The sequence below is a fragment of the Streptomyces sp. CNQ329 genome, from assembly GCF_000482585.1.
In genome coordinates this window covers 1-115,343 of the sequence record NZ_AXVU01000017.1, presented here as the reverse complement: position 1 = coordinate 115,343, position 115,343 = coordinate 1, and the positions used below count along the sequence as shown (strand labels likewise).

Below are 115,343 nucleotides of genomic sequence, written 5' to 3'. Positions count from 1 at the left end.
ATTTGTCAGGGGCACTACACCTATGCGCCGATCGGCCCCGGCGGCGGGCGCGGCGGGCGGGATCGTACGCCGCTATCACCGGATGAGATCTGCCCCCGGCCACCTCTTGCCCCGCAGACTCCTCACCGACCGACCGACCAATCGTTCGTGAGGAGAAACCCCCCATGAAGCTCTCCGGAAGACTGGTCTCCACCGCCCTGGGCCTCGGCCTGGCGCTGACCGGCCTGGCCGCCTCCCCGGCGCCGGCGGCCGACCACCACGACCGGCAGACGACGCAGGCCACCGCGGCGTACGTCGGGCACGACAAGGGACAGAAGGCCGAGTACCGGGCCTTCTTCGAGATGATCCGGGACAAGGCGCGCGAGAAGCAGGCCGCGGAACCCGGCTACCAGGCCATCACCCTCACGTACAACGACGCCAGCGCGCCCAGCTACCAGGGAGACATAGCCCAGAGCACCCAGATCTGGAACAACGCCACCAGCAACATCACGCTCGCGGAGACCTCCGGCTCCGGCGACTTCAGCTACCGCCAGGGCAGTGACCCGCGCGGCAGCCACGCCGTGACGGACGGCCGCGGCCACGGCTACGTCTTCCTGGACCTCCAGCAGACGCAGCAGTACTACTCGCTGCGCGTCGTCGCCCACGAGACCGGCCACATCCTCGGTCTGCCGGACAACTACAGCGGCCCGTGCAGCGAACTGATGTCCGGCGGCGGCCCCGGGACGTCCTGCATGAACGCCTACCCGAACGCGGACGAGGCCGCCCGCGTGGACCGCAACTTCGGCTGAGCCGGCGGTCCCGGCCGGGGGCCACGCCCTGAGCCGGACGCCGGCCGAGCCCGGTTCCGGCCCCACACGGGACCGGCGGGCCGCCCCGACGGGACGCGCGCCCCGGCGGCCCGACCGCGCCCGCCCCGCAGATGCGCGGGGCGGGCGTGGCGCGCGCCGGGGGCCCTTACGGCCAGTAGGCGTCGAAGTTCCGGGAGAACTCCCGGTCGTTGTACCGGTCCCAGTTGATCGACCAGGTCATCAGCCCGCGCATGCCGGGCCAGGTGCCGTGCGTCCGGTACGCGCCGCAGTCCGTGCCCTTCGTCAGGCAGTCCAGCGTCTTGTTCACCTCGCCGGTGGAGACGTACCCGTTGCCCGCCTGGGCGCTGGCCGGCATCCCGATGGCCACCTGGTCGGGGCGGAGCGCGGGGAAGAACCGCTCGGCGTCGCCCGCGACCGGGAAGCCGGTGAGCAGCATGTCCGTCATCGCGATGTGGAAGTCGGCGCCGCCCATGGTGTGGTACTGGTCGTCCAGGCCCATGATCGGCCCGGAGTTGTAGTCCTGGACGTGCAGCAGCGTCAGCGAGTCGCGCAGCGCGTGGATCACCGGCAGGTACGCGCCGCAGCGCGGGTCCTGCCCGCCCCACTGGCCGGTGCCGTAGAACTGGTAGCCCATCTGCACGAAGAACGTCTCCGGCGCCATCGTCAGCACGAAGCCCTCGCCGTACCCGGCCTTGAGCGTCTTCAGCGCCGAGATCAGGTTGACGATCACCGGCGTGGTCGGGTTCCGGAAGTCGGTGTCGTCGCTGTCGAGCGAGAGCGAGTGGCCCTCGAAGTCGATGTCGACGCCGTCGAGTCCGTACTCGTCGATGATGCCGCTCACCGACCGGACGAACGCGTCCCGCGCCGCCGCGGTGGTCAACTGGACCTGTCCGTTCTGCCCGCCGATGGACAGGAGCACCTTCTTGCCGGCGGCCTGCTTGGCCGCGATGGCCGCCTTGAAGTCCGCCACCGGCTCCACGTTCGGGCACTCGGTCTGCGGACAGAGCGCGAAGCGGATGTCGCCGGACGTGGGGGAGGTGGGCTCGCCGAAGGCGAGGTTGATGACGTCCCAGCTCTCCGGGACGTCCGCGAGCCGGGTGTAGCCGGAGCCGTTGGCGAAGCTGGTGTGCAGATAGCCGACCAGGGCGTGCTCCGGGAGGGCGCCGGGGGCGGCGCCGCCGGCGCGGACGGGGCCGGGCCCGGCGGCGCTTGCGGGTGCGGTGGCGCCGGCGGCGGTGCCGGAGAGCGCGCCGGCCAGCAGGGCGAGCGCGGCGATCAGGGCCGCAAGGGACGCGGCGGGTCGGGAGCGGGGCCTGGGCACGCGCGGAAATCGGTCCACAACTGCCTCCGTGGCTAGGGGTGTTGGGGCCTGGCGGGGGGTACGCGAGGACAGGTTGGTCCAGACCAATAATGATGTCAAGGGGACGCGTGCACGTCGGGGTGCGTACGCCGTCCGCGTACGCACCCCGCGCCCTGTTCCGTCGTGCTCCGGGCTTCTGTCAGAGGCCGGAGATCCGCCCGTTGCGGAAGAGGTCGACGAAGATCTGGTGATCCGCCCGCGCCCGCGCCCCGTAGGCGTGCGCGAAGTCCACCAGCATCTCGGTGAACCCCTCGGCGTCGGCCGAGATCGCGCCGTCGATCGCCTGCTCGGTCGAGAACGGCACCAGCGAGTGCCCGCTCTCCGCCACGTCCGCCGCCGCGTGCATGGTGGCGGTGGCCCGCCCCAGGTCGCCCACGACCGCCCTGGCCTGCTCCGGGTCGTCGATGTCGGACCAGTCCAGGTCCACCGCGTACGGCGACACCTCCGCGACGAGCTGCCCCGCCCCGTCCAGCTCGGTCCAGCCCAGCCACGGGTCGGAGGCGGCCTGCAGCGCGCGCTGCGAGATGACCGTGCGGTGCCCCTCGTGGCGGAAGTAGCCGCGGATCGCCGGGTCGGTGATGTGCCGCGCGACCGCCGGAGTCTGGCCGCGCTTCATGTAGATGACGATGTCGTTCTCCAGGGCGTCGCTGTGCCCTTCGAGGAGGATGTTGTACGAGGGCAGCCCCGCGCTGCCGATGCCGATGCCCCGGCGGCCGACGACGTCCTTCACGCGGTACGCGTCCGGCCGCCGCTCCCGGCCGCCGGAGGGCAGCGTCTGAAGATAGCCCTCGAAGGCGTCCAGCACCCGGGTGCGCGTGGCGGCGTCCAGCTCGATGGCGCCGCCGCCGGAGGTGAACCGGCGCTCGAAGTCCCGTACCTCCGTCATCGACTCCAGCAACCCGAAGCGGGTGTGCGTGCGGGCGGCGCGCAGCGCGCCGAGGAGCGGTCCGGTGGCGGTGTCGAGGGTGAAGGGCGGCACCTCGTCGTCCTTGGCGCCGGCGGCCAGCGCGCGGATGCGCTCGCGGTAGGCGTCCGCGTACGCCCGGACGAGGCCGCTGATCTGCCCGTCGCTGAGCGCCTTGGTGTAGCCGATGAGCGCCAGCGAGCCCGCCAGCCGCTTGACGTCCCAGGTGAACGGGCCGACGAACGCCTCGTCGAAATCGTTGACGTTGAAGACCAGCCGGCCGTTGGCGTCCATGTACGTGCCGAAGTTCTCGGCGTGCAGATCGCCGTGGATCCAGACCCGGCCGGTCTGCTCGGTCAGGAACGGGTCGTCGCGCTCGCCGGCTTCGAGGTCGTGGTAATAGAGGCAGGCGGTGCCGCGGTAGAAGGCGAACGCCGAGGCGGCCATCTTGCGGAACTTCAGCCGGAAGGCGGCGGGATCGGCGGCGAGCAGCTCGCCGAATGCGGAGTCGAAGACGGCGAGTATCTCCTCGCCGCGCTGGGCGTCCCTGGTGTCCGTGACCATGGCGCTCACGATACCGGCGCGCCGCCACGGGACCCGGGGCGCCCGGGACACACGCCCGTGCCCCGCCGCGCGGGCGGGGCACGGGACGTACGCCGGCGGACACGCGCCGGTGACGCGTGTCCGCCGGCTACTGCGCCGGTGCGGAACGCCGCCGCGGGGTAACGGCCCGCGAGCGGCCCGGCTCAGCGGCGCGGGCGCGGGCCGACCGCCAGCGGGATGCCCGTACGCCGCGACTGGGCCACCGACGCCGGGGAGTCCTCGCTGCGCGCCGCGTCCTTGGGGATCTCCGGTTCGGCGGGCTCCGCCGGCCGGTCCGCCGGCGGGGTGTAGCCCTCCAGCGTCGCGCTGCCCCAGACGTACGGGTCGGCCTGGGCGCTGCCGAACGGCGACCACGCCAGCCGGGTCTGGCCCGTCTTGTCGTCGGTGTCCGAGTCGTACACCAGGACGTTGAGCGCGAACTTCTCCGGGTCCGCCGCGGCCGGCAGGTCGGCCAGCGCGATCTTCGCCTCGATCGTGTAGCCCTGGTACGGGTCCGAGACCACCGAGACCACCCGCATGCCGGGCGCCGTGGTGGCCGCCGGACCCTGCCGGTTGTCGCCGTCGCGCTCGGCCGCCGCCCCGCCGCCGTTCGCCGTGTACGGGAAGATGCCCGTCTTGAACGTGGTCGAGGTGTCGTCCGCGGTGCCGCGCGGGTCGAGGGTGATCTCGACGGCGTCCGTACGCCAGTGGCGCTTGGCGTCGCTCTCCTGAAGCGCCGTTCCCCTGCGGTCGTCGGTGACCTTGACGAACACGTACAGGTCGTCACCGTGCCGCGAGAGCTTCGCCGTGGCGGAGACGTCCTCCGCGCCGGCCTCTTCACCCTCCCAGTGCACCAGCGGCAGTTCGGGGCCCGGGTACTCGCCGGGGCGCTCCACGCCGTCGAGCACCGGGGCGGTGGCGACCTCGGGGATCGTCGTGGCGGGCGCCTCGGGGTAGGCCGGCTGCGCGTCGTTGGCCAGCCACGGCAGGCCGACGCTCCGCGTCCAGTCGCGGAACTCCGCGTACAGCGGGCGCAGCCCGTCCTGCTCGCGCACCTTCGACTTCACGGCCCTGCCGTCCGCCGCCAGGACCGTGAACCAGTCCGAGCCGAGCTGCTCGGGGTCGGTCGGCACCTGCGGCGGCCTCGCGGCCCAGCCCTGCGTGACGTACCTGCGGGCGGCGTCCCGCTCCACCTGCGCCCAGCTCGTGCCGTGCTCCTCGCTGCGCACGCCGGAGAAGACGCCGAAGACGGGCAGTCCGCTGGCGCGGTCCGTCCGGCGCTGCTTCGGCGCGTCCGGACCGAGCAGGCTGCCGAAGCCGTAGTTCTGCGCGAGCAGCAGCCGCGGCCGGTGCGGGCGGTAGCCCTCCTTGGTGATCTGCGAGCGGAACGCGCGCGGGTCGCCCGCGAGGAAGAACGCCTCGATCGCCAGCCGCGCGGACAGTTGGTGGCCGCCGTGCTGGTTGAAGGGGCGCGGATCCATCGTCACGACCGTGTCGGGCGTGGTGGCGCGGATCAGCCGGACGATGCGCTCCAGGGTGTCGTCCCGGTCCCAGATCGCGGCCGTCAGCGGGCCGGAGAGTGTGTACCAGAAGTCCGGCTTGTCCAGGTAATAGATGTTGTCGATGCCGGCGAGGCCGACCGCCTCGCGCTCCTCGTCCTCCCGCATCAGCCCGAGCGGCGGACCCTCCTCCGGGCCGACCGCGTTGCCGCCGCCCTCGCCGCGGGTGACGGTGAGCACGCCGGTGCTCAGTCCGTACTGCTCCCGCCACTGCCCGAACGTCGAGAGGGTGCCTGCCTCGTCGTCCGGGTGCGCGCCGACGAAGAGCACGTCGTTGTGGGCGCGGTCCCGCCGCCCGTGCGGCGCCCGGCGCGGGCGCGGCACGCTCCACTCGTCCGCCCACGCGGACGGTGCGGTCGCGCCCAGCGCCGTACCGACGATGCCGGACACCAGCGCGGCCGAGACCAGCCGTCGGCTCGGCCCCGTCCCGTCCGCGTCCCGCGCCTGTATGGGCTTCGTTCTGTCCCCCTGCGGTGCTTTCGTCACCGATGTCCTCCCCTGGACGTACGCGGTGAGCCCGCTTGATGAGGCTCACGACCGACCCTTTCTAAGCCAGACGGAAGGCCGGGGCAAGGGGTTTGTCAGGACATCTTGTCAACTGGACGTCGGGCCCTGCCTGCGGACTCGGCCGGGGGTGTGCCCAACTGTCGCCGGGGGAAGGGGAGTCCGAGACAGCCCGCACCTCGTGTGGCAGAGTTCGGATCATCCGACGGCGTAATCCGGAGTGCATGTGACCACCGAGAACGGCGAGACGGCCTGGCTGAGCACCGTGGCCGGGACCTCCTGGACCCCGCCCGAGATCGACTACACGAAGCCGCAGGTGGCCCGGATGTACGACTACTACCTGGGCGGCAAGGACCACTACATGCCGGACCGCGAGACCGCCGAGCGCGTCGTCGGGGTCTGGCCCGGCGTGGGCAAGTTCGCCCGCGCCAACCGGCACTTCATGCACCTGGCCGTCGAGCGGCTGGCCGCCGCCGGCGTCGACCAGTTCCTGGACATCGGCACCGGCATACCCACCTCGCCGAACGTGCACGAGATCGCCCAGGCCGTACGCCCCGCGGCGCGCATCCTCTACACCGACCACGACCCCGTGGTGCTCGCACACGCCCGCGCGCTGATGAACTCCACCGCCGAGGGCCGCATCGACTACATCGAGGGCGACCTGCGCCGCCCCGCAACCATCCTCGGCCACCCCTGCATGGCCGGCCCGGATCCGGCGCTGAACCTCGCCCGCCCGGTGGCCGTCAACCTCGTGGCGATCATGCACTTCATCACCCCGGAGGACGACCCGCGGCGCATCGTCGGCGCCCTCATGGACCCGCTGCCCGCCGGCAGCCACCTCGTCCTCAGCCACATCACGGCCGAGTTCGCCCCCGCGGAGGTCGAGGCCGCCGCCGGGCTCTACCACAAGCAGGGCCTGCCCGCGCAGGCCCGCGACCGGCGCGAGCTGGCCGAACTGGTCGACGCCCTCGGCCTGGAACTGCTGCCGCCGGGCATCCTGCCCGTCAACCGCTGGCCCGCGGACGGCTCCGGCGAGACGTCCGCGCCCCTCTACACCGACGCGGAGGCATCGTGCCTGGGTCTCATCGCAAGGAAGCCGTGACGCCGTGAACGCCGAGGACGCACCGCGCCTTGCCGGCGCCGTCGACGCCTCCGTCCCGCACTCGGCGCGGGTCTGGAACTACTGGGTCGGCGGCAAGGACAACTACGAGGTCGACCGCGCCGCCGGCGACGAGGTGCTGGCGGTCTACCCGCAGCAGGCGGAGAAGGCCCGTGCCTGCCGCGCGTTCCTCATCCGCACGGTCCGCTGGCTCGCGGCGGAGGCCGGCATCCGCCAGTTCCTCGACATCGGCACCGGCCTGCCCACGGAGAACAACACCCACGAGGTGGCGCAGCGCGTGGCCCCCGAGGCGCGCATCGTCTACGTCGACAACGACCCCATGGTCCTCACCCACGCCCGTGCCCTGCTGACCAGCACCCCCGAGGGCGTCACCACGTACCTCGACGCCGACGTCCACGACCCCGGCGCGATCCTCACCAGGGCTGCCGGCACCCTCGACCTCGACCGCCCGGTGGCGCTGATGCTGCTGGGCATCCTCGGCCACGTCGAGGACCACACCACGGCCCGCGCCCTGGTGGCCCGCCTCCTCGCGGGACTGCCGCCGGGCAGCTTCCTGGTGCACTACGACGGCACCGACACGAGTCCGGAGTACGTCGAGGCCCTCCGCCGCTACGCCGCCGCCGGCGGCGTCCCGTACCACCTGCGCTCCCCCGAACAGATCAAGACCTACTACGAGGGCCTGGACCTGATCGAGCCCGGCGTCGTCCCCATCCCCGCCTGGCGACCGGACCCGACCCCCTTCGCCGGCCCGCGGGACGTGGACCAGTGGGGCGGCATCGGCCGCAAGCCGTAGCCCGGGGCGGCGGGCCGCCACCGGATCGCCTCCCGGCAGCCGCGCCCGCCGCCCCCGGGCGGACGGCGGCGGGCGCTCCGGGGGCCCGCCGCGTTCCTGCCCGGGCTACAGCCGGCCGCCCGTGAGACGGGACAGCGCGCCGCGCCGGCGCGGACGGGAACGCCGGCCGGCGGCGTAGGCGGCGGTGCCGGCGACCGCGGCGCCCGCACCGGCCGCGACGTACGTCGACTTGCGGGCCCTGAGCAGTCCTCCGGCGGTGCCGGCCGTCGAAGCGGCACGGTGGTAGACGCTTCCCAGCCTGTCCGCGACCGCCCTGGTGGTGGTCGCCTCGTCGGTGGCGTCGCTCTCGGCGTCGCTCTCGGTGGCCTTCGCGGTGGCCTCGGGTGTCTGTGTGGTCTTCTTCGTGGCAGAACCTGTCTTCGTCGTACTCATGTTCACGCGGGTAACCGCTGACGCCCGGTGAAAACCAGCCCCGCGCACCCCGGGTCGGGTGAGACGTTGACGTGGTCATTACACGGAGTCATGATGGGAGCGCTCCCAGCTCCGTGTGTACACGCCCCCACGCCCGATACCCCACCAGGAGACCTCCGGTGAGCCACCCCCCACTTCGCCGCACGCCCGCACTGGCGCTCCTCGTTCTGACCGCCCTTCTGGCGGCCCTTCTCTCGGCGAATACGGGCCACGAGGCCGCGGCGGACGAGCCCGGCACCCGTGCCCAGCCCGTCGTCTACGAGGCCGAGGACGGCCAGCTGAACGGCACCGTCGTCGAGTCCTCCGCGTCCGGCTACTCCGGTACCGGCTACGTCACCGGCTTCGACGCGGCCGAGGACTCCGTCACCCTCACCGTCCCCGACGGCCCGGCCGGGCTCCACGACCTCACGATCCACTACCGCGCCCCGTACGGGCAGAAGGTCGCGTCGCTCCGGCTCAACGGCGAGGGCGCGGGCGACGTCACCCTCGCCGCCACCGACACCTTCAGCACCGTGGCCGCGGGCAGGGTGATGCTGGGGGAGGGCCCCGACACGATCACGATCGTGAACAACTGGGGCTGGTACGAGATCGACGCCGTCAGCCTCAGCCCGAGCGAGCCCCGCCCGCCGCACCAGGTCTCCGGCGTCCCCGTCGACCTGCAGGCCACCCCCGCGGCCCGGGCGCTGCTGAGCTACCTCACCGCGGGCTACGGCGAGCACATCCTCAGCGGCCAGCAGGACACGGCCTCCCTCCGCTGGCTGGAGGAGAACGTCGGCCGCGCTCCGGCCGTGGCCGGGCACGACATGATGGACTACTCGCCCAGCCGGGTCGAGCGCGGCACCACCTCCACCGAGGTCGAAAACGCCCTCGCCTGGGACGAACGCGGCGGCATCACCACGTTCGTCTGGCACTGGAACGCCCCCGCCGGCCTCATCGACGAACCCGGCAAGGAGTGGTGGCGCGGGTTCTACACGGACGCGACGACCTTCGACGTGGCCGCCGCGCTCGCCGACCCCGCGTCCGAGGAGTACGCACTGCTGCTGCGTGACATCGACGCCATCGCGGTGGAGCTGAAGCGGCTGCAGGACGCGGGCGTCCCGGTGCTCTGGCGCCCGCTGCACGAGGCCGAGGGCGGCTGGTTCTGGTGGGGCGCCAAGGGCCCCGAGCCGGCCAAGGAGCTGTGGCGGCTGATGTACGAGCGCATGACCGGCCACCACGGGCTGCACAACCTCATCTGGGTGTGGAACTCCGTCGACCCGGCCTGGTACCCCGGCGACGACGTCGTCGACGTCATCAGCGCCGACACCTACCCCCCGATCGGCGACCACGGCCCCGCCAGCGGCACGTACGACAAGCTCGTCGACCTCGTCGGCGACAGGAAGCTCGTCGCGATGACCGAGACGGGCTCCATTCCCGACCCGGACCTGCTGCGGGCCTACGAGGCGGACTGGAGCTGGTTCACCACCTGGAGCGGCGAGTTCATCGACGACGGCGAGCACAACCCGCTGCCCTTCCTCGAAGAGGTGTACGGGCACGAGTACGTCATCACGCTCGACGAACTGGGCGACTGGCGCTCCCACCCCGGCCCGGAACGGCCGGACCGGGGCAGGTGAGCGGTGACGCCACCGCCGAAGCGGAGAGCGCCGGTGGGAACGCCGGCGCTCCCCGTTTGTCAGTACGGACCGTAGACGTTGTCGATCGACCCGTACCGGTCGGCTGCGTAATTGCAGGCGGCGGTGATGTTGGCGACCGGGTCGAAGCTGTCGGTCGAGGTACCGGGCACGTGGTAAGCCTCGAAGGTGGGAGCGATGACCTGGAGCAGACCCTTGGAAGGCGTGCCCGCCGCGGCATTGGAGTCCCAGTTGTTGATGGCCTGCGGGTCGCCCCCGGACTCGCGGATGATGTTGCGGTGAATACCCTCGTACGTACCGGGGATGCCGTGCTCGGCCATGATGGCCAGCGACTCCCTGATCCAGCCGTCGAGGTTGTCCGGGTAGCTTTCGAGGGACGCCGTGGCCGCCTTGTCTGCCGAGCCGGATTTCGCCGGCTCGGCCTTGCCGCCTATCACGAGTTCAAGGCCCGGGAGGATGAAGTCCGGGTTGCCGCCCACGGCTTCGCGATTGTCTTCGTACAACTTCTGCCAGCCGCCGCGCACGCCTTGCTCGTCGGCAATCTTCGACAGGGAATCTCCGGCGACCACGGCATAGGTGGTCGCCTCCGCCTTGGCGGTACCGGTCGCAGGAGCCTCGGCGCGTACACCGGCCTGGTGAGCGGAGGCCGGGGCGGACCCGGCCGCGGAGGCCGCGGACGCGCCGATCAGCGGGAGGGCGATCGCGACGCCGCTGACACCGGCGAAAGCGACACCACGGCCGGTCAGGCGCAGCTTGGGACGGCGATGCTTACCTCTTGCAGACATGGGTGTTTCTCCTCCTGCGCCTGCGAGGTGAGCTGTCGGGTTCGGGCAGGAGATGCCCGGCCGCACGACGGTGCGACTTCACCCCAAGCCGTTCCGGAATCCGGACCGGCGACTTACCTATGGGTCCCCCGCTCCTGCCGTATGTGGTTAGGGAACGGTTTCCGGATGGCGGCAGGATTCGGCGTCCATCCGACTGGCGCAGACTTAAGCATGTCTTTTCGATTCGGACAAGCCGCGGAACTCGTCCGGTCCATACGAGACCGCCTCCGTGGCCGGAGGAGTGCCGCCGCCGAAGCGGAGAGCACCACAACTCGCGTTCCAGATAAGGAAACTGTGAATTCCGCTGCCGGCGCCCGCGGCGGGGCGTGATTCGCGTCACCGGATGCGGGAGGGTCCGACCGGCAAGGAGGGCATGAAGGGGCGATAAGTGCGAATCAATCAAATAGGGCACAATGTGGCACAGGGGGCATCCGGTAGGTTCGCGACCCGAAGCGGGGCGGCCCGCCGACTCCGCCGCCGAAGCCCGGACGGGCCGGCGGGCTCTTCGGCCAGGAGGGCTGGCGAAGGCGTAACACCGCGGCCCGGGACGGAGGTTGTCAGCACTCCACCACGTTGACCGCGAGGCCGCCGCGGGCCGTCTCCTTGCAGTGCCTCTGCGTCTACACGGCGCTGATGTCGCCGGATCCCACCGGCAAAGGCCGCCGATGCCGGCCGAGGCGCTGGAAGCGCTCCTGAACGCCTTGAAGATCGCCGTCGAAGGACGCCTGGCGGCCGCCAGGCGCTGACCACCCACAACCGCAGATCAGCCGCCTGCTGGACACACCTCGCAGAGGGGAACGGCCAACGGCCCCGGTCGTCGGGCACACAGATCACCGTCGAGTCCACTGTGCTCAGGCCGCGGGAGGAAGGTCGTGCAGGTACTCTCCGCCCGACAGCAGTTCTGTCGGTGCGGCCAGGCCGGTCAGTATGGCGAACGCCGAGCGGAGCAGCACCCGGCCGATGACCGGGTCGATGGCCCCGGCCAGGTGAGCGACACTGGTGCGGAAACTCACCTCGTACGTCACCTCGCTGCCGTGAGGCGACGAGGAGCCCCGGGGGGCGTCGGGAACGACCTTCCAGGCGCCGTTCAGGGCGATGAAGTCTCCTGTGGTCTGCTGGAAGGTGAGACCGCCGGTCTCCATCTTTTCCTGTTGGACCCAGTGGACGGTGGCAGTACGGAAGGCCAGTTGCCAGGAGGTATGTCCTTCGCCGCAGGGCGTGACGGAGAGGACGTCCGGGGCATGGGTGGGGAAATCCTCGTGGTCGCCGAGGCGTTGCAGTAGCGTGACCGGGGCACAACTGGTGCGTGCACGCAGGATGCGGACTGTCATGGGGCCTCTGTTCTCTCTGCTGGTTCTGCGGTTGTTCCGGGAAGGTCCGCACGGGTGGGTGCACGGATCATCCGGCTGGGCGTACGACACTCACACCCTGCAGATGGGTCGTGCGCAGCATGAGGTAATTGGCCTCGCCGAACGAGCCGCCGGTCAGGCCGGTGCCGCCATGTGTGGGCAGCAGCGGCAGGAAACTGCTGTGTGATTCGTTCACTTTGAGCATGCCGCCGTTGGTCACCTCCTGAACGAACCGGTCGATGACCGCCGAGTTGCGCGCCCACAGAGAGTTGCGCAGGCCGTAGGCGTTGCCGTTGAGGAAGGACACCATCCGGTCGAGCAGTTCGTCGTCCGTGCCGTGTTCTGGCACGATTACCGGCAGCAGCGGAAAGAAGGTCTCGTTTCTTACGGCGTCGAGCGAGCGGGCATCCTGGAGTCCGTCGACGCGCAGCACCGTCGGTTCCAGGAACAGACCCGTGTCGGAGGGCGAGCCGTCCACTTCGAGTCTGCGGCCGCCTTCGACGAGGGTCGCGCCCTTGGCGAGGGCGTCGGTGATGGCGGCGAAGAAGCCTTCGGACATGAGGACCGGGGTGAGGACGACGTCGGGGTCGTCGGGGAAGCCTGGCCGGATCTCGCGGGCGGCGGCCGACAGGCGCTCGATCAGCCGATCCGCTATCGCAGGGTGGGCGATCACGTGGTTGGGGAGATTGCAGATCTGCCCGGACTGCGAGAAGCACTCGGTGAGACTGCGCACCGCATCGGCCAGGTCGGCATCCCGCCAGACCACGCTTGCGTCGTTGCCCGCAAGTTCCAGAATGGGCTTCTTGCCGGCGGCGATGGCCTCCCGCTCGAAGGCCAGGCCCTTGGCACTGCCGCCGATGTAGACGACGTCGTTGACCCGGGGGTGGGCCAGCCAGGGCTCAAGCATGGGCGGTCCGCACAGGACGTTGAGGGTGCCCGGCGGGGCGCCGATCTCCTCCAGCGCGGGCGCCACCACTTCGCGCATCGCGAATGTCACACCGAGGGGAACACTGCGCGGCGCCCGGACCACCAGGGTGTTCCCGGCCAGGAGGGCGGTCGCTCCGAACAGCGCATTCGGAGCGGCCGCGTTCTGCGGTGGATTGACGCAGACCACGCCGTCCGGCACCCGGCGCACGATCCTCTCCCGGTTGCCGTCCCGGCGGCTGTGGTGCAACTGGGCCGCGCACCACTGGAGTGTCTCCTCACTCCAGCCTGCGAGCGGATAGCTGTCGATCATCGCCCGTGCCGAGGAGATCGGCTGGCCCTCGGCGACCAGAATCTCGACGAGCACGTCCCGGTGTTCCCGGAGCAGTTCGATCATGCGGTGCGCCAGTTGCCACCGGTCCTGCATGGTGGAGCGAGCCCAGACGGGGGCTGCGTCCGCCGCTGCCCCGATCGCCTCCGTCAGCATCGTCTCGTCGGCCACCGCGCATCCGCCGATGACACGGCCGCCCGCCGTGCGCGGATCGACTCGGCCCGTGTCCAGGTCATGCTTGAGCTTCAGGCCGGCGAAGGTGTCCTCCAGGATGGTCCGGGCGGTCACCGTGTGCAGATACGCCCCGGAGAGCCCTTCGACATCCTTCCCGTTGATGTAGGCCGCGTACCTCAGCGGCCGCTGACCCGTGCGGCCTGCCGCATGGTGTTCCACGTGTGTCCTCCTGGTGTTCCACTCTCACTGGGTGCACTGCTCTCCCCGGGCCACCGGAAGCGAAAGCCACTCCCGGACGGCCCCGGCCAGCACTGTCCGCGCCTGGCGGAACTCCGGCGCCGGTAGCCGTTCGTGCGGCGTGTGGTCGTGCTTCGAGTCGCCGGGGCCGTAGGCGACCATCGGCACCCCGCGCCAGGTCGTCGCCAGGGTGTTCATGTCACTGCTGCCCTTCTTCATCAGGTAGCGGGGGCTCGACCCCGCTGTCCGGAAGGCTCGCTGGAACGCCCTCACCAGGGGAGCGGACCGTGCTGTGGACACCCCCGGGGTGGCCCGCAGCACGTCGAGGCGCACCGGTTCGGCCGTCGCCTTCTCCAGCGCGGCCAGCAGCTCGCCCTCGTCGAGACGCGGCGGGACCCGGACGTCCACCACGGCCTCGCCGGTCTGGAGATCGCCCTCGTTCAGGGCACGGATGCCGAGGACGGCGGTGAGTGCCTCGGGGTCGAGTCGCTCGACCGCCGCGCGGGTCGCCCGCAGTACCTCGACCATGCGGTCGCCAGCGGTACGGACACCTTGTCCCGCCGTGTGCTCGGTGTGCTCCGAGACGCTGAAGCGCACCTTGACCAGACCGTAGTAGCCGATGGTCAGCGCCGCGGCACCGCTCGGCTCTCCGACGATCACCGCATCGGCCGGGTAGTGGTCGCGGACGTGGAAGGCGCCCGCCCCGGTGGTCTCTTCCTGGACCGCCCCGACCACCTGCACCCGGGCATGGTCCGGAACATCCAGGTCCGCGAGGGTCTGGAGATAGGCCACCAGGCTCGCCTTGGCGTCGACGCTGCCCCGCCCCGAGAGCACATCGCCGTCCCAGCCCACCCGCCACCGGTGCGGAACGGTGTCGATATGGCCGAGCATCAGCAGACGGCGAGGGCCCGAGCCCCGCGTGGCCACGAAATTGCCCGCGGAGTCGATCCGAGCCGGGATTCCGCGCTCCGCGCACCACCCGGTGAGGAACTCGGCGAGTGCTGACTCGTCGTTGGAGACCGAGGAGATCTCGACCGCCCTGGCCAGCAGGCTGAGATCCGGTGCGGGCGCCGGGGCCCGCCAGAACCAGGTGCCCTGGGCCGTCGACAGGGTGTGCGGGCCGGTGATCGCCACATCGCAGGTGCCGTCGAGGGCGGTTTCCGCTGCCCTGACCTTCTGCCGCATCCGCCCGCCGGCGTAACCCCCGCCTTCGCCACGGGCGGCGTGGCGCAGCGTGCTCACCGGCGCGCTCGGATCGGTGAGCAGACCCGCCGTGCCGGTGACCAGGCGCAGATGATCCGCGTCGAGAGCCTTGGCGGTTTCAGCGGCGAGGACATCGGCGTCCACGTTCAGCGGGGTGCCCAGGGCCGCATCGGCTACCGGAGGTGCGATGCACACCACGTCAAAGGCTCTGAGCAGGCTTTCGAGACGGTCCGCGGCCACGTCGCGGATCGTGCCCGCACGGTGGTCGCGGATCAGACGCGTCCTGCCTCCGTCCGTCACCCGCAGCGGGCCGCCCACATCGGCGCGTACCAGAGGGCCCTTGTGCGCCACCGTCGCGAAGACCGACAGACCCCGCGTGCCGAGTTGTTCCTCGACGCGCGGCAGAGTGATCTGCTCGTAGGCGGCCACGAGGTACGGCAGCTCGTCGGGCGGGCAGTATCTGACCTCGTTCCCGCCCCGCAGTGTGACCGAGCGGACCTCGCGGCCGATGCGCCGGTAGTACTCGGTGATCCCCGCCGCCCCGCCGACGACGACGAGCAGTCGTGCGCTGCGTCGGTGCAGGTCGAGCAGTTCGTCGAAGACGGCGTTGTGCGCCAATGTCGCACTTCCCAGCTTCACCACGTACAACGCGGCGTCGCCGGCGCTGGCAACCTCTCCCAGGGCAGGCATGGGACGTTCCCTTCATTCGGTGGGCGATCACTGGTAGTTCAGTGCGCCGCTGAGCGTCCCGGGGCGTGGCGTCGTGCTGCCACAGTGCCGCTGAGGAGCGATCCGAGTACGGCCAGCGCGGACAGGAGAAATGTCGCCGTGTAGCTCACCTCGGCCAGGGCCCCGCCCAGCAGGCCCACGACGCCGACGCTGACGTCGAAGCAGGACGTGAGCGCACCGAGGGCGGCTCCGCGTTCCGCCTCCGGGGTGGTGTCGATGGTGATGAGCGCGAGAGCCGGGTAGAGCAGCGTGAAGCCGGCTCCCGCGATCAGCGCCCCCGCCGCCGCAATCCACAGCGAGGAGGCGAAGGCGATGAGCAGCATGCCGGCCGCCTCGACCGATGCGGAGAAGACGATCACCGATAGCGGTCCCAGGCGGTCCGGAGCGCGTCCGGCGACCAGCCGCATCGCGACGTACGCGATGCTGAACAGACTGATCAGCATCGATCCGTTCCCGATGCCACGGGACGTGAGCGTCAGCGCCCCGAAGCTCGCCACGGCGGCGTACCCGAACGCGCCGCAGCCCAGTGAGATCCCGGGGAGTACCGACGACGGCGGCAGCAGCCGGGTGGAGACGGCGGTACCGAGCCGTGGTGTATCGGCCAGCGGCACCAGCAGCACCACCGCGACGGCGGGCAGGAGGGCGACGGTGATCCAGACTGTGCCGTACGAGCCGACGCGGAAGAGAACCTCGCCGAGCACCGGCCCCACCGTGAGGCCGGTCCACATGGCCAGACCGTAGTAGCCCACGATCTGACCGCGCCGTTCCGGCGGCGTCAGGTGCACCGTCCACACCGAGCCGGCGGTGAACAGCAGCGCCTCTCCCACCCCCATGACCAGGCGGGCCGCCAGCAGCCCCGGCAGGCCGAAGGGCAACGCGTACATGCCCCCGGTCACCACGACGAGCCCGGCGCCGGACATCATCACCTGCCGGCTGCCCCGCCGCTGCGCGAGCCGGCCCGCATACGGCCGCACCAGCAGTGCCACCACACCCGAGGAGGTGAACGCGGCCCCGACCCCGAGGGGCGACCCGCCCAGTTGCTCGGTGACCAGCCTCGGGATCACCGGGATGACCATGCCGAACGAGGTGAAGGTACACAGCAGCGCGGCCGCCACTCCCGCGAACGTACGAATCCACCCCTGAGCCCCGGCCGCCGCCGCGGGGCCGGCGTGCCCGCCAGCCGAGGTCACCTCCCCCTCCGTCAGCCGACGCCACGTGTCTTGCCTCCGTCCGCGACCAGCACGGCACCGGTCACGTACGCGGCCTGCTCGCTGGCGAGGAAGGCCACAAGTGCGCCCAGATCCTCGGCCCGGCCGATTCTGCCCAGCGGCAGCTTCCGGGCCACCTCGGCGAGCCGGGCCTCGACCTCCGCGCCGAACTGCTTGTCGAGGATGGGCGTCCGGTGGAACCCGGGGGCCAGCACGTTCACGGTGACACCGTTGGCGCCGAGGGCGTGGACCAAGCCCTTCACGAAGCCCAGCACCCCGAGCCGGGAGACGGAGGACAGGCCGCTGGCGGTGCTGGGCTCACGGATCGATTCGGAGGTGATCATGATGATGCGGCCCCAGCCCGCCTGGAGGAGATGGGGCTTGGCGGCGAGGGAGAGCGAGACGTGCGGCAGCAGGTTGTCGTTGATCGCCCTGCGGTACTCGCCGACCGAGAAGTCCTCCACCGGGCCGAACGGCACCCCGCCGGAGTTGGTCACCAGGACGTGAAGCCCGCCCAGCTCCACGGCGGTGCGCAGCACCCAGCCCGTGGCGGCGTCCTCGTCGCTGAGATCCACCACGGTGCTGAGCACCCGGCCGGCTCCGCGGTCCGCCAGCTCCGCGTGCGCGCGGGCCAGTTTCTCCGGGTCCCTGCCGCAGATGGAGACGTGCGCCCCCTCCGCGGCCAGTGCCCCGGCGACCGCGAGACCGAGTCCGCTGCTCGACGCCGCGACGGCCGCCACGCGCCCCTCCAGTCCAAGATCCATGTGCTGTGCTTCCTGCTCTCTCTGTGATGTCAGTGACGGACTTCGCGACCCTGGTTCACCGTCCCCGGGGCGTCGGCGGGTAGCCGTACCGGTGAAGGAGCGGCGCGGCGAACGCCGTGGCCGCCGTGAGCTGCGCGGCCGGCAGCCCGGTGCGCCACCGTTCATCGGGCCGGATCACGGTCCTGCCCGTGCGCAGCCGGTCAGGATTGCCGGTCACCGTGTGGTTGCCGGCGAGGTGGACGGTGCCGTCCGCATCGACGGGCGGTTCGTCGCCGAGGTCCAGGAAACGCAGCACCTGGAGCATCACCTTCCGGGGCTCTCGGCACAGGTCCTCGTGTCTGAGCCGCAGACACCTGCCTCGGACGGCAGCGGCGACCTCTTCCGAGGCGAGGTTGAAGGCTGTCCAGTAGGCGCTGCTGCGCGCCGGGGACAGCGCCGGAATGTAGTCCTTGGCCCGCTGGTACGACAGGGCCGTGGCACGCGGATCACGCACCATGTGCAGGATGCGCACGTCGAGGTCGGCCCGCCCACACAGAGCCGCGGCCTCCGCGGGGAACTTCGAGCCGTCGACGATGAGTCGTTCCCCGCCCCTGGAACGAAGTGCGTGATAAATGTCGGCGGTGCGGTCCAGAACGTCCGCAACCCCCGGTGCGGGTGCCGTCCTGCCCAGCGCTTCCGCAAGCCTGGTCCTGGTGTGACGGGTGCGCAGCAGGGCGTGCTGCCGCATGACCATACGGTGTGCGTCCGCTGCGGTGACGCCGCCCGGCAGGGAGTCGAGCACCGCCGACCACAGGGGGCAGCCGGTCAGGTGATCGCCGCAGCCGCACACGGAGTTGGTGCCGGAGGCGAGGAGCCCGTTCTCCCAGAGGTAATGCAGCTCTCCCGCGTGCAGAACCCCGGGCAACTCGTTGAGAACGTTGCCCACGAGCGTGCTGCCGCTACGCATCCATCCGGTGATGTAGAGGATGCGGGGGTACTGGTCGGTCATGGTGGCGAGGGTTCCTTTCCGGCTGTCCGGTTCCGCTGGGCCGCAGTCAGCCCTGTGACAGCAGCAGGAAGTGCTGGGGCAGATGAACGGCCAGGCCCACGCGGGTGGTGGCCTCGATCATGTCGGTGCCGTCGGGCCCCGCGCCCCTGCGCAGTGCCAGTGACGCGACTTCGGGCACCAGCAGGGTGGCGGCGGCCCTGAAGTCGCCGAGCAGCACCTGGGTGCGTGGGATCATCCGGGTACGCGACACCGTGATGCCGGCCTCGTTCAGCAGCCGGAGGGCGCCCCGGCCGACCAACTCCCAGTAGGTGAAGGGATGGACGACGATGCCGTCGCACGAACCGCCGGTCTCCTCGACCTCGGCCGCTCCGCCGGTGATCGCCGCCACCAGGTCGTCGCCGAGGGTGCGGGTACGTGAGTCGGGAAGCGACAGCAGCCCGGGTATCGCCTTGTCCGCCGTACCGTGCAGCAGGGCTTCGTTCTCGACGGCGGACAGTCTGACGAGCACCCGGTAGTCGACGAACGGGGCCAGCAGCGCGGGTTCGTGAATCAGCCCGGCGGGCAGCGGCACCGACACCGCCAGGTCGCTGAGGTCGGCCGTCTTCAGGCAGGGGGCGAAGCGGGCCTCCGGTGTGGTGGCGTACGACGTGCCGGAGGCTCCGGTGGTATGGGCCGGGGGCTCGTGCACATACAGCCCCGGACCATCGGATACCGACGCGGTCTTCATCAGGTGCCGGACCGCGTACCGGGGACGGGTGGCGAACAGGGGGAAGACCGCGGGCAGATGAGCCCTGAAGGGCACGACGACGTCCTTGTCCGGACTCTTGCCCTGGACGGTCCTGGCGAACTCCTCGCCCGGGCTGTGCTCCCTGACCGCGGGATCGGCGAGACTGACGCGAACCGGCTCGATGAGGGCAGGGCCGGTCGCCATTCCCTTTGTCGTTCCTTGCATGTGCTCTCCGCAGTTTGTTTGGGGCGGCCTGGGTGGGCCCGGATGTGCTTACGGGTAGTTGTCCCCGATGGCCGGGCAGAAGTCACCTTCCGGTCTCTGCCGGTGCACTTGGCCGACGGGGGCGAGAAATTCACGCATAGCCGAAGGATTGTGGATACGAGCAACCCGCAGGGGGATCGTTCCTGGGCAATGCGACTATAGATGATTTCCGGATGCCGGCAACATGACAGCAAGTTGCGTCTCTTCCACGGATGCTTATGGTGTTGATGAATCGTGCTTATGTCTTCTGCGATAAGCAGGGCTGATCAAAGTCAGAAGCATTTCTGATTGGCGTATATCCCACTCCTGTGGGTACCGTTCGTGTGCCGTCGGACCGGAGTTCCTCCCTGTCCTGCGGCTTTTCAGGCAAGGTTGAGCACTGGTTGAGAATTCAGGTCGATCGCATGCGTGGGAGGATGTCATGACAGTCGCCGCCTGCCCGGATTGTGAAGCACAGGTGCAGATGGACCCGGACGTTCGTGTGAGTGAGATCGTCGAATGCGTCGAGTGCCGTGCTGAGCTTGAGGTTGTCGGGGTCGATCCCGCGACCCTCACAAAAGCCCCGGAAGTCGAAGAGGACTGGGGTGAGTAGTCGGGAGGGATTTCTGGCAGGGAATCGAAGACATGAGAGCAACCGCACCCGATGTCGTCTTGTTGGCCTCGCGTATACGGACCGAAGAAAAGCGCTTAGTGGCGGCGTTCGAGCGGCGCGGCGTCGGCTACGAGGTCGTTGACACCCGCGAGCTGGCCGTCCCGCTGGACGGGGCCACGCCACCGCGTACCGTACTCAACCGCGAGATCGGCCATTATCGGGCGAGCTATTCGGCTGCCGCCCTGGAAGCGCTGGGGGCCAGGGTGTTCAACTCGGCGGCCACCACAGCGGTCTGCGGCGACAAGTGGCGCTCCTCCACGGCGTTTGCGCGGTGCGGACTGCCCACCCCGCGCACCGCCCTGGCCATGACCCCGCAGGCCGCGCTGTCCGCCCTCGAAGAGATCGGTTATCCGGCCGTCATCAAACCGCTGGTCGGCTCCTGGGGGCGGCTCGTGACCGCTATCGACTCCAGGGAGACGGCGGTCGCCGTGCTCGAACACATTGCGGCGTTTCCGGCACCGCAGTCCCATATCGTTTATGTGCAGCAACTGATCCCCAAGCCGGACCGGGATATCCGAGTTGTGGTGGTGGGCGGTGAGGCGCTCGGCGCCACATACCGACGCGGTGCGGAATGGCGGACAAACGTCGCTCGTGGTGCTCTCAGTGAATTCTGTCCGCTCGGTGCAGAGCAGCAGAAGCTCGCGGTCGCCGCGGCCGGGGCCGTCGGTGCCGATATCGCAGGTGTCGACCTGTTGGAAGACGCGGAGGGCCGTATGTTCGTGCTTGAGGTGAATCACAGAGTGGAGTTCACTGGTTTCCAGCAGGCCCAGAAAGGCCGGGTGGACGTTGCCGACCGCATCGTCGAGCACGTCGTGTCCACGGTTGCCGCATGATGAAAGCAGCCGTTGCCGGCGGCGCGGGATACATCGGCGGGGAAGTGGTGCGTCTGCTCCTGGGGCACCCGGAGGTCGAACTTTCCACGGTGACCTCGAAGAGTTTCGCGGGCCGCCCGGTGGACGGTGTGCACCCGAACCTGCGTAAACGCACCGAGTTGCGTTTCTGCAGGCCGGAGCAGTTGGGTACGTACGATGTGCTGTTCCTGGCCGGTGCACACCGGGAAACCATGCGCCGTATGCCGTATTTCCTTGACCGTGCCGAGGTCGTCATCGATCTCTCGGGTGATTTCCGGCTGCACTCCGCCAAGGTGTACGAGGAGTACTACGGGGTCCCGCACGAGGCGGCCGGCGTGATCGAGTCGTTCGTCACGGGCCTGCCGGAGTTGCACCGCGTCGAACTGAAGAGCGCGGGACGGATCAGCGTGCCGGGTTGCATGGCCACTGCGGCCATCCTCGCCCTGCACCCTCTCGTTCGGGAAGGACTACTCGACGGCGAGGTGGCGGTCGATGCCAGAACGGGCTCCAGCGGTTCGGGGGCCACGGCGGGGCCGGCCAACCTGCATGCCGAACGCAGCGGAGCACTCCGGGTGTTCGCTCCGACCCGGCACCGGCACGAGGCGGAGATACAGCAGGCCACCGGGCTGACCGTGCGTATGACCGCCAGTGGTGTGGAGGCTGTCCGCGGGGTCCAGGTACTGTGCCGGGCCAAGCTCACCGTCCCGGCGGACGAACGAACCGTGCGTGCCGCTTACCGGACCTGCTACCGCGACGAGCCGTTCGTGCGCGTCGTGGCCGAGCGCCGCGGCATGCACCGGCTGCCCGACCCGAAGCTGCTCGCCGGTTCCAACTTCTGCGACGTCGGCTTCGCTCTTGAGCCGGAGACGCCGCATGCGCTGCTGGTCGGTGCACTCGACAACCTGGTCAAGGGCGGTGCGGGAAACGCCGTACAGGCGATGAACATCCGATTCGGCTGGCCTGAGCACCTCGGTCTGGAATTCACCGGTCTGCATCCCCACTGACGGGATTCGGCGGGACGGAGGAGCAAAAGATGAGTGATGTACTCACAGGGAGGGACCGGGGGCCCGCTTCCGGCGGAACGGACCAGTGGAGGGAGGCGACGGGCCGCATCCGCGAGCACATCGTGGAACTGTGTGCCAGCCGGGAGGGCGGCCATCTCGGCGGCTCCATGTCCCTCGTGGAGATCCTTACCGCACTGTATTTCGGCGTGCTGCGCATCGATCCCGACCACCCCGACCACCCTGAGCGCGACATCCTGTTGCTGAGCAAAGGACACGGAGGCGTCGGGCTGTACGCCGCCCTCGCCGAGCGCGGGTTTTTCCCCGTGGTGCGTCTTGCCGAGTACGGCGTGCCGGGCAGTGACTTCATGGCGCACCCGCACCCGAAGATCCCGGGCGTCGAGATGCCCACCGGCTCGCTGGGGCACGGTCTCGCACTGGGGGTGGGCCTGGCCCTGGCCGACCGGATCGACGGCAACGGACGGCGGTGCTTCGTCGTCATGGGTGACGGCGAGCTCCAGGAGGGCTCGGTCTGGGAGGCGGCGATGGCGGCGAGCGCGCAGCGGCTCGACGGGCTGACAGCGGTGATCGACCGCAACGGCCTGCAGATCACCGGTGCCACCGAGGACGTCGTCCCGCTGGAGCCGCTGGCCGATCGATGGCGCGCCTTCGGCTGGCACGCCATCGAGGTGGACGGCCACGACCTCGGCGCGCTCGTCGCCGTACTGACCGCACCCGGCGAGTCGGGCAAACCCACCGTGGTCATCGCCAGGACCGTCAAGGGCAAGGGGCTGCCCTTCGTCGAGGGACAGGTACGCAGCCATTTCGCCCGGCTCGGTGAGCGGCAGCGCGACCGTGCCCTGAACGCCCTGCGCACGACCGCACGGAGGAACGCGACATGACCAAGGCCACGACGGTCGCCGACGCGCGCGCGCCGCGAAAGGCCCGTTCATCGCGAGAGGTCTTCCGGGACACCCTGCTGGAGCTGATGCCCGGCGACGGGCGACTGGTCTGCCTGGACACCGACACCGGCCTGTTCAACGGCGTCGACCTGGAAGGCGTGGCGGACCGCTACATCAACCTCGGCATCGCCGAGCACACCCTCATGGGTGCTGCCGCCGGGCTCGCCAAACGGGGTTACCTCCCTGTTGTCAACACGATGGCGACGTTCGCCGCCACCCGGGCACTGGAGGCCGTGAAGCTTGACATCGCCCTGAACAACCTGCCGGTGCGTATCGCGAGCACCCACTCCGGTGTCTCGGCGGGCCATCTCGGGCCGACACACCACTCGCTGGAGGACGTGGCCGTCATGCGGCTGCTGCCGCACATGACCGTGCTTGTCGCCTCGGACGCGGCCACCACGGAGCATCTCTTCCGCCAGTCCCTGGACCTGCCGGGGCCCGTGTACCTGCGCCTGGGCCGCAACGCCACACCCGACCTGCCCGCCGACGCGCCGCCGGTGCGGATCGGGAGGATGCAGGTGCTCCGTGAGGGCGGCGACATCACGCTCGTCGCCTGCGGTACGTACCCCGTGCACACGGCGCTGGAAGCGGCCGACCTGCTGACGGCGGACGGCATCGCCGCCGCCGTCCTCAACGCACACACCGTCAAACCCCTGGACAGCGAGGCCCTCAAGGCTGCCGCCGAGGCGACCGGGAGGGTCATCACCGTAGAGGAGCACTGGCAGAGCGGAGGGCTCGGCGGTGCCGTCGCGGAGGCGCTGTCCGAACTGCCGGCCGTCACGGTGAGCCGGGTGGGCATGCCGGACGCGTTCGCCTCCGTGTCGGGCGGTCAGCAGTACCAGCTGGAGCAGGCCGGTATCACTTCCGGGGCGGTCGCGGCGCGGGCCAGAGAGGTGATCGGCGTATGACGACGGACTCGACGACGGCAGGAAAGGAGCACCGGTACATGGCAGCGGACAGGACGCAGCCGGCCGCCGACGCCGAGCTCTATCGACGGGCTGGCTGGTGGCGTGAGGAGACCTTCCTGGACGACCTCCGGCGCGCGGTGCACAACCACCCGGAGAAGACCGCACTCATCTGCTGCTCCACCGGCGGGAAGGAGCCGGAGAAGCTGACGTACGCCGAACTCGCCCGGCGTGTGGACCGCCTCGCAGGGGCGCTCCTCGAACTTGGCGTCGGCCGTGGCGACGTGGTGACTCTCCAACTGCCCAACTCCTGGCAGCTCGTTGCGCTCGCTCTCGCCTGCGCCCGCATCGGGGCGGTCGCCGGCCCGGTGGTGCCGATCATGCGCCGTCGCGAGGTAGAGTTCATGATCCGCCTCACCGAAAGCCCCCTCTACATCGGCTTCGCCGACTACCGGGGCTTCTCCTACGCGGACATGATCGCCGAGGTCGCCGCGGCCGTCCCCACCCTGCGCCACCGCGTACTGGTGGGCTTCGCCGGCAGCCCTGCCGCCGCGAGCGCCCAGGAGGACACGGACTCCCGGCCCGCGGCCGTCCTCGACTTCGACACGTTCATGATCGGCCGGCAGTGGGAGGCCGAGCACCCCGCGGCTGAGCTCGACACCCTCGAAGCGAGCCCGGACGACCACGCCCAGGTGATGTTCACCTCCGGCACCACGGGCGAGCCCAAAGGCGTGGTGCACAGCCACAACACCCTGTACGCCATGAACAGAGCGCAGGCCGACGTTCTCGCGCTCTCCTCCGACATCGTGACGGCGATGGGCTCGCCGACCACGCATCAGGGCGGCTACACCTGGAACTTCCTCATGCCCCTGCTGCTCGGTGGCACCTCGGTGCAACTCGACGCCTGGCACCCGGAGGTGATGCTGGAGATCATGGAGCGCGAAGGAGTGACCTTCTTCATGGGTGCGCCCACCTTCCTCGTCGACCTCACGGCCGCGCAGCGTTCGGCGCACCGTGACCTGTCGTGCCTCGCCGCATTCGCCACGGGGAGCGCGCCGGTGGCACCCGTCGTGGTGGAGCAGGCGCGTGAGGTGCTGGGCTGCCGGGTGTACGCACTGTGGGGCATGACGGAGAACGGCTGCGTCACGGTGACCCGCCCCACGGATCCGGAGCTGCGGTCGGCCGAGAGCGATGGCACCCCGATCCCCGGCATGGAGGTCAGGATCGCCGACCGGAAATCCGGGCTGCCGGTGCCGCCCGGCACGGCGGGTGCTCTTCAGGTACGCGGCGCGACCCAGTGCCTGGGGTATTACCGGCGGCCCGAGCTGTATGCCGCCTCGCTCTCCCCGGACGGCTGGTTCGACACCGGGGACCTGGCACGTGACGACGGCTACGGCGGCATCCGCATCGCCGGCCGCGTCAAGGACGTGATCTCCCGCGGCGGGGAGAACATCCCGGTGGCCGAGGTGGAGGCCGCGCTGCTGCGTCATCCCGCCATACGCGATGTCGCGGTCGTCGGCTACCCGGACGAGCGCCTCGGCGAGCGTGCCTGCGCCGTACTGATCCCGGAGGGCACGGCTCCGTCCCTGGACGACATCAAGAAGCACCTCGACGGCCTTTCGATGGCCAAGCAGTACTGGCCGGAACGGGTCAAGGTCGTGGACTCACTTCCGAAGACTCCCTCCGGAAAGATCCAGAAGTTCCATCTGCGTGCCGAGTTGCAGTCGGACTGAAGAGGAGAGCGGACATGGACTTCGACCTCACCGCACCCCAGCGTGAACTGCGCGATCGGACCAGGGACTTCGCGGCCGAGCGGATCGCCCCCGGTTACCGGGGGAACGACCGGCGCGGTGCTTACGACCCCGCGCTGCTGAAGGACATGGCGCAGCGGCACCTGTTCGCTCTGCGCATCCCGCGGGCTTACGGCGGACTCGGCGTCGATGCCGTGAGCACCGGCGCGGTGCTGGAGGAACTCGCCAAGGCCGACCTTGCGGTGTGCTATCCGGTGCTCAACGCCGCTCTGATCGGCGGTGTACTCAACGCCAACGCGACCGACGAGCAATTGCAGCGCTGGCTGCCCGGCATCGCCCGCGGCGACGCTCTGGTCGCGCTTGCGCTCACCGAGCCGGAACACGGCACCGATGCGGCCGGCATCGAACTGCGCGCCGAACCGGACGGAGACGGCTGGGTCCTGTCCGGCCGTAAAACCTCCATCATGATCGGCGTCTACGCCACCCACGCCCTGGTCTTCGCACGCACCGGCGGGCCGGGCGCGCGTGGAGTCACCGCCTTTTACACAGAGCTGGACGAGCACCGGGTGACCCGGACGCAACTGACGGACCTGGGCTGCCGGGCCGGCGGGCGAGCCGTGCTCGACTTCGACGGCCTGAAGGTCGGCGCCGAGGACGTCGTCGGTGGGCCGGGCCTGGGGTTCATCCAGGTCATGAGGGGGTTCGACTACTCGCGTGCGCTGATCGCTCTGATGGCCGTCGGCACCGCGGACGCCGCACTCAGCGCCGCGTTCACGCACGCCGCCGAGCGCTTAACCTTCGGCCGTCCGATCGGTGCGTTCCAGGCGGTGTCCTTCCCGCTCGTCGAGCATGCCACCCTCCTGCGCGCCGCCCGGCTGCTGGCCTACGAGGCACTGGCGCGCAACGACCGGGGTGAGAGCCACCGTATCGAAGCGAACATGGCGAAGTGGTGGGCGCCCAAGGCGGCTGCGGAAGCCGCCCACCAGGCGCTCTTGACACTCGGCCAGCTCGGCTGGTCCGAGGACGACTCGTACGCGGCGCAGCGGCTCCGGGACGTCATCGGGCTGCAACTGGCCGACGGCACCGCCAACGCGACCAAGCTGGTCGTGGCCCGTGAGCTGCTCGGCCGGCAGTACGCACCGTGATCGTCGACGGCATCGGCACGTTCGCGGCGGGGACCGGATGAGGAGCGCGGCCAGTGCGGTATGACGACTTGTGGATCAAGGGAACGGGAAGCCGACTCGGGGAACTCCGCTCCGTCGCCGGGGAGGTCGCCGCGGGCCGGTATGCGGAGAAGGACGCCCGGGAGGCGGGCACGGTCTCGGTGGCGGTGTCGGACCTGGCCCCTCCCGAGATGGCTGTGGGGGCGGGCCGGGACGCGCTCGACGCCGCGGGCCCGGTCCTTTCGCCAGTTCTGCACCTGCACGGCAGCACCTACTTCCAGGGCCTCGACATGTGGCCGGCCGCCTGCTGGATCGCCCGCCAGTTGCTCGGCGAGACCCTGGACACGCTCTCCGTCCAGGCGTCGGCGTTGTCCAACAGCTCGTTGGCCTGCCTGGAGATCGCGGGCAGCATGCTCGCCGGCCGCACCGACCTCGGCGCTGCACTCATCACCGTCGCCGACCGGTTCTCGTCTCCCGGCGTGGACCGCTGGAACATCGATTCCGGGATGGCCTTCGGAGACGGGGCGGCAGCGGCCCTCCTCGGGCGCGGGGGAGGGAGACTGCGTGTGCTGTCGGTGTCCTCGTACACCGACAGCACACTGGAAGGGCTGCAACGCGGCAGAGAGCCTTTCCACCGCGTGTCACCGACAGCGGTGGAGACGTTGCCGATGAGGCAGCGGGCCCGCGACTTCTTCGCCGAGGGCACGATGACGGCACGCGAGGCGCGTGAGCGGTCCGTCCACGCGGTGCGCCGGGTGGTCACGAGGGCGCTGGACGAGGCCGGGTGCAGCCTGGACGAGGCCCGCTGGGTGGTCCCGCCGTTCGTAGGGCGCAGGCTCTTCGAATCGGGCTTCGTCGAGCCGCTGGGCCTCGATCCCAGACGCACTCTCTTCGAACTCGGCCTGCGCACCGGTCACCTGGGTTCGGTCGACCAGATCCTCAGCGTCGACCATCTGCTGCGGGAGGGCCTGTTGAGCACGGGGGACCAGGTCGTGCTTATCGGGACGGGCATGGGCTTCACCTTCACCTGCGCGGTCCTGGCCACGGCGGGATAGCCGCCCGGCGGACGACAAGGCCCTCGATGGTCTGGACATACGGGCGGTGGCGGCGATGACGGTGCCCGACGTCGGATACCACACGGCCCCATCAGGACGGAACATCGAGCGGGTAGGGGCTCACGGCCTGACGGACGGCGCTGGTGGCGGTCTCGGCCAGGTCTCCCGGCATGTTGTCCGACACGGCCAGGGTGAGCGGCAGGGCCGAAGGCGGCGGGGGAAGCCCCGCGGAGACGCCGGACGGCAGGTCCCACAGTTCCCCGGCGTTGGCGATCAGGCATCCGATGCCGAGTCCGGCCTGGATGGCAGCGCACAGACCGATCAGTTCGGCGCCCTCGTAACCGATTCGCCAGGGGGTCTGGCATTCCTTGAAGGCACGCAGGGTCTGGTCGCGGAGCGCGGACGGCTCTGTGTACAACACCAGAGGTAATACCGGGCTGTTAGTCACAACAGGTCGGCCGAACCAGGACAAGCGGATGCGGCCGAGCTGCTGTAAGCGGCTGTCGGGCGTCGCTCGGTCCATGTTGATCAGCATGGCGAGGTCCAGGTTGCCGCAGGAAAACTGCTCCAGCAAAAGCTCACTGATTCCGGTCCGGACTGTGACCTGCACGCCCGATGCCTGCTGCTTCAGGGTGCTCAGCACCGCGGGCAGTATGCCGCTGAATTGGTCGGCGATTCCCAGGGTGATTCTGGAACTACCGGCTACCGGCGCGAAGTGAGTGACCATCTCGTCGTTCAGTTCGATCATCTTGCGCGCGTATGCCAACAGTTCCTCGCCCGCCGGACTCAGGCGCATGCGCCGTCCCGTGGAGACGAACACCGGCTGTTTGATCAGGGACTCCAGGCGGCGTATCTGCTGACTGACGGCCGGCTGGGTGATGTGCAGGGCATTGGCCGCACGCCCGAAGCCGCCGAGGTCCACTATGGTGACAAGCGCCCGCAGTGGTCCGACCTGCAGATCATAGTTCCGTTCCCTCTTTTTGTGCATTCTGGTCTGTACTCTCCCGATGGCGGTCGAGAAGCGGAGACAGGATTCTCACCTTCAGCACAGGTCCTCAACGCGGCGCCCGGTCCTCGGTCCCCTGCCGGCCGGACGATGCGAGCTCGGAACTTCCGGGGGCCGTGCACCGCCGCATGCTCAAGGCTTTCCGTCCCGCAGATCCACTACGGCACATGCACGGCCGGATGGTACTCACCGGTGACAGGAGCGACGCGACGGCCCGCTACGCTGTGGACGTCGGCATGAAGGCCCGTCAGGCGCCTGAACGTCGACGTCTCCGCGGCTGACGAAACTCATCAGCTCGTTGCGGAGCCGGCTCCGGATCTCGACGCCCTGCTCCTGGTGCGCCGGGTCCGGGAACGTATGGTCTTCAGGCCCGCGTTGTGGATGTCCGGGGTCGGTATGACCCGTCGTTCCATGCCGGGAGTGAGCTCGGCCTCTGCGTCTGTGCATGAACCTCGCCTTCCGGTGAGACGGAAGCCGCGGGCGGTGGCGGCTTCGGTTGGCTACGTCGCCGGCGGTCGTCCCCGGGGCCCCGGCCCCGCCTCCGGATCAGGGACATCCCCCGAAGGGGAGTGCTCGGATCTGCGGAGACATGGGAGCTGATGGCACCGCCCCGGGAATCGCGCCACGGTAAGTCGGCTGTGGGCTGCGGTCACGTGACCGCGTGGGAGAACGTAGGGAAACCGGGCAGCGCGGGCGTCACCCCAGCGCGGAAGATGTCGGTGAACTCTGGCGGTACGGGTCAACCTCCGCGGTAGCGGCAGTGTCGCGAAAGTTTGACCCACACGCCGGGACCGGCGTTATGCTGCCGCGGTGCTCACCCGTCCCTTCGTCGCCGACACGGTGATCGCGTTTGTAATGGTGTGCGTGGCGGTACTGTTAGGACGAGAGTCGGAGACGCAGGGCTGGCCGGACCTGGACACACGCGGCGCAGTGCTCGCGTCGCTGGCGCATCTGCCTGTCGCATTCCGGAGCAGGATGCCCCTCGTCGTCTTCGGTATGACGCAGATCGCGAGCGCGGCGTTTGTCACCGTCGGCTACTGGCCGGTGGTGGTCACCTTCGGCCCGATGCTTGCCCTTTACACGGTGGCGTCGGTGTACCGAGGGCGGACGGCCGTCGCCTGCGGGGGCGTACTGGTAAGTGGCTGGCTTTACTCGGGCATGGTCAGCGAGAGCCGGGCCATGCTCTCCGTCTTCGGCCAGGCGCTGCTGTTCTCGGGTGTCCTCGTGTGGTTCGGCGCCCTCGCCCGCCGCTCTGCCGAACTCAGCCGGCAACTCCGGGAAGAGCAGGCCGAGCGGGCCCGGCGCGAGGTCGCCGAAGAACGCGGTCGGATTGCACGGGAACTGCACGATGTGGTCGCCCACCACATGTCGGTGATCTCCGTGCAGGCCGGGCTTGCCCGCTTCGTCTTCGCCACGGACCCGGCGACCGCCCGCACCGCGCTCGGCACTATCGCTGATACCAGCGGCGAGTCCCTCGACGAACTGCGCCGTATACTCAAGGTGTTACGGGAAGAAGATGTGGAGGGTATGCCCGGTGGCGCCACGACGCCTTTGCCCGGCGTTGACCGCCTCGACGAACTCATCGATCGCGCACGTGCCGGGGGAGTCCCCGTCGAACTCCATATCAAGGGCACCCCGCGGCCTCTCGCCCCCGGCGTCGGCCTCTGTGCTTACCGCGTTGTCCAGGAGGCGCTGACCAACGTCCTCAAGCATGCCCGGAACGCCGCCACCACTGTCGAAATCCACTATCGGCGGCACCACGTGACCGTCACCGTCACCGACGACGGGAAGACCGGGGAGGGGTTGAAAAAGGGCCCCGTTTCGGACGGATTTCCGACCGGCAGCGGCCACGGCTTGATAGGCATGCGCGAACGGGCCGCGCTCTACGGCGGGCAGATCAGCATGGGCCCCCGAGACCAGGGTGGCTTCGTGGTGCGGATGACCCTGCCCACCTCCGGGCGAACCGCAGTGCAAAGGGACGATGCCGCAACATGACCACAGTCCTGGTCGTCGACGACCAATTCCTAATTCGTGCAGGAATCGTGGGGCTGTTACAGGCGGCGCCCGGCATCCAGGTGGTCGGCGAGGCGGGGGACGGCACGGAGGCCGTCAGCCTGGCCGCCGAGACAGCCCCCGAAGTGATCCTGATGGATATCCGGATGCCCGGTATGGACGGCATCGAGGCCACCGAACGCATCCTCGCTCACGCGGCCGACCCTGTGCCTCGGATCCTGATGCTGACCACCTTCGACCTCGACGATTACGTCTACGGTGCGCTGCGCGTCGGGGCCTCCGGTTTCCTGCTCAAGGATTCCGGTCCGGAACGGCTCCTCACCGCGATATCCGCGGTTTCGGGCGGCCACACTCTCTTCGCGCCCAGCGTCACACGCCGCCTTATCGAGGCATACACGTGCCAGACTGCCAAGGGACCGCCAACAGATCTGGACGCGCTGACCTCGCGCGAACTGGAGGTCCTGAAACTGGTGGCGCGGGGTCTCAGCAACCTGCAGATCGCTGATCGCCTCCACATCAGCGAAGCAACCGTGAAGACCCACCTGAACCGCACGATGACGAAGCTAGATCTGGGAAGCAGGGCGCAGGTGGTGGTGCTGGCGTATGAGACGGGGCTCGTGAAGCCCTGTGAACGATAGCCGGATGCTCGCCACCGCCATCCCACGACGTCAGCCGAGGCATTCCTCTGCTCGGCAAACGCGCGGAAACCGGCACAAGGAATCGGCGGCGACTCCCCAGGCGCAGCCGTCCTGCGATCTGCCCGGGTGGCCAGCACGGAGCCGGCTCTGCTTCCACCAGGGTGAGCAGAGCGCGCCGTTGGGCGGGCTGGCCTGCCAGGGAGCTTCAGGAGGGAGATCCCAGGGACAAAACGTTATGCAACCCAGAAATCCATTGGCAGCCTGAAAGACGCAAAAACGCAGGTCGGGGCTGTAGTTGTCAGCACTCCACCACGTTGACGGCGAGCCCGCCGCGGGCTGTCTCCTTGTACTTGACCTTCATATCCGCACCCGTCTCCTTCATCGTCTTGATCGCCTTGTCGAGCGAGACGAAGTGCTGCCCGTCGCCGCGCAGCGCCATGCGGGCCGCCGTGATCGCCTTGACCGCCGCCATGCCGTTGCGTTCGATGCACGGGATCTGGACCAGGCCGCCGATCGGGTCGCAGGTCAGGCCGAGGTTGTGTTCGATGCCGATCTCCGCGGCGTTCTCCACCTGTTCGGGAGTGCCGCCCAGGATCTCGGCGAGGCCGCCGGCGGCCATGGAGCAGGCGGAGCCGACCTCGCCCTGGCAGCCGACCTCCGCGCCGGAGATGGAGGCGTTCTCCTTGAAGAGCATGCCGATCGCGCCCGCCGCGAGGAGGAAGCGGACGGCGGTGTCGTCGTCCGCGCCGGGGACGAAGTCCGCCGCGTAGTGCAGGACCGCGGGGATGATGCCCGCCGCGCCGTTGGTGGGGGCGGTGACGACCCGGCCGCCGGCGGCGTTCTCCTCGTTGACCGCCATGGCGTAGAGGGTGACCCACTCCATCGCGTGCGCCGCCGGGTCGCCCGCCGCACGGAGCTGACGGGCCTCGCCTGCGGCGCGCCGGCGGACCTTCAGGCCGCCGGGGAGGATGCCCTCGCGGGTGGTGCCGCTGGCGACGCACTCACGCATCACCCGCCAGATCTCCAGCAGTCCGGCCCGGATCTCCGCCTCGGTGCGCCAGGCGCGCTCGTTCTCCAGCATCAGCGACGACAGCGACAGCCCCGTCTCGCGGGTGCGGCGCAGCATCTCGTCGGCGGTACGGAACGGGTGCCTCAGCACGGTGTCGTCGAGCTTGATCCGGTCCTCGCCGACCGCCTCCTCGTCGACGACGAAGCCGCCGCCCACCGAGTAGTACGTCTTCTCCAGCAGCGCCCCGCCGTCCGCGTCGTACGCGGCCATCGTCATGCCGTTCGCGTGGTAGGGCAGCGAGCGGCGACGGTGCAGGACGAGGTCGGTGCCGACGTCGAAGGGGATCTCGTGGTCGGGCCCTATCTCGGCGCCCAGCAGGTGCAGAAGCCCGGTGGTGCGGATGCGCGCCACCTCGCCCTCGGCCCACTCGATGTCGACGGTGCGCGGCGAGTGGCCCTCCAGGCCCAGGAGCACCGCCTTCGGGGTGCCGTGGCCGTGGCCGGTGGCACCCAGCGAGCCGAAGAGTTCGGCCCGTACGGCGGCGGTGTGGGCCAGCAGGCCCTCGTTCTTCAGCCGGCGCGCGAACAGCCGGGCCGCCCGCATCGGGCCGACCGTGTGCGAGCTGGACGGGCCGATGCCCACCGAGAAGAGGTCGAAGACGGAGATGGCCACTCGGGACTCCCTTGTCCTTTCGTGGGGCGTGCGAGGTGCGTGGTGCGACGGTGTCGAGCGTACGTCCCCGGGCCGGGCGGCCCGCGCCGTCGCGGCGCGCCGGGCCGCCCGGCCGTGCGGGCTACAGGCCGGGGTACAGCGGGTGCTTCTGCGCCAGCGCCGTGACCCGGGCGGTGAGGGCGGCCGTCTGCGGATCTCCGGAACCCCAGCGGGTGGGGGGCGCCGTGAGGGCCTCGGCGATGACGTCGGCGACCTCCTCGAAGTCCGCGGTGGTGAAGCCGCGGGTGGCCAGCGCCGGCGAGCCGATGCGCAGGCCGGAGGTGACCATGGGCGGACGGGGGTCGTCGGGGACCGCGTTGCGGTTGACGGTGATGCCGATCTCGTGGAGCCGGTCCTCGGCCTGCTGGCCGTCCAGCTCGGAGGCGCGCAGGTCGACCAGGACCAGGTGGACGTCCGTGCCGCCGGAGAGCACCGAGACGCCGGCCGCGCGCGCGTCGTCCCGCAGCAGCCGCTCGGCCAGGATCCGGGCGCCGTCCAGTGTGCGCCGCTGCCGCTCCCTGAACTCCTCCGAAGCGGCGATCTTGAACGCCACCGCCTTGGCCGCGATCACGTGCTCCAGCGGCCCGCCCTGCTGGCCGGGGAAGACCGCCGAGTTGATCTTCTTCGCGAGGGCCTGGCGGGACAGGACCACCCCGCCGCGCGGGCCGCCGAGCGTCTTGTGTGTCGTCGTGGTGACGATGTCCGCGTACGGCACGGGGCTGGGGTGCAGGCCGGCGGCCACCAGCCCGGCGAAGTGCGCCATGTCGACCATCAGCAGCGCGCCGACCTCGTCGGCGATCCGGCGGAAGGCGGCGAAGTCGAGCTGCCGCGGATACGCCGACCAGCCGGCGATGATCAGCTTCGGCCGCCGCTCCTTGGCCAGCCGCTCAACCTCGGCCATGTCCACCAGGCCGGTCTCGGCGTCGACGTGGTAGGCCGCCACGTCGTAGAGCTTGCCGGAGAAGTTGATCCTCATGCCGTGGGTCAGGTGCCCGCCGTGGGCCAGATCCAGGCCCAGGATCGTGTCGCCGGGTTCCAGTACGGCGACCATCGCCGCCGCGTTCGCCGACGCGCCCGAGTGCGGCTGCACGTTCGCGGCTTCGGCGCCGAAGAGCGCCTTGACGCGCTCACGGGCCAGCTCCTCGGCGATGTCGACGTACTCGCAGCCGCCGTAGTACCGGCGGCCGGGGTAGCCCTCGGCGTACTTGTTGGTGAGGACCGAGCCCTGCGCCTCCAGCACGGCGACCGGGGCGAAGTTCTCCGAGGCGATCATCTCGAGGGTGGACTGCTGGCGCTTGAGCTCGGCGTCCACGGCGGCGGCGACCTCGGGGTCGACCTCGTGGAGCGAGCCGTTCAGAAGGGACATGGGACCTTCCGTGGAAGTGAGGGACGCGGGCGGGCGGGGCTGCGGCGGCGGAGCGTCACTCCGCGGTGAACGCGGTGTACTCCTCGGCGGACATCAGCTCGTCGGACTCGGCCGCGACACGCACCCTGAACAGCCAGCCGTCCTCGAACGGACCGGAGTTCACCAGCGCCGGGTCGTCCACGACGTCCTGGTTGGTCGCGGTGACCTCCCCGGTCACCGGGGCGTAGAGGTCGGAGACGGACTTCGTCGACTCCAGCTCACCGCAGGACTGGCCCGCGGTGACCGTGTCGCCGACCCCCGGAAGCTGGACGAAGACGACGTCGCCGAGCGCGTTCGCGGCGTGGGCGGTGATCCCGACGGTGGCGACGCCGTCGTCGGTCGCGACCCACTCGTGTTCTTTGCTGTAGCGCAGGTGCTCAGGGTTGCTCATGAGGCGATTCTCCAGGATCCGGACGGGGGTGACATATCAGGGCGCCGGCGGCACGGTCGAATGCCGCCACACAGCGGTCAGGGGCGCTTGTAGAACGGCAGGGTGACGACCTCGTACGGCTCGTGGCTGCCGCGGATGTCGACGGCCACCCCGGTGACCTTTGAGGGCCCCGGCTCGGCGTGCGCGGCGTCCACGTACGCCATGGCGATCGGCCTGCCCAGCGTGGGTGAGGGGGCACCGGAGGTGACCTCGCCGATCCGCCGCCCGCCGGCCACCACCGCGTAGCCCGCGCGCGGCACCCGCCTGCCCTCGGCGACCAGGCCGACCAGCACCCGCGGCGGCTCGGCCGCCGCACGCCCCGCGGCCTGCTCCAGCGCCTCGCGGCCGACGAAGTCGCCGGGCTTGTCGAGCTTGACGACCCGGCCGAGACCGGCGTCGAACGGCGTGAGCGCGGTGCTCAGCTCGTGCCCGTACAGCGGCATACCGGCCTCCAGGCGCAGGGTGTCGCGGCAGGAGAGCCCGCAGGGTACCAGGCCGTCGTCCGCGCCGGCGGCGGTCAGCGCCTCCCAGACGGCGACCGCGTCCGCGGGGCGGACGAACAGCTCGAAGCCGTCCTCGCCGGTGTAGCCGGTACGCGCGATGAGCGCCTCGGCGCCGGCGACCGTGCCGGGCAGACCCGCGTAGTACTTCAGGCCGGCCAGATCCGCGTCGGTGACCCGGCCGAGGATCGCCGGCGAGGCGGGGCCCTGCACGGCGATCAGGGCGTACGCGTCCCTGTCGTCCCGTACCCGCGCGCCCGGGAAGCCGGCGGCCCGCTCGGCGAGGGCGTCCAGCACGACCCGGGCGTTGGCGGCGTTCGCGACGATCATGTACTCCTCGTCGGCGAGCCGGTAGACGATCAGATCGTCGAGGATGCCGCCGTCCTCGCGGCAGATCATCGTGTACCGGGCGCGGCCCGGGCGCACGGCGGAGAGCCGGCCCACCAGGGCGTAGTCCAGCAGGTCGGCGGCCCCGGGGCCGGTGACGGTGATCTCGCCCATGTGGGAGAGGTCGAAGAGGCCGGCGCGGGTGCGTACCGCGAGGTGCTCCTCGCGCTCGCTGCCGTAGCGCAGCGGCATGTCCCAGCCGGCGAAGTCGGTCATGGTGGCGCCGAGGGCGCGGTGCGTGGCGTCGAGCGCGGTACGGCGCGGTGCAGGGCTCTCAGTGGTCATCATCGGGCTCCCGGACAGGGGGTGGTCGTGTCCTCCCCATCTGTCATCGGAACCTGAGAGGTTCGCCACGATCCCGCGGGAGCGTGGCTTGCACCTTGGGTGGGGCGGCACCGGCGCACGGCCGGGCGCTGCCCGCTTTTCAGATCTGCCTCGCCCGTGCGGTGACGGTGCCTGAGAGATTCAAGGGAGGACTTGCTCCTTCGGCGCCCGGTGCGACGAGGCACCGGGACTCTCCCGCGCGGGTTCGAACGGCCGGTATGCAGTTGGCGGCCCCATCATTGCACGCGACCGCCGGTCGCGGGACGGGGCGAAGAACTGGGAGCCCACCTTCCGTTGCGTTCTTGTCCGGCCCCGTCCCTGTTGCGACGCTTGTGGACGGACGGCGGCGGCGGTGCGGGGCGTGGGAGGCGGCGTGACGGTGGAGCAGGCGGCCTCCCGGGAGCGGCTTCGCTATCCGGTGGGGGACATCGTCGTGATCTCCGGGCTGCCGGGCAGCGGCAAGAGCACGCTCATGCGGCGGACGCGGCCGGCGGCCGAGGTGGTGCTGATCGACTCGCAGTACGTACGCGAGCGCTGGGCGCGCAGGCTGGGCGCCAGGCTGCCGTACCCCGTGTACCGGCCGCTCGTGCGCATCGACCACTATCTGCGGCTGCGCCTGGCGGTCCGCTCCGGCGGCAGCCTCGTCGTGCACGACTGCGGCACGCTGCCGTGGGTGCGGTGGTGGCTGACCAGACAGGCCAGGCGGTACGGGCGCGGGGTGCACGTCCTCGTGCTGGACGTGCCGGCCGACGTGGCGCGCAGACGGCAGGAACAGCGCGGGCGCACGGTGTCGCGCTACGCCTTCGCCCGGCATCTGTGGGCGCACCGGAGGCTGCTGGAGTGGGCGCACTGCGGGGGGACGGCGGTGGGCGACTCCGTGCTGGTGCTGGACGGCCGGGAGGCGGGGGCGCCGCGCTCGATCAGCTTCGGCTGAATCCGCGCGCCGTTTCGCGCCCGCCGCTGCGCGCAGGTCCCCCGTACGTACCGAAAAAGGGCTCCCCGTCGCGCGGTTCGGCGGGGGAGGGGGCTCCGCCGTGTGCAGGTGCGGTCGTCGCCCGCGGGCGCTCGCAGCCGTTAGGGTGCCGACGTTCATCCCCCGAAAGTTGGTCTGGTGCCGATGAGCTTCGACTACCGCTCCCCGCAGCCCCCCGCCACGGGCGGCTTCCCCGGCAACGAGCTGGAGGAGGTGCTCGCCGCCTCCCTCGGCAACCCGCAGGCCGCCCCGCGGCTGCTGGAGGTGCTGGGCCGCAGCAGCCTGTGGGTGCCGCTGCCCGAGGGCGGCGGCCCCGACAGCGGTTCCCTCGGTGTGCCGACGACCGAGATCGGCGGCGCGCCGTACGTGCCGGTCTTCTCCTCGCAGGAGGAGTTCCTGCGGGTCACCGGCACCCACATGTCGTTCACCGTCGCACCGGCCCGCGAGTTCGCCCGCGGGCTGCCGCCGCAGGTGGGCATCGCGGTCAACCCCGGCGGCACGGTCGGCGTGCCGCTGCCGCCGGCGGCGGTGGCCGAGCTGTGCCGGGACCGCGGGGCGGCGCGGCTGCCGGGGGAGGCGCGGGGCGGCCGGGTGCGGCTGTTCACGCCGGACTGGCAGGACGATCCGATGGACTTCCTGGCCGCCGCCCGGGAGGAGTTCGAGCGGACCGGCGTGGTGCGCAGCGCGCGCCGGGGGCTCGCGAGCGTGGAGGGCGGCGCGGAGCAGCTCTACATCGGTGTCGAGCTGATGGACACGTACGACGAGAGCAGGCAGGCGGCGGTGGAGGCGCTGGGCCGGGCGATGGGCGCGCAGCCGGTGCCGTGGAAGGTGCAGTTGGTCTTCCTCGACGCCGCGGTGGACCCGGTGATCACCTGGATGCGGGCCAAGGTCGAGCCGTTCTACATCCGGGTCGGCTGACGCGGTCAGGCTCTAAGCTGGTTGGATGACCTTTCCGGGCCTCCACGCGTGCCCGGGGGCGGAGGCGGCCGAGACGAAGGGGTGGGGCCCAGGGTGAGCGGGGGCGCGAGCGGGAGCGCGCAGGGAGCGGGCGTGGACCAGTTGGTCCGCCAGGTGGCTCCCGGCAGGTACGACGCGTACGAGGCGCTGCTCGCCGCGCTGGCCGCCGGGCAGGTGTGGATGCTGCTCTGGCAGGGCCGTCCGGACTCGCCCGACGCGCAGTACGGGAGCATGCAGGTCGAGGGCCACTCCTACGCGCCCTGCTTCAGCTCCGACCGCGAGCTGGCCGCCAGCGGCTGGGCCGGCGCGCACGAGCCCGTCGCCGGCGCGGAGATCGCCGCCGCGCTCTACCCGGACCGCTGGGGCCTGTGGCTGGACCCGCACGCCGCCGGCGGCGGCGTCGGCGTCCCCTGGCTCGACCTGCGCCGGGTGGCCACCGGCCTGGACCGGCTGCCCGCCGGACCGCTGCGGATCTCCGAGCCGGTCGTGGACGTCGCGCCGTTCTACGCCCTGCTGGGCCAGACCGCCCAGGGCACGCCCGCCGTGCGCACGCTCTGCCGCGCGTGGGTGCAGCCGGCGCTCGGCGAGCCGTACCTGGCCATCGGCATCGACCTGTACGACACGGGGCCGCAGTCGGTCGCCGCGGCGCAGTCGATGATGCGGGAGTCCGTGGCCGCCGTCCCCTCCGGCCTGGCGGTCTCCACGGTGGCGCTCGCCGACGACCACGACCCGGTGGCGATGTGGATGCGGGCCAATTCCCGGCCGTTCTTCGACCGCGGCGCCTACGGCGGCGGCCCGGCCGCCCCGCCCGCCGGTTACGGCTATCCGCCGCCGCACTCCGCGGGCGGCGCCCCGCAGGCGGGCTGGCAGCCGGGGCCCGCCCCGCAGCTCTGAGGGCGTGACCCTGTTATATCCATACGTGTCCTGATATCGGACCGGTGAAGATCCGCTCAGCGGCGATCGGATGTCCGGATAACGGTTATCCACTGCATCGCATCACGTTTGCGCATCCATTCCCCTCGGGGTCTGGCGAGTGATCGCAGGCGCATTGAAGACTCCCCCCGCGGGAGGCTGTCGTTCCCCTGTGCGACGGCAGAGCTTCACGATCCCGCACCACGGACACCGGGCACGACGGCACCACGGATCACGGCATGACGGCATGACTTGCACCAGCGAAGAGAATGAGCCGCTACCGCGGCAGACGACGGCGGGACGCCGCCGCTCGAGAGGGGTCCCCACAACATGACGGCACCTATCGAGACCACCGGCGCTGCCGAGGCGACGCCGGAAGCTCTCGTCGAGGGCGTGGACAAGAGCCGGATCGAGGGCCGTTCGCTCGGGCGCATCGCATGGATGCGGCTCAAGCGTGACCGCGTCGCCATGGGCGGCGGCGTCGTCGTGGTACTCCTCATCCTGATCGCCGCGCTCTCCCGGCCGATCCAGTCGATCTTCGGGCTCGACCCGAACAAGCTGAACCAGGACCTGGTCGACCCCTCGCTCGCCACGCCCTACGGCTCCTTCGGCGGCATGAGCTGGGACCATCCGCTGGGCGTGGAGCCGCGGCTCGGCCGCGACATCGCCACCCGCATCCTCGAAGGCTCCTGGGTCTCGCTGCTCGTCGCCTTCGGCGCCACCATGGTCGCCGTCGTGATCGGCACCGTCCTCGGCGTGATCGCCGGCTACTACGGCAAGTGGGCGGACACGATCATCAGCCGGACCATGGACACGTTCCTGGCCTTCCCGGTGCTGCTCTTCGCCATCTCCATCTCGGCGGCGCTCCAGGGCGGCGCGTTCGGGCTGAAGGGCCTGGAGCTGCACATCGGCGTGCTGATCTTCGTCATCGGCTTCTTCAGCTGGCCGTATATCGGCCGCATCGTGCGAGGACAGACGCTCAGCCTGCGCGAACGTGAATTCGTGGAGGCTGCCAGGAGCCTGGGCGCACGCGGCCCCTTCATCCTCTTCCGGGAGTTGCTGCCGAATCTGGTGGGGCCGATCCTGGTCTACTCCACCCTGCTGATCCCGACCAACATCCTCTTCGAGGCGGCGCTCAGCTTCCTCGGCGTGGGCATCCAGCCGCCGCAGGCCTCCTGGGGCGGCATGCTGAGCAGCGCGATCGACTACTACCAGGTCGATCCGATGTTCATGGTCGTACCGGGCGTGGCGATCTTCCTGTCCGTGCTGGCCTTCAACCTCTTGGGCGACGGGCTCAGGGACGCACTCGATCCCAAGGGCCGCCGATGACACCAAGCAGCCGACCGGGCGCGGCACCCGCCGTTCCCGCACTCGTCCCATCACTCCGAACCAGGGGGCAACGCCTCACCATGAAACTCAGGTCGAAATCAGCCGCCACGCTCGCGGTTGCCGTCTCGGTCGCGCTGACCGTCTCCGCCTGCGGCGGTGGCGGCAACGACGACGAATCGGACGGCGAGGGCGGCGGCGCCGCCGCGAACGCGGCGATCGAGAAGGTCCTCAACCCGTCCGACAAGAAGGGCGGGACCCTCGTCTACGAGTCCGCCGACGTGCCGGACTCGATGGACCCGGGCAACACGTACTACGGCTACATGTGGAACTTCAGCCGCCTGTACGCGCGCTCCCTCATGACCTACGCCCCCGGCCCGGGCGCGCAGGCCGCGGAGCCGGTGCCGGACCTCGCCGAGGGTCCCGGTGAGGCCACCGACGGCGGCAAGACCTGGACGTACAAGATCAAGAAGGGCGTCAAGTACGAGGACGGCACCGAGATCACGGCCGCCGACGTCAAGTACGCCGTCGAGCGCAGCAACTACGCCCGCGACGTGCTCTCCCTCGGCCCGAACTACTTCGCCCAGTACCTGGACAACCCGGACGACTACAAGGGTCCGTACAAGGACAAGAGCGAAGAGGGCATCTCGTCCATCGAGACCCCGGACGACCACACCATCGTCTTCAAGCTCGACCAGGCGTTCCAGGAGTTCGACTACCTGGTGGCGATGACCCAGACCGCGCCGGTCCCGCGGGACAAGGACAACGGGTCGGACTACCAGAAGAACATCGTCTCCTCCGGCTCGTACAAGTTCGAGAGCTTCGAGCAGGACAAGTCCGCGACCCTGGTCCGTAACGACCAGTGGGACCCGAAGACGGACAAGATCCGCAAGCAGCTCCCGGACAAGATCGAGGTCCGCTTCAAGGTCAACGCCGAGACCATCGACAAGAACATCGAGGCCGGCAAGACCCACGTGATGTTCGACGCCCTCGGCGTCACCGGCCAGACCCAGTCCCAGCTTCTGCGGGACAAGTCGAACATGATCGACAACCCGACCGGCGGCCGGCTCACCTACCTGGCGATGAACACCCAGCTCGCGCCGTTCGACGACGTCAACTGCCGCAAGGCCGTGGAGTTCGCCGTCGACAAGGACTCCTCGATGCGCGCGCTCGGCGGCGAGCCCAAGGGCGACATCGCCACCACCGCGCTGCCCCCGGACGTCCCGAGCCACGAGGCGTACGACGACCCGTACGCCACCGAGGGCCACAAGGGCGACGTCGACAAGGCCAAGGCCGCGCTGAAGGAGTGCGGTAAGCCGAACGGGTTCGACACCGTGCTGACCGCGCGCACCGAGCGGCAGGACGAGATCGACAACGCCACCGCGATCCAGGCGGCCCTGAAGAAGGTCGGCATCAACGCCGAGATCCAGAAGTTCCCCGGCGGCAAGTACTTCACCGACTTCGCGGGCTCGCGGAAGTGGGTCGAGGACAACAAGGCCGGCCTGTACATGATGCAGTGGGGTTCCGACTGGCCCAGCGGCTACGGCTTCCTCCAGCAGATCGCCAACGGCGGCGCGCTCGGCGAGTCCGGTAACACGAACATCTCGTACCTGGACGACCCGGAGATCAACAAGCTCCTGGACGAGTCGATCGCCGACCCGGACAAGGCTGCCCGTGCCAAGGCGTACGCCGAGGTGGACAAGAAGATGCTGGAGACGGCGGCCATCGTGCCCCTCTCCTACTTCAAGGTCCTGCACCAGCGTTCGGACCAGGTCACCAACCTGGTGGTCTCGCAGGCGTTCAGCGGTCAGTACGACTACCTGAACCTCGGCCTGAAGTAGTACCCCCCACCGGCTGCGCGGGCGGTGCCCTCACCGGCACCGCCCGCGCCGCCCGGACCGTGGAAGGCACGCCCTCGTGTTCGCGTATCTCATCCGGCGGCTGCTGGCCGCGGTGATGCTGCTGTTCGTCGTGAGCGCCATCACCTACGCCATCTTCTTCGTCCTGCCGAGACTCGCCGGCAGCACGCCCGACCAGCTCGCCGCGCAGTACATCGGCAAGAGCCCGGACCCCAAGACCATCGAAGCCGTCAAGCAGAACCTCGGCCTCGACGACCCCGTCTACGTCCAGTACTGGGACTTCATCCGCGGCATCTTCGCCGGCCGGGAGTTCAACTTCGGCCCCGACCCGTCGCAGTGCAATGCGCCCTGCCTCGGCTACTCCTTCCGCAAGCACGTGGAGGTCTGGCCGGAGATGCTGGACCGGCTGCCGGTCACCGCCTCGCTGGCCATCGGCGCCGCCGTGCTGTGGCTGATCTCCGGGGTGACGACGGGCGTGATCTCGGCGCTGCGCCCGGGTTCGTTCTTCGACCGCGCCGCGATGGGCATCGCCCTGGCCGGCGTCTCGCTGCCGATGTTCTTCACCGGCACCGTCGCGCTGGCGCTGTTCGTCTACCACTGGGAGATCTTCCCCAACGAGTACACGCCGCTCACCGAGAACCCGGTGCGCTGGTTCCAGGGGTTGATGCTGCCCTGGTTCTCACTGGCGTTCCTCTATTCCGCGCTCTATGCGAGGCTCACGCGGGCCGGAATGCTGGAGACCATGGGCGAGGACTACATCCGTACCGCCCGCGCGAAGGGCCTGAAGGAGCCGGTGGTGATCACCCGGCACGGGCTGCGGTCCGCGCTGACGCCCATCGTGACCATCTTCGGCATGGACTTCGCGCTGCTGCTCGGCGGGGCGGTGATCACCGAGACGGTGTTCTCCTTCAACGGGGTCGGCTCCTGGGCGGTGCAGTCCATCAACGAGAACGACCTGCCACCGATCCTCGGTGTGACGTTGTTCGCCGCCTTCTTCATCGTGCTCTGCAATCTGGTGGTCGACTTCGTGTACGCCGCCATCGACCCGAGGGTGAGGGTCTCGTGACCGGCCTGACGAAGACGGGCGCCGTCGGGGAGCCGGTACCCGCCGGCACCGAGGCGTCGTCGTTCCTGGACATCCGGGACCTGAAGGTCCACTTCCCGACCGACGACGGCCTGGTGAAATCCGTCGACGGGCTGTCCTTCCAACTGGAGAAGGGCAAGACCCTCGGCATCGTGGGCGAGTCCGGCTCCGGCAAGTCCGTCACCTCGCTGGCGGTGATGGGCCTGCACACCGCCGGGCAGTACGGCAAGCGCCGGCGGGCGCAGCTCTCCGGCGAGATCTGGCTCAACGGCCAGGAGCTGCTGTCCGCGGAGCCCGACGCGGTGCGCCGGCTGCGCGGCCGCGAGATGTCGATGATCTTCCAGGACCCGCTGTCCGCGCTGCACCCGTACTACAAGATCGGGTACCAGATCGTGGAGGCGTACCGGGTCCACCACGACGTCGACAAGAAGACCGCGCGCAAGCGGGCGATCGAGATGCTCGACCGGGTCGGCATCCCGCAGCCCGACAAGCGCGTCGACGACTACCCGCACCAGTTCTCCGGCGGCATGCGCCAGCGCGCGATGATCGCGATGGCGCTGGTGAACAATCCCGAACTGCTCATCGCCGACGAGCCGACGACCGCGCTCGACGTCACCGTGCAGGCGCAGATCCTCGACCTGATCCGGGATCTGCAGAAGGAGTTCGGCTCCGCGGTCATCATCATCACCCACGACCTCGGCGTGGTCGCCGAACTGGCCGACGACATCGTGGTGATGTACGGCGGCCGGTGCGTGGAGCGGGGCTCGGCCGAGCAGATCTTCGACCGGCCGCAGCACCCGTACACCTGGGGCCTGCTCGGCTCGATGCCGCGCATCGACCGTGAGGCCACCGACCGGCTCATCCCGGTCAAGGGCAGCCCGCCGAGCCTGATCAACGTGCCCGGCGGCTGCGCGTTCCACCCCCGCTGCCCCTACGCGGACGTGCCCGCGGACAACGCCAGCCGCACCGTACGGCCCGAGCTGCGCGAGGTCGGCCCCGGCCACCTCGCCGCCTGCCACATGCGGCAGGAAGACCGGGAGCGCATCTACACCGAAGAGATTGCGCCGAAGCTGTGAAGGACGAGGCTGTGCCCGAGACGAAGGCCGACAAGGCGAGCTCCCCCGCCGGCTCCGCCCCCACCGGCGGGGGTGCCCCCGCGGCGGGGGACGGGAAGGCGACCGCGACCGTTCCCGGCGCGCGGCTGCGCAAGAAGCCCGTCGCCGGCACCGAGCCGCTGCTGAAGGTCTCGGGGCTGACCAAGCACTTCCCCATCCGCAAGGGCCTGATGCAGCGCACGGTCGGCGCGGTGCAGGCCGTGGACGGCATCGACTTCGAGGTGCTGCCCGGCGAGACCCTGGGCGTGGTCGGCGAGTCCGGCTGCGGCAAGTCCACCATGGGCCGGCTGATCACCCGGCTGCTGGAGCCCACCGGGGGCACCGTCGAGTTCCAGGGCCGCGACATCACGCACCTGAGCACGGGCCGGATGCGCCCGCTCCGCCGTGACGTGCAGATGATCTTCCAGGACCCGTACTCCTCGCTGAACCCGCGGCACACCGTCGGCACCATCGTCGGCGCCCCGTTCAAGCTGCAGAACGTGCGGCCCGAGGGCGGGGTGAAGAAGGAGGTCCAGGGGATCCTGGAGCGGGTCGGCCTGAACCCCGAGCACTACAACCGCTACCCGCACGAGTTCTCCGGCGGCCAGCGGCAGCGCATCGGCATCGCCCGGGCGCTGGCGCTGCAGCCGAAGCTGATCGTGGCGGACGAGCCGGTCTCCGCGCTGGATGTGTCCATCCAGGCGCAGGTGGTCAACCTGCTGGACGACCTCCAGCAGGAGTTCGGGCTCACATACGTCATCATCGCCCACGACCTGTCCGTCGTCCGGCACGTCTCGGACCGGATCGCGGTCATGTACCTCGGCAAGGTCGTCGAGCTGGCCGACCGGACCAGCCTGTACCAGGAGCCGCTGCACCCGTACACCAAGGCGCTGATGTCCGCGGTGCCGGTGCCGGACACCAAGCGCCGGCAGCAGCGCGAGCGGATCCTGCTCAAGGGTGACGTGCCCTCACCGATCGCGCCGCCGCCCGGCTGCCGCTTCCACACCCGCTGCTGGAAGGCCACCGCGGTCTGCAAGACCAAGGAGCCGCCGCTGCTGGAGCTGAAGCCCGGCCGGCGCACCGCCTGCTGGCACCCGGAGAACGCCCCCGACCAGGCACCCGACGACAAGAAGTAGTCCACACCGGCGAAAAGGCGGGGGCGTGGTGTCCGAGGAGTTGTTCACCCCGTCCCTGCAGCACTGGCTGGACCTCGCGGGAATCTTCGTCTTCGGGATCTCCGGTGCACTGCTCGCGGTCCGGAAGAACTTCGACGTCTTCGGCATCGCCGTGCTCGCCCTGGCCACCGGGCTCGGCGGCGGGCTGCTGCGGGACCTGGTGATCGGCGCGGTGCCGCCGGCGGCGTTCACCGAACCGGGGTACCTGTTCACGCCGCTCGTCGCCGCGCTGCTGGTCGTCTTCCTCCACCCCGAGGTGGAGCGGATCACCAGCGCGGTCATGGTCTTCGACGCCGCGGGGCTGGGGCTGTTCTGCGTCACCGGCACGCTCAAGGCGCACGAGTACGGGCTCGGCCTCACCTCCGCCGCGGTCCTCGGGCTGACCAGCGCGGCCGGCGGCGGCGTGGTGCGCGACCTGCTCGCCGGGGAGGTGCCCTCGTTGCTGCGCTGGGACCGGGAGATGTACGCCGTGCCGGCGCTGGTCGGCGCGGCGGCCACGGCGCTGCTGATCCGCTTCGACCAGGTCGGGCCCGCCACGGCGACGGCCGCGGCGGCGCTGGCGTTCGTGCTGCGGCTGCTGGCGCTGCGCTTCCGCTGGCGGGCCCCGCGCGCCTGGCAGCGGCGCAGCAGGGCGGCGGGGGAGGGCTGAGGCCCGCGGCCGGCCGGCGGCGCGGTCCCGGCGGGTGCGGTACGGGGGCCGGGCGGCTCCGTACGGCCGGAAGGCGGCGTCCGGCGGGCCGCGGCGCGCCGTAGAATCGGGACCATCATGGACCAGGCCGTCTACCTCGACCACGCCGCCACCACCCCGATGCTCCCCGAGGCGGTGCGGGTCATGACCGAACGCCTCACCGCCACCGGCAACGCCTCCTCGCTGCACGCCGCGGGCCGGCGGGCCCGGCGTACGGTCGAGGAGTCCCGGGAGCGGCTGGCCGCCGCCTTCGGCGCCCGGCCCAGCGAGGTGGTCCTCACCTCCGGCGGCACCGAGGCGGACAACCTGGCCGTCAAGGGCCTGTACTGGGCGCGGCGGGCCGAGGACCCCGCCCGCACCCGGGTGCTCGCCAGCCCCGTCGAGCACCACGCGGTGCTGGACGCGGTGCACTGGCTGCAGAAGCACGAGGGTGCCACCGTCGAGTGGCTGCCCGTCGACAAGTACGGCCGCGTGCACCCCGACGCGCTGCGCGCGGCGCTGGAGCGCGGCCCGGCCGGCGGCGCGGACGACGTGGCGCTGGTCACGGTGATGTGGGCCAACAACGAGATCGGCACGGTCATGCCCGTGGCCGAACTCGCCGCCGTGGCGCGGGAGTACGGAGTCCCGGTGCACGCCGACGCCGTGCAGGCCGCGGGGCAGGTCGAGGTCGGCTTCGGCGACTGCGGGCTGGCCGCGCTGACCCTGACCGGGCACAAGATCGGCGGCCCGTACGGCATCGGCGCGCTGCTCCTGGGCCGGCAGTACGCGCCCGAGCCGCTGCTGCACGGCGGCGGGCAGGAGCGCGAGGTGCGCTCCGGCACGCTGGACGTACCGGGGGTCGCGGCCTTCGCGGTGGCGGCGGAGCTGGCCGCGCGGCGGCGCGCGGAGTTCGCCGCCGGAGTGGGGGCGCTGCGCGACCGCCTGGTGGCCGCGGTACGGGCCGCGGTGCCCGACGCGGTGCTCAACGGCGACCCCGACCCGGCCGGGCGGCTGCCCGCCAACGCGCACTTCTCCTTCCCCGGCTGCGAGGGCGACTCCCTGCTCCTGCTGCTGGACGCCCAGGGCATCGCCTGCTCCACCGGATCCGCCTGTACCGCGGGCGTCGCCCAGCCCAGCCACGTGGTGCTCGCCACGGGGGCGGACGCGGATCTGGCCCGGGGCACGCTGCGGTTCTCGCTGGGGCATACGTCGACGGAGGCGGACGTGGCGGCGCTGGCGGCGGCCATCGGGCCCGCGGTGGAGCGGGCGCGGGCGGCGGGGCTGACCTGAGCGGTGCCCGGGGCGCGGGCGGCGGGCCCCGTAGCGGGGCGGGCCGGGTCTCGCGGGCGTCGTGGCCGGGCAGCGCGCGGGAACGGCAGGCGTGCGGTCAGGAGTCGCGCGCCGGGCGTGCGCTCGCTTCGCGCTCCGCGACGCCGTGCGCCTCGCGTACCAGCCTCATGTACCGCTTCCAGTCCCAGTGGGGCCCGGGGTCGGTGTGGTCCGCCTCCGGCACCTCGTCGTGGCCGACGATGTGCTCCCGGTCCACCGGGATGTCGTAGCGCAGGCAGATGTCCGCGGTCAGCCTGGCAGAGGAGCGGTACATGACGTCGGTCAGCGTCTCCGGGCGGTCCACGAAGCCCTCGTGCTCGATGCCCACGCTGCGCTCGTTCCACTCCCGGTTGCCCGCGTGGAACGCGACGTCCAGCTCGCGCACCGTCTGCGCCACGTGCCCGTCCGCGGCCCGGACGACGTAGTGGGTGGCGGCCCCGTGGGCGGGGTCGCCGAAGACCTTGAGCGCCACCGCGTAGCTGCCCTCGGTGACGTGGATGACGACGCGGTCGATGCCGTAGTCCGCGGGGCGGTCGGCGCGGCGCCAGTTCGCCTCCGAGGCGCCGGCCCAGCCGGCGGCGGCGTAGTCCAGTTCGCCGGGCCTGCGCGGCTTGTCGATGCCGGGCACCTGCGACCACAGCCGCTTGAGCTGCTCGTACCCGGCCCAGCCGAGGCCGGCGCCGACGGCGCCCACGCCGAGGGCGGCGAGCACGGCGCGGCGGCTGGAGCGGCGGGGCAGCCCGTCCTGCCCGAGCCGCCCGTCCCCCGTGCCCTCACCGGCGTCCGCGCGCTCACCGGCGGGCCGGCGGGGCCCGTCGGGCACGCGCTCCGGACCGTCGCCGTCCGTCGTCGGCATGCGGTTCTTCCTTCTCGTTCCTTCTCGTTCCCTCTGGTTCGGTCTCGATCGGCCAACGCCTCCGGCCACCGGACGGTTCCGCACCGCGGCCTCGTTACCCTGGAGTGGCTATGACCGACACCGCCCGCCCCGCCCGTCTGAAGGTCCTCGCCGCCATGTCCGGCGGCGTGGACTCCGCCGTCGCCGCCGCCCGCGCCGCGGCGGCGGGGCACGACGTCACCGGGGTGCACCTCGCGCTCTCCGCCAACCCCCAGTCCTTCCGCACCGGTGCCCGCGGCTGCTGCACCATCGAGGACTCGCACGACGCCCGCCGCGCCGCCGACGTCATCGGCATCCCGTTCTACGTCTGGGACCTCGCCGAGCGGTTCCGCGAGGACGTCGTGGAGGACTTCGTCAGCGAGTACGCCGCGGGCCGTACGCCCAACCCCTGTCTGCGCTGCAACGAGAAGATCAAGTTCGCCGCGCTGCTGGACAAGGCGCTGGCCCTCGGCTTCGACGCGGTGTGCACCGGCCACTACGCCAAGGTCGTCACCCGCGCCGACGGCGGCCGCGAGCTGCACCGTGCGGCGGACACGGCCAAGGACCAGAGCTACGTCCTCGGCGTGCTGGACGAGCGGCAGCTCGCGCACGCCATGTTCCCCCTCGGCGAGACCGAGACCACGAAGGCCGAGATCCGCGCCGAGGCCGCCGAGCGGGGGCTGTTCGTGGCCGAGAAGCCCGACAGCCACGACATCTGCTTCATCGCCGACGGCGACACCCAGGGCTTCCTCGCCCGCCGCCTCGGCACCGCGGAGGGCGACGTCGTCGATGAGTCCGGTGCCCGCGTCGGCACCCACTCCGGCGCGTACGCCTTCACCGTGGGCCAGCGCAAGGGCCTGGCGCTGGGCCGCCCGGCCCCCGACGGCCGGCCGCGCTACGTGCTCGACATCTCGCCCGTGGACAACACCGTCACGGTCGGCCCCGCCGCGTCCCTGGACGTCGAGGCGCTGACGGCGCTCTCGCCGCGCTGGTGCGGTACGCCGCCGGCCGGACCCGGCGCGTACACCGCCCAACTGCGCGCGCACGGCGGCGAGACGGCGGTGACCGCCGAGGTCGCCGGCGACGAGCTGCGGGTGACCTTCGCGGCCCCGGTGCGGGGAGTGGCGCCGGGCCAGGCGGTGGTGCTGTACGACGGCACCCGCGTGGTCGGCTCCGCGACCATCGCGACCACGCGCCGCGCGGGCACGCCGGCGGCGTAGCGGGCGGTCCCGCGCCGTCCCCGCGCCGTGGCCGGAGCCCGGCTGCCGGTGCCTCTGCGCGGCCGGAACTCACCGGCCGTGCCGGGGGCGTCCGCACGTACCGTGTCCCGTATGAACATCTGCGTCTTCCTCTCCGCCGCCGACCTCGACGAGCGCTACACCGAGCCTGCCCGCCACTTCGCCGGGCTGCTGGGCAAGCGCGGGCACACGCTGGTGTGGGGCGGGTCGGACGTGGGGCTGATGAAGGTGGTCGCCGACGCGGTGCAGGAGCACGGCGGGCGGCTCGTCGGGGTGTCGGTGACGTTCCTGGCGGAGAAGGCGCGCGAGGGCGCCGACGAGATGGTGATCACCCGGGATCTCGCGGAGCGCAAGGCCGAGCTGCTGGGCCGCTCCGACGCCGTCGTGATCATGGTCGGCGGCACCGGCACGCTGGACGAGGCCACGGAGATCCTGGAGCTGAAGAAGCACGGGCTGCACGCCAAGCCGGTGGTGCTGCTCAACACCGCGGGGTACTACGACGGGCTGCACGAGCAGTTCCGGCGGATGGAGGCGGAGAGTTTCCTGCCGCTGCCGCTGGCGGACCTGATGTTCTTCGCGGACGACCCCGAGTCCGCCATCACGTACCTGGAGAGCAGCGCGGTGCGGTGACAGGATGACGGCATGAACGAGATCACCCCTGCCACCACCTGTCTGATCACGGGCGCCGGCTCCGGCATCGGCGAGGCGTTCGCGCGGCGGCTGGCCGCGCGCGGGCCCGCCGGGCTGTGGTTCCTCGTCCGCAGCCGGACGCGTGCCGCCGAGCTTGCGGAGCGCTTTCCCGGGGCGCGTACCGTGGTGGCCGACCTCCGCGAGCCGGGCTCCCTGGCCGGTGCGGTGGCGGAGCAGGAGCTGCCGGACCGGCTCGACGCGCTGGTGCACGCCGCGGGCGTGGTGGAGCTGGGCCCGGTCGCCGAGGCCACCCCCGAGGTCTGGGACGAGACGCTGGCGGTCAACCTGGTCGGGCCCGCCGAGCTGACCCGGCTGCTGCTGCCGCGGCTGCGGGCGGCACGGGGGCACGTCGTGTTCGTCAACTCCGGCGCCGGGCTGAGCGCGGGGCCGGGCTGGGGCACGTACGGCGCGAGCAAGCACGGGCTGAAGGCGCTGGCCGACGCGCTGCGCGCGGAGGAGGCCGGCAGCGGCGTGCGGGTCACCACGGTCTACCCGGGCCGCACCGCCACGCCGATGCAGGCCAAGGTGCACCGCCAGGAGGGCCGGGAGTACGAGCCGGGGCGCTGGATCGACCCCGAGTCGGTGGCGACGACCATGCTGACGGCCCTGGACCTGCCGCGCGACGCCCAGCTCACCGACGTCTCCGTACGCCCCGGTCCGTAGCGCGGCGGGACGGTCGGCATACCCTCACCCTCGTGACTGAGACTGCGACGCGCCCGTGGGGTGCCGGTGCCGCCACCGGCGTGGGTTCCATGCCCGGCGAGGACGCGCGGGAGACCGCGCGCACCGTGACCGGCGAGGTCGGCGACTTCCCGTTCCTGCCCGAGCTGCCCGCGCGCGGGCCCGGCGCCGACATGATCGGCCGCAGCGCCGGGATGCTCGTCGACGTCTACGCGCACCTGCAGCCCAGCGGCTGGCGCATCGCCGACCGGCCGGGCATGGACACCCGCAGGGCGCGCTCCTGGCTGGGCGAGGACCTGGACGCGCTGGAGGAGTTCACCCAGGGCTACGCCGGCCCGCTGAAGGTCCAGGCCACCGGGCCGTGGACGCTGGCCGCCGCGCTGGAGCTGAAGGGCGGCGAGGCCGCGCTGCGCGACCCCGGCGCCTGCCGTGACCTGGCCGCCTCGCTCGCCGAGGGGCTGCGCGCACATCTGGCGGAGGTGCGCCGCCGGGTGCCCGGCGCCGAGGTGGTGCTCCAGCTCGACGAGCCGTCGGTCACCGCCGTGCTCACCGGCCGGGTCGCCACCGCCAGCGGTTACCGCACGTACCGGGCGGTGGACCGCGCGGTGGTCGAGGGCACCCTGGGCGACGTGATCGGGGCCGCCGGCGCCACCGGCCCCGACGGCACCCCGGTCGTCGTCCACTCCTGCGCCCCGGACGTGCCGTTCGCCCTGCTGCACCGCGCCGGGGCGGCGGCGGTGTCGTACGACGCGGCGCTGCTGACCGAACGCCAGGACGACGTCGTCGGGGAGGCGGTGGAGGCCGGGCTCGGGCTCTTCGCGGGGGTCGTACCGGCGACGGCGAACCCGCCCGCGGGCTCGCCCGCCGGTGCGGATGCGATGTCAGACCCTGCAGGTAGCGTCAGGGGTGTCAGGACGTTGTGGCGCAGGCTGGGGCTGTCGCCGCAGGCGCTCGCCGGCAGTGTGGTGATCACTCCGGCGTGCGGCCTCGCGGCCGCCGGCCCGGAGTACGCGCGCCGGGCCCTCGCCCACTGCGTCCGTGCCGCGGGGTCCCTCGCCCGGGACCCGGAGTGACGACGGGAGGCCCGGTGTGAGTACGGACAGCGTGGCGCGTGAGCGGCATCGGCTGCTGGCCGAGCAGGTCGAGGAACACCGCTTCAGGTATTACGTGACGACGCCCGTCATCAGCGACGCCGACTTCGACAAGCTGCTGCGGGAACTGGAGGAGCTGGAGGAGGAGCACCCCGAGCTGCGCACGCCCGACTCGCCGACCCAGAAGGTCGCCGGGGCGTACGAGACGGAGTTCACCTCCGTCCGGCACCGGGAGCGGATGCTCTCCCTGGACAACGCGTTCACGGACGCGGAACTGGACGCCTGGGCCGACCGCATGGCCAAGGAGCTGGACCCCCAGCCGTACCACCTGCTCTGCGAGCTGAAGGTCGACGGCCTCGCGGTCAATCTGACGTACGAGCACGGCCGGCTGGTCCGCGGCGCCACCCGCGGCGACGGCCGCTCCGGCGAGGACGTCACGCCGAACATCCGCACCATCGGCGAGATCCCCCACCGCCTGCGGGGGGAGAACATCCCGGATCTCGTCGAGATCCGGGGTGAGGTGTACTTCTCGCTCTCGGAGTTCCAGCAGCTCAACGCGGACCTGGTGGCCGAGGGCAAGCCCCCCTTCGCCAATCCGCGCAACTCCGCGGCCGGTTCGCTGCGCCAGAAGAACCCCCAGGTCAGCGCCTCCCGTCCGCTGCACATGGTGGTCCACGGCATCGGCGCGCTCGAAGGCGCCCGCTTCGAGCGCCTCTCCGAGGCGTACGACCTGCTCAAGGAGTGGGGCCTGCCCACCTCGCCGTACACCGAAGTGGTCGACGGCATCGACGGCGTACGGGCCTACATCGCGCGGTACGCCGAGCGCCGCCACGACGTGGCGTACGAGTTCGACGGCGTCGTCGTCAAGCTCGACGAGATCGCTCTGCAGGGCCGCCTGGGCTCCACGTCCCGCGCGCCGCGCTGGGCCATCGCGTGGAAGTTCCCGCCGGAGGAGGTCAACACCAAGCTGGTCGACATCCGCGTCGGCGTCGGGCGCACCGGGCGGGTCACCCCGTACGCGGTGGTCGAGCCGGTGACGGTGGCCGGCTCCGAGGTCGAGTTCGCCACGCTGCACAACCAGGACGTGGTCAAGGCCAAGGGCGTCCTCATCGGCGACACGGTCGCGCTGCGCAAGGCGGGTGACGTGATCCCGGAGATCCTCGGGCCGCTGACCGACCTCAGGGACGGCACCGAGCGGGAGTTCGTCATGCCCGCGAGGTGCCCCGAGTGCGGCACCGTGCTCAAGCCCATGAAGGAGGGCGACGTCGACCTGCGCTGCCCCAACGCCCGGTCCTGCCCGGCGCAGCTCCGCGAGCGGCTGTTCTACCTCGCCGGCCGCCGCTGCCTGGACATCGAGAACTTCGGGTACGTCGCGGCCACCGCGCTCACCCAGCCGCTGGAGCCGGCCGAGCCTCCGCTGAAGGACGAGGGCGGCCTGTTCGACCTGAAGGTCGAGGACCTGCTGCCCATCAAGTCCTACGTGCTGGACCAGGACACCGGGCTGCCCAAGCGCGACCCGGAGACGGGCGAGGAGAAGGTCGTCACCTTCTTCGCCAACAAGGAGGGCAGGCCGAAGAAGAACACCGAGCTGATGCTCGCTCACATCCAGGAGGCCAAGGACCGCCCGCTGGCCCGGGTCATCGCCGGGCTGTCCATCCGGCACGTCGGGCCGGTCGCGGCGGAGGCGCTGGCCCGGGAGTTCCGCTCGATCGACCGGATCATGGCGGCGAGCGAGGAGGAGCTGGCCGCGGCCGAGGGCGTCGGGCCCACCATCGCCGCCTCGCTGACGCAGTGGTTCGCCGAGGACTGGCACCGCGAGATCGTCGAGCGGTGGCGCGCGGCGGGGGTGCGGATGGAGGAGGAGGCGGAAGAATCGGAAGGTTCGCGTCCGCTGGAGGGACTGACGATCGTCGTCACGGGAACACTTCAGTCGCACACCAGGGACGGCGCGAAGGAGGCACTGCAGACCCGCGGGGCCAAGGTGACCGGTTCGGTCTCGAAGAAGACCGACTTCGTCATCTCCGGCGACAACCCCGGGTCCAAGTACGACAAGGCCGTGCAGTTGAAGGTCCCGGTCCTCGACGACGCGGGCTTCGCCGTCCTCCTCGAACAGGGTCCCGACGCCGCCCGTGAGGCCGCGGTGACTCCTCCCGAGTAGCCGCCGGGCCCGGCTTGTTCGAGTGGTGACCGAAACCCGGCGAGTCGGGGGTAATCGGGCGACCGCAGCCGATCGCCGCCCCAGACCGCGTTTCGCGGCCTAGTGTGGATGGGCGCGCCGACGCGCGCCCCAGGCGGTGAGAGGGACGGGATGCGACCGACGGAGAGCACGGAACCGGCGCCGGTGCTGCGCCGGTTGGTGCTGCCCGCCCTGCCGTGGCTGGTGCAGGCCGCCGGCGGTCTGGTGTTCGCCGTCGGCGTGCTGCACGTGCTGCGGCAGGGCCACGAGCTCTTCCCCCGCGGCAGCGCGGGCTGGGGCCTGGTGGTCCTGACCGCCGTCCTCATCGCCCATCTGGTCGCACCCGGCCGCGACCGCTGGTCCGGCGGCCACGGCTCGGCCGCCGCGCTCACGCTCGCCGTGCTGCTCCTCTACGGCTGGATCCCGGCCGTCATCATCAGCCTGCTCGTCATCCTCGCCGTCGCGGCGGTGCGCCGCCCGCACCGCCGCCCGGCGCCCCTGCACGCGGCCGTCGAGATCCTCGGCACCTCGACGGCCGCGCTCGTGCTGTGGACGTGCGGCGAGCACCCGACGGTCGAACGGCCCTGGCAGCCCGGCTCCTGGGACCTGTACGCGCTGCCCGAGCTGATCGCCGCCGCCCTGGCCTACGTCCTGGTCACCCGCGTGCTCACCTGGTACGCGACCCCCGGCCACCGCGACGGCCCCGGCCTGCTCGCCCGCGCCGCCCTCACCCGGCAGGGCCTGGGCGGCGCCGCGCTGCTCGGTATCGCGCCGCTCATCGTCGTCGTGGCCGTCAACACCCCCGTGCTGCTCCCGCTGTTCGCCGTGCCGCTCATCGCGCTCGACTCCAGCCTGTGGATGGCCCGCGCCCGCGCCGAGGAGCAGTTGCGCGACCCGCTGACCGGGCTGCCCAACCGCCAGTGGCTGCTGGAACGCACCCGGCACGCCCTGGGCGAGGCCGAGAGCACGGGCCGCCGCGCGGCCCTCATCCTCATCGACCTCGACCGCTTCCGCGCCGTCAACGACACCCTCGGCCACCGCGCCGGCGACCGGCTGCTGCTCCAACTGGCCGGCCGGCTGCGCCTCGCGCTGCCGCGCGGCGCGGAGGCCGCGCGACTCGGCGGCGACGAGTTCGCCGTCCTCATCCCGCTGGCCGACTCCGCCACCAGCGCCCAGCGGGTGGCCCGTACCCTCGTCGCCGCCCTCGGCTCGCCGCTCGACCTGGACGGGATGAGCCTGGTGCTGGAGGCCAGCGCCGGCGTCGCCGTCTACCCCGAGCACGCCACCGAGACCGAAGGCCTGCTCCAGCGCGCCGACGTGGCGATGTACCAGGCCAAGCGGGACCGCAGCGGCGTCGAGGTCTACGAGGCCCGCCGGGACGGCAACACCCCCGACCGGCTCGGCCTCCTGGGCGACCTGCGCCGGGCACTGCAGGCCCGCGAGGTGGCGCTGCACTACCAGCCGAAGGTCGGCTTCGACGGCCGCGTCGTGGGCCTGGAGGCGCTGGTGCGCTGGGCGCACCCGGAGCGCGGGCACGTCAGCCCCGAGGAGTTCATCGCCATCGCCGAGACCTCGGGCCTGATGCCGGTGCTCACCGAGTACGTCCTGGAGACGGCGCTCGCCCAGGTCGCCGACTGGCGCGCCGCCGGCCTGCAGGTCCCCGTCGCCGTCAACGTCTCCCCGCGCGACGTGCACACGCCCGGGTTCGCCGGCGCCGTCGCCGCCCGCCTCGCCCGGCACGGCGTACCGCCCGGCGCGCTGCAACTGGAGATCACCGAACACGTGCTGCTGGAGGACCCCCAGCGCGCGGCCGACACCCTCGCCGGGCTCACCGGCCACGGCGTGAAGATGTCGCTGGACGACTTCGGCACCGGCTACTCCTCGCTGGTCCATCTGCGCCGGCTGCCGGTCAGCGAGCTGAAGATCGACCGCTCGTTCGTGGCCCGGCTCGCCGTCGACCCGGAGGATCTGGAGATCGTCCGCTGCACCGTCGACCTGGCGCACTCCCTCGGCCTGCGCGTCGTCGCCGAGGGCGTCGAGGACGACGAGACCTGGGAGCACCTGCGCGACCTCGGCTGCGACGCCGTGCAGGGCTGGCTCGTCGCCGCGGCCATGCCGCCGCAGGAGACGACGGCGTGGCTGCGCGCCCGCGGGCCGGGACCCGCCGGCATCAAGGCGCTGCCGGCGGCGGCGTCCGCCGCGGCGGACGAGCCCGCCCCGGCCGGAGCCGCAGAGCAGCCGGACGAGGCGGAGGAGCCGGTGAAACCGGTGAAGTGAGCCGCGGCCGGGGGCGGGAGCGCACCGCGGTGGCCGAAGCCTCCCGTGCGGGCGGGCCGGCGGTGCGCAGGGCCTCAACCGCCCCGCCCGGGAAACCCGGTCGGGCGCACCGCCCCGCGCCCCATAGGATTGCCCCGAAACCGTCACACCACCCTGTGAGGATGACCCGCATGCCTGGCATCACGCGCGAGGAGGTCGCCCACCTCGCCCGGCTGGCGCGCCTGGAGCTCAGCGGCGAGGAGCTGGACCACTTCGCCGGCCAGCTCGACGCCATCATCGGCGCGGTCGCCCGCGTCGCCGATGTGGCCGGCGAGGACGTACCGCCGACCTCCCACCCGCTGCCCCTGACGAACGTCATGCGCCCGGACACCGTCCGGCCGAGCCTGACCGCCCAGCAGGCGCTCTCCGGCGCCCCCGCGCAGGAGCAGCAGCGCTTCAAGGTGCCGCAGATCCTGGGGGAGGAGTGACCGTGGCCGACGCAACGGGAATCATCAGGCAGACCGCGGCCGAGACCGCCGCGCGGATCGCCGCGGGCGACCTCAGTGCCGTCGAGGTGACCGAGGCCCATCTGGCCCGCATCGACGCCGTGGACGAGAAGGTCCACGCCTTCCTGCACGTCGACCGCGAGGGCGCGCTCGCCCGCGCGCGGGCGGTGGACGCCAAGCGTGAGAGCGGCGAGCGGCTCGGCCCGCTGGCCGGCGTGCCGCTGGCGCTGAAGGACATCTTCACCACCGAGGGGGTGCCCACCACCGCCGGGTCGAAGATGCTCCAGGGCTGGATCCCGCCGTACGACGCGACCGTGACCCGGAGGCTGAAGGAGGCCGGCGTCGTCATCCTCGGCAAGACCAACATGGACGAGTTCGCCATGGGCTCCTCCACCGAGAACAGCGCCTTCGGCCCCACCGGCAACCCGTGGGACCTCACCCGCATCCCCGGCGGCTCCGGCGGCGGCTCGTCGGCCGCGATCACCGCGTACATGGCGGCGCTGGCCATCGGCACGGACACCGGCGGCTCCATCCGCCAGCCCGCGTCCGTCACCGGCACCGTCGGCGTCAAGCCGACCTACGGCGGCGTCTCGCGCTACGGGATGATCGCGTTCTCCTCCAGCCTCGACCAGGGCGGCCCGTGCGCCCGCACCGTGCTCGACGCGGCACTGCTGCACGAGGTGCTCGCCGGCCACGACCCGATGGACTCCACCTCCATCGACGCGCCCGTCCCGCCCGTCGTCGAGGCCGCCCGGAACGGCTCGGTGGCCGGGATGCGCGTCGGCGTGGTCAAGGAGTTCCGCGGCGAGGGTTACCAGGCCGGCGTCATGCAGCGCTTCGACGAGGCCGTCGAGCTGCTGCGCGAGCTGGGCGCGGAGGTCGTGGAGGTCTCCTGCCCGGCGTTCGACCGGGCGCTCGCCGCGTACTACCTGATCGCGCCCGCCGAGGTCTCCTCGAACCTCGCCCGCTACGACGGCCTGCGCTACGGCCTGCGCACCGGCGACGACGGCACGCACTCCGCCGAGGAGGTCACCTCGCTGACCCGCGCGGCGGGCTTCGGCCCCGAGGTCAAGCGCCGTATCATGCTCGGCACGTACGCGCTGAGCTCCGGCTACTACGACGCCTACTACGGCTCGGCGCAGAAGGTCCGCACCCTCATCACCCGCGATTTCGAGCGCGCCTACGAGCAGGTGGACGTGCTCGTCTCACCGACCACCCCGACGACCGCTTTTCCGATCGGCGAGCGGGTCGACGACCCGATGGCGATGTACCTCGCCGACCTGTGCACCATCCCGTCCAACCTGGCCGGCAACGCCGCCATGTCACTGCCCTGCGGCCTGGCGCCGGAGGACGGGCTCCCGGTGGGGCTGCAGATCATCGCCCCCGCCATGGCCGACGACCGGCTCTACAGGGTCGGTGCCGCGGTGGAGGCCGCGTTCACCGACCGGTGGGGCCACCCCCTGCTGGAGGAGGCACCCGCCCTATGAGCAAGTTCGCCAAGGCCAAGGACTTCAAGAAGTCCAAGGCCGGTCTGTACTTCTCCCTCGCGTCCTCGCTCTTCGGCGCGGTCGGTATCGCCAAGCAGATGAAGCAGGCGCGCTTCGACGAGGACCGGCTGCGCCAGCTCGACGCCGCGGTGTCCGCCGCCGCCATGGCCACGGGCGTCGCCCTGCTGCTGCGCGAGCTGCGCCGGAAGAACGACGACGACATCCTCGCCGGCTGAGCGGGCCGCGCCGGGGTCGAGAGGCTGGAAGAGAGCTGTGACTGTCACGTACGAGGACGCCCTCGCGACGTACGAGCCGGTGCTGGGCCTGGAGGTCCACGTCGAGCTCGGCACCGCGACCAAGATGTTCTGCGGCTGCGCCACCGCGCTGGGCGCCGGGCCCAACACCCAGACCTGCCCCGTCTGCCTCGGCCTGCCCGGCGCGCTGCCGGTGGTCAACGAGACGGGAGTGGAGTCCGCGGTCAAGATCGGCCTGGCGCTCAACTGCGAGATCGCCGAGTGGTGCCGCTTCGCCCGGAAGAACTATTTCTATCCGGACATGCCGAAGAACTTCCAGACCTCGCAGTACGACGAGCCCATCGCGTACGACGGCTACCTCGACGTCGAGGTCGACGGCGAGGTCTTCCGGGTGGAGATCGAGCGCGCCCACATGGAGGAGGACACCGGCAAGTCCACGCACGTCGGCGGCGCCACCGGACGGATCCACGGGGCCTCGCACTCGCTGCTGGACTACAACCGGGCCGGTATCCCGCTGATCGAGATCGTCACCAAGCCGATCACCGGCGCCGGTGCCAAGGCCCCCGAGGTCGCGAAGGCGTACGTGGCCGAGCTGCGGGAGCTGATCAAGGCCCTCGGCGTCTCCGAGGCCCGGATGGAGCAGGGGCAGATGCGCTGCGACGTGAACCTGTCGCTGATGCCCACCGGCGCCACCGTCTTCGGCACCCGCAGCGAGACGAAGAACGTCAACTCGCTGCGCAGCGTCGAGCGCGCGGTGCGCAGCGAGGTCGTCCGGCACGCCGGGGTCCTCGACGACGGCGGCAAGATCGTCCAGGAGACCCGCCACTTCCACGAGGACACCGGCACCACCACCTCGGGCCGCACCAAGGAGGAGGCGGAGGACTACCGCTACTTCCCCGAGCCCGACCTCGTGCCCGTCGCCCCCGCCCGCGAGTGGGTGGAGAAGCTGCGCGCCGGGCTGCCGGAGCTGCCGCGGCTGCGCCGCAACCGGCTGCGGGAGGAGTGGGGCATCTCCGCGCACGACATGCAGTCCATCCTCAACGCCGGTGCCATCGGCGCGATCGTGGCCACCATCGACGCGGGCGCGGACGCCACCGCGGCGCGCAAGTGGTGGATGGGCGAGCTGGCGCGGCGGGCCAACGAGGACGGCGTCGAGCTGGCCGCGCTGGCGATCACGCCCGAGCAGGTCGCGCGGGTGGCGGCGCTGGTCGCGGAGGGCAAGCTGAACGACAAGCTGGCCCGCCAGGTCATCGCCGGCGTCCTCGACGGCGAGGGCACCCCGGACGAGGTCGTCGACAAGCGCGGTCTGGCCATCGTCAAGGACGAGGGTGCGCTCGGCGCCGCGGTCGACGAGGCCATCGCCGCCAACCCGGCCGTCGCGGACAAGATCCGCGGCGGCAAGGTGCAGGCGGCCGGGGCGCTGGTCGGCGCGGTCATGAAGGCCACCCGCGGCCAGGCGGACGCCGCCCGGGCCCGGGAGCTGATCATGGAGAAGCTGGGCGTGGCGGACTGACCATGTGAAAAAAGCCACTGACCGGACAAACGATCTCCCGCACCTGTAACAGTGGCAGCGCAGGTGCAGAGTCTTTGAGGGCCGACCTCCCTGAAAGATCGTGAATATCCCAGGGAGCCGCCCGTGTCCGGTCTCGCCCGGTGGTGTCTACGCCGCCGCCTGGTCGTCGTCCTGCTCTGGTTCGCCGCCTTCGCGGGCACGGCCGTCGCGGCGGCCCTGCTGGGCCCCGCCTACTCGAACGACTACGACGTCCCGGGCACCGAGTCCGGGCGGGCGCAGGTGCTCATCGCCGAAGCGTTCCCCGGCCTCGACGGCGCCGCGGACACCGTCGTGTGGCACGACGACGGCGGGGTCCGCGACGCGCAGACCACGCAGCGGATGGACGCGGCGCTGACCGAGATCGCCGGGCTGCCGGGGGTCGCGGAGGTGGCCGGGCCGGACGGCTCGTACGCCGCCGACGTTCCCGGCGGCGCCGCCACCACCGGCTCCGGCGGTGCCGAGGGCGGGGCGGTCAGCGCCGACGGGCGCACGGCGTACGCCACCGTCACCTACCGGGACGCCGTGGACGACCTGGCCACCGGTGACGTCCGCAAGGTCGTCGACACCGCGGGGACGGCGTCCGGCGACGGTCTGGAGGTCGCCGTGGGCGGCCCCGGGGCCGGGCTGCTCCAGGCGCCGTCCGTGCACTACGGCGAGGCCGTCGGGGTCGTCGTCGCGGCCGTGGTGCTCTTCATCGCCTTCGGCTCGCTCGCCGCGATGGCGCTGCCGATCGCGACCGCGCTCGTCGGCGTCGGCACCGCGTACGGGTGCGTGACCCTCCTCGGCCACGCCATGGCAGTCGCCGACTTCGCGCCCATGCTCGGCATGCTCATCGGCCTCGGCGTGGGCATCGACTACGCCCTGTTCATCGTCACCAGACACCGCCGCGGCCTGCGCGAAGGGCTGCCGGTCGGCGAGGCCGCGCAGCGCGCCGTGGCCACGGCCGGGCGGGCGGTGGCCTTCGCCGGCGTCACCGTGTGCATCGCCCTGCTCGGCATGCTCGTGCTGCGGCTGAACTTCCTCAACGGCGTCGCCGTCGCCGCCTCGCTGACCGTCGTGCTCACCGTCGCCGCCTCGGTCACGCTGCTGCCGGCGCTGCTCGGGGTCATCGGCATGAAGGCCCTCAGCCGCCGCGAGCGCCGCGCGCTGGTCGAGCACGGCCCGCGGCCCGAGGTGCCGCGCGGGCTCGCCGCCCGCTGGGCGGCCCTGGTGCAGCGCCGGCCGCGGCTGCTGGGCGCGCTCGCGCTGGTGCTGATGGGCGTCCTCGCGCTGCCCGTCGCCGCGCTCCACCTGGGCAGCTCCGACCAGGGCAACCATCCCGCAAGCGCCACCACCAGGCAGGCGTACGACATGATGGCCGACGGCTTCGGCCCCGGCAGCAACGGCCCGCTCACGCTCACCGCCCGCCTCGACGGCGCCGCCGACCGGGTGGCCTTCGACTCGCTGCCGGAGACGCTGAGCGGCACCCCGGGCGTCGCCGACGTCACCGCCGCGGTGCACGGCCAGGGCGGGGGCACCGGGGTGATCACCGTCACCCCGGCGACCGCGCCGCAGGACGAGGCGACCTCGGACCTCGTGGACCGGCTGCGCACCGACGTGCTGCCCGAGGCCGTCGACGGCACGGCGATGCAGGTGCACGTCGGCGGGATCACCGCGGGCCAGGACGACTTCGCCGAGGTGATCGTCGGCAAGCTGCCGCTCTTCGGCGGTGTCGTGATCGCGCTGGGCTGCCTGCTGCTGCTGGTGGCGTTCCGCAGCGTGGGCGTGCCGCTGAAGGCCGCGCTGATGAACGTGCTGGCGGTGACCTCGTCCTTCGGGGTGGTGGTGGCGGTCTTCCAGTGGGGCTGGGGGAGCGGGCTGCTCGGGCTGGGCGCCACGGGTCCGATCGAGCCGTTCCTGCCGGTGATCATGATCTCCGTGCTCTTCGGGCTCTCGATGGACTACCAGGTCTTCCTGGTCAGCAGGATGTACGAGGAGTGGCGGGCGACCCGTGACAACAGGCGGGCGGTACGGGTCGGGCTCGCCGAGACCGGCCGGGTGATCAACTGCGCGGCACTCATCATGATCGCGGTCTTCTCGGCGTTCGCGCTGGGCGGGGACCGGATCATCGCGATGTTCGGCGTGGCGCTGGCCGCGGCGGTGGCCCTGGACGCCTTCGTGCTGCGCACGCTGCTCGTACCGGCGCTGATGTGCCTCCTGGGCCGGGCCAACTGGTGGCTGCCGGGCTGGCTGGAGCGGCGGCTGCCGCGCATCGGCGTCGAAGGGCCCGGGGAGCCGGCGGCGGCCGAGCACATCGGGCTGCCGCGGGCGCCCGCCGTCCGTTAATACGTCTCTCAGACGGGCCGCCTACGGTCGCGGCATGACTGCACTGCCGAAGACCGACCGGGCGGCCCGCGCCGCCGGGAACGACACCGCGGAGGCCACAGAGGCGACGGGGGCCGCGGACACCGCGAAGGGCACCGGCACGGCCGGGGCGCCGCCCGCCGTCGAAGCCGCGTACGACGAGACCGCCGGGGACGGCGCCGCCGGGCCCGGCGAGCACCACGACGGTCCCGGCCCGGACGACGACGAGCCCGGCGACCTGCCCCCGGCCGCCCGCGCCCCCTCCGGCGTGGCCGTCGGCGCCGCGGCCCTCGTGGGTGCCGCCCTGGGCCTCGCCTCGCTGACCGGCACCTGGCTGGCCGACCTCGTCTCCGCCCGCCGGGAGCTGACCGGCCAGCTCGAATCCGCCGACGGCACCGCCGCCGAGCAGATATCCGCCGCCTACGGCACCCCCTGGCACACCATCGCCCTGTTCAACGGCCTCACCGCGGTCGTCGCCCTGATCGTGTCCGCGACGGTGCTGGTCCGCCCGGCCTTCGGCGACACCGCCCTGCGGCCCGTGGTGTGGGTGCGGGCCGTGGCCGTCGCGGGGCTCGTGCTCGGCGCGCTCGGGCTGCTGATCGCGGCCGTGATGCGCTTCGACGTCTTCGCCGGCCTTCCCACCGTGCCCGGCCAGTGAGAAAACCGATTCCACGCTGTCAGTGCAGCGTGGGATGCTCGACAGCGTGCAGAGCCGATCCATCAGCCCGGTGTTCGCAGGCCGTCATGACGAGTTGAAGACCCTCGACGCCGCACTCGCCCGCGCCGCGCTCGGCGAGCCGCAGGTGCTGCTCGTGGGCGGCGAGGCGGGCGTCGGCAAGAGCCGGCTGCTGGACGAGTTTTTGGAGGCCGCGCAGGACGCCGGCGCGGTCACCGCGGTCGGCGGCTGTCTGGAGCTGGGCGCCGACGGCCTGCCGTTCGCCCCGTTCGCCACGGCGCTGCGCATGCTGCACCGCAAGGTCGGTACCGAGCTGACGGAGCTGGCCGCCGGCCAGGAGCCGGTGCTCGCCCGGCTGCTGCCCGACCTGGGTCCGGTCACCGAGGAGCCGCACGGCCAGGACAGCCGCGCCCGGCTCTTCGAGCTGACCGTCGGCCTGCTGGAGCGGCTGGCCGCCGGCCGCACCGTGGTGCTGGCCCTGGAGGACCTGCACTGGGCGGACCGCTCCACCCGCGAGCTGCTCGGGTATCTCGTCCGGTCGGTCCAGGGCGCCCGCCTGGTGGTCCTCATGACGTACCGCTCGGACGACGTCCACCGCCGCCATCCGCTGCGCCCCTTCCTCGCCGAGCTGGACCGGCTGCGCTCCGTGCAGCGGCTGGAGCTGGCCCGGCTCAGTGAGGACGAGGTGCGCAGCCAGCTCGCCGGCATCCGCGGCGTGGCCGAGCCCGAGCGCGAGCTGACCGCCGAGGTGTACGCGCGCAGCGAGGGCATCCCCTTCTTCGTCGAGGAGCTGGCCCTCAGCGACGACGCCGGCCGGCTCAGCGACTCCCTGCGCGATCTGCTGCTCGTCCGGGTCGAGGCGCTGTCCGAGGGCGCCCAGCGCGTGGTGCGCCTCGCCGCGCGGAACGCGCGCGTCCCGCACGCGTTGCTGGCCGTGGTCTCCGGCCTCAGCGAGGACGAGCTGATCGAGGGCCTGCGCGCCGCCGTCGGGGCGAACGTGCTGGTGCCCGACGAGGAGGGCGAGGCATACCGCTTCCGGCACGCGCTGCTGCGCGAGGCCGTGCTCGACGACCTGCTGCCCGGCGAGCGCACCCGCCTCAGCCGGCGGTACGCCGAGGCCCTGGAGGACGATCCCTTCCTGGTCCCGGCGGAGGAGCGGGCCACCCGCCTGGCGAGCTACTGGTACTACGCGCGTGATCCCGCCAAGGCCCTGCCCGCCGTGCTCCACGCCGCCCTCGAAACCCGCGCCCGGCACGCCTACGCCGAGCAGCTCAAGCTGCTGGAGCGGGCGCTGGAGCTGTGGGACGAGGTGTCGCCGGAGGAGCGCCGCGGCCTGCCCTCGCAGGGCGGTCTGGAGTCGTATCCGCCGTGCGGCTGCGGGGACCGCCCGGAGGAGATCGAGCTGCACCTGGTCGATCTCCTGGCGCACGCCGCGTTCGCGGCCCGGCTGGACCACCAGTGGGAGTCGGCGCTGAAGTTCGTGAAGAAGGCGCTCAAGGTCCTCGACGAGACGCGGGATCCGCTGCGCGCCGCCTGGTTCTGGATGGAGCGCTCCAAGCTCATCGCCCTCGCCGGCCGCGGCGACGGCCGCGCGGAGCTGACCCGGGCGCACGAGCTGGTGCACGACCTGCCGGCCTCGGCCACCCACGCCGACGTCCTGGCGCACGTGGCGATGTGGGAGCTGCTGCACGCCTCCGACCAGGACAGCATGGCGCTCGCCGAGCGGGCCGTCGAGCTGGCCCGCCAGGTGGGCGCCGGGGAGGTCGAGCTGGGCGCGCGGATCACCCTGTGCACCCTGCGCTCGGCCAAGGGCGACCCCGACGCCTGGATCGCCGAGCTGTACGAGATCCGGGAGCTGGCCGGGCAGCGCGGCGCCCACCGCCAGATGGGCCGCGCGTGCATCAACCTCTGCGACGCGCTGGAGAAGGCGGGGCGGTCCGCGGAGGCGGTCGAGGCGGGCCTCGCCGGGATCACGGACATGTACGCCCGCGGGCTGTACGACTCCGCGGCCTTCGCCGCGCTCAACGTGGTGGAGTCCCTGACCTCGCTGGGCGAGTGGGACCGCGCCGAGCAGATCCGCCAGGAGTGGATGCGGTACGCGGCCGGCTCCCGCACCGCCGCGTCGGTGGCGCTGCGGCGGGCCGAGCTCGCGCTGCTGCGCGGGGAGTTCGAGCTGGTGCCGGAGCTGATCGCCGCCGCCCGCCGGTACCGCGGGCGGAACGACGGCGAGCCGCAGTACGAACTGCCGTTCGCCGCCGTGGAGATGAGCGCGCTGCGGACGCTGGGCCAGGCGCCGCAGGCGCTCGACCTGCTGGAGCAGCACCTCGCGCTGCTGCCGCAGTCCGGCCAGGAGACGTACGTCTGGCAGCTTCTCGTCGCCGGGGCCCGGCTGGCCGGGGACGTCGCCGGGGCCCCGGGCGTGCCGGCGGAACGGCGCGCCGCGACCGTGGCCCGGCTGGCGGACGCGGCCTCGGAGCTGCCGGCCGAAGGGCCGCTGTGGACTCCGCATTCCCGCCTCTTCGCCGCCGAACTGGCCCGCGCCCGCGGCGTCGCCGACCCCGGCGTATGGGCGGAGGCCGCCGCGGTGTACGAGCCGCTGGGCCACCCGCACACGCTGGCGCACGTCGCGTACCGCCGGGCGGAGGCGCTGCTCACCGACGGCGCGGGCGGCGCCGGACAGGCCCGCGACACCGCCACGCCGCTGCTGGCCGAGGCGCATGCGACGGCGGTCCGCCTCGGCGCGGCCCCGCTCCGCGAGGCCGTGGAACAACTCGCCGGCCGCGCCCGCGTCCCCCTCGGCCCGGCGTCCCGGCCGCCGGCGGATCCGGTGGAGTCGCTGGGCCTGACGGCCCGGGAGACCGACGTGCTGCGGCGGGTGGCGGCGGGGCGGAGCAACCGCGAGATCGCCGAGGAGCTGTTCATCGCGCCCAAGACGGCGAGTGTGCACGTGTCCAATCTGATGGCGAAGCTCGGCGTGTCGAACCGCGGCGAGGCGGCGGCGGTGGCGCACCGGCTGCGGCTGTTCGAGGACTAGCGGCCCGCGGTGCCGGCGTTTCCGGGCCCGGGCCTGTCGGAGCGGCAGCGGGAGCCGCCCGGCCGGTCCGCCGCGGCGCCGTGGCGCGGGGCTCTCACCCCGCGGGCGTACGGCCGGGGCGTCACACGCTTTCGAAGAGGCGCAGGCGGTGGGCCAGGGCGGCGGCTTCGCCGCGGTTGGAGACGCCGAGCTTCGCCATCAGATGGGACACGTGCACGCTGGCGGTCTTCGGTGAGATGAACAGCTCCTCCGCGATCTGCCTGTTGCTCCGGCCCGCGGTGACCAGCCGCAGGACATCGGTCTCCCGGGCCGTCAGCCCGAGCGCCTCCGCCGGATCCTGCGGTTCGCCCGCCGCGGCATCGTCCGGGTCCGTGAGCGGGATCCTCGCCCGCGCCGCCAACTGCTCCACCCCGTCGCCGAGCGGGGCCGCACCCAGCGCCGCCGCCGTCGCGTGCACCTGCCTGAGCAGGTGCGCCGCCTGCTCCCGTACGGATGCGGACGCACCGCCCGCCAGCAGCGCCTCGGCCCAGCGGTAGCGCACCCAGCCCAGTTCGTACGGCCGCTCCAGCGGCTCCAGCGCCGCCGCCGCCACCTCCCAGAGCGCCACCTCCGAGCGGCCCCGCGCCCGCTCCAGCTCCGCGGTGAAGTACCGCCGCCACGCCGCCCACACCGGCGTCGGGGTGTCCAACTGCCCCGCCGCGCGCTCCAGCCGGTCCAGCAGGTCCTCGCGCCCGGCCGCCGTGCCCGGCAGACCGCGCACGTCCCCCTCCGCCGCCGCGGCCGAGACCAGCAACTGCCACAGATACGACTCGTGCCCCAGCTCCGGCAGTTTCGCCAGACCCTCGGCGAGCACCGCCCGCGCCTCGTCGTACCGCCCGCGCTCCATCAGGATCCGCGACTGGATCTGCACCGCCCGGAAGGCGCTCTGCGGCTCCGCGAACGTCGCCCCGCCCTCCTCGCGCGCCGCGGAGAACAGTTCCCCGGCCCGGTCCGGGTGGCCGCGGTAGAGCGCCAGCCAGGCGGCGGCCAGGGTGGCGAACGCGCGGGTACGGGCCTGGGCCCCGTACGACCGCAGCCGGGCGAGGTCCTCCTCGGCGGCATCCCACTCGCCGACGGAGATCATCGCGTCGACCATGTTGCACCCGATGAAGGCGATCGAGTCGCGCAGGCCCTGCTTCCGGGCCGCCGCGAGACCCGCTCGCGCCGCCTCGATGGCCTCGCGCGACCGGCCGGTCATCTCCAGGACGGACGCGAGGTTGTTGTACGCCCGGCCGATGACGGTCGGGGCCCCGCTGCGGTCGGCGGCCTCGCGCAGCTCGTACAGCTCGGCGATGCCGCGGTCGACATCGGCGGCGTGCGCCCGCAGCGTCGCCAGCGTGATCCGCGCGTGCAGCTCCACCTCCGCGGCGCCGACCAGCCGGGCCTGCTCCACCGCGCTCTCCGCCAGCGGGATGCTGGCCGGGGCCGGGCTGTGCAGCATCTTCCACAGCGCCGCCGTCGCCAGCACGTCCGCCTTCACCGGCGAGGGCGGGCGGCCGGCCACCAGTTCCTGCGCCCGGCCCAGCTCCGCCCAGCCGTCGCCGCCGCCGCTGTTGACGATCTGCCACTGCCGCTCCAGCCAGAACCACGCCGCACGCTCCGGCTCCCGCGCTTCGTCGAGCAGTTCCAGCGCCCGGCGGGTCAGGGTGCGGGCCTGCTCGTGCGCGTCGTCCAGCCGGGCGGCGACCGTGGCCTCGGCCAGCAGGTCGAGGAAGTGCAGATGGGGTTCGTCGGCGCAGCGGCACAGCGGATACGACTCGGCGTAGCGGGCGACGGGCAACTCGCGCAACTGCGCGTCCGGCACCTCGTCCCACAGCTCGACGGCCCGCCGCAGCATGGCGAGCTGCTCGGCGAACGCGTGCCGCATCCCCGCCTCGTCCGCCGCCTTGAGCGCGGCGGGCAGCGCCCGGGCCGGGTCGCGGGCGGCGTACCAGTGGCTGGCCAGCCGGGCGGCGTACTCCTCCGCGCGGACCAGCGAGGGGTCGGCCGCCAGCGCCTCGGCGTAGCGCCGGTGCAGCCGGGAGCGCTCGCCGGGCAGCAGGTCGTCCCCGGTGGCCTCACGGAGCAGCGCGTGCCGGAAGCGGAAGCTGTCGGTGCCCGGGCCGCCCGCCGCGGGAATCAGGATGCCGGCGTCGACGGCGGGCCGCAGCGCCTCGATCAGCTCCTCCTCGCCCTGCCCCGACACGGCGAGCAGCAGCCCGAACTCCACGGTCGAGCCGGCCTCCGCGGCGGTCCGCAGCACCCGCTGCGTCGCCTCCGGCAGCGTCTCGACCCGTACCAGCAGCAGATCGCGCAGCGACTCCGACAGCGTGTCGGGTGAGCCGCCGCAGTCCAGGAGAGCGGTCAGCTCCTCGACGAAGAACGGGTTGCCGTCCGAGCGCTGGAAGATCGTGTCCACCAGGTGGGGCAGCGGGCCGGTGCCGCGGATCGCGGTGAGCTGGCCGATGACCTCCCGGCGGGTGAAGCGCGCCAGCTCCAGCCGCTGCACCGTGCGCAGCCGGTCGAGTTCGGCGAGGAAGGGGCGCAGGGGGTGGCGGCGGTGGATGTCGTCGGAGCGGTATGTGCCCAGCAGCACCACGCGGGCGCCCTGGAGGGACCGGATGAGATAGCCCAGCAGCTCGCGGGTGGAGCGGTCGGACCAGTGCAGGTCCTCCAGCGCCAGCACCACCGTCCGCCCGTCGGCCAGCCTCTCCAGCAGCCGGGCGGCGTGCTCGAAGAGCCGGGCCTTGGCGTCGGCGTCGTGCCGGTCCCCGGGCTCCGCCCCGCCGCCGGCCCCGGCCAGCTCGGGCAGCAGCCGGGCCAGCTCGGCCTCGCCGCCGCGGGCGGCGTCCGCCAGCTCGTCGCCGAGCGCACGGTGCAGCGCACGCAGGGCGGTGGCGAACGGCGCGAACGGCAGTCCTTCGGCGCCCAGCTCCAGACAGCCGCCGACCGCGACCACGGCGCCCGCCCGCTCGGCGCGGCCGGCGAACTCCTCCAGCAGCCGGGTCTTGCCCACCCCGGCTTCGCCGCCGACCAGCACGGCCTGCGGCACGCCGGCGTCGGCCCGCTCCAGCGTGGCGCCGAGGGAGCGCAGTTCGTCGGCCCGGCCGACGAGCACAGGGCTCACGCACGAGATCGTCACAGTGGAGAGCATCGCACAGCGCTACGCCACGGGGGCAGCCCGGCGAGGGCCCGGGAAGGGGGCCACGGCCGGCGAGAGCGCCCGGCCCGCGGTGCGCGGGCGGGGCGCTCTGTGGAGCGGTCCTTCGGCGGCATCGTCCGTCACCTCACGCGGCCTTCACCCAGCGGGCCAGGGCGCGCGCCCGGCGGGCCGCGCGGCGCTCCTCGCGGCGGGCGACCGCGGCCTCGCGGGCGAGGCGGTACTGCGCCGCCTCGCGGCGCAGGTCGGCGGAGCGGGTCTCGTGCATCTGGTACGCGAACATCTCTGTCTCCCCGGCGTTTCGGCTGGTCTCTTCCGGTGTGACTCCAGCGTCGCCGCCCAGGGGGGTCCGCCACATCGGGAGACTTCCGCATCTCCGCGCCCCCGCCGCCTTACCCGGCGGCCCTACGGGCGCGTACCGGCCTAAGGCGGCGGGGGGCGCGCGCCGCCGGGCGCCTGAGGTGCCTTACGCGCCGCGCCGGCCGGACCTGGCCGCACGGCCGGATACGACCGGTCCATCCGGCGGACGCCCGGCACCGGTCCCCCGGTCCCGGGCGTCGCCCGCGCGTTCGGCGGCTGCGCCGTGGCCCGCCGGTCCTCGCCGCACACGGCGAGGCGGACCGCTAGGCGTCCTCGAAGAGGTGCAGGCGGTGCGCCGTCGCCGCCGCCTCGCCGCGGCCCGAGACGCCCAGCTTCGCCATCAGGTTGGATACGTGCACGCTGGCCGTCTTGGGCGAGATGAACAGTTCCTCGGCGATCTGCCGGTTGCTGCGCCCCGCCGTCACCAGCTTCAGCACCTCCTGCTCCCGCGACGTCAGCCCCAGCGCCCGGACCGGGTCCGACGGAGCCGGTTCCGGGCCGCCCAGAGGCAGGCGGGCGCGGGAGGCGAGGGCGGTGACCGCCGTGCGCAACGGGGTGGCACCGAGGGCGGTGGCCGTCGCGTGGGCGTCGGCCAGCAGGCCGGCCGCCTGCTCCCGGTCACCGGCGGCGAGCAGGGCCTCCGCCCACCGGTGCCGTACCCGGGCCAGCTCATAGGGCCGCTCCAGCGGCTCGAACGCGGCCGCCGCCGCGGCCCACGGCAGCGGGTCGGGGTCGCCGGCGGCGCGGGACGCGTGGGCGGTGAGGAAGAGGGCGTGCGCCGCCCATACCGGCGCCGAACAGGGCAGCCCCGCCGCGGCGGCGCGGATCCGCGCCAGCGCCGCCGCGCCGCCCCGTGCGAACGCCGGGACCCGCCGCCCGTCCCCCTCGGCCTCCGCCGCGACGATCAGCAGCAGCCAGGCATACCGGTGGACGCCCGGCGCGAGACCGGCGTCGATGGTGCGGGCCGCCTCCTCGCGGGCGCCCGCCAGGTCGCCGCGGGCCGCCGCGACCGCCGCCGTCAGGGTGCTGAGCGGGATCGCCATCTGCGGCTGCATCTGCTGCGGCCCGAGCCGGTCCCGGGCGGCGGCGAGCAGCGTCTCCGCCCGGGACACGTCACCGCGGAACAGCGCCAGCCGGGCCCGCGCCTGCACCAGATTGCCGTACGTCAGCGCGACGACCGCGTCCGGCTCCGCCCGGTCGGCGACGCGCTCCGCCTCCTCCCAGCGGCCCATCGCCACCAGGGAGTCCACCTGGTTGCCGAGGGAGAACGCCACCTTGTCGCGCCGTCCGCGGCTCGCCGCCGCCCGCACCGCGTCGGCCGCGGCCTCCGCCGCCTCCCGGGAGCGGCCCAGATTCTCCAGCGCCGCCGACAGGTTCAGCTCCGCCCGCGCCGCCGCCGTGTAGTCCCCGCTGCGCCGGGCCCGGTCGCGGGCCTCGCGCAGGATCTCCAGGCCGGCGTTCTCCTGCCCGGAGTCCTCCAGGTGGATGCCCAGCATCACCCGGGCGTTCAGCTCCAGGTTCTCCTCGCCGGCCGCGGCGGCGGTCCGTACCGCCAGTTCGGCGGCCGCCAGCCCTTCCGGGCGGCCGGGCCGGTGCAGCATCTCCCAGCTCGCCGCGGCCGTCAGCGCCAGCGCCGGCACCCGCGACGGCGGCAGGTCGCGCACCAGCCGCAGCGCGTGGTCCAGCTCGGCGCGGCCGTCGCCGCGCGCCAGTTGCTCCACCAGCCAGTGCCGCTGCACCCAGAACCACGCCGTGCGCAGCGGATCGGCCGTCTCGTCGATGGCCTCCAGCGCCCGCCGGGTCAGCCCCAGCGCCCGTTCCTGCTCGTCCGCGAGCCGGGCGGCGACGACGGTCTCGGCGAGCAGGTCCAGCTCGGTGAGCGGGGAGTCCGGCGCGTCAGGTTCGTAGTCATCGATCCCGTCCGCGGGCCGCAGCCGGGCGCGTACCTCGCCGGGCACGTCGTCCCACAGCTCCATCGCCCGCTTCAGCAGTTCGTACTGTTCGGCGAACGCGTGCCGGCAGCGTGCCTCCACCGCCGCCGCGAGCACCGCGGGCAGCGCCCGCGCACTGTCCCGGCCGTGGTGCCAGTGCCGGGCGATGCGGGTGAGCCGCTGCTCGGCCCGGACGAGCGTGGGATCGGCCTGGAGGACCTCGGCATAGCGGCGGTTGAGCCGGGAGCGCTCACCGGGCAGCAGGTCGTCGCGGACCGCCTCGCGCAGCAGCGCGTGCCGGAAGCGGTACGACTCGCCGTCCTCGTCGGGTACGAGCACGTTGTCGGCGACGGCCTCGCGCAGCGACTCCAGCAGCGCGTCCTCGCCCTCGCCGGTGACCGCGGCCAGCAGCGCGTGCTCCGCGTGGCTGCCGGCCTCCGCGGCGACCCGCACCACCCGCTGCGCGGGCTCGGTCAGCCGCTCGACGCGGACGAGCAGCAGGTCGCGCAGCGACTCGCTGATGCTGCAGTCCGGGTTGGCCGAGAGCTCCTCGACGAAGAACGGGTTGCCCTCGCTGCGCCGGAAGATGTCGTCGACGTGGGTGGGCCTGGGCACGGTGCCGTGGATGCCGGTGAGCTGGGCGGCGACCTCGTCGCGGCTGAGCGGGGCCAGCTCGATGCGGCGCACGGAGCGCAGCCGGTCCAGCTCGGCGAGGAAGGGGCGCAGGGGGTGGCGGCGGTGGACGTCGTCGGAGCGGTACGTCGCCAGCAGCACCAGCCGGGTGGCCTGCAGGGTGCGGAAGAGGTAGGAGAGCAGCTCGCGGGTGGAGCGGTCGGACCAGTGCAGATCCTCCAGGGCGAGGACCACGGTGCGGTCGGCGGCCAGCCGCTCCAGGCTCTGGGCGGTCAGCTCGAAGAGGCGGGTGCGCCCGTCGCGTTCGTGCGGGGGCCCGCCGGACGGGGGCGCGTACGAGGAGTCGGGCAGCAGCCGGGACAGCTCCTCCTCGCGCCCGGCGACGGCCGCGGAGATCGCCTCGTCGCCCAGCTCGCGCTGCAGGACCCGCAGGGCGGTCGTGAACGGCGCGAACGGCAGCCCGTCCGCGCCGAGTTCGACGCAGCCGCCGGCCGCGGTCACCGCGCCGGCGGCGCGCGCCGCGCCCAGGAACTCCTCCACCAGCCGCGTCTTGCCGACGCCGGCCTCGCCCGCCACCACGAACGCCTGCGGCTCGCCCGCGGAGGCGCGGGCGAGCGCGGCGTCGAGAGTCTTCAGTTCTTCCGTGCGGCCTGCGAGGACGGGGCTGAGGCGGACGGCTCTCACACCGCCGAGGATGTCATGTGCCTCGGCCCCGGCGACAGGTACCGGCGGGGCGGCCACTGCTCAGGCCGCCTTCACCCAGTTCCCGCGGCGGACGGCACCGCCCGCGCCGGTGTCCCGCCGCCGGGCCGCCCGGCGGGCGGCGGCGGCGCTGCGCGCCATCCGGTACTCGGCGGCGCTGCGGCGCAGCTCGGCGGACCGGGCCCGGTGGATCTCGTAGTCGTACATCTTCGCTCCCCTGTGAGTCGGCTTCCTGCCGTGTTCTCCCTGTGCCTCAAGACTCCTCTCCCAGGGGGGTGCGGCACATCGGGAGACTTCCTCATCTCCGGGTACGCGGAGCCTTAGATGCCCGCCTCAGCGGGCCCGCAGGGCCTAAGGCCCCCTCCTACGGCCACCCGCGGCGCCTTACCGCCGGGGTCCGCGGAGACCCCCGGCCGCGTCCCGCCCCGGGCACGTGACGTGCGATGCTCGGTCGCGTGGAGTCCCCGAAGACCGTGAACCCGGCCGGCGCGGGCGCCGGCATACGGCCCGGCGGCCGGGTGTTCGTCGGCCGCGGCGCGGAGCTTCGTGCGCTGACGGAGGCGTACGAGCGGGCCGCCGCGGGCGAGCCGGGCGCCGTACTCGTGGGCGGGGAGGCGGGCGTCGGCAAGTCCCGGCTGGTGGAGGAGTTCCTGGCCCGCGCCGAGGCCGCCGGGGCGGTCGCCGCCGTCGGCAACTGCATCGAGTCCGGCGCCGACGGCCTGCCCTTCGCGCCCTTCTCCACCGCGCTGCGCGCCCTGCGCCGCCGCCTCGGCCGCCGGCTGGACGACGCCGTCGCCGGACAGGAGGGCGAGCTGGCCCGGCTGCTGCCGGAGCTGGGGCCGCTCCCCGGCCTGCCGGCCGCCGCGCAGGGCGAGGCCGGGCGGGCGCGGCTGTACGAACTCGCCGCCCGGATGCTGGAGAGGCTGGCCGGCGAGCAGGTGCTCGTGCTCGTCGTCGAGGACCTCCACTGGGCCGACCACTCCACCCGTGAACTGCTCGGCTATCTGCTGCGCTCCGTCCAGGCCGCCCGGCTGCTCTTCGTCACCACCTACCGCTCCGACGACCTGCACCGCCGCCATCCGCTGCGCCCGGCCCTCGCCGAGCTGGACCGGCTGCGCGCCGTACGCCGCTTCGAGCTGGACCGCTTCAGCCGTGACGAGGTGCGCAGCCAGCTCGCCGGGCTGCGCGGCGGTGAGCCGCCGGAGGAGCTGGTGGCGGAGATCTACGGGCGCTCGGACGGCAACGCCTTCTTCGTCGAGGAGCTGGTCGCGGGCATCGGCGCGGGGGAGGAGGGCGCTGCGGACGGTGCCGGCGGTGCGGCCCTCGGCCGGCCCGCGGCCGGGATCGGCGAGACGCTGCGCGACCTGCTGCTCGTACGGGCCGAGGCGCTGCCGGACCCCGCCCGGCGGATCGTCGCGCTGGCGGCGGTCGGCGGCGACCGCGTCGACACCCCGCTCCTGGCCGCCGTCTCGGGCCTCGGCGAGGACGAGCTGTTCGACGCGCTGCGCACCGCCATCGGCGCCGGGGTGCTGCTCCCCGCCGACGCGCGCGTGGACGCCTACCGCTTCCGGCACGCCCTCATGCGCGAAGCCGTCTCCGACGACCTGCTGCCCGGCGAGCGTGCCCGCCTCAGCCGCCGCTTCGCCGAGGCGCTGGAGGCCGACCCCGGGCTCGTACGGGCCGACGAGCGCCCGGCCCGGCTGGCCGGCTACTGGTATCTGGCGGGCGATCCCGCCCGCGCCCTGCCCGCCGTCCTCGCCGCCGCCGCGGACGCCCGCGCCCGGCACGCGTTCGCCGACCAGCTCGGGCTGCTGGAGCGGGCCGTCGCGCTGTGGGACGAGGCCCCGCCCGAGGCCCGTACCGTGCCCGACTCCGGCGGCGTCTACCCCCGGGCCGAGCGCCCGGAGTTCGCCGACCTGCTGGCCGAGACGGTGGTGGCGGCCCGGCTCGCCTCCGCCTACGGCAGGGCGATCACGCTCGGCGACCGCGCGCTGCGGCTGCTCGGCACCCGCGCACCCCTGCGCGCCGCGTGGTTCAGGGTCGAGCGCGCCCGCTGTCTGCAGTCCCTCGGCCGCGGCGACGGCCGGGAGGAGCTTCGCCGGGCGCAGGAACTGGTCCGCGGCCTGCCGCCGTCGCCGGTCCACGCGCTGGTGCTCGCCGATATCGCCAACTGGGAGGCGCTGCGCACCCCGGGGGCCGGCGCGATCGAGGCCGCGGAGCGCGCCGTGCAACTGGCCCGGCTGGTCGGCGCGGACGAGACCGAGCTGACCGTGCGCATCCCGCTGGCCTGGATGAGGGTCCAGTCCGGCGACGTCGAGGGCGGCATCGCCGAGTTCCACGCCGTACGGGAGCGGGCGCTGGCCGGCGGCCTGGTGGTGGCCGCGGCGCGGGCGTACGCGAACCTGCCCGGGGCCCTCGAAAGCGTCGGCCGGACCCGGGAGGCGGTGGCCGCGGCGGAGGAGGCGGTCGGGGCGCTGGCCGACTCGGGGCTCGCCGTCTTCCTCTCCCTCAGCCACGGCAACCACGCCCACGCGCTGCTGTCGCTGGGCCGCTGGACCGAGGCCGAGGAGGCCATGGCCGCGCAGTTCCGCACCGCGCGCAGCGCGCAGTCGCGCGGCAGCGCGGTGCTGAGCCGGGCGCTGCTGGCGCTGCTGCGCGGGGATCACACCCTGGTGCGCCGGGAACTGGCCGCCGCCCGGGAGGAGTTCGGGGACGACCGGCAGCCGCAGTACGAGCTGCCGCGGGCCGGGCTGGTGATCGCGCTGGCCGCCGCGGAGGGGCGGGTCGCCGAGATGCGCGCCGCGTTCCGGCAGGCGGTCGGCGACGGGCTGCGGCTGGGCATGCAGCGCTACGCCTGGCCGCTGCTCTACGCCGCGGCCGCCGCCGAGGCCCGGCTGCGCGCGCTGCCCGCGGCGGAGGCGGGGCGGGCGGCGGCGCTGGCCCGGATCCGCTCGGCGATGCGCAGCCTGCCGCGGTTCGCGGCGCCGTGGGAGGCGCAGGCGCTGATGACGGAGGCGGAGCTGTTCGCGGCGGAGGGCCGCGACGCGACGGCGCGCTGGGCGGAGGCCGAGGCGGCGTGGGCGGATCTGGAGTGGCCGTACGAGCAGGCGCTGACCCGCTGCCGCCGGGCGGAGTCGGTGCTCGCGGGTGGCCCGGCCGCCGGCGCGGCACGCGACCGCGCGGCACGCGACGATGCGGCGGAGGCGCTGCGGCGGGCGTACGACGCGGCGGCGGCACTCGGCGCGGCCGGGCTCGCCCGCGACGCCGAGGCGCTGGCCGCGCGCGCCGGGATCGCCCTGACCGCGGATGCCGCCGCCACGGAACCGGAGGATCCCGCGGAGGCGCTGGGGCTGACGGCGCGGGAGGCGGACGTGCTGCGGCTGGTGGCGGCGGGGCGGAGCAACAGGCAGATCGCGGAGGAGCTCTTCATCTCGCCGAAGACGGCGAGCGTGCACGTGTCCCACATCCTGGCGAAGCTGGGGGTGGCGGCGCGGGGGGAGGCGGCGGCGGTGGCGCACCGGCTGCGGCTGTTCGGACGCGGCTGAGCCACCGCGGGCGCAGGCCGCTCTAGCGGGCCTCCACCCGCAGGATGCGGTCGTCGCCCTTCTCCGGCGTACCGCGCAGGTCCGTCTCGTTGGTCACCAGCAGCAGATCGCCGTCCGAGGCCCGCTGCACCGTGCGCAGCCGCCCGTACTCGCCGTCGAAGAACGCCTGCGGGTCCGCCGCCGCCTTCGTGCCGTCCAGCGGGATCCGCCACAGCCGCTCGCCGCGCAGCGACGCCATCCAGATCGACCCGTCCGCGTAGGTGATGCCGCTCGGCGAGGCGTCCGGGGTGGCCCACTGGACGACGGGGTCGACCATGCCCTCCCGGCCCTCCTTGCCCTCCGCCTCCGGCCAGCCGTAGTTCTTCCCGGGCTCGATCAGGTTCAGCTCGTCCCACCTCTGGTCGCCGAACTCCGCCGCCCACAGCCGCTTGTCGTCGTCCCAGGCCAGCCCCTGCACGTTGCGGTGGCCGTACGAGTACACCACCGAATCCGCCTTCGGGTTGCCGCGCGCCGGCTCGCCGTCCGGCGTCATCCGCAGGATCTTGCCGCCCAGGGACTCCTCGTCCTGCGCCAGCGCCGGATCGCCGGCCTCGCCGGTGCCGACGTAGAGCATCTTGTCCGGGCCGAACGCGATCCGGCCGCCGTTGTGCCGGCCGCCCTTGGGGATACCGCGGAAGACGGTGTCCGGCGCGCCCAGCCGGTTGCCCTCGGGCCCGTCCGGGTCGTACGTCATCCGTACGATGCGGTTGTCGCTCTCGGAGGTGACGTACGCGTAGACCATCTCGTCGGCCCCCAGCGCCAGGCCCAGCAGGCCGCCCTCGTTGCCCGGTTCGCGCTGCACGCCGGGGACCTCGCCGGCCTCGGTGACCTTCCCGCCCTTGGCGGCGACGTGGTGGATCGTGCCGCTGTCGCGGGAGGAGACCAGCAGGTCGCCACCGGGCAGTTCGGCCAGGCCCCACGGGGTTTCCAGACCTTCGGCGGCGGTGCCGACGACCTTCGCGGAGCCCTTGTCCGGCGGTGGCGTGCCCCGGTCGCCCGAGCCGCCGCTGCCGGCGGGCGAGCCGGAGGACGGCTTCCCGGCCGGTCCTTCGGAGCCGTCGTCGTCTCCCGACGAGCAGCCCGCGGCGAGCACGAGTGCGGCGGCGGCCACGGCGGTGACGGCGCGGACTCTCACGGGACGGTTCTCCTCAGCAGGCGGCGGCCGGAACATACCCAGCACATCACAACCCGGCGGCCGGCGCGCGCAGGTGAGCCGTTCCCGCCCGGACGGAGCCCGGGGGCGCCGGTACGAGCCCCGCCCGCGCCCGTACGCACCGTCCGGCCGCCGCTGCCGCGCGCGCCCTACTCCCACGACCCCTGCGCCGGCGGCAGCGCCGCGATCTCCGCCAGGTCCGCCGGCGCCAGCCGCAGCTCCGCCGCCGCGGCGTTCTCCACCGCCCACCGCGCCCGCTTGGTCCCCGGCACCGGCACCACGTGGCCCCCCTGCGCCAGCACCCACGCCAGCGCCGCCTGCGCCGGCGTCGCGCCGTGCCGTTCGGCGACCCGGCGCAGCCCGGCGACCACCGGCTGGTTCGCCGCCATCATCTCGGCGGTGAACCGGGGGTGCCGGGCCCGTATGTCGTCCGGTTCGAAGCCCTGCCCCGGCGTGAGCGTGCCGGTGAGGAACCCGTGCCCCAGCGGCATCGCGGCGAGGAACCCGACCTGCCGCGCCTCGCACCACGGCAGCAGGCCGGACAGCGCCTCCGGCGACCACACCGACAGCTCCGCCTGCACGCTGCTGACCGGGAACACCTGCTGCACCCGGCTCAGCCGGCGGATCGTCGCGTCGTACATCCCGCCGCCCGCCCGGCGGTCCGCCCGGGCGCCGACGGCGCAGAACCCCAGCGAGCGCACCTTTCCCGCCGCCACCAGCTCCGCCATCGCACCCCAGGTCTCCTCGACGGGCACCTCGGGGTCCTCGCGGTGCAGCTGGTACAGGTCGATGACGTCGGTCTGCAGCCGGCGCAGCGAGGCGTCGCAGGCGCGCCTGACGTAGCTCGGGCGGCCGTTGGCGACGACGTGCTGGTCGCCGACCAGGAGGCCGACCTTGGTGGAGACGAACGCCTCCGCGCGCCGCTCCTTGAGCACCCGGCCGACCAGCAGCTCGTTGGTGAACGGCCCGTACATGTCGGCGGTGTCGAGCAGGCTCACGCCGGCGTCGAGGGCCGCGCACACCGCCCGTACGGACTCCTCGCCCTGCTGCCGCGAGGTGCTGTACGCCCAGCTCATCGGCATGCAGCCGAGGCCGACAGCGCCCACCTCAAGGGCCGCCGCCCCGATCGTCCTGCGCTCCACGCAAGGCACCCTAGACCCTGCCGCCGACACCCGTGCCCCGGCCTCCGGCCCTCTCACGCCCGGGCATTCCGCCGGTCCGTGCCGATCACCTAGCCTCGTGTCCATGAGCGATGGACAGGTGTGGCTGCCGATTCCGCCGGACGAGATCAGCGGTCTGCCGCCGGAACTCGGCTATGTCCACTGGGACGCCGAGCCCGAGTTCCCCGCCGACCCGGCGGACTGCGTGTTCCTGGTGGTCCCGTACATGCGCCCGATCACCCGCGACCCGGTGCCGCGGATGACGGCCCTGAAGGTGCTGCAGACCCTCACCGCCGGCGTCGACGCCTACCTGCCGAAGCTGTCCTCGATGCCGCCGGGGGCCCGTCTGTGCAACGCCCGCGGCGTGCACGAGGCGTCGACCGCCGAGCTGGCGCTCGCGCTCACCCTCGCCTCGCTGCGCGGCATCCCGGACTTCGTACGCCGCCAGGACGCACAGGAGTGGCGCACCGGCTTCCATCCGTCGCTCGCCGACAAGACCGTGCTCATCCTCGGCTACGGCGCCATCGGAAGCGCGGTGGAAGACCGGCTTGCAGGCTTCGAGTGCGAGCGGGTCGTACGCATCGCGCGCTCCCCTCGCACCACACCGCGCGGCCCCGTGCATGCCCTGGACGACGTGCGCGAGTTCCTGCCCGCCGCCGATGTGGTGATCGTGACAACCCCGCTGACGGACGCCACCCGCGGCCTGGTCGACGCGGGGTTCCTGGCCCGGATGAAGGACGGCGCGCTGCTCGTGAACGTCGCCCGAGGTGCCGTCGTGGACACGAAGGCCCTGCTGGACGAGGTGGAGCCGGGCCGGCTGCGGGCCGCGCTCGACGTGACGGACCCCGAGCCGCTGCCGGCGGGCCATCCGCTGTGGCACGCCCCCGGCGTGCTGATCAGCCCGCACACCGGCGGGCCCACGTCCGCGTTCCGGCCGCGTGCGGAGAGGCTGCTGCGCGCCCAGTTGCGGCGGTTCGCCGCCGGTGAACCGGTGGAGCACGTGGTCGCCGTTGCCTGACGGACGACCGCACGAACACTCTACGTAGTTGAGACGCAACTCTCGGTTTTAGTCACGCTCCGTAGAGGAAGTATGTCCCTGCGTGACGAACCTGGTGTATCGTCCGCAGCGGGGATTGCTCCCGACGTCAACGTGGCCGGCCCGCTGCCGGCGGCGCAACCGATATCGAGGGGGGCGATGGGCACATGCACGGCAAGTGGAAATCCTTTCCGGTACGCGGGCTGCGCGGCAGTCCCGCGCGCCTCCCGGCCCTGAGAGCCGGCGTCGCGGCGGGATCGCAGGCGCGACCGGCTCCCGGCAGCCGGGGGGCGCGGTGACCGCGTCGATCGGGGCGGCGGTGCCCAGGCCGCCGTTTCCCGCGGGGTTCGTACCCCAGATGGTCCTCGCGGTGCTCTGCGCGGGGTATGCCACCGGTGCGGCTCTGGGCTGGGGCTCTCCCCGGGTCGCCCTGATCATGGGGGACTTCGGGCTGAGCGCGGCGGCGTTCGCGGCCGCCTTCTCGTGTCTCTACTACGCGCGTATCCGCCAGGGCCGCTTTCGCCCGGCCTGGCTCATGTTCGGCGTCTCGTCCGCCATGGCGGGCATCGGCAACGGCATCTGGGGCTGGTACGAGGTCGTGCTCCGGCGCCCGCTGCCGGAGGCGTCCGTCGCGGACTTCTTCTTCCTGCTCTTCGCGCCGCCGGCGGTCATCGGGCTGCTGGTGCTCGCCCGGCGGCCGGTGAGCAGGGCGGGCTGGATCTGCCTGGGCCTGGACACCTGGCTCATCGGCGGCTCCCTGCTCACCATCTCCTGGACGCTCGCCCTGGCGCACGCCGCGGGGGACGACGAGTCGGTGCCGCGGATGGCGCTCTCGCTCGCCTACCCGCTGCTGGACATCGTGCTGGTCAGCATGGTGCTGGCGCTGCACTTCCGGCGCACCGCGGCGGGCCGCTCGGCGATCAACACGGCGATCGGCGCCCTGGTGCTCACCGTCCTGTGCGACGCGCTGTTCACCTCGCCGCTGCTCCAGGAGCAGTACCGCTCGGGACAGTTGCTGGACGCCGGCTGGTTCGCCGGCTCGGTCCTGCTCGCGTACGCCCCGTGGGTCGGCAGAGCCGAGGAGCCGGAGGAGGCCGAGGAGCGCGGCCCCAAGGAGCGCGCCCGTCCCATCGCCGGGCACATCGGCGCGCTCGCGCCGTATCTCGCGGCCGGCGTGTGCACGCTGGGGATCCTGTACAACCTGCTGGACGGCCGCAGCGTGGACCGCGTGGTGCTGATGACCGCCTGCACGGTGGTGCTGGCGCTGGTCATCCGCCAGGCGATCATGCTGCTGGACAACATCAGCCTCACCCAGGAACTGGCCCAGAAGGAGAACCACTTCCGCTCGCTCGTGCAGGGATCGAGCGACGTCATCATGATCGCGGCGCCGTCCGGCGTGCTGCGCTACGTCAGCCCCGCGGCCCTCGGGGTCTACGGCACGGACCCGGAGGAGCTGGTCGGCTGCGAGCTGGCCGGGCTCATCCACCCCGACGACCTGGGCCGGGTGCTGCACGAGGTGCGCCGGTTCTTGTCGGCGCCGCCCGGCGGGGCGCGCTCGATCCGCATCGAGTGCCGCTTCCGGGCCGGCAGAGGCCGCCGCGGGGGCGCGCGCGGCGGCGACGGCGCGTACGGCGAGGACGGCTGGCTCAACGTCGAGTCGACGGTCAACCGGCACCACAACGGCCTGATCTTCAACTCCCGGGATGTCACCGAGCGTGTCCGGCTCCAGGCGCAGCTGCAGCACAACGCCTCCCACGACACGCTCACCGACCTGCCGAACCGGGCGCTGTTCACCGAGCGTGTCGGCCACGCTCTCGGCGGCCGGCGGGCCGGGGACGCCAACGCGGCCGTGCTCTTCATCGACCTCGACGGCTTCAAGGCGGTCAACGACACCGTCGGCCACGCCGCCGGGGACGAGCTGCTCATCCAGGCCGGGCGCCGGCTGCAGGAGTCGATCCGCTCCGGGGACTCGGCCGCCCGGCTCGGCGGCGACGAGTTCGCCGTGCTGCTCGTCGGCGGCGCGGCCGGCGAGAACCGGTCGGATCGCACCGGGCGCGAGCGGCGCACCCGCGAGGTCGCCGACCGGCTGCGGGTGCGGCTCTCCGAGCCGTACACCGCGGGCGGCGTCGAGGTGCGGGTGGCGGCGAGCATCGGCGTGGCCTTCGCCGAGCCCGGCAGCACGCCCGCGGAGCTGATGCGCAACGCCGACCTGGCGATGTACCGCGCCAAGCAGGCCGGCAAGGCGCGCGTCGAGCTGTACGCGCCGCAGATGCAGGCCGAGGTGGTCCGCCGCATAGAGATGGCGAACCGGCTGCGCTCCGCGCTGGACGACGGCCAGTTCACGCTGGTGCACCAGCCGGTGGTGGAGCTGTCGAGCGGGCGCCTCGCGGCGCTCTCGGCGCAGCCGCGCTGGCGCTCGGCGCAGGGCATCGTGCACACGCCCGCCGAGTTCATGCAGGGCCCGCCGGACATCGGCGGGCGCGGCAGCGCGCAGGACCGGGCCCGTACCGCGGAGCTGGCGCGCTGGCTGCTGGAAGCGGCCATCGAGCAGGCCGCCGCGCGGTACGAGGCGGGCATGGGCATCCCCGTGACCGTGCGGATGTCCGCCGCCCGGCTCACCGACCGGGGCATGTCCCCGCAACTGGTGGAGGGCCTGCTGATGCGGCACGGGCTGCCGCCGGGCGCGCTGACCATCGAGGTCGCGGACAGCGACGCCCGGGCCGGCATGGACGAGCTGGAGCGGCGCCTGGTGGCGCTGCGCCGCCTCGGCGTGCGCATCGCGCTCGACGGCTTCGGCAGCGGGCACGCCGCCATCGCCGCGCTGCGCCGGCTGCCGGTGGACGTGCTCAAGCTGGACCGGGGCCTGGTCGACGGGCTGGCCGAGTCGCCCCGGCTGCGCGCCATCGCGGCCGGGATGATCGGCATCGCCGGCGAGCTGGGCCTGGACTCGACGGCCGAGGGGGTCGATCTGCCCGAGCAGGCCGAGGTACTGCGCGCGCTGGGCTGCCGGCACGCGCAGGGCATGGCCTACTGCGAACCACTCGAGGAGGAACGAGTACGAGACGCGCTGGCCCTGGGAGCGTTCGCGCTGCCGGAGGAGGACGCTTCGGCCATTGCGCTCACATAGTGAGACCCGGGTCCCACGAACTTGACACCCCGGGCGCGCCGGGGGCAAGGTCTGGTCCATGCGCACCCGAATTCTCGTACTTGGACAGCGCGTCGGCTGAAGCGGATTCCGACCCCGGACCGCGCCGACGCGCTCCCCTCGCTTGCCATCAGGCACGAGGGGTTTTTTGTTGCTCGAACCTGCTGCTCCACCCCCAACCCTCGCACCGATCGAAGACGAGAAGAGAAACCGATGACCGAGCAGGCTCCCCCCCGGAGTGAGCCCCACCCGCAGCCGCCGCGGGCCCGCAGCGGGGGACAGTCCCGCGTCCCGGGTCACGCACCGGCAGACAAGACCGTGACGGGCGCGCAGTCCCTCATCCTCGCCCTGGAGGCCGTGGGTGCGGACACGGTGTTCGGCATTCCGGGCGGGACCATCCTCCCCGCGTACGACCCGCTGATGGACTCCACCAAGGTCCGGCACGTCCTCGTCCGCCACGAGCAGGGCGCGGGGCACGCCGCCACCGGGTACGCGCAGGCCACCGGCAAGGTGGGCGTCTGCATGGCCACCTCGGGACCGGGGGCGACCAACCTCGTCACGCCGATCGCCGACGCGCACATGGACTCCGTGCCGCTGGTGGCGATCACCGGCCAGGTGGTGGTCAAGTCGATCGGCACGGACGCCTTCCAGGAGGCGGACATCTGCGGCATCACCATGCCGATCACGAAGCACAACTTCCTGGTCACGGATCCCGCGGACATCCCGCGGGTGATCTCCGAGGCATTCCACATCGCCTCCACCGGCCGCCCCGGCCCGGTGCTCGTCGACATCGCCAAGGACACGCTGCAGTCGCCCACGGTCTTCTCCTGGCCGCCGCGGCACGAGCTGCCCGGCTACCGCCCCGTGACCAAGCCGCACGCCAAGCAGATCCGCGAGGCCGCCCGGCTCGTCGGCGCCGCCCGCCGCCCGGTGCTCTACGTCGGCGGCGGGGTGCTCAAGGCCCGCGCCACCGCCGAGCTGAAGGTGCTCGCGGAGCTGACCGGCGCCCCGGTCGTCACCACCCTGATGGGCCTCGGCGCCTTCCCCGACACCCACCCGCAGCACCTGGGCATGCCCGGCATGCACGGCACGGTGGCCGCGGTCACCTCGCTGCAGAAGTCCGACCTGATCGTGGCGCTCGGCGCCCGGTTCGACGACCGGGTCACCGGCAAGCTGGACACGTTCGCGCCGCACGCCAAGATCGTGCACGCCGACATCGACCCCGCGGAGATCGGCAAGAACCGCGAGGCGGACGTGCCGATCGTCGGCGACGCCCGCGAGGTCATCGCCGACCTGATCGTGGCGGTGCAGGGCGAGCAGGAGCAGATCGGCCGGCAGGGCGGGAGCACCGCGGCCGGCACGGCCCGGTACGCGGAGTGGTGGCAGCAGCTCAACCGCTGGCGCGAGACATACCCCCTCGGCTACGACCTGCCCTCCGACGGCACGCTCTCGCCGCAGCAGGTGATCCAGCGCATCGGCGAGCTGGCCCCGGAGAACACGGTCTACACCGCGGGCGTCGGGCAGCACCAGATGTGGGCGGCGCACTTCATCGACTACGACAAGCCCCGCACCTGGCTCAACTCCGGCGGCGCCGGGACCATGGGCTACGCCGTCCCGGCCGCCATGGGGGCCAAGGCCGGCGCGCCGGAGGCGACGGTCTGGGCCATCGACGGCGACGGCTGCTTCCAGATGACCAACCAGGAGCTGGTCACCTGCGCGCTGAACGGCATCCCGATCAAGGTCGCGATCATCAACAACGGCGCGCTGGGCATGGTCCGCCAGTGGCAGACCCTCTTCTACAACCGGCGCTACTCCAACACCGTGCTGCACTCCGGCCCCCACGGCAACGGAGCCGGCAACGGCGGCGGAGCCGCGGAGAGCGCCGGCGGTCCCGAGGAGCTGGCCCGCCAGGCCTCCGGCACCCGCTGCCCGGACTTCGTCAAGCTCGCCGAGGCCATGGGCTGCGTCGGCCTCCGCTGCGACGACCCCGAGCAGCTCGACGCCGTCATCGAGAAGGCCAACGCCATCAACGACCGCCCCGTCGTCGTGGACTTCATCGTCCACCAGGACGCGATGGTCTGGCCGATGGTCGCGGCCGGCACCTCCAACGACGAGATCATGGCCGCGCGCGACGTCCGCCCGGACTTCGGCGACGGCGAAGACGACTGAGGCCGGGCAGCGAAGAGAGAGACGAAGACATGTCCAAGCACACGCTCTCGGTCCTGGTGGAGAACAAGCCGGGCATCCTGGCCAGGATCTCCGCGATGTTCTTCCGCCGCGGCTTCAACATCGACTCCCTCGCCGTCGGCACCACCGAGCACCCGGACATCTCCCGGATGACGATCGTGGTGAACGTCGAGGACCAGCCGCTGGAGCAGGTCACCAAGCAGCTCAACAAGCTCGTCAACGTGCTGAAGATCGTCGAGCTGGAGCCGGGCGCCGCGGTGCAGCGCGAGCTCGTCCTGGTGAAGGTGCGCGCCGACAACGAGACGCGCTCCCAGGTGGTCGAGATCGTCCAGCTCTTCCGCGCCAAGACCGTCGACGTCTCCCCGGAGGCGGTCACGATCGAGGCCACCGGCAGCGGCGAGAAGCTGGAGGCGATGCTGAAGATGCTGGAGCCGTACGGCATCAAGGAGCTGGTCCAGTCCGGCACGATCGCCATCGGCCGCGGCGCCCGCTCCATCACGGACCGCTCACTGCGCGCCCTGGACAGAAGCGCGTAACACCGGCGGGGCGCCGCGACCGCGGTGCCCCGCCGCCCGTCTCCCTGCCGCACTCCGTGTGGTTGCAGTGGAGGAAGATTTCCGGGGGGAGGCCCCCGGGCCCCGAACCCCGACGACCCCCCGCCGCGCCCGACGTACGGTGGGCCCATCCGCAAGACTCAAGGAGATCGCAACCGTGGCCGAGCTGTTCTACGACGACGACGCCGACCTGTCCATCATCCAGGGCCGCAAGGTGGCGGTCCTCGGCTACGGCAGCCAGGGCCACGCCCACGCGCTGTCGCTGCGCGACTCCGGCGTGGACGTCCGCGTCGGCCTGCACGAGGGCTCGAAGTCCCGGGCGAAGGCCGAGGAGCAGGGCCTGCGCGTCGTCACCCCCGCGGAGGCCGCCGCCGAGGCCGACGTGATCATGATGCTGGTGCCGGACCCGCTCCAGGGCAAGGTCTACGAGGAGTCCGTGAAGGACAACCTCAAGAGCGGCGACGCGCTGTTCTTCGGCCACGGCCTCAACATCCGCTACGGCTTCGTCAAGCCGCCGGCCGACGTCGACGTCTGCATGGTCGCCCCGAAGGGCCCGGGCCACCTGGTCCGCCGCCAGTTCGAGGAGGGCCGCGGCGTGCCGTGCATCGCGGCCGTCGAGCAGGACTCCACCGGCGGCGGCTTCGCGCTGGCGCTGTCGTACGCCAAGGCCATCGGCGGCACCCGGGCGGGCGTCATCAAGACCACCTTCACCGAGGAGACCGAGACCGACCTCTTCGGCGAGCAGGCCGTGCTCTGCGGCGGCACCTCGGCGCTGGTCAAGGCCGGCTTCGAGACCCTGGTCGAGGCGGGCTACCAGCCGGAGATCGCGTACTTCGAGTGCCTGCACGAGCTGAAGCTCATCGTGGACCTCATGTACGAGGGCGGCCTGGAGAAGATGCGCTGGTCGGTCTCCGAGACCGCCGAGTGGGGCGACTACGTCTCCGGCCCGCGGATCATCAACGACGGCACCAAGGCCGAGATGAAGAAGATCCTCGGCGAGATCCAGGACGGCTCGTTCGCCAAGGACTGGATGGCCGAGTACCACAACGGCCTCCCGCGCTACAACGAGTACAAGAAGCAGGACGGCGACCACCTCATCGAGACGACCGGCAAGGAGCTGCGGAAGCTCATGAGCTGGGTCGACGACAAGGACTGAGCGGACCCGGTCGCTCGTTCGGGCGGTGGCGGGGCGAAGGCGCGCCCGGCCACCGCCCGACGCCACTACACTCTTCGTACATCGCGCTTCAGGCTCACAGCGTCGTGTGTCCTTCAAACGCGGCAGCACGCGTCAGTCCGGAGGACCGGCGCTGCACCCCTCCACCTGCGGCCGTCGGGACGGCCGTCCCGCACAGGAATTCCAGTGAGGACCACGTGAGCACTGCCCCAGCATCCGGCGCCACCCCCGGGAAGCCGGCCGTACTGATCGCCGAGGAGCTCTCGCCGGCCACCGTCGACGCCCTCGGTCCCGACTTCGACATCCGCCACTGCAACGGCGCCGACCGGACCGAGCTGCTCGCGGCCATCGCCGATGTGGACGCGATCCTGATCCGCAGCGCCACCAAGGTCGACGCGGAGGCCGTGGCCGCCGCGCGCCGGCTGAAGGTGGTCGCCCGCGCGGGCGTCGGCCTCGACAACGTGGACGTACCGGCCGCCACCAAGGCCGGCGTGATGGTCGTCAACGCGCCGACCTCCAACATCGTCACCGCCGCCGAGCTGGCCTGCGGCCTGATCATCGCCAGCGCGCGCAACATCCCGCAGGCCAACGCCGCGCTCAAGGCCGGCGAGTGGAAGCGCTCGAAGTACACCGGCGTCGAGCTGAACGAGAAGGTGCTCGGCGTCGTCGGCCTCGGCCGGATCGGCGTGCTCGTCGCGCAGCGCATGGCCGCGTTCGGTATGCGCGTCGTGGCGTACGACCCGTATGTGCAGGCCGCACGCGCGGCGCAGATGGGCGTCAAGCTCGTCTCGCTCGACGAGCTGCTGGAGACCTCCGACTTCATCACCGTGCACCTGCCCAAGACCCCCGAGACCCTGGGCCTGATCGGCGACGAGGCGCTGCACAAGGTCAAGCCGTCCGTCCGGATCGTCAACGCCGCCCGCGGCGGCATCGTCGACGAGGAGGCGCTGACCGCCGCGCTGAAGGAGGGCCGGGTCGCGGGCGCGGGTCTCGACGTCTACGCCACCGAGCCGTGTACGGACTCGCCGCTGTTCCAGTTCGACAGCGTCGTCGCCACCCCGCACCTGGGCGCCTCCACCGGCGAGGCACAGGAGAAGGCGGGCATCTCGGTGGCCCGCTCGGTGCGGCTGGCGCTGGCCGGCGAGCTGGTGCCGGACGCGGTCAACGTCCAGGGCGGCGTCATCGCCGAGGACGTACGCCCCGGGCTGCCGCTGGCGGAGAAGCTCGGCCGGATCTTCACGGCGCTGGCCGGGGAGGTCGCGGTCCGCCTCGACGTGGAGGTGTGCGGCGAGATCACGCAGCACGACGTGAAGGTGCTGGAGCTGTCCGCGCTCAAGGGCGTCTTCGAGGACATCGTCGCCGAGACCGTGAGCTACGTGAACGCACCGCTGTTCGCGCAGGAGCGCGGCGTCGAGGTGCGGCTGACCACCAGCTCGGAGTCGAACGCCCACCGCAACGTGGTGACGGTGCGCGGCACGCTGGCCAGCGGCGAGGAGGTGTCGGTCTCGGGCACGCTCTCCGGGCCGAAGCACCAGCAGAAGATCGTCGCGGTCGGCGACCACGACGTCGACCTGGCGCTCGCCGACCACATGGCGTTCTTCAGCTACGGCGACCGCCCCGGGGTCGTCGGCACCATGGGCCGGATCCTGGGCGAGGCCGGCATCAACATCGCCGGGATGCAGGTGGCGCGGGCCAAGGCCGGCGGTGAGGCGCTGGTCGCGCTGACGGTGGACGACACGATCCCGCCGGCCGTCGTACAGGAGATCGCCGGCGAGATCGGCGCGGCGTCGGCGCGCGCGGTGAACCTCACCGAATAGCGGAACCGGGAAAGACCCCCGGTAGCGGGTCCGGGAGGGCGGCAGCGATGCCGCCCTCCCGGACCCGTTTCGCGTTCCCGGGAGGGTGCGTGCACGGCGATGCGGAGGATCTTCGCGCGATCCCCTCTCACTTCCGCCCGGACGGATGAAATCTCTCCGCCTCCCTCCTACGGTGCGAGTAAGTGGAGAGTTTCCCTTCGGTTGAGGAGTCGACATGCGGACCCCGATGCGTGCGGACGCGAGGCGGAACCGCGGGCTGATCCTGAAGGCGGCGAGTGAGGTCTTCGTGGGCGAGGGCCCCGACACCCCGCTGGAGGAGGTCGCCCGCCGGGCCGGCGTCGGCATCGCGACCCTCTACCGCAACTTCCCCAGCCGCGAGGCGCTGATCCGCGGTGTCGCCGCCGCCACGCTCACCGAGCTGCGCGGCGCGGCGGAGGAGGCGCTGACCGGCGGGGAGGAGCCGTTCGAGGCGCTGCGCCGGTTCGCGCACACGGCACTTCGCCTGCGCATCGGCGCGGTGCTCCCGGCACTCTCCGGCCGCATCCGGATCGACGAGGAGCTGGCCGGGCTGCGGGCGCGGACGCTTCGCCCGGTGCAGGAGCTGATCGTCCGGGCCCAGCAGGCCGGCCAGCTCCGTGACGACGTCGTCCTCGGCGACGTGCCGTTCATGGTGATGCGGCTGACGCTGCGGCTGCCCGGCGGCGGCCTGCCCGAGGACGAGGCGCTGGCCCACCGCCATCTGGAGCTGTATCTCGACGGGCTGCGTCCCGAGGCCGCCCGTGCCCGTGGCACCGGGCTGCCCGGTCCCGTCGTCACCGCCGACCGTTTCGTCCGGGCCACGGACCGCATCGTCGGCGGCGCCGCCCGGTAGCCCCGTACCCGCCCGCAACCCCGCGGCCACGCGAACCCTGAAGCACGCACGAGAAAGGTAGTGGCATGGACACTACAAAAGATGCCGCACCCGCGGGTGCCGACCCGCGGCGCTGGATCGCCCTCGCCTTCATCGGGCTGGCGCAGCTCATGATCGTTCTGGATGTCACGATCGTGAACATCGCCCTGCCCTCGGCCCAGGCGGACCTGGACATCTCCGACGGAGACCGGCAGTGGGTGATCACCGCGTACACCCTGGCCTTCGGCGGCCTGCTGCTCCTCGGCGGCCGGATCGCCGACTACACCGGCCGCCGCCGGGCCTTCCTGACCGGGCTCGTCGGCTTCGCCGCCGCCTCCGCGCTCGGTGGCGCGGCACCCGGATTCGGTGCCCTGCTGGGTGCGCGGGCCGCGCAGGGGGCGTTCGCCGCGCTGCTCGCGCCGGCGGCACTGTCGCTGCTCACCACGAGCTTCACCGAGCAGCGTGAACGGGCCCGCGCGTTCGGGATCTTCGGCGCGATCGCCGCCGGCGGCGGCGCGATCGGCCTGGTCACCGGCGGCGCGCTGACCGAGTACCTGGACTGGCGCTGGTGCCTGTACGTGAACGTGCCCATCGCGGCGCTGGCCGCGGTCGGCTGGTGGGTACTGCCCGCCGAGACCCGCCCGCAGGTGCGGCAGAAGATCGACTTGCCGGGCGCGCTGCTCGCGGTGACCGGTCTGGTCGCCGTCGTCTACGGCTGCAGCGAGGCGGAGTCCGAGGGCTGGGACTCGGTGCTCGTGCTCGGCCTGCTCTTCCTCGGCGTCGCGCTGCTGACCGGTTTCGTGCTGCACGAGCGCGGCGCCGCGGCGCCGCTGCTGCCGCTGCGGGTGCTGCAGAGCCGGGCCCGGGGGAGCGCGTTCGTGAGCATCGCGCTGGCCACGGTCGGGATGTTCGCCATGTTCCTCTTCCTCACGTACTACATGCAGGTCGTCATGGGGTACTCGGCGCTGAAGACCGGGGTGGCGTTCCTGCCGCTGGCCGCCGGGGTGCTGGCCGGTGCCGGCGGGCTCGCCGGCCGGCTGCTGCCCAAGCTGCCGCCGCGGGCGCTGGTCGTCCCCGGGCTGCTGTGCGCCGCGGCGGGCACCGGGTGGCTGGCGACGCTGGACGTCGACTCCTCGTACGCGGCCGGCGTGCTGCCGGCGGAGCTGGTCGTGGGCGTCGGAATGGGCCTGGTGATGGCCCCGGCCATCAACTACGCCACCCACGGCGTCCGCGAGGAGGAGGCCGGCATCGCCTCGGCGACGGTCAACACCTCGCAGCAGATCGGCGGCTCGATCGGCACCGCGCTGCTCAACACCGTGGCCACCAGCGCCACCGCCGACTACATCGCCGCGCGCGTGCCGGACGCCGGAGCGCTTCAGGAGCGGCGGGCCGCGGGCGGTCCGGTGCCGGAGGTGGTCAAGGCGGGCCTGGTCGAGGGCTTCACCTCCGCGTACACGGTCGCGTCGGTCATCCTGCTCGCGGTCGCGGCGACGGTCGCGGTGCTGATGAACACCCCGCGCCCCGACCGCGCCGGCGCCGCGACGGCCGCACCGGCGGCCCACCTGGGCTGAGCCCCGGACCTCCGGCCCGCTCCACCCCCGTGGCGGGCCGGGGCCCCGGCGCCGCCGGTGCCCGCCCGCGGACGGCGCGGTCGCGGGCGCCCGCGACGCCATCGGGGGGCGCCCGGCCCGCCCGACGGCGGGCCGGGCGCGTACCCGGCCGCGGGCGGGGGCGTGTGCGGCGCCCGGCCCGGGGCGTCGTCAGAGGCGGGCGGACTTCAGGGCCATGTGGAGCAGCAGCCGGTCCTCGCCCGCGGTGAGGTCGAGGCCGGTCAGCTCCTCGACCCGCGACAGCCGGTAGTACAGCGTCTGCCGGTGGATGCCCAGTGCGGCGGCGGTGCGCGCGGCCTGGCCGGCGTGGTCGAGGTAGACCTCGGCGGTGCGGGCCAGTTCGGCGTGGGCCGGCTCCAGCAGCCGGCCGACCACCGGGTCGACGCCGCCGGGAAGATGCGTGAGCAGCCGGTACGGGCCGATCCCCGGCCACCGCGCCACCGGCCCGAGGCGGGGCTCGGCCCACGCCGCCCGGGCGGCTGCCAGCGCCTCGCGCCAGGTGCCGGGCAGCCCGGCGAGATCCGCGCGCCCGTCGCCGACGCCGGCGACGGCATCCGGTGCGGCGTCCTCGGCGGCGGTCGCGCCGGGGCGGGTACGCGCCCGGGCGGGCGCTCCACGCCGTTCCTGCGCCGGCGCCTCACCCCGCGCGCCCGCGCCTGCCCCGCCCGCACTCGTCCCGAACGTGCTCGCCGCGTCCCGCCGCGCCACTCCCCGGGCCCTGTCCCCCGCCGTGTCCAGCAGCCGTTCCGCCGCCGTCACCGCCGGCTCCAGAGCGCCCGCGGACGGCAGGAGCACCAGCGCCGCCAGCGCCCGTACCGGCACCGCCTCCCCGCCGGTCCCGCCCGCCGCCCCCGGCCGGCCCCCGGCCCCCGGGGCCGGCCCGGCCTTCGTCCCCGCCGCGTCCCACCCGCCGCCGGCGCCGCGCACCCGCAGCACCGTCGTCGCCGCCGTCCGCGGCAGTCCCGCACCCGGTGCCGCCGGGTCCGCCGGCCGCCAGGGCAGCACCGCCACCGCCGCCACCGGCCCCGCCGCACCGCCCGGCAGCGTGTCCCGCAGCTCCGCCAGCGCCGCGTCCCGTCCCGCGGCAGGCCCCGCCAGCACGTCGTGCAGCAGCGCCCCCGCCGCCGCCCCCGCCCGGGTCTCCGCCGCCAGCAGCGCGCCGATCCGCGCCGCCGTCCGCATTGCCTGCGCGATCCGCGGGTCCGGTGCCCGGCCGGGCCCGCCCAGCTCGACGTCCGCCAGGTGCCCGTCGTCGAGCAGCCAGACGTACCCCTGCACCACCCCGTCGTGCCGGGCGGGCAGGCAGATCCGTCCGGTGAGCACCCCCGCGGACGGATCCGGCGGGATCCGCATCGGCCCGGTCGCGCGGGCGATCCCGTACGCCTCGAACCACGCCCGCACCGCCGCCGTGGAGCGCCGGTGCAGGATGGACTTCGTCCGGACCGGGTCCAGGAGTGAGGAGACGCCGCCCGGGGAGCCGTCGCCGGTGTCGTGAACGCCGAAGGCGATCAGCCCGAAGTCCCGGTCCTCCAGGGTGGCGGGGGCGCCGAGTGCCGCCGAGACCTCGTCCACCAACTGCTGGTAGTCGCCGCGCATGACCGCAGCTTCTCATACATCTGTATGAGGGCGGGCTCTCGGATGCGTGACAGGTGTCGATGGCCCAGTATCGAAGCAATCCTTACCTTTCACGGAAGTGCTACCTGCGCCCCGACCGTGGAGGTGCCCCGTGCTGGGTCCCGTGCTTCTCGCCGCCGCGCGCAGCGACGGAATCCGCCGCGTCGTCTCGGCCGCGCCGGTCAGCCGCCAGGTCGTCGCGCGTTTCGTCGCCGGTGAGGAACTGGCCGACGCCGTCGCCGCCGTCCGCGACCTGACCGCCCGCGGTCTGGAGGTCACCCTCGACCACCTCGGCGAGGATGTCACCGACCCCCGCGAGGCGCTGCGTGCCCGCGACGCCTACCTCCGGCTGACCGAGGCGCTGACGGAAGAGGGGCTCGCCGCCCGCGCCGAGATGTCGGTGAAGCTCTCCGCCTTCGGGCAGGCGCTGCCCGGTGGCCACGACCTCGCGCTCGCCCACGTCACCCCGGTGGTCGAAGCCGCCGCCGCGGCCGGCACCACGGTCACCCTCGACATGGAGGACCACACCACCGTCGATTCCACCCTCGCCGTCCTGCGCACCCTGCGCGAGCGTTTCCCGCAGACCGGCGCCGTGCTGCAGTCGTACCTCTTCCGCACCGAGGAGGACTGCCGTGACCTCGCCGGCGAGGGCTCCCGGGTACGGTTGGTGAAGGGGGCGTACAAGGAGCCGGCCGTCGTCGCCTTCCAGGACCGGCAGGAGGTGGACCGGGCGTACGTCCGCTGCCTGAAAATCCTCATGACCGGGTGCGGCTACCCCATGGTCGGCACGCACGACCCCCGGATGATCGAGATCAGCAGGGAGCTGGCCCGCCGCCACGGCCGCAAGCCCGGCGAATACGAGTTCCAGATGCTCTACGGCATCCGCCCGCAGGAGCAGCTCCGGCTGGTGGCCGAGGGCCACCGCGTGCGCGTCTACACGCCCTACGGCACCGACTGGTACGGCTACTTCATGCGCAGGCTCGCCGAGCGCCCGGCGAACACCGCCTTCTTCCTGCGCGCCCTGGCCGGCCGCCGCTGACCACCCCCGCGAGCCCCCGCAAGACTCCGCACTTCGAAGGAGAACGGCAACCATGGACGCTGTGACCCAGGTCCCCGCCCCGTACAACGAGCCGGTGCACACCTACGCCCCCGGCACACCGGAGCGTGCGCGGCTGGAGGCCAGGCTCAAGGAGCTGGCCGAGAGCCCCATGGAGCTGCCGATGACCATCGGTGGCGTACCCCGCATGGGCGGCGGCGCGCGCGTCGACGTCGTGCAGCCGCACAACCACAAGGCGGTCCTCGGCACGTACGGCACCGCCACCCGCGCCGACGCGCAGGACGCGATCGACGCCGCCCTGGCCGCCGCCCCCGGCTGGCGTGCGCTGTCCTTCGACGACCGCGCCGCGATCCTGCTCAAGGCCGCCGACCTGCTCGCCGGCCCGTGGCGGGAGACGATCGCCGCGTCCACCATGCTCGGCCAGTCCAAGACCGCGCAGCAGGCGGAGATCGACGCGCCCTGCGAGCTGGTGGACTTCTGGCGCTTCAACGTCCACTTCGCCCGCCAGATCATGGACGAGCAGCCGCCCGTCCAGCCGCCCGGCGTCTGGAACCGGCTCGACCACCGTCCGCTGGAGGGCTTCGTCTACGCGATCACGCCCTTCAACTTCACCGCGATCGCCGGCAACCTGCCGACCGCGCCCGCCCTCATGGGCAACGTCGTGATCTGGAAGCCGTCGCCGACCCAGACGCACTCCGCCGTGCTGCTCATGCGGCTGCTGGAGGAGGCCGGGATGCCGGCCGGCGTCATCAACCTCCTCACCGGTGACGGCAAGGAGGTCTCCGAGGTCGCGCTGCCGCACCCGGACTTGGCCGGCATCCACTTCACCGGCTCGACCCGCACGTTCCAGCACCTGTGGGGCGAGGTCGGCCGCAACCTGGCCGGCTACCGCTCGTACCCGCGGATCGTCGGCGAGACCGGCGGCAAGGACTTCATCGTCGCCCACCCGACCGCGGACCCGGCGAAGCTGAAGACCGCCATGACCCGCGGCGCCTTCGAGTACCAGGGCCAGAAGTGCTCGGCCGCCTCCCGTGCCTACGTCCCCCGCTCGCTGTGGGACGGCGGTCTGAAGGACGCGCTGGTCACCGAGGTCGAGGGCCTGGCCATGGGCGACGTCACCGACCTGGCGAACTTCATCGGCGCGGTCATCGACGACCGGGCGTTCGCCAAGAGCAAGGCCGCCATCGACCGCGCCGGGGCCGACCCGGCGTGCGAGATCGTCGCGGGCGGCACCTACGACGATTCCGCCGGCTGGTTCGTCCGCCCCACCGTCGTCGTCTGTTCGGACCCGGAGAACGAGGTCTTCACCGAGGAGTACTTCGGCCCGATCCTCGCCGTGCACGTGTACGAGGACGACACCTACGACGCGATGCTGGACCAGATGGAGTCCGTCGCCGCGTACGCGCTGACCGGCGCCATCCTCGCGCAGGACCGCGCGGTCATCGCCGACGCGACCCGCAGGCTGCGCTTCGCGGCCGGCAACTTCTACGTCAACGACCGGCCCACCGGCTCGATCGTCGGCCAGCAGCCCTTCGGCGGGGCGCGGGCCTCCGGCACCAACGACAAGGCGGGCTCGAAGTTCAACCTGCTGCGCTGGTCCTCGCCGCGCTCCATCAAGGAGACGATGGACGCCCCCACGGACTACCGCTACCCCCACATGGGCTGAGCGCCCGCAGGACCGCCCGCGCGGTCCCCACCGACACCGCCCCCGGTCGCCCCCCCCGTCGGCCGGGGGCGGTCCCGTGCGCGCGGGACCGGGGCCGCGGTCCCGCGCGCGCCGGCCCCGCGCGTCCGCGGCGACGACCGGCTGCCGCCGCGCCCCGGTACGCCCGTTCCCCGTACGCCCGTCCCGCAGGCCGCCCGCGCCCTTCCCGCGCTACCGTCGATGACATGCGCATTCTCGCCGTGGTCTGGGACATCGACGACACGATCTTCGACCACTCGGGTGCCGAGCGGCGCGCCGCGCTGGAGTATCTGACGGCGCGCGGCCTGCTGGGCCGCTACCCCTCACCCGAGGCCGCGGCGGCCCACTGGCACGAGGTCTCCGAGGAGTACGTGGAACGCTATCTCGCCGGCGAGTTCACCTTCGTGGCCCAGCGCCGCGAGCGCGCCCGGGTGCTCGAGGGCAGGCCGCTGACCGACGCCGAGGCCGACGTCTGGATGGCCGGCTACCTGGCCGCGTACCGGCGGCACTGGCGTCTCTTCCCCGACGTCGTACCGGCGCTCGACGCCCTCACCCCGCACCGCCGGCACGGCCTGCTGTCCAACAACAGCGCCCCCCACCAGGAGGAGAAGCTCCGCGCCATCGGCGTGCACCACCGTTTCGAGGCGCTGGTGTGCTCCGAGGAACTCGGCGTCGCCAAGCCGGCCCCCGGCGCCTTCCACGCCGCCTGCGCCGCCCTCGGACTGCCGCCGGAGCGCGTCGCCTACGTCGGCGACCGGCCGGACACCGACGCGGCGGGCGCGGACGCGGCGGGGCTGACGGGGATCTGGCTGGACCGCGCGGGTACGGGCGCGCAGCCGCTCGCGGGTGTGCGCCGCATCACCTCGCCCGGCCAGCTCGCGGGGCTGCTGGACACCCTGGATTCCCCGGCATCATCGCAGGTCGGGGAGGGTGCCGTCTCAGATAGTAGGAAGCCCGAGTAAATGGCGGGACAAGAACGCTTTGACGTCCTACTTTTATAGAGCCGAACATTCGCCGAACGGCGACGGTGGTCGAGGCTGGCGCCTCCGCGCAGGACACCCCTGCGGCGCCGCTCCCGCCCCGGCGGCGTCCCCACGTCTTCCCTGCGCCCCTTCAGGAGCTGCCCCATGGCTGCCACCACCACGGTCCGCCGCACCCGCCACTCCGCCCGCACCCGGCAGAACCGGGACTCCGCGATCGTCCGGAAGAACGCCGCCGCCGCGCTGCAGCGGGCGTTCGACCGCCGCGACAACGGCGGCTCGACCGGCCACTGAGCCCGCTCAGCGGCCCCGTGCCAGCTCGAAACGGCCGATCCGCGTGCCGTCGTCGGCGGACGCGGCGGGCCGCCGGGCAGGGCGCCGATGCGCCGGGTGACGGCGCGGGCCGCAGGTATGCGTGCTGTTCGGCCCTGCTCATGCTGCGGGCGAGCAGTGGGGGGATGCCGAAGCCGATGCGTCCACATCCCGGACGGCGGTGTCATCACGCAAGACGTACCGCGTAGGCTCCCCCTCATGTCTCGCAGCATTCGTCTCGCGTCCATTCCCGGCGACGGCATCGGCCCCGAAGTCGTGGCCCAGGGCCTGAAAGTGCTCTCCGCCGTTCTGCCGCAGGACGTGAAGCTGGAGACCGAGAGCTACGACCTGGGCGCCCGCCGCTGGCACGCCACCGGCGAGACCCTGCCGGACGCGGAGCTGGCGGCCCTCGCGGACTACGACGCCCTCCTGCTCGGCGCCATCGGCGACCCCTCGGTGCCGTCCGGCGTGCTGGAGCGCGGTCTGCTGCTGAAGCTGCGCTTCGCCTTCGACCACTACGTGAACCTGCGCCCGTCGAAGCTCTTCCCCGGCACCGGCACCCCGCTCGCCGGCCGCCCCGCCATCGACTTCGTCGTCGTCCGCGAGGGCACCGAGGGTCCGTACACCGGCAACGGCGGCAGCCTGCGCACCGGCACCCCGGCCGAGGTCGCCACCGAGGTGAGCGTCAACACCGCGTACGGCGTGGAGCGCGTGGTCCGGGACGCCTACGAGCGCGCCCAGGCCCGCCCGCGCCGGAAGCTGACGCTCGTGCACAAGAACAACGTGCTCGTCTACGCCGGCCACCTGTGGAAGAGCACCTTCGATCGCGTCGGCGCCGAGTATCCCGACGTCACCACGGACTATCTGCACGTCGACGCCGCGACGATCTTCCTCACCACCCAGCCCGAGCGGTTCGACGTGATCGTCACCGACAACCTCTTCGGCGACATCCTCACCGACCTCGCCGCCGCCATCAGCGGCGGCATCGGTCTCGCCGCCTCCGGGAACATCAACCCGACCGGCGCCTTCCCGTCGATGTTCGAGCCGGTCCACGGCTCCGCGCCGGACATCGCCGGCACCGGCAAGGCCGACCCGACGGCCACGGTCCTGTCGGTCGCCCTGCTGCTGCGCCACCTCGGCTACGCCGCGCAGGCCGCCCGCGTCGAAGAGGCCGTCGAGGCGGATCTCGCCGCGCGGGGCGACGCTCACCGCACCACGGACGAGATCGGCGACGCGCTCGCCACCCGAGTATCCGGCTGACCGCCGGGACCACACACGCTCGCTGCGGCCGGCCCGGCCGTCAGGTTTGTCCGTACGGCCGACCGGCCCTGCCCTTCCGGCGGGGTCGGTGCGACGATGACCTTCGGACCGCGCACCACCACCACGCTTGCCGCTGCCCACGCCCACGTCATAATCGACGGCGGGCTGCGGCACGCGGTAATGCTCGGACGTCCTAGTACCTTCGGGTGCGAGGACCCCGGCACGGGACGCGGTCCGCCACACACCGAACGGTGAAGGACACGAATCTCATGACCTCGATCGAGCTCAAGCCGTCCGCGCACCCGCTGTCCGACGCGGAGCGCGAGGCGATCCTGACCAACCCCGGCTTCGGCAAGCACTTCACCGACCACATGGTCACCATCAAGTGGACCGAAGGCCGCGGCTGGCACGACGCGCAGCTCCAGCCGTACGCCCCGCTGACCCTCGACCCGGCGACGATGGCGCTGCACTACGGGCAGTCCATCTTCGAGGGGCTGAAGGCGTACCGGCAGCCCGACGGCAGCGTCCGCACGTTCCGGCCGGACGCCAACGCCCGCCGCTTCCAGCTCTCCGCGCGCCGGATGGCGATGCCGGAACTGCCCACCCGGACCTTCGTGGAGGCCATCGACGTGCTGGTGCGCCAGGACAAGGCGTGGGTGCCGGGCACCGGCGAGGAGTCGCTGTACCTGCGCCCGTTCATGTTCGCCACCGAGGTCGGCCTCGGCGTGAACTCACCCGCGCACGAGTACCTGTTCATGGTGCTGGCCTCGCCCGCGGGCGCGTACTTCAGCGGCGGCATCAAGCCGGTGTCGGTGTGGCTCACCGAGGAGTACGTGCGTGCCGCGCCCGGCGGTACCGGCGAGGCCAAGTGCGCGGGCAACTACGCGGGTGCCATGGCCGCCACGCTCCAGGCCGTGCAGCAGGGCTGCGACCAGGTGGTGTGGCTGGACGCGGTGGAGCGCCGGTGGATCGAGGAGATGGGCGGGATGAACCTGTACTTCGTGCGGGGCGAGGGCCCCGGGGCGGAGGTGGTCACGCCCGAGCTGACCGGCACGCTGCTGCCCGGCATCACCCGCGACTCGCTGCTGACCATCGCCGCCGACCTCGGCTACCGGACCGGCGAGGTGCGGATCTCCACGGAGGAGTGGCAGGCCGGCTGTGAGGACGGCTCGATCTCCGAGACCTTCGCGTGCGGCACGGCCGCGGTCATCACGCCGGTGGGACACGCGAAGTCGAGGACGGCCGAGTGGACGGTCGCCGACGGGTCGATGGGGCCGATCACGGCGCGGCTGCGCAAGGCGCTGGTCGACGTGCAGACGGGGCAGGCCCCGGACCCGCACGGCTGGATGCACGAACTGGGCTGAGCGCGGGGCCGGTGGCTCCGTGCCGCAGTGAGGGCCGCCGCCGGGATCCCGGCGGCGGCCCTGTGCGTGCCGTCGTGCTACCGGTGCCTCAGTAGACGCTCACGCCGTACGCGCTGAGCGCCTCGGTGACCGGCTGGTGGATCGCCGAGCCGTTGCTGCCGGAGCAGCCCGCGCTGCCCGAGTGGATGCCGTACGCGACGCTGCCCGAGAAGTGGGCGCCGCCGCTGTCACCGCCCGCGGAGCAGGCGGTGGTGCGGACCATGTTGTAGACGGGGCCGTCGCTGTAGTTGACGGTCACGTTGACGGCGGTCACGGTGCCGCTGGTGACCTGGGTGGTGGAGCCGCTCTTCTGGATGGCCTGGCCGACGACCGCGTTGGCGGCGCTGGTGATGTCCCGGGTGCTGCCGTTGTAGAGGTTCACGGTGCCCGCGGGGGAGGAGCCGTCGGTGTAGCGGACGATCCCGTAGTCGTTGGTCGGGAAGCTGGTGCCCTCACGGGTGCCGATCTGCGCGCCGCCGCTGGTGGCGGACCAGGAGGCGCCCGCGTTGGTGCAGTGGCCCGCGGTGACGAAGTAGCGGGCGTTGTTCTTGGTCACGTTGAACGCCGCGGAGCAGCGGTAGCCGCCGCCGTAGATGGCGTCGCCGCCCAGGACCTCCTTCTGGAACGTCCCGGCTATCCGTTCCACCCGGGCCGCGCCGTCGAGGCTCGCCGCGACGCGCTTCAGCTTCGCGTACTCGGCGTCGGACACGGTGGAGTCGGCCTGCACGGCTATCTGGTTGGTGGCCGGATCGACACCCCAGGAGGTGCCGGTGATCTTCGCGCGGTCCTCGAAGGCGCCCATGGCGGAGCGCAGTTCGGACGCGCTGTGCTCGACCAGCTCGGCGCGGGCGCCGGCGGCGCGGGCCTCGGCGGCAGCGGCCTTGTCGGTGACCGTCACGACCAGCTCGCCGGTGTCGGCGTCCAGGTACGTGCCGGCGCTGTCGGCGCCGAGGGCGCGGGTGAGGTCGGCGCTGAGCGCGACCGTCGCCGCGTCGGCCTTGACTCCCTGGTCGGGGCGGTCGGCCGGCGGGGGTGCCGCGGCGGCCGTGGAGCCGAGTGCGGCGGTGCCGAGGAGGAGAAGGGCGGCGAGGGTGCCGCCCAGACGCGCGGACATCTGGGGTCTCATGCGGTGGTTCTCCTTTGTGTGAACCATGTGGGGGTGGTGTGGGAGGTGCCGTACCGACTGGCCTGGACCAAATTGGCACGCGCATGACATCCACACAAGACCGCATTGCGCCCTGACCTCCGCGTACGAATCGTGGGCACGCTGCCCGTATGGTGAGACGGGACTCCAGCTCGGGCCGGGTGTGTGCCAGACTGCCCGACGTGACCTTGTTTGCCGTCGTCATTATTGGCAACAGGCGCGCCGGTCCGCGCTGACCCGTACCGCGATCCGCATGCGGTGCTGGCTCACCGCGTCCCAGACCCGCGCGCAGACCTCTCGCGACCCGCGAGGGGTCTTTTCCGTTTCCGGGACCGGAGAGCACACCATCCCGACAGGAGCACTTCGATGAGCACAGAGCCACGGGGCCCCGAGACCCCCGACGACGCCTTCCACGTCTTCGACACCACGCTGCGCGACGGTGCGCAGCGCGAGGGCATCAGCCTCACCGTCGCGGACAAGCTGGCCATCGCCCGGCACCTCGACGACTTCGGCGTGGGCTTCATCGAGGGCGGCTGGCCCGGTGCGGTGCCCCGGGACACGGAGTTCTTCCGCCGCGCCCGCGAGGAGGTCGACTTCCGGCACGCGCAGCTCGTCGCGTTCGGCGCCACCCGCAAGGCGGGCGTACGGGTCGAGGACGACCCGCAGGTGCGTGCGCTGCTGGAGTCCCGGGCCCCGGTCGTCACGCTGGTCGCCAAGTCGCACGACCGCCACGTGGAGCTGGCGCTGCGCACCACGCTCGCGGAGAACCTGGCGATGGTCCGCGACACGGTCGCGTTCCTGCGCGAGCACGGCCGCCGGGTCTTCGTCGACTGCGAGCACTTCTTCGACGGCCACCGCGCAGACGCCGCGTACGCCACGCAGGTCGTCGCCGCGGCGCACGAGGCCGGTGCCGACGTCGTCGTCCTCTGCGACACCAACGGCGGCATGCTCCCCGGCCAGGTGCGCGAGACCGTGGCCGGGGTGCTGGCCGCCACCGGAGCGAGACTCGGCATGCACGCCCAGGACGACTCCGGCTGCGCCGTGGCCAACACCCTCGCCGCCGTCGACGGCGGCGCCACGCACGTGCAGTGCACCGCCAACGGCTACGGCGAGCGCGTCGGCAACGCGAACCTCTTCCCCGTCGTGGCCGCACTGGAGCTGAAGTACGGCATGCGGGTGCTGCCCCCGGGCAAGCTGGCCGAGATGACCCGGATCTCGCACGCCGTCGCCGAGGTCGTCAACATCGCACCCGCCACCCACCAGCCGTACGTGGGCGTCTCGGCCTTCGCCCACAAGGCCGGCCTGCACGCCTCCGCGATCAAGGTCGACCCCGACCTCTACCAGCACATCGACCCCGAGCTGGTCGGCAACCGGCTGCGCATGCTGGTCTCCGACATGGCCGGCCGGGCGTCCATCGAGCTGAAGGGCAAGGACCTCGGCCTCGACCTCGGGGACGACCGCGAGCTGCTGAGCCGGGTGGTGGAGCGGGTCAAGGAGAACGAGCTCCGCGGGCTCACCTACGAGGCCGCCGACGCCTCCTTCGAACTGCTGCTCCGCGAGGAGCTGCAGGTGCGCGAGTCCGGCCGGGCGCGGCGCTACTTCCGTACCGAGTCCTGGCGGGCCATCGTCGAGGACCGCCCGGACGGCACCCACGCCAACGAGGCCACGGTCAAGCTGTGGGCGAAGGGGGAGCGGACGGTCGTCACGGCGGAGGGCAAGGGCCCGGTCCATGCGCTGGACCGGGCCCTGCGGGTGGCGCTGGAGCGGATCTACCCCCAGCTCGCCGGCTTCGAGCTGATCGACTACAAGGTGCGGATCCTGGAGGGGACGCACGGCACGGAGTCGACGACGCGCGTGCTCATCACCACCAGCGACGGCCGCGGCGAGTGGGACACCGTCGGCGTCGCGGACAACGTCATCGCGGCGTCGTGGCAGGCGCTCGACGACGCATACGCGTACGGCTTGCTGCGGGCCGGCGTGGTGCCGCAGGAGTAGCGCCGGGCGCCGCGGAGGCACCGGCCCTGGCGCCGCCGCTCGCCGCCACGCCGCCCGGCCCGGCCGGGCCACCCGGCGTACGCGGCCGGAGCACCGCCAGCGTCAGCACCGCCGCCGCGGCGACCAGCCCCGCCCCGATGCCGAACGCCCACTGGAAGCCGCCGGTCAGCGCCGCGTCCCGGCCCTCACCGGCCGCCGCCAGCGACTCCGTGCGCCCCGCCGCCAGCGTGGTCAGCACCGCGACGCCGAGCGCGCCGCCGATCTGCTGGCCGGTGTTGAACAGCCCGGAGACCACCCCGGCGTCGTCCTCGCGTGCCCCGGACATCCCCAGCGCGGTCATCGCCGGCAGCACCAGCCCGCCGCCGCTGATCAGCAGCATCGTCGGCAGCAGGTGGGTCACGTAGCTCACCTCGGCCGGGTCCCGCGGGATGCGGACCAGCAGCGCGAGGGCGAGGGCGAGGAGGACGAGGCCGGCCAGCAGCACCGAGCGCTCGCCGAACCGGGCCACCAGCCGGGCGGAGACGAGCAGGGAGGTGACGCCGATGGTGAGCGCGGCCGGCAGCATCGCCAGGCCGGTCTCCGCGGCCCCGTAGCCCAGCACCTGCTGCATGTAGAGGGCGACGATGATCTGGAAGGCGAACATTCCGGCGATCACGAGCAGTTGGACGGCGTTGGCGCCGGAGACGGTGCGCGAGCGGAAGACGCGCAGCGGCAGCAGCGGCGCGGCGGAGCGGGCCTGGCGGAGCACGAAGCCGGCGAGCAGGACGGCGGCGAGCGCGGCGGAGCCGAGGGTGCGGCCCGAGACCCAGCCGTGGCTGTCGGTCTCGACGATGGTGGAGACGCCGAGCATCAGCCCGGAGGTGACCAGCAGCGCCCCGGCGACGTCCGCCCCGGCGGCCAGGCCGAGGCCCTGGTCACCGGGCAGCACGCGCAGGGCGAGCACGGCGGTGGCCAGCCCGAGGGGCAGGTTGATGAAGAAGATCCAGTGCCAGCTCAGCGCGTCGGTGAGCACGCCACCGAGTACCTGCCCCAGCGAGGCGCCGGTGGCGCCGGTGAACGCGAAGGCGCCGATGGCCTTTGCCCGCTCCTTCGCGTCGGTGAAGAGTGTGACGATCATGCCGAGTCCGACCGCCGAGGCGAGCGCGCCGCCGACGCCCTGCAGGAAGCGGGCGGCGATGAGTGCCCACGGCTCGGTGGCCAGCCCGCACAGCAGCGAGGCGGTGGTGAAGAGCGCGATGCCGGCGATGAATACCCGCTTCCGTCCGAGCAGGTCGCCGAGCCTGCCGGCGAGGAGGAGCAGCCCGCCGAAGGTGATCATGTAGGCGTTGACGGTCCAGGTCAGATCGGCCGGGGAGAACCCCAGGTCCCGCTGGACGGCGGGGAGTGCGACGGTGACGATACTCCCGTCGAGGATGATCATCAGGGCGCCGGTGCACAGGATCGCGAGTGCGAACCAGCGGGATCGGTCGGGCCGGTCGGGCCGCGGGCCGGTGGCGTTCATGCGGGTCTCTCCTGACGCGTGGGCAACAGGAGAGACCGTAGCAGATAGTTTTGTACGGGACTATCTATTGTTCAGTTTTCTCGTACGGACCTTCTTCTCCGGGTTACCGCCGGGCCTGCCGGGCCCGGCGAACGGGCCGCCCGGACGGGACGGGCTCGGCGAGCATGCCCTCCGTCAGGCGCGCAAGGGCGCCGACGAGGGCGTCCCGCTGTGCGCCGGGCAGGGTGTCGAGCACCTCGCGGTGCACCCGGTCGACGACCTCCTGGCCGCGGGCCGCGATCTCGGCGCCGGTCTCGGTGACATGGATGATGCGGGCCCGGCGGTCCGTGCTCGACGGCCGCCGCTCCGCGTACCCGGCCTTCTCCAGGCCGTCCACCGTCGCGACCATCGTGGTCTTGTCCATGCGCGCCAGCTCGGCGAGCTGGCCCTGGGTCCGTTCGCCCTCCAGCGCGTGGACGAGCACGCACTGCTCGCGCTGGAGCAGGCCGACCTCGGACAGTGCGGCGGACAGGCGGGTGTTGAGGACGTGCGCGGTGTGGACGAGGGCGCCGGTCACGTCCGGTACGGTGCGGGCAGGCGCGCGTGATGCGGGCGTGGTCGTCATGGCCTCAGGGTAACAAGAACGTCTGCTACGGAACCTTCTCGTTCAACGACGATCTGTCCAACTGTGTTGTCGAAGCCCTACAGCCCGGATCGACGTGTCGTTGGCCGATGTCTGGCCCCGTCACCTGCACATAGTGCCGGGTGCTCATGATTTCCCGGCTGACGTTGTAGGGAAATGACATAAGGTTCGATGCCCTCGTACCCGTACCGTCGTTTCATGACCACAGTGGACTACGCCCCCTCCGATGCGGCAGCCGCCGCAGGCGCCGTCGAGAACGAGGCCCGGGGGCGGGCGGCCGAACTGCGCCGCATTCGCGAGCAGGCCCACGCGGGGCCCAGCGAGCGGGCGACCGCCGCGCAGAAGGCAAGGGGGAAGCTCACCGCCCGGGAGCGCATCGAGCTGCTGCTGGACGAGGGATCGTTCAACGAGGTGGAGCCGCTGCGGCGGCACCGCGCCACGGGCTTCGGCCTGGAGGCCAGGAAGCCGTACACGGACGGCGTGATCACCGGATGGGGGACGGTGCACGGGCGGACGGTCTTCGTCTACGCCCACGACTTCCGGATCTTCGGCGGCGCGCTCGGCGAGGCGCACGCGAACAAGATCCACAAGATCATGGACAAGGCGATCGCCGCGGGGGCGCCGCTGGTCTCGCTGAACGACGGCGCGGGCGCCCGTATCCAGGAGGGCGTCTCCGCGCTCGCCGGATACGGCGGCATCTTCCAGCGCAACACCCGCGCGTCGGGCGTCATCCCGCAGATCTCGGTGATGCTCGGTCCCTGCGCGGGCGGCGCGGCGTACAGCCCGGCGCTCACCGACTTCGTCTTCATGGTCCGCGAGACCTCGCAGATGTTCATCACCGGACCGGACGTGGTCAAGGCGGTGACCGGCGAGGAGATCAGCCAGAACGGCCTGGGCGGAGCGGACGTGCACGCCGAGACCTCCGGCGTCTGCCACTTCGCGTACGACGACGAGGTGACGTGCCTGGAGGAGGTGCGCTACCTGCTGTCGCTGCTGCCGCAGAACAACCGGGAGAACCCCCCGGCGGTCGCCGCCGAGGACCCGGCGGACCGCGGCGGCGACGTGCTGCTGGACCTGGTGCCGGCCGACGGCAACCGGCCGTACGACATGCACAAGGTGATCGAGGAGATCGTCGACGACGGCGAGTACCTCGAGGTGCACGAGCGCTGGGCGACCAACCTGATCTGCGCCCTCACCCGGCTCGACGGTCAGGTGGTCGGCATCGTCGCCAACCAGCCGCAGTCGCTGGCGGGTGTGCTGGACATCGAGGCGAGCGAGAAAGGTGCCCGCTTTGTCCAGATGTGCGATGCTTTCAATATTCCGATCGTCACCCTGCTCGACGTCCCGGGCTTCCTTCCGGGCGTGGACCAGGAGCACGGCGGGATCATCAGGCACGGAGCGAAGCTGCTCTACGCCTACTGCAACGCCACCGTGCCGCGGATCTCGGTGGTGCTCAGGAAGGCGTACGGCGGCGCGTACATCGTCATGGACAGCCAGTCCATCGGCGCCGACCTGACGTACGCCTGGCCGACCAACGAGATCGCGGTCATGGGCGCGGACGGCGCCGCGAACGTGATCTTCCGGCGTGACATCGCGGCCGCGGACGACCCCGAGGCCAAGCGCACCGAGATGGTCAAGCAGTACAAGGCCGAGCTGATGCACCCGTACTACGCGGCCGAGCGCGGCCTCGTGGACGACGTCATCGACCCCGCGGACACCCGTCGGGTCCTCATCCGGTCCCTGGCGATGCTGCGGACGAAGCACGCGGACCTGCCGGCGCGCAAGCACGGCAACCCGCCGCAGTGACACCGCCGCTTCCGCACGCCCCGCAGCCCTCAGCCGACCGCGCAGAACAGCCCAGGAGCACACACGTGACCACCCGGCACACCGAGAACCTCGTCCGCGTCGAGAAGGGCGAGGCCAGCGAGGAGGAGCTCGCCGCGCTCACCGCGGTGCTGCTCGCCCGCGCCGCCGCCCCGCAGCCGACGCACGCCCGCCACGGCGGGCACGGGGGCTCCGCGGCCCGCTGGCGCCGGCTGGAGCGCCAGCACGGCTTCCGCGCCCCGCACAGTTGGCAGCGCTGACCGCGCCCGCCCCGCGTACACCGAAGGCCCCGCCGCAGGCGGGGCCTTCACGCGTCGTACGCACCGGGCGCGCGGCCCCCGCGGGCCGCGGCGCGCTGCCGGCCGTCAGTCCCGCGGCTGGGCCGCGAGGCGGTCGATCGCCGCGTCCACCCGCGCGAGCGTGCGCTCGCGCCCCAGCACCTCCAGGGACTCGAACAGAGGCAGCCCCACCGTCCGCCCCGTCACCGCGACCCGCACCGGCGCCTGCGCCTTGCCCAGCTTCAGCCCGTGCTCCTCACCGGCGGCGAGCACCGCCTCCTTCAGCGGCTCCGCCGACCACTCGGCCGCCGCCAGCTTCGCGCGCGCCGTACGCAGCAGGTCGGCGGCGCCCGGCTTCATCGCCTTGTCCCACGACTTCTCGTCGGACACCGGCTCGTCGAGGAAGAGGAAGTCGACGTTGGCCGTGATGTCGGACAGCACCGTCAGCCGCGTCTGAGCCAGCGGGGCCAGCGCCGCGAAGGCGTCCGCGTCGAAGGACTCCTCCGGCCACGGCGCGTACGGCGCCCGCAGCCAGGGCGTGCAGCGCTCGGCGAAGTCCTTCACGTCGAGCATGCGGATGTGGTCCGCGTTGATGGCCTCGGCCTTCTTCAGGTCGAAGCGGGCCGGGTTGGGCACCACGTCGACGATGTCGAAGGCCGCGACCAGTTCCTCGCGGGTGAAGACGTCCCGGTCGGCGGAGAGCGACCAGCCCAGCAGCGCGAGGTAGTTGATCAGCCCCTCGGGCAGGAAGCCCCGCTCGCGGTAGAGGTTGAGCGAGGACTGCGGGTCCCGCTTGGAGAGCTTCTTGTTGCCCTCGCCCATGACGTACGGCAGATGGCCGAACTCCGGCACCCGCTTGGCGACGCCGAGGTCGATCAGCGCGCGGTAGAGGGCGATCTGCCGCGGGGTGGAGGAGAGCAGGTCCTCGCCCCGCAGCACGTGCGTGATCTCCATCAGCGCGTCGTCGACGGGGTTGACCAGGGTGTAGAGCGGGGCGCCGTTGGCGCGCACGATGCCGTAGTCCGTGACGTTCTCGGGTGCGAAGGTCAGCTCGCCACGCACGAGGTCGGTGAAGGTGATCGTCTCGTCCGGCATCCGGAAGCGGACGATCGGGCTGCGGCCCTCGGCCTCGTACGCGGCCACCTGCTCGGCCGTCAGGTCGCGGCAGTGCCCGTCGTACCCGGACGGCCGCCCGGCCGCGCGCGCGGCCTCGCGGCGCTCCTCCAGCTCCGCCGCGGAGCAGTAGCAGCGGTAGGCGTGCCCGGCGTCCCGGAGCCGGCGTGCCACGTCGGCGTAGATGTCCATGCGCTGCGACTGCCGGTAGGGCGCGTGCGGGCCGCCGGCCTCAGGGCCCTCGTCCCAGTCGATGCCGAGCCAGCGGAAGGAGTCGAGCAGTTGCTCGTACGACTCCTCGGAGTCGCGGGCCGCGTCGGTGTCCTCGATCCGGAAGACCAGCGAGCCGCCGGTGTGACGGGCGTACGCCCAGTTGAACAGGGCGGTACGCACCAGGCCCACGTGGGGGTTGCCGGTGGGGGAGGGGCAGAAGCGGACCCGCAGGGGGGCCGGGGGGGCTGCGCTAGCCACGCTTGATCACCTTGTTGGCGAGAGTGCCGATGCCTTCGATGGTGACGGCGACCTCGTCGCCGTCGTGGAGCGGGCCGACGCCCGCGGGAGTGCCGGTCAGGATGACGTCACCGGGCAGCAGGGTCATCGCCTCGGTGATGTGCACGATCAGCTCGGGGATCGAGCGGACCATGTCCGTCGTCCGGCCGAGCTGGCGCTGCGCGCCGTTGACGGTGCACTGGACGGCGATGCCCTCGGCGATCCGGGCCGGGTCCAGCTCCGTCTCGACCCAGGGGCCGAGCGGGCAGGAGGTGTCGAAGCCCTTGGCCCGGGCCCACTGCTTCTCGCGCCGCTGGACGTCGCGCGCGGTCACGTCGTTCGCACAGGTGTAGCCGAGGATCACGTCCTGGGCCCGCTCCAGCGGCACGTCGCGGCAGAGCCGGCCGATGACGACGGCCAGCTCCGCCTCGTGCTGCAGGTCCGCGGAGAAGGAGGGGTACGCGATGGGGTCGCCGGGACCGATCACCGAGGTGGACGGCTTGAAGAAGGTGACCGGGACCTCCGGCACCTCGTTGCCCAGCTCCGCGGCGTGCTCGGCGTAGTTGCGGCCGATCGCGACCACCTTGTTGGGGAGCACGGGGGGCAGCAGCCGCACCTTGTCCAGCGGGAGCCTGCGGCCCGACCGCTCGAACTCGGCGAAGGGATGGCCTTTGATCACGTCGAGGGTGACCTCGCCCCGGGGGGAGCCGGCGCCGTCGAAGCCGTCGGAGCCTTCGACCACACCGAACGCGACGCTGCCGTCGACGGAGAACCTGGCGATACGCACGGGGCTCAGGCTATCGCCCCCGCGCCCTGCGCCGTGCCGCGCGGGTCAGGCGCCGGAGGGGACCTCCTCCAGCACCGTCCGGCGCGGATTCGCGGTGCGCTCCTGCGGCTGCGCGGCCGGGGCGGCTGCGTCGATCCGGGCGGCGAGCGCCTCGGGCGGCTCGGGAAGGAGCAGGTCCCCGGCGTCGTCGAGGTGGGCGAGGGTGGTGCGCCGCGGGTTGGCTATGGTGCGGAGGATCATGACGGTTACGCGCGCCTTTTCGTGCCGGGGCCCGTCGCCGGGCCGACGAACTTCTGCTTGACAAAAGGATCCCTTGTGTCAAGGGAAGGGTAGGCGCCGCTATTCCCCGCGCCGCCGGGACCCATCCCGTGGGGCATTGTGACTTTCCTCACCTCCCCGGTGACGAATGCCAAATATCGGCGGCCCCGCCGATGGGTGGAAACATGCTGTATGCCGACAGAGGCGATATTTCCCAACCGATGCCCTCGACCCGGGACACGGGCCCGCGCCATGCACCTCGTAGGAAAATGTCCGTTATCCCTCCCCGCCGCCTCCACTCGGTGTAATCTGACAGGCACGGCGAGTAATTGCGGTCGAGCTGTTACCCCCGGGCCTTGTTGGAGATCCCGGCACTGTGCTGGAATTCCACGGACCGTCGCTGGAGTGCAGTCGACGCAGAGGGCGCAACGGGGCGCCACGCGGGGGGCTGTGCGGGGAGCTTGCGCCGGTTGGTTCACGGCGGGTGGGGGCCTAAGCTCCCGCACGACCAGACAACGCTCCGGCGCATGCGCCGGAGCCGGTCCTAGAGGTTGCGACGCTAGTGCAGGGACGATTGAAGACTGACGGCAGCGTTCCGGGCGAGTCCGAGGTGCGTGGGAAGACCGACCGCGCAGCCTCCCTTCGGTACGGCCAGAGCGCGAGCTCCTCGCCGGACCGGAACGCCGACCGCGGCAGCGCCCGAATACCCGCGCCCCAGGCCGGCGACTACGCCAACATGCAGCAGCCCAAGGGCTCGAAGGGTCCGGGCTCCCGGATCCTGCTGCGTAACTGGCGCATCAGTACCAGACTCGTCTCGCTCCTCGCGCTCCCCGTGGTCGCCGCGACCACGCTGGGAGCTTTCCGCATCGAGGACTCCTGGCAGAACCTCCAGCAGCTCGAGAACATGAAGCTGCTCACGGACATGACCGAGGAGGCCACCGAACTCGCCGACATGCTCCAGCAGGAGCGCGACAAGTCGGCCGGCCTCATCGTCGACGGCAACCCGAAGCACCCCGACATCACCGACGCCCGCGACGAGACCGACAAGGCCCTGATCGCCTTCACCCGGTCCGCGGACGAGATCGACACCACCGACGACGAGGACCTCGCCGGGGTCAACAACTCGCTCACCAGCGTCATCGAGAAGCTCAACAGGATCAACAGCATCCGCAAGACGGCCTATTCGGACGACACCGGCGGTGCCGCCCAGACGGTCAAGGCGTACGGCGAACTCGTCGACTCCCTGGTGTCGCTCTCCCAGGACATGGCCCTGGCCACCAGCAACCCGGACATGATCGCCAAGACCCGGGCGCTGGCCACCTTCTCCTCCGCCAAGGAGTACGCCTCCGTCCAGCAGGCGATCATCAGCGCCGCCCTCGCCGAGGAGCCGCGCGACGACTTCGCCGAGGCCGACCGGCTGGAGGCCGCCTCCGCCCAGGAGGCGGAAAGCTCCTCGCTCAAGCTCTTCGCGCACCTGTACTCGGGCCGGATCGGCCTGACGGATCTGATGCGTTCGCTGGACGGCGGCAACGCCTCCGTGCAGCAGGCCGACACGTTCGCCAAGAACCTGGTGAACAACCCGGACAGCATCAAGAACGCCGACATGAGCTACCGGCACTGGTACGAGCTGGACAGCGTCAAGATCGAAGAGATGAAGAAGATCGAGCAGCACCTGCTCCAGGAGATGGAGCAGACTGCGCGCGATCTGCGGTCCGAGGCCCAGAACGACGCGATCTTCAACGGCGTGCTGATCCTTCTCGTCCTGCTCATCTCGCTCGTCGGCGCCTTCGTCGTGGCCCGCTCCATGGTCCGCTCGCTGCGCCGGCTGCAGGACACCGCGCAGACCGTCGCCCAGAAGCGGCTGCCCGAGCTGGTCAAGCAGCTCTCCGACGCCGACCCGCAGGACGTCGACACCTCCGTCGAGACCGTCGGCGTCCACAGCCGGGACGAGATCGGCAAGGTGGCGTCCGCGTTCGACGACGTGCACCGCGAAGCGGTCCGGCTGGCCGCGGAACAGGCCCTGCTGCGGGGCAACGTCAACGCGATGTTCACCAACCTCTCGCGCCGGAGCCAGGGCCTCATCCAGCGTCAGCTCTCACTCATATCCGAACTGGAGTCCCGCGAAGCCGACCCGGACCAGCTCGAGAACCTCTTCAAGCTCGACCACCTCGCGACCCGTATGCGCCGCAACGGCGAGAACCTGCTCGTCCTCGCGGGCGAGGAGCCGGGCCGCCGGTGGACCCGTCCGGTCCCGCTGGTCGACGTGCTGCGCGCCGCCGCCTCCGAAGTGGAGCAGTACGAGCGCATCGAGCTGTCCGCCGTGCCGGCCACCCAGGTCGCCGGCCGCGTCGTGAACGACCTCGTCCACCTGCTCGCCGAGCTGCTGGAGAACGCCACGTCGTTCTCCTCGCCGCAAACCAAGGTCAAGGTCACCGGCCACGCGCTGCCCGACGGGCGGGTACTGGTCGAGATCCACGACACCGGCATCGGTCTGTCGCCCGAGGACCTCGGGGCGATCAACGAGCGGCTGGCCAACCCGCCCACGGTCGACGTCTCCGTCTCCCGCCGCATGGGCCTGTTCGTGGTCGGCCGGCTGTCGCTGCGCCACGGCATCCGCATCCAGCTCCGCCCCTCCGACTCCGGCGGCACCACCGCGCTGGTCATGCTCCCCGTCGACGTCACGCAGAACGGCGGCGGCGCGGGCGGCAAGCAGCCGGCGGGGGCCGCGGCCGGTGCGCCCGGCGCGGGTGCCGGCGGTCCCGCCAAGGGCGCCCCGGCTCGCGGCGGTGCCGCGGGCCGCGCGGGCGCGATGAGCAGGCTCGGCGCCGCGCAGCAGCGCGGCCAGGTGGGGGCGGGCGCCGGATCCGGCCGGCCCGCGCTGCCCAGCCGCGAGGCCGGCGCCTCGGGCGGGCCCGGTCAGCGGCCCGGGCTGCCCGGGCGCGAACCCGCCGGTGCCGGCTCGTCCTTCGGCCGCTCCCAGGGCCCGGGCTCCGGTACGGGCTCCGCCTTCCCCGGCGGCTCGGCCTTCGGTGCCGCACCCGGAGCGAACTCCCATTCGGGTAACGGCTCCGGCGCCCCGCCCGCCCGTCCCGGGCTGCCCGCCCGCCCCGGCGCCGACTCCGGCGCGCGGCAGCCGGCCGACGCCCAGCACACCGGCGCCGGGCTGCGCGACTCCGGCCGCGACCGGCACGACGGGCCGCGCGAGCACGACGACGCCGACACCACGCAGTTCTCCCGCCCCGACGTCTCCGGCCCTCCGCCGGGCGGCGCCGCGGGGATCCCGGCGTTCGGCTCCGTGCCGCCGCCGCGCTCCCCGCAGTCGCCCGTACCCGGAGAAGCGGCCACGTACGGTGGCCCGCAGGACACCGGCGAGCACCCGGTGCCGCCCGGCCGCCGCCCGCAGCCCGGCTCCGGCCCCGGGGACACCGGCGAGCACCCCGTGGCCCGCCCCGGCGCGGGCCCGCACGACACCGGTGCCCACCCGGTGCCGCCGGCGGTCCCCGGGTCGTACGACACGGGTGCCCACCCGGTGGCGCGCCCCGGTCCCGGCGACACGGGTGCCCACCCGGTGGCGCGCCCCGGTCCCGGCGACACGGGCGAGTACGCGATGCCCGGGCAGCGCCCCGGCCCTGGCGACACCGGCGAGTACGCGATGCCCGGGCAGCGGCAGGGCCCGCAGGACACCGGCGAGTACCCGGCGGCGGTGCCGCAGCAGCGGGCCGGATCGTCCCTGGGTGACGGCCTGCTCGACGGCGAGCCCGTACCCACCCGCGGCGACGAACCCACGCCGATCTTCGAGTCGATGGAGTCGAACTGGTTCCGCGGGGACCGCGGCCGCGGGCAGAGCCCCGCGGCCCCGGCCCCCGCGCAGCCCCAGGCCGACGCGCCGCCGGCCGCGCAGGAACAGGAATCCGCGGCCCAGCCCACCGCTCCCGCACCGCGGGCGGCCACCCCCGCACCGGCCTGGCGGCCCTCGCCCAACGACGAGCGCTGGCGCCGCGCGGAGGAGTTGCGTACGCCGCAGGCGGGCGGCGTCACCACGTCGGGGCTGCCCCGGCGGGTGCCGCGCGCCAACCTCGTCGCGGGTACCGCGCAGCAGTCCGCGAACGCCAGCGGAACCCAGGTCTCGCGCGCGCCCGACGACGTGCGCGGCAGGCTGACGAGCCTGCGCCGGGGAATCCAGCGGGGCCGCCGGGCAGGCGGCTCCGGTGAGACCCTCGGCGGCAGCGGCTTTGGTCCCACCTATCAGCAGGAGCGTTAGTTGAGTCCATTGAGCCAGGCGGCGCAGAATCTGAATTGGTTGATCACCAATTTCGTGGACAACACCCCGGGGGTGTCGCACACGGTGGTGGTCTCCGCCGACGGACTGCTTCTGGCGATGTCCGACGGTTTTCCGCGGGACCGTGCCGATCAGCTCGCCGCGGTGGCGTCAGGTCTGACGTCGCTGACGGCCGGTGCCTCGCGCATTTTCGAAGGCGGCAGCGTGAACCAGACGGTGGTGGAGATGGAGCGCGGCTTCCTCTTCATCATGTCGATCTCCGACGGTTCGTCGCTCGCCGTGCTGGCCCACCCGGAGTGCGATATCGGCCTGGTCGGTTACGAGATGGCGCTGCTGGTCGACCGGGCGGGCGCGGTGCTCACCCCCGATCTGCGCGCGGAACTGCAGGGCAGCCTGCTGCACTGAACCACGGCCGGCCGCCGGCCGTCCGCTTTTATCAGACCTTCCCCATCGGCCATGTTCCCGCCCGGAGGATCCATGACCCCGCCACCCGCCTCACCCGACTCGTACGGTGGTGCCCAGCATCAGCCCTACGAAGGTGAAGGCGATCAGCCGCTGGTCCGGCCCTACGCCATGACCGGCGGCCGGACCCGGCCCCGATATCAGCTCGCCATCGAGGCCCTGGTGAGCACGTCGGCCGACCCGATGCGGCTGCAGGGGCTGCTTCCGGAGCACCAGCGGATCTGCCACCTGTGCCGCGAGGTGAAATCCGTTGCCGAGGTCTCCGCGCTGCTGACCCTGCCGCTGGGCGTCGCGCGCATTCTGGTCGCCGACCTGGCCGAGGCCGGTCTCGTGGCCATTCACCAGCCCGGCGGCGGCACGGATGCCGACGGAACCCCCGATGTGACTTTGCTCGAAAGGGTGCTCAGTGGACTTCGCAAGCTCTAGTGGTGTGGCCGGTTCTGCTCCGGCTCGTGCGACCACGTCGGCGAAGATCGTGGTGGCGGGTGGTTTCGGGGTGGGGAAGACCACGTTCGTGGGTTCGGTGTCGGAGATCAATCCTCTGCGTACCGAGGCTGTGATGACGTCGGCGTCTGCGGGGATCGATGATCTGTCGCAGGTGTCGGGGAAGACCACGACGACGGTGGCGATGGATTTCGGGCGTATCACGTTGGATCAGGATTTGATCCTGTATCTGTTTGGGACGCCTGGTCAGGATCGTTTCTGGTTCATGTGGG

The 115,343-nt window shown here is 72.4% G+C and carries 89 protein-coding genes, 1 pseudogene and 3 riboswitches; of the genes and pseudogenes, 59 read left to right on the top strand and 31 right to left on the bottom strand.

Annotation, left to right across the window (positions count from 1 at the left end; all coding sequences use genetic code 11):
- Positions 1-164: 164 nt before the first annotated feature.
- Positions 165-788, top strand: a complete 624-nt coding sequence (locus I003_RS0113930; RefSeq protein WP_027772089.1) for a snapalysin family zinc-dependent metalloprotease — start codon at positions 165-167, stop codon at positions 786-788.
- Positions 789-954: 166 nt separating this feature from the next.
- Here the strand turns inward: I003_RS0113930 and I003_RS32190 are convergent.
- The 3 genes and pseudogenes from I003_RS32190 to I003_RS0113915 form a co-directional block, all read right to left on the bottom strand.
- Positions 955-1,989, bottom strand: a pseudogene (locus I003_RS32190) (chitinase); the annotation flags it as partial.
- A gap of 319 nt (positions 1,990-2,308) precedes the next feature.
- Entirely contained in the window at positions 2,309-3,688 is a 1,380-nt protein-coding gene (locus tag I003_RS0113920; RefSeq protein WP_486584214.1) for a DUF2252 domain-containing protein, read from the bottom strand.
- Positions 3,689-3,819: 131 nt separating this feature from the next.
- Positions 3,820-5,700 (bottom strand): sugar-binding protein, encoded by a 1,881-nt coding sequence (locus tag I003_RS0113915; RefSeq protein WP_027772087.1) that lies wholly within the window; start codon positions 5,698-5,700, stop codon positions 3,820-3,822.
- A gap of 244 nt (positions 5,701-5,944) precedes the next feature.
- Here I003_RS0113915 and I003_RS0113910 point away from each other — a divergent pair, with 244 nt between their 5' ends.
- Positions 5,945-6,820, top strand: a complete 876-nt coding sequence (locus I003_RS0113910) for an SAM-dependent methyltransferase (RefSeq protein WP_027772086.1) — start codon at positions 5,945-5,947, stop codon at positions 6,818-6,820.
- A gap of 4 nt (positions 6,821-6,824) precedes the next feature.
- Positions 6,825-7,631, top strand: a complete 807-nt coding sequence (locus I003_RS0113905) for an SAM-dependent methyltransferase (RefSeq protein ID WP_027772085.1) — start codon at positions 6,825-6,827, stop codon at positions 7,629-7,631.
- Positions 7,632-7,736: 105 nt separating this feature from the next.
- Here I003_RS0113905 and I003_RS34230 read toward each other — a convergent pair whose 3' ends face one another.
- Positions 7,737-8,063: a hypothetical protein gene (locus I003_RS34230; RefSeq protein WP_158688973.1), complete on the bottom strand. Its 327-nt coding sequence runs from the start codon at positions 8,061-8,063 to the stop codon at positions 7,737-7,739.
- A 158-nt stretch (positions 8,064-8,221) separates the two neighbouring features.
- Between I003_RS34230 and I003_RS0113895 the strand changes: the two genes are divergently transcribed.
- On the top strand, positions 8,222-9,715 hold the full coding sequence (locus tag I003_RS0113895; protein ID WP_027772084.1) for a glycosyl hydrolase: 1,494 nt from the start codon (positions 8,222-8,224) through the stop codon (positions 9,713-9,715).
- Between the two features lie 59 nt (positions 9,716-9,774).
- On the opposite strand, the gene I003_RS0113890 is transcribed toward I003_RS0113895, so the two are convergent.
- From I003_RS0113890 to I003_RS0113845, 8 genes are all read right to left on the bottom strand, one after another.
- Complete coding sequence (locus I003_RS0113890) at positions 9,775-10,518, bottom strand: LysM peptidoglycan-binding domain-containing protein (RefSeq protein ID WP_027772083.1); 744 nt, start codon at positions 10,516-10,518, stop codon at positions 9,775-9,777.
- A 3-nt stretch (positions 10,519-10,521) separates the two neighbouring features.
- Positions 10,522-10,682: riboswitch (cyclic di-AMP (ydaO/yuaA leader) on the bottom strand.
- Positions 10,683-11,408: 726 nt separating this feature from the next.
- Positions 11,409-11,888, bottom strand: coding sequence for an SRPBCC family protein (locus tag I003_RS34810; protein WP_078564006.1), 480 nt, complete (start codon positions 11,886-11,888; stop codon positions 11,409-11,411).
- A gap of 67 nt (positions 11,889-11,955) precedes the next feature.
- A complete protein-coding gene (locus I003_RS0113870) occupies positions 11,956-13,449 on the bottom strand; it encodes an aldehyde dehydrogenase family protein (protein WP_051368240.1) in 1,494 nt (497 codons plus the stop codon).
- 129 nt (positions 13,450-13,578) lie between these two features.
- Positions 13,579-15,465, bottom strand: a complete 1,887-nt coding sequence (locus I003_RS0113865; RefSeq protein ID WP_051368235.1) for a M20/M25/M40 family metallo-hydrolase — start codon at positions 15,463-15,465, stop codon at positions 13,579-13,581.
- 38 nt (positions 15,466-15,503) lie between these two features.
- Positions 15,504-16,619 carry an MFS transporter gene (locus I003_RS32180; protein ID WP_051368234.1) on the bottom strand — a complete coding sequence of 372 codons (1,116 nt, stop codon included), beginning with the start codon at positions 16,617-16,619 and terminating at the stop codon, positions 15,504-15,506.
- Between the two features lie 86 nt (positions 16,620-16,705).
- Complete coding sequence (locus I003_RS0113855; protein ID WP_027772079.1) at positions 16,706-17,476, bottom strand: SDR family oxidoreductase; 771 nt, start codon at positions 17,474-17,476, stop codon at positions 16,706-16,708.
- Positions 17,477-17,531: 55 nt separating this feature from the next.
- Positions 17,532-18,464 (bottom strand): sulfotransferase, encoded by a 933-nt coding sequence (locus I003_RS32175; protein WP_037720823.1) that lies wholly within the window; start codon positions 18,462-18,464, stop codon positions 17,532-17,534.
- Positions 18,465-18,510: 46 nt separating this feature from the next.
- Positions 18,511-19,395, bottom strand: a complete 885-nt coding sequence (locus tag I003_RS0113845; RefSeq protein ID WP_027772078.1) for a family 3 encapsulin nanocompartment shell protein — start codon at positions 19,393-19,395, stop codon at positions 18,511-18,513.
- A 481-nt stretch (positions 19,396-19,876) separates the two neighbouring features.
- On the opposite strand from I003_RS0113845, the gene lysW reads away from it, so the two are divergent.
- Genes lysW through I003_RS0113805 form a run of 8 tightly spaced genes read left to right on the top strand, consistent with a single transcriptional unit; the run spans position 19,877 to position 27,795 of the window.
- Positions 19,877-20,047 carry a lysine biosynthesis protein LysW gene (lysW, locus tag I003_RS34805; protein WP_078564004.1) on the top strand — a complete coding sequence of 57 codons (171 nt, stop codon included), beginning with the start codon at positions 19,877-19,879 and terminating at the stop codon, positions 20,045-20,047.
- Positions 20,048-20,079: 32 nt separating this feature from the next.
- Positions 20,080-20,940, top strand: a complete 861-nt coding sequence (locus tag I003_RS0113835; protein WP_027772077.1) for a RimK family alpha-L-glutamate ligase — start codon at positions 20,080-20,082, stop codon at positions 20,938-20,940.
- Complete coding sequence (argC, locus tag I003_RS0113830; RefSeq protein WP_027772076.1) at positions 20,937-21,962, top strand: N-acetyl-gamma-glutamyl-phosphate reductase; 1,026 nt, start codon at positions 20,937-20,939, stop codon at positions 21,960-21,962. Before I003_RS0113835 ends, argC begins: the two co-directional genes overlap by 4 nt.
- A 29-nt stretch (positions 21,963-21,991) precedes the next feature.
- Positions 21,992-22,861, top strand: coding sequence for a transketolase (locus tag I003_RS0113825; RefSeq protein ID WP_078564002.1), 870 nt, complete (start codon positions 21,992-21,994; stop codon positions 22,859-22,861).
- Positions 22,858-23,829, top strand: coding sequence for a transketolase C-terminal domain-containing protein (locus I003_RS0113820; RefSeq protein WP_027772074.1), 972 nt, complete (start codon positions 22,858-22,860; stop codon positions 23,827-23,829). Before I003_RS0113825 ends, I003_RS0113820 begins: the two co-directional genes overlap by 4 nt.
- Positions 23,830-23,867: 38 nt before the next feature.
- Positions 23,868-25,559 carry an AMP-binding protein gene (locus I003_RS0113815; RefSeq protein ID WP_106966290.1) on the top strand — a complete coding sequence of 564 codons (1,692 nt, stop codon included), beginning with the start codon at positions 23,868-23,870 and terminating at the stop codon, positions 25,557-25,559.
- 14 nt (positions 25,560-25,573) lie between these two features.
- Positions 25,574-26,722, top strand: a complete 1,149-nt coding sequence (locus tag I003_RS0113810) for an acyl-CoA dehydrogenase family protein (protein WP_027772072.1) — start codon at positions 25,574-25,576, stop codon at positions 26,720-26,722.
- A gap of 53 nt (positions 26,723-26,775) precedes the next feature.
- Entirely contained in the window at positions 26,776-27,795 is a 1,020-nt protein-coding gene (locus I003_RS0113805) for a ketoacyl-ACP synthase III family protein (RefSeq protein WP_027772071.1), read from the top strand.
- A gap of 91 nt (positions 27,796-27,886) precedes the next feature.
- Here I003_RS0113805 and I003_RS32170 read toward each other — a convergent pair whose 3' ends face one another.
- Positions 27,887-28,783 (bottom strand): LysR family transcriptional regulator, encoded by an 897-nt coding sequence (locus I003_RS32170; protein ID WP_051368233.1) that lies wholly within the window; start codon positions 28,781-28,783, stop codon positions 27,887-27,889.
- Positions 28,784-29,611: 828 nt separating this feature from the next.
- Here I003_RS32170 and I003_RS0113795 point away from each other — a divergent pair.
- Both I003_RS0113795 and I003_RS0113790 read left to right on the top strand, forming a co-directional pair.
- Positions 29,612-30,796 (top strand): histidine kinase, encoded by a 1,185-nt coding sequence (locus I003_RS0113795; protein ID WP_027772070.1) that lies wholly within the window; start codon positions 29,612-29,614, stop codon positions 30,794-30,796.
- Positions 30,793-31,452, top strand: a complete 660-nt coding sequence (locus tag I003_RS0113790) for a response regulator transcription factor (protein WP_027772069.1) — start codon at positions 30,793-30,795, stop codon at positions 31,450-31,452. Before I003_RS0113795 ends, I003_RS0113790 begins: the two co-directional genes overlap by 4 nt.
- 298 nt (positions 31,453-31,750) lie before the next feature.
- Here I003_RS0113790 and I003_RS0113785 read toward each other — a convergent pair whose 3' ends face one another.
- The 4 genes from I003_RS0113785 to gcvT form a co-directional block, all read right to left on the bottom strand.
- Complete coding sequence (locus I003_RS0113785; RefSeq protein WP_027772068.1) at positions 31,751-33,133, bottom strand: L-serine ammonia-lyase; 1,383 nt, start codon at positions 33,131-33,133, stop codon at positions 31,751-31,753.
- 121 nt (positions 33,134-33,254) lie between these two features.
- Positions 33,255-34,538, bottom strand: coding sequence for a serine hydroxymethyltransferase (locus I003_RS0113780; RefSeq protein WP_027772067.1), 1,284 nt, complete (start codon positions 34,536-34,538; stop codon positions 33,255-33,257).
- A 55-nt stretch (positions 34,539-34,593) separates the two neighbouring features.
- Positions 34,594-34,968, bottom strand: coding sequence for a glycine cleavage system protein GcvH (gcvH, locus tag I003_RS0113775; protein ID WP_027772066.1), 375 nt, complete (start codon positions 34,966-34,968; stop codon positions 34,594-34,596).
- Positions 34,969-35,045: 77 nt separating this feature from the next.
- Positions 35,046-36,179, bottom strand: coding sequence for a glycine cleavage system aminomethyltransferase GcvT (gcvT, locus tag I003_RS0113770; RefSeq protein WP_106966292.1), 1,134 nt, complete (start codon positions 36,177-36,179; stop codon positions 35,046-35,048).
- Between the two features lie 30 nt (positions 36,180-36,209).
- Positions 36,210-36,328, bottom strand: a riboswitch (glycine riboswitch).
- Positions 36,329-36,426: riboswitch (glycine riboswitch) on the bottom strand.
- Between the two features lie 165 nt (positions 36,427-36,591).
- On the opposite strand from gcvT, the gene I003_RS0113765 reads away from it, so the two are divergent.
- The 10 genes from I003_RS0113765 (at position 36,592) to I003_RS0113720 (ending at position 47,555) form a co-directional block, all read left to right on the top strand.
- Positions 36,592-37,152 carry an AAA family ATPase gene (locus I003_RS0113765; RefSeq protein ID WP_486584213.1) on the top strand — a complete coding sequence of 187 codons (561 nt, stop codon included), beginning with the start codon at positions 36,592-36,594 and terminating at the stop codon, positions 37,150-37,152.
- A 183-nt stretch (positions 37,153-37,335) separates the two neighbouring features.
- Positions 37,336-38,109, top strand: coding sequence for an enhanced serine sensitivity protein SseB (locus I003_RS0113760; protein WP_027772063.1), 774 nt, complete (start codon positions 37,336-37,338; stop codon positions 38,107-38,109).
- A 132-nt stretch (positions 38,110-38,241) separates the two neighbouring features.
- Positions 38,242-39,042 carry an enhanced serine sensitivity protein SseB C-terminal domain-containing protein gene (locus I003_RS0113755; RefSeq protein ID WP_027772062.1) on the top strand — a complete coding sequence of 267 codons (801 nt, stop codon included), beginning with the start codon at positions 38,242-38,244 and terminating at the stop codon, positions 39,040-39,042.
- Positions 39,043-39,390: 348 nt separating this feature from the next.
- On the top strand, positions 39,391-40,389 hold the full coding sequence (locus I003_RS0113750) for an ABC transporter permease (protein WP_027772061.1): 999 nt from the start codon (positions 39,391-39,393) through the stop codon (positions 40,387-40,389).
- An 80-nt stretch (positions 40,390-40,469) separates the two neighbouring features.
- Positions 40,470-42,227 carry an ABC transporter substrate-binding protein gene (locus I003_RS0113745; RefSeq protein WP_027772060.1) on the top strand — a complete coding sequence of 586 codons (1,758 nt, stop codon included), beginning with the start codon at positions 40,470-40,472 and terminating at the stop codon, positions 42,225-42,227.
- Positions 42,228-42,303: 76 nt separating this feature from the next.
- Positions 42,304-43,311 (top strand): ABC transporter permease, encoded by a 1,008-nt coding sequence (locus I003_RS0113740; RefSeq protein WP_027772059.1) that lies wholly within the window; start codon positions 42,304-42,306, stop codon positions 43,309-43,311.
- Positions 43,308-44,405, top strand: a complete 1,098-nt coding sequence (locus I003_RS0113735) for an ABC transporter ATP-binding protein (protein WP_027772058.1) — start codon at positions 43,308-43,310, stop codon at positions 44,403-44,405. Before I003_RS0113740 ends, I003_RS0113735 begins: the two co-directional genes overlap by 4 nt.
- Positions 44,402-45,559 (top strand): dipeptide ABC transporter ATP-binding protein, encoded by a 1,158-nt coding sequence (locus I003_RS0113730; RefSeq protein WP_027772057.1) that lies wholly within the window; start codon positions 44,402-44,404, stop codon positions 45,557-45,559. The genes I003_RS0113735 and I003_RS0113730 overlap by 4 nt, the downstream gene beginning before the upstream one ends.
- Positions 45,560-45,584: 25 nt before the next feature.
- The gene (locus I003_RS0113725; protein ID WP_027772056.1) at positions 45,585-46,247 is read left to right on the top strand and encodes a trimeric intracellular cation channel family protein; all 663 of its coding nucleotides are present in this window, start codon (positions 45,585-45,587) and stop codon (positions 46,245-46,247) included.
- 117 nt (positions 46,248-46,364) lie between these two features.
- Positions 46,365-47,555, top strand: coding sequence for a cysteine desulfurase family protein (locus tag I003_RS0113720; RefSeq protein WP_027772055.1), 1,191 nt, complete (start codon positions 46,365-46,367; stop codon positions 47,553-47,555).
- A 97-nt stretch (positions 47,556-47,652) separates the two neighbouring features.
- Here the strand turns inward: I003_RS0113720 and I003_RS0113715 are convergent, their stop codons facing one another.
- The gene (locus I003_RS0113715) at positions 47,653-48,450 is read right to left on the bottom strand and encodes a peptidoglycan recognition protein family protein (RefSeq protein ID WP_027772054.1); all 798 of its coding nucleotides are present in this window, start codon (positions 48,448-48,450) and stop codon (positions 47,653-47,655) included.
- A gap of 110 nt (positions 48,451-48,560) precedes the next feature.
- On the opposite strand from I003_RS0113715, the gene mnmA reads away from it, so the two are divergent.
- The 13 genes from mnmA (at position 48,561) to I003_RS0113650 (ending at position 66,452) form a co-directional block, all read left to right on the top strand.
- Complete coding sequence (gene mnmA / locus I003_RS0113710; protein WP_027772053.1) at positions 48,561-49,688, top strand: tRNA 2-thiouridine(34) synthase MnmA; 1,128 nt, start codon at positions 48,561-48,563, stop codon at positions 49,686-49,688.
- Positions 49,689-49,799: 111 nt separating this feature from the next.
- Positions 49,800-50,336, top strand: coding sequence for an LOG family protein (locus I003_RS0113705; RefSeq protein ID WP_027772052.1), 537 nt, complete (start codon positions 49,800-49,802; stop codon positions 50,334-50,336).
- 12 nt (positions 50,337-50,348) lie between these two features.
- Complete coding sequence (locus I003_RS0113700; RefSeq protein WP_027772051.1) at positions 50,349-51,059, top strand: SDR family oxidoreductase; 711 nt, start codon at positions 50,349-50,351, stop codon at positions 51,057-51,059.
- A 32-nt stretch (positions 51,060-51,091) separates the two neighbouring features.
- Positions 51,092-52,150, top strand: coding sequence for a methionine synthase (locus I003_RS0113695; protein ID WP_078564000.1), 1,059 nt, complete (start codon positions 51,092-51,094; stop codon positions 52,148-52,150).
- 16 nt (positions 52,151-52,166) lie between these two features.
- Complete coding sequence (gene ligA / locus I003_RS0113690) at positions 52,167-54,326, top strand: NAD-dependent DNA ligase LigA (RefSeq protein ID WP_027772049.1); 2,160 nt, start codon at positions 52,167-52,169, stop codon at positions 54,324-54,326.
- Positions 54,327-54,476: 150 nt separating this feature from the next.
- The gene (locus I003_RS0113685) at positions 54,477-56,621 is read left to right on the top strand and encodes a bifunctional diguanylate cyclase/phosphodiesterase (RefSeq protein ID WP_027772048.1); all 2,145 of its coding nucleotides are present in this window, start codon (positions 54,477-54,479) and stop codon (positions 56,619-56,621) included.
- Between the two features lie 170 nt (positions 56,622-56,791).
- On the top strand, positions 56,792-57,088 hold the full coding sequence (gene gatC, locus I003_RS0113680) for an Asp-tRNA(Asn)/Glu-tRNA(Gln) amidotransferase subunit GatC (protein WP_027772047.1): 297 nt from the start codon (positions 56,792-56,794) through the stop codon (positions 57,086-57,088).
- Positions 57,085-58,593 (top strand): Asp-tRNA(Asn)/Glu-tRNA(Gln) amidotransferase subunit GatA, encoded by a 1,509-nt coding sequence (gene gatA, locus I003_RS0113675; protein ID WP_027772046.1) that lies wholly within the window; start codon positions 57,085-57,087, stop codon positions 58,591-58,593. The genes gatC and gatA overlap by 4 nt, the downstream gene beginning before the upstream one ends.
- Positions 58,590-58,829 (top strand): hypothetical protein, encoded by a 240-nt coding sequence (locus tag I003_RS0113670; protein ID WP_027772045.1) that lies wholly within the window; start codon positions 58,590-58,592, stop codon positions 58,827-58,829. Before gatA ends, I003_RS0113670 begins: the two co-directional genes overlap by 4 nt.
- A gap of 37 nt (positions 58,830-58,866) precedes the next feature.
- Positions 58,867-60,360, top strand: coding sequence for an Asp-tRNA(Asn)/Glu-tRNA(Gln) amidotransferase subunit GatB (gene gatB, locus I003_RS0113665; protein ID WP_027772044.1), 1,494 nt, complete (start codon positions 58,867-58,869; stop codon positions 60,358-60,360).
- Between the two features lie 123 nt (positions 60,361-60,483).
- Positions 60,484-62,724 carry an MMPL family transporter gene (locus I003_RS0113660; protein ID WP_027772043.1) on the top strand — a complete coding sequence of 747 codons (2,241 nt, stop codon included), beginning with the start codon at positions 60,484-60,486 and terminating at the stop codon, positions 62,722-62,724.
- Positions 62,725-62,758: 34 nt separating this feature from the next.
- Entirely contained in the window at positions 62,759-63,400 is a 642-nt protein-coding gene (locus I003_RS0113655; protein ID WP_027772042.1) for a hypothetical protein, read from the top strand.
- A 34-nt stretch (positions 63,401-63,434) separates the two neighbouring features.
- Entirely contained in the window at positions 63,435-66,452 is a 3,018-nt protein-coding gene (locus I003_RS0113650; protein WP_051368232.1) for a helix-turn-helix transcriptional regulator, read from the top strand.
- A 121-nt stretch (positions 66,453-66,573) separates the two neighbouring features.
- Here I003_RS0113650 and I003_RS0113645 read toward each other — a convergent pair whose 3' ends face one another.
- The 4 genes from I003_RS0113645 to I003_RS36445 all read right to left on the bottom strand — a co-directional run bounded on the left by I003_RS0113645 (position 66,574) and on the right by I003_RS36445 (position 73,463).
- Positions 66,574-69,588: a helix-turn-helix transcriptional regulator gene (locus I003_RS0113645; RefSeq protein WP_027772040.1), complete on the bottom strand. Its 3,015-nt coding sequence runs from the start codon at positions 69,586-69,588 to the stop codon at positions 66,574-66,576.
- Between the two features lie 169 nt (positions 69,589-69,757).
- Positions 69,758-69,913, bottom strand: a complete 156-nt coding sequence (locus I003_RS36450) for a hypothetical protein (RefSeq protein ID WP_199784299.1) — start codon at positions 69,911-69,913, stop codon at positions 69,758-69,760.
- 340 nt (positions 69,914-70,253) lie between these two features.
- Complete coding sequence (locus tag I003_RS0113635) at positions 70,254-73,295, bottom strand: helix-turn-helix transcriptional regulator (protein WP_027772039.1); 3,042 nt, start codon at positions 73,293-73,295, stop codon at positions 70,254-70,256.
- A gap of 3 nt (positions 73,296-73,298) precedes the next feature.
- Positions 73,299-73,463, bottom strand: coding sequence for a hypothetical protein (locus I003_RS36445; RefSeq protein WP_199784298.1), 165 nt, complete (start codon positions 73,461-73,463; stop codon positions 73,299-73,301).
- Positions 73,464-73,699: 236 nt separating this feature from the next.
- Here I003_RS36445 and I003_RS0113625 point away from each other — a divergent pair, with 236 nt between their 5' ends.
- Positions 73,700-76,801, top strand: coding sequence for a helix-turn-helix transcriptional regulator (locus tag I003_RS0113625; protein ID WP_027772038.1), 3,102 nt, complete (start codon positions 73,700-73,702; stop codon positions 76,799-76,801).
- A gap of 22 nt (positions 76,802-76,823) precedes the next feature.
- Here I003_RS0113625 and I003_RS0113620 read toward each other — a convergent pair whose 3' ends face one another.
- Both I003_RS0113620 and I003_RS0113615 read right to left on the bottom strand, forming a co-directional pair.
- The gene (locus tag I003_RS0113620; protein ID WP_027772037.1) at positions 76,824-77,975 is read right to left on the bottom strand and encodes a PQQ-dependent sugar dehydrogenase; all 1,152 of its coding nucleotides are present in this window, start codon (positions 77,973-77,975) and stop codon (positions 76,824-76,826) included.
- Positions 77,976-78,142: 167 nt separating this feature from the next.
- A complete protein-coding gene (locus I003_RS0113615) occupies positions 78,143-79,135 on the bottom strand; it encodes an aldo/keto reductase (protein ID WP_027772036.1) in 993 nt (330 codons plus the stop codon).
- A gap of 103 nt (positions 79,136-79,238) precedes the next feature.
- On the opposite strand from I003_RS0113615, the gene I003_RS0113610 reads away from it, so the two are divergent.
- From I003_RS0113610 to I003_RS0113570, 8 genes are all read left to right on the top strand, one after another.
- On the top strand, positions 79,239-80,171 hold the full coding sequence (locus I003_RS0113610; RefSeq protein ID WP_199784296.1) for a 2-hydroxyacid dehydrogenase: 933 nt from the start codon (positions 79,239-79,241) through the stop codon (positions 80,169-80,171).
- Between the two features lie 313 nt (positions 80,172-80,484).
- On the top strand, positions 80,485-83,316 hold the full coding sequence (locus I003_RS0113600; protein ID WP_027772034.1) for an EAL domain-containing protein: 2,832 nt from the start codon (positions 80,485-80,487) through the stop codon (positions 83,314-83,316).
- 231 nt (positions 83,317-83,547) lie between these two features.
- Positions 83,548-85,503, top strand: coding sequence for an acetolactate synthase large subunit (locus tag I003_RS0113595; RefSeq protein WP_027772033.1), 1,956 nt, complete (start codon positions 83,548-83,550; stop codon positions 85,501-85,503).
- 29 nt (positions 85,504-85,532) lie between these two features.
- On the top strand, positions 85,533-86,057 hold the full coding sequence (gene ilvN, locus I003_RS0113590; protein WP_027772032.1) for an acetolactate synthase small subunit: 525 nt from the start codon (positions 85,533-85,535) through the stop codon (positions 86,055-86,057).
- Positions 86,058-86,232: 175 nt separating this feature from the next.
- Positions 86,233-87,231 (top strand): ketol-acid reductoisomerase, encoded by a 999-nt coding sequence (ilvC, locus tag I003_RS0113585; protein ID WP_027772031.1) that lies wholly within the window; start codon positions 86,233-86,235, stop codon positions 87,229-87,231.
- Positions 87,232-87,446: 215 nt separating this feature from the next.
- Positions 87,447-89,066, top strand: a complete 1,620-nt coding sequence (gene serA / locus I003_RS0113580) for a phosphoglycerate dehydrogenase (protein ID WP_051368231.1) — start codon at positions 87,447-87,449, stop codon at positions 89,064-89,066.
- A 214-nt stretch (positions 89,067-89,280) separates the two neighbouring features.
- Positions 89,281-89,937, top strand: a complete 657-nt coding sequence (locus tag I003_RS0113575; protein ID WP_027772029.1) for a TetR/AcrR family transcriptional regulator — start codon at positions 89,281-89,283, stop codon at positions 89,935-89,937.
- A 65-nt stretch (positions 89,938-90,002) separates the two neighbouring features.
- Complete coding sequence (locus tag I003_RS0113570) at positions 90,003-91,526, top strand: DHA2 family efflux MFS transporter permease subunit (protein ID WP_027772028.1); 1,524 nt, start codon at positions 90,003-90,005, stop codon at positions 91,524-91,526.
- Positions 91,527-91,715: 189 nt separating this feature from the next.
- Here the strand turns inward: I003_RS0113570 and I003_RS0113565 are convergent, their stop codons facing one another.
- Entirely contained in the window at positions 91,716-93,161 is a 1,446-nt protein-coding gene (locus I003_RS0113565; RefSeq protein WP_027772027.1) for a helix-turn-helix domain-containing protein, read from the bottom strand.
- A 130-nt stretch (positions 93,162-93,291) separates the two neighbouring features.
- On the opposite strand from I003_RS0113565, the gene I003_RS0113560 reads away from it, so the two are divergent.
- From I003_RS0113560 to I003_RS0113535, 6 genes are all read left to right on the top strand, one after another.
- Complete coding sequence (locus I003_RS0113560; protein ID WP_027772026.1) at positions 93,292-94,218, top strand: proline dehydrogenase family protein; 927 nt, start codon at positions 93,292-93,294, stop codon at positions 94,216-94,218.
- A gap of 52 nt (positions 94,219-94,270) precedes the next feature.
- Entirely contained in the window at positions 94,271-95,902 is a 1,632-nt protein-coding gene (pruA, locus tag I003_RS0113555) for an L-glutamate gamma-semialdehyde dehydrogenase (RefSeq protein ID WP_027772025.1), read from the top strand.
- Between the two features lie 224 nt (positions 95,903-96,126).
- Positions 96,127-96,882, top strand: coding sequence for an HAD family hydrolase (locus tag I003_RS32165; RefSeq protein WP_051368230.1), 756 nt, complete (start codon positions 96,127-96,129; stop codon positions 96,880-96,882).
- A 165-nt stretch (positions 96,883-97,047) separates the two neighbouring features.
- On the top strand, positions 97,048-97,194 hold the full coding sequence (locus tag I003_RS36440; RefSeq protein WP_199784295.1) for a hypothetical protein: 147 nt from the start codon (positions 97,048-97,050) through the stop codon (positions 97,192-97,194).
- A 237-nt stretch (positions 97,195-97,431) separates the two neighbouring features.
- Positions 97,432-98,472: a 3-isopropylmalate dehydrogenase gene (locus I003_RS0113540; protein ID WP_027772024.1), complete on the top strand. Its 1,041-nt coding sequence runs from the start codon at positions 97,432-97,434 to the stop codon at positions 98,470-98,472.
- Positions 98,473-98,741: 269 nt separating this feature from the next.
- Positions 98,742-99,836 carry a branched-chain amino acid aminotransferase gene (locus I003_RS0113535; RefSeq protein WP_027772023.1) on the top strand — a complete coding sequence of 365 codons (1,095 nt, stop codon included), beginning with the start codon at positions 98,742-98,744 and terminating at the stop codon, positions 99,834-99,836.
- 88 nt (positions 99,837-99,924) lie between these two features.
- On the opposite strand, the gene I003_RS0113530 is transcribed toward I003_RS0113535, so the two are convergent.
- Positions 99,925-101,001 carry an alpha-lytic protease prodomain-containing protein gene (locus tag I003_RS0113530; RefSeq protein ID WP_027772022.1) on the bottom strand — a complete coding sequence of 359 codons (1,077 nt, stop codon included), beginning with the start codon at positions 100,999-101,001 and terminating at the stop codon, positions 99,925-99,927.
- A 384-nt stretch (positions 101,002-101,385) separates the two neighbouring features.
- Here I003_RS0113530 and cimA point away from each other — a divergent pair, with 384 nt between their 5' ends.
- Positions 101,386-103,014, top strand: a complete 1,629-nt coding sequence (cimA, locus tag I003_RS0113525) for a citramalate synthase (protein WP_027772021.1) — start codon at positions 101,386-101,388, stop codon at positions 103,012-103,014.
- Here cimA and I003_RS0113520 read toward each other — a convergent pair.
- Together I003_RS0113520 and I003_RS0113515 are read right to left on the bottom strand one after the other, a co-directional pair.
- A complete protein-coding gene (locus tag I003_RS0113520) occupies positions 102,935-104,515 on the bottom strand; it encodes an MFS transporter (protein WP_027772020.1) in 1,581 nt (526 codons plus the stop codon). The genes cimA and I003_RS0113520 overlap by 80 nt on opposite strands.
- A 103-nt stretch (positions 104,516-104,618) precedes the next feature.
- Positions 104,619-105,119 carry a MarR family transcriptional regulator gene (locus I003_RS0113515; RefSeq protein WP_027772019.1) on the bottom strand — a complete coding sequence of 167 codons (501 nt, stop codon included), beginning with the start codon at positions 105,117-105,119 and terminating at the stop codon, positions 104,619-104,621.
- Positions 105,120-105,335: 216 nt separating this feature from the next.
- Between I003_RS0113515 and I003_RS0113510 the strand changes: the two genes are divergently transcribed.
- Both I003_RS0113510 and I003_RS0113505 read left to right on the top strand, forming a co-directional pair.
- Positions 105,336-106,943, top strand: a complete 1,608-nt coding sequence (locus I003_RS0113510; RefSeq protein WP_027772018.1) for an acyl-CoA carboxylase subunit beta — start codon at positions 105,336-105,338, stop codon at positions 106,941-106,943.
- 65 nt (positions 106,944-107,008) lie between these two features.
- Positions 107,009-107,221, top strand: a complete 213-nt coding sequence (locus I003_RS0113505; RefSeq protein ID WP_027772017.1) for an acyl-CoA carboxylase epsilon subunit — start codon at positions 107,009-107,011, stop codon at positions 107,219-107,221.
- A gap of 105 nt (positions 107,222-107,326) precedes the next feature.
- Here the strand turns inward: I003_RS0113505 and gltX are convergent, their stop codons facing one another.
- The 3 genes from gltX to I003_RS0113490 are packed head-to-tail and all read right to left on the bottom strand — an operon-like array spanning position 107,327 to position 109,868.
- Positions 107,327-108,796: a glutamate--tRNA ligase gene (gene gltX, locus I003_RS0113500; protein WP_078564008.1), complete on the bottom strand. Its 1,470-nt coding sequence runs from the start codon at positions 108,794-108,796 to the stop codon at positions 107,327-107,329.
- 19 nt (positions 108,797-108,815) lie between these two features.
- Positions 108,816-109,628, bottom strand: coding sequence for a fumarylacetoacetate hydrolase family protein (locus I003_RS0113495; protein WP_027772015.1), 813 nt, complete (start codon positions 109,626-109,628; stop codon positions 108,816-108,818).
- A gap of 45 nt (positions 109,629-109,673) precedes the next feature.
- Complete coding sequence (locus I003_RS0113490; protein ID WP_027772014.1) at positions 109,674-109,868, bottom strand: hypothetical protein; 195 nt, start codon at positions 109,866-109,868, stop codon at positions 109,674-109,676.
- Positions 109,869-110,496: 628 nt separating this feature from the next.
- Between I003_RS0113490 and I003_RS0113485 the strand changes: the two genes are divergently transcribed.
- From I003_RS0113485 to I003_RS32160, 4 genes are all read left to right on the top strand, one after another.
- Positions 110,497-114,147, top strand: a complete 3,651-nt coding sequence (locus I003_RS0113485) for a nitrate- and nitrite sensing domain-containing protein (RefSeq protein WP_027772013.1) — start codon at positions 110,497-110,499, stop codon at positions 114,145-114,147.
- On the top strand, positions 114,148-114,570 hold the full coding sequence (locus I003_RS0113480) for a roadblock/LC7 domain-containing protein (RefSeq protein ID WP_078563996.1): 423 nt from the start codon (positions 114,148-114,150) through the stop codon (positions 114,568-114,570).
- 72 nt (positions 114,571-114,642) lie between these two features.
- Positions 114,643-115,053 carry a DUF742 domain-containing protein gene (locus I003_RS0113475; RefSeq protein ID WP_026276533.1) on the top strand — a complete coding sequence of 137 codons (411 nt, stop codon included), beginning with the start codon at positions 114,643-114,645 and terminating at the stop codon, positions 115,051-115,053.
- Positions 115,034-115,343 (top strand): ATP/GTP-binding protein (locus tag I003_RS32160; protein WP_037720827.1); only part of this gene is annotated, 310 nt, incomplete at its 3' end. The genes I003_RS0113475 and I003_RS32160, both read left to right, overlap by 20 nt.

What these genes read in the sequence shown, in the direction of transcription:
- I003_RS0113715 (WP_027772054.1), bottom strand. Translation starts at nt 48,450, where the DNA reads ATGCCGACGACGGACGGCGACGGTCCGGAGCGCGTGCCCGACGGGCCC.
- I003_RS0113625 (WP_027772038.1), top strand. Translation starts at nt 73,700, where the DNA reads ATGCTCGGTCGCGTGGAGTCCCCGAAGACCGTGAACCCGGCCGGCGCG.
- I003_RS0113475 (WP_026276533.1), top strand. Translation starts at nt 114,643, where the DNA reads ATGACCCCGCCACCCGCCTCACCCGACTCGTACGGTGGTGCCCAGCAT.
- argC (WP_027772076.1), top strand. Translation starts at nt 20,937, where the DNA reads ATGATGAAAGCAGCCGTTGCCGGCGGCGCGGGATACATCGGCGGGGAA.
- I003_RS0113745 (WP_027772060.1), top strand. Translation starts at nt 40,470, where the DNA reads ATGAAACTCAGGTCGAAATCAGCCGCCACGCTCGCGGTTGCCGTCTCG.
- I003_RS0113575 (WP_027772029.1), top strand. Translation starts at nt 89,281, where the DNA reads ATGCGGACCCCGATGCGTGCGGACGCGAGGCGGAACCGCGGGCTGATC.
- I003_RS0113650 (WP_051368232.1), top strand. Translation starts at nt 63,435, where the DNA reads ATGCTCGACAGCGTGCAGAGCCGATCCATCAGCCCGGTGTTCGCAGGC.
- I003_RS0113780 (WP_027772067.1), bottom strand. Translation starts at nt 34,538, where the DNA reads ATGTCCCTTCTGAACGGCTCGCTCCACGAGGTCGACCCCGAGGTCGCC.
- I003_RS34230 (WP_158688973.1), bottom strand. Translation starts at nt 8,063, where the DNA reads ATGAGTACGACGAAGACAGGTTCTGCCACGAAGAAGACCACACAGACA.
- lysW (WP_078564004.1), top strand. Translation starts at nt 19,877, where the DNA reads ATGACAGTCGCCGCCTGCCCGGATTGTGAAGCACAGGTGCAGATGGAC.
- I003_RS0113700 (WP_027772051.1), top strand. Translation starts at nt 50,349, where the DNA reads ATGAACGAGATCACCCCTGCCACCACCTGTCTGATCACGGGCGCCGGC.
- I003_RS32175 (WP_037720823.1), bottom strand. Translation starts at nt 18,464, where the DNA reads ATGACCGACCAGTACCCCCGCATCCTCTACATCACCGGATGGATGCGT.
- I003_RS0113515 (WP_027772019.1), bottom strand. Translation starts at nt 105,119, where the DNA reads ATGACGACCACGCCCGCATCACGCGCGCCTGCCCGCACCGTACCGGAC.
- I003_RS32165 (WP_051368230.1), top strand. Translation starts at nt 96,127, where the DNA reads ATGCGCATTCTCGCCGTGGTCTGGGACATCGACGACACGATCTTCGAC.
- I003_RS0113655 (WP_027772042.1), top strand. Translation starts at nt 62,759, where the DNA reads ATGACTGCACTGCCGAAGACCGACCGGGCGGCCCGCGCCGCCGGGAAC.
- gcvT (WP_106966292.1), bottom strand. Translation starts at nt 36,179, where the DNA reads ATGACCACTGAGAGCCCTGCACCGCGCCGTACCGCGCTCGACGCCACG.
- I003_RS0113490 (WP_027772014.1), bottom strand. Translation starts at nt 109,868, where the DNA reads ATGATCCTCCGCACCATAGCCAACCCGCGGCGCACCACCCTCGCCCAC.
- I003_RS0113540 (WP_027772024.1), top strand. Translation starts at nt 97,432, where the DNA reads ATGTCTCGCAGCATTCGTCTCGCGTCCATTCCCGGCGACGGCATCGGC.
- I003_RS0113825 (WP_078564002.1), top strand. Translation starts at nt 21,992, where the DNA reads ATGAGTGATGTACTCACAGGGAGGGACCGGGGGCCCGCTTCCGGCGGA.
- I003_RS36450 (WP_199784299.1), bottom strand. Translation starts at nt 69,913, where the DNA reads ATGTTCGCGTACCAGATGCACGAGACCCGCTCCGCCGACCTGCGCCGC.
- I003_RS36440 (WP_199784295.1), top strand. Translation starts at nt 97,048, where the DNA reads ATGGCTGCCACCACCACGGTCCGCCGCACCCGCCACTCCGCCCGCACC.
- I003_RS0113610 (WP_199784296.1), top strand. Translation starts at nt 79,239, where the DNA reads ATGAGCGATGGACAGGTGTGGCTGCCGATTCCGCCGGACGAGATCAGC.
- gcvH (WP_027772066.1), bottom strand. Translation starts at nt 34,968, where the DNA reads ATGAGCAACCCTGAGCACCTGCGCTACAGCAAAGAACACGAGTGGGTC.
- I003_RS0113510 (WP_027772018.1), top strand. Translation starts at nt 105,336, where the DNA reads ATGACCACAGTGGACTACGCCCCCTCCGATGCGGCAGCCGCCGCAGGC.
- ilvN (WP_027772032.1), top strand. Translation starts at nt 85,533, where the DNA reads ATGTCCAAGCACACGCTCTCGGTCCTGGTGGAGAACAAGCCGGGCATC.
- I003_RS0113890 (WP_027772083.1), bottom strand. Translation starts at nt 10,518, where the DNA reads ATGTCTGCAAGAGGTAAGCATCGCCGTCCCAAGCTGCGCCTGACCGGC.
- I003_RS0113790 (WP_027772069.1), top strand. Translation starts at nt 30,793, where the DNA reads ATGACCACAGTCCTGGTCGTCGACGACCAATTCCTAATTCGTGCAGGA.
- I003_RS0113750 (WP_027772061.1), top strand. Translation starts at nt 39,391, where the DNA reads ATGACGGCACCTATCGAGACCACCGGCGCTGCCGAGGCGACGCCGGAA.
- pruA (WP_027772025.1), top strand. Translation starts at nt 94,271, where the DNA reads ATGGACGCTGTGACCCAGGTCCCCGCCCCGTACAACGAGCCGGTGCAC.
- gatC (WP_027772047.1), top strand. Translation starts at nt 56,792, where the DNA reads ATGCCTGGCATCACGCGCGAGGAGGTCGCCCACCTCGCCCGGCTGGCG.
- I003_RS36445 (WP_199784298.1), bottom strand. Translation starts at nt 73,463, where the DNA reads ATGTACGACTACGAGATCCACCGGGCCCGGTCCGCCGAGCTGCGCCGC.
- I003_RS0113820 (WP_027772074.1), top strand. Translation starts at nt 22,858, where the DNA reads ATGACCAAGGCCACGACGGTCGCCGACGCGCGCGCGCCGCGAAAGGCC.
- mnmA (WP_027772053.1), top strand. Translation starts at nt 48,561, where the DNA reads ATGACCGACACCGCCCGCCCCGCCCGTCTGAAGGTCCTCGCCGCCATG.
- I003_RS32170 (WP_051368233.1), bottom strand. Translation starts at nt 28,783, where the DNA reads ATGCACAAAAAGAGGGAACGGAACTATGATCTGCAGGTCGGACCACTG.
- I003_RS0113685 (WP_027772048.1), top strand. Translation starts at nt 54,477, where the DNA reads ATGCGACCGACGGAGAGCACGGAACCGGCGCCGGTGCTGCGCCGGTTG.
- I003_RS0113570 (WP_027772028.1), top strand. Translation starts at nt 90,003, where the DNA reads ATGGACACTACAAAAGATGCCGCACCCGCGGGTGCCGACCCGCGGCGC.
- I003_RS0113930 (WP_027772089.1), top strand. Translation starts at nt 165, where the DNA reads ATGAAGCTCTCCGGAAGACTGGTCTCCACCGCCCTGGGCCTCGGCCTG.
- I003_RS0113595 (WP_027772033.1), top strand. Translation starts at nt 83,548, where the DNA reads ATGACCGAGCAGGCTCCCCCCCGGAGTGAGCCCCACCCGCAGCCGCCG.
- I003_RS0113535 (WP_027772023.1), top strand. Translation starts at nt 98,742, where the DNA reads ATGACCTCGATCGAGCTCAAGCCGTCCGCGCACCCGCTGTCCGACGCG.
- I003_RS0113815 (WP_106966290.1), top strand. Translation starts at nt 23,868, where the DNA reads ATGGCAGCGGACAGGACGCAGCCGGCCGCCGACGCCGAGCTCTATCGA.
- I003_RS0113565 (WP_027772027.1), bottom strand. Translation starts at nt 93,161, where the DNA reads ATGCGCGGCGACTACCAGCAGTTGGTGGACGAGGTCTCGGCGGCACTC.
- I003_RS0113760 (WP_027772063.1), top strand. Translation starts at nt 37,336, where the DNA reads ATGAGCTTCGACTACCGCTCCCCGCAGCCCCCCGCCACGGGCGGCTTC.
- I003_RS0113520 (WP_027772020.1), bottom strand. Translation starts at nt 104,515, where the DNA reads ATGAACGCCACCGGCCCGCGGCCCGACCGGCCCGACCGATCCCGCTGG.
- I003_RS0113865 (WP_051368235.1), bottom strand. Translation starts at nt 15,465, where the DNA reads ATGCCTGCCCTGGGAGAGGTTGCCAGCGCCGGCGACGCCGCGTTGTAC.
- I003_RS0113855 (WP_027772079.1), bottom strand. Translation starts at nt 17,476, where the DNA reads ATGGATCTTGGACTGGAGGGGCGCGTGGCGGCCGTCGCGGCGTCGAGC.
- I003_RS34810 (WP_078564006.1), bottom strand. Translation starts at nt 11,888, where the DNA reads ATGACAGTCCGCATCCTGCGTGCACGCACCAGTTGTGCCCCGGTCACG.
- cimA (WP_027772021.1), top strand. Translation starts at nt 101,386, where the DNA reads ATGAGCACAGAGCCACGGGGCCCCGAGACCCCCGACGACGCCTTCCAC.
- I003_RS0113835 (WP_027772077.1), top strand. Translation starts at nt 20,080, where the DNA reads ATGAGAGCAACCGCACCCGATGTCGTCTTGTTGGCCTCGCGTATACGG.
- I003_RS0113530 (WP_027772022.1), bottom strand. Translation starts at nt 101,001, where the DNA reads ATGAGACCCCAGATGTCCGCGCGTCTGGGCGGCACCCTCGCCGCCCTT.
- I003_RS0113670 (WP_027772045.1), top strand. Translation starts at nt 58,590, where the DNA reads ATGAGCAAGTTCGCCAAGGCCAAGGACTTCAAGAAGTCCAAGGCCGGT.
- I003_RS0113705 (WP_027772052.1), top strand. Translation starts at nt 49,800, where the DNA reads ATGAACATCTGCGTCTTCCTCTCCGCCGCCGACCTCGACGAGCGCTAC.
- I003_RS0113720 (WP_027772055.1), top strand. Translation starts at nt 46,365, where the DNA reads ATGGACCAGGCCGTCTACCTCGACCACGCCGCCACCACCCCGATGCTC.
- I003_RS0113845 (WP_027772078.1), bottom strand. Translation starts at nt 19,395, where the DNA reads ATGGCGACCGGCCCTGCCCTCATCGAGCCGGTTCGCGTCAGTCTCGCC.
- I003_RS0113810 (WP_027772072.1), top strand. Translation starts at nt 25,574, where the DNA reads ATGGACTTCGACCTCACCGCACCCCAGCGTGAACTGCGCGATCGGACC.